Here is a 115,343-nt window from a genome sequence, read left to right on the forward strand (position 1 = left end):
CGACATCGCGCGCACCATCCGTGCGCAGATCCGCGAGGAGACGAACCTGACCGCTTCAGCCGGGATCGCGCCGAACAAGTTCCTGGCCAAGATCGCTTCGGACTGGCGCAAGCCCGATGGCCAGTTCGTGATTCCGCCGCAGCGGGTGGACGCGTTCCTGCTGCCGCTGCCGGTGAACCGCGTGCCCGGCGTCGGCAAGGTGATGGAAGGCAAGCTGGCCGCGCGCGGCATCGTCACCTGCGGCGACCTGCGGCAGTGGGCACTGATCGACCTGGAAGAGGCGTTCGGCAGTTTCGGCCGCAGCCTGTACAACCGCGCACGCGGCATCGACGAGCGGCCGGTGAAGCCGGACCAGCAGGTGCAGTCGATTTCCTCCGAAGACACCTTCGCCGAGGATCTGCCGCTGGAAGACCTGGGGGAGGCAATCGTGCAGTTGGCAGAGAAGACCTGGAATGCCACGCGCAAGACCGAACGCGTCGGCCACACCGTGGTGCTGAAACTGAAGACCGCGCAGTTCCGCATCCTCACCCGCAGCTTCACCCCGGAGCGCCCGCCGGAATCGATGGAAGAACTGCGCGACATCGCCCTGGCCCTGCGCGCCCGCGTCGACCTGCCGGCGGAGACCCGCTACCGGCTGGTGGGTGTCGGACTCGGTGGCTTCCGCGAAAAGGAGCCGGTGGTGCAGGGGGAACTGTTCGAGCACGGGCCGAACGAGTCCCCACGTAGCTGATCTTCGTGTCGACCAAGGTCGACACCTACCAAGAGCAGGTCATGCCATCCAGACAGGTTGCGGAGACATGCCATCCAGGCAGATCGCAGAGAACTGTCGAAGGCGGGGTGGGTCCGGTTGCGGGGGCGTGAGCGCCATGGATGGCGCGACCGAGCTTACATGGACGTACTTGCAGCGTCCCCCGCAACCGGACCCACCTCGCCATCCCACGGATAGCCAGCTGTTGCTGTTGCTTCGGCTGTTGCCGTTGCATTGAGCAGGTGCAGGGCGCAGCCCTGCAAAAGAAAACTCCCTACCTCATGGCCACTGCATCTCGCCCTTGGCCACCTTCGCACTCAACTCCAGCGACGCCACGCCCGCCAGCTTCGGGTAGCGCGCCTGCATCGCCTTCACCAGTGCCGCACTGTCCTTCGCCTTTGCCGCCTCAACATCGAACGCACGGATGTAGTCCGCGGTGAAGCGCAGCGCACTGGCATCCAGCGCCGCGCCCGGCGCGTAGTGCCCCGGCACCACCACCTTCGGCTTCAGTGCCTGCAGCCGCTGCAGGGTCTGCAGCCAGTCGGCATGTGACTTCGGCGTCTGCGTATCGGCCATCCACACGTGCTCACCGGCTACCACCGGAATACCACCGACGATCGCGCGCAGCGACGGCACCCATAGCACCGTGCGGTCCGGGGTCGGGCCATCGAGGCCGATCAGCGGCAGGCGCTGGCCTTCCAGTTGCAGGGCATCGCCGTCCAGCACCTGCGGCACCACGATGCGCGCCGGCACGTCGGCACCCATCTTCGGCCCCCAGTAGGCCAGCTTGCCGGCCTGGGTCTGCTGGATGTGGGCGACGGTCTGCGCGGTGGCGACGATGCGCGCCTGCGGGAACGCGTCCTGCAGCGTGGCCAGGCCGAAGTAGTAGTCCGGATCACCGTGGCTGATGTAGATGGTGGTCAGCTGCTTGCCGCTGGCGCGGATCAGCTCGACCAGCTTGCGCGCGTCGCTGGCAGCAAACTGCGCATTGACCAGGATCGCGTCGTGGCGGCCTTCGATCAGCACCGAGGACACCGAGAACATCGCCTGCGGGCCGGGATGGAAGGTCTGCAGGTGCAGCTGGGATTTCGTGGCCGTGGCCGGCGCTGCGGCGGCCGGCGCGGCGAGCAGTGGCGCACTGGTGAAGCTGGCGGCCAGGGCGAGGGGGAGCAGCAGGGCAGCGGTACGCATGGGGCATTCCTTGTGGCGGACGGCGAGCCGGGCGTGGGCCTGGCTCACAGGTGGGTAGCGCCGGGCCATGCCCGGCGGCCTGGCATCAGTACGCCGCAGTGATGATCTGCTTCGGGTACTGGTGCGCTTCCAGCTCGGCGACGAACGCCGCGCCGTAGTCGGCGTAGCTGATGCGGCTGTGGCCGCTGGCATCAGCGAGGAAGGCCTTGGCCTGCACGCGGTACTGGCCGCGCTGTTCACCCGGGCCGATTTCGGCGGCCGGCGAGAAGAAGGTCCAGTCCAGGTCATCCACCGCCTGCAGGCGGTTGAACGCCTCACGGTGTGCCAGTGCGTACGGCTTGTAGGCGTCCGGGAAGGTGGGGGTATCGACCAGCTGCACGCCGGGTGCGACTTCGAGGCTGCCGGCGCCACCGACCACCACCAGGCGCGGTACACCGGCCTTGCGTGCGGCGGCGGCCAGCTGCGCGGCGACCTCGCCGACGCGGCCGATGTCATCGCCCGGGCGCGGGCCGTAGGCACTGGCCAGCACGTCGTGGCCGGTGATGGCGGCAACCAGCGCGTCCTGGTCATCCAGCGAGGCGATCACGGGATGGGCACCGGCCAGCTCGGCCGGGAGGTCCTGCGCGCTGCGCACGATGACAGTGAGTTCGTGGCCGCGGGCCAGCGCGTGGCGGGCGATCTGGCGGCCGATGTTGCCGGTGGAACCAACGAGGGCGATTTTCATGGCATGACTCCGTGGGGCGGTGTGGGGTGGGAATGGGGCCACTCTAGGCTGCTGCAGTTGCTCGAAAAACAGCGTATAACGCGCTTGTTTGTTGCATGGATCGAGCATATGGACCGATTGACCGCCATGACCGTGTTCGTCGAGGTGGCCGAGCGCGGCAGCCTCACCGCCGCCGCCGAGGTGCTGGACATGTCGCGGGCGATGGTCAGCCGCTACCTGGCCGAGGTCGAGAGCTGGCTGGGCGCACGCCTGCTGCACCGGACCACGCGCCGGGTCAGCCTGACCGGCCCCGGCGAGGCAGCGCTGGCGCGCTTCCGGCAGATGCTGGCGATCGGCGAAGAACTGCAGGGCGAGCTGGCCAGTGATGATCCCGAGCCGCACGGTACGCTGCGGGTGACCGCCAGCGTCTCATTCGGGCAGAGCCACCTGGCGCGGGCGGTGGCCGGCTTCGTCGCGCGCCATCCGGCGGCGCGCATCGAGCTGCTGCTGGTCGACCGCACGGTGAACCTGGTGGAGGAGCGGGTGGACCTGGCCGTGCGCATCGCGCGCCAGATCGATCCCAGCCTGATCGCACGGCGGCTGGCCACCTGCCGCTCGGTGCTGTGCGCGACGCCATCCTACCTGCAGGCACGTGGCACACCGACCGCCCCCGAGCACCTGGCCGCGCACAACTGCCTGACCCACCACTACGTCGGCAAGAGCCTGTGGCAGCTGCACCGCGATGGGCGTTCGCTGTCGGTGGCGGTGGGTGGCAACATCAGTGCCAACGAGGCCTCGCTGCTGCTGGAGGCGGTGCGCGCCGGTGCCGGCATCGCCATGCTGCCGACCTACCAGGTGGCGCCGCTGCTGCGCAGTGGCGAACTGATCGAACTGCTGCCCGAATTCAGCCTGGACGAACTCGGCATTCATGCCGTGTACGCGTCACGGCGCCAGCAGCCCGCTATCATGCGGCGATTCCTGGACTTCCTGGCCGAGTGCTTCGCCAGCCCGGCCTTCCAGGATCTGGATTGGCGCCCACCGGGCAAGGAGAACACATGAACCATGGACAGGCCTTGATCGACCACAACCGTGCTGCCTGGGACCGCCAGGCCAGCGAAGTGCGCGAATGGTCGCGCCCGGTGGAAAGTTCAACGATTGCCGCCGCGCGCGAAGGCCGCTGGCAGGTGCACCTGACGCCCCGCGCGTTGCCACTGGACTGGATGGGTGATGTGCGCGGCCGTCGCATCCTGTGCCTGGCCTCGGGCGGTGGCCAGCAGGCACCGGTGCTGGCCGCTGCGGGCGCTGACGTCACCGTGTTCGATCTCTCCGACGGGCAGCTGGAACAGGACCGCAGGGTCGCCGCGCGCGATGGCCTGCAGCTGCGCACCGTGCAGGGCGACATGCGCGATCTGCACGTGTTTGCCAACGACAGTTTCGATGTGGTGTTCCACCCGATCTCGAACCTGTACGTGCCTGATGTGCGCCCGGTGTGGACCGAGTGCCGCCGCGTGCTGGCACGCGATGGCATGCTGATGGCCAGCTTCTACAACCCGGTGCTGTTCGTTGGCGCGCGCGATCCGCAGCTGGATGCACAAGGCCTGATCCGGCCACAGTACGCCATTCCCTATTCGGACCTGGAAGACCTGGCGCCGGCCGAGCGCGAGGCGAAGCTGGCACGGGGTGACGCGCTGACCTTCGGCCACAGCCTGACCGAACTGATCGGTGGTCAGCTCGATGCCGGCTTCATCATCGATCGCTTCATGGAAGACTGGCAGCCGCAGCCGCGCTTCCTGATCGATCGCTATCTGCCCACCTTCCTGGCGACCCGCGCGCGCCGGATCGGCTGAGGCGGATCGGCGCAAAAACCAGCGGCGTACAATGGACGGCCCCACGTCATGCAGGTGCCGTCCCTTGTCGTATCCCTATCCGCTGGTCGTGTTCGACCTTGATGGCACGCTGGTCGACAGCGCCGCCGATATCGCCGAAGCACTGAACCGCACGCTGGAGGACATCGGTGTGGCACGCGTGCCGGAAGCCACGGTGCTGGGCTGGATCGGAGATGGTGTGCGCCGCCTGGTCGAGCAGGCCGTGCATGCCGCCGGTCGCGAAGTCGACCTGGCCGAAGTGATGCCGGTGTTCATGGTGCACTACCGTGAGTGCCTGCTGCGCAGCCCGCGCCTGTTCGATGGCGTGGCCGAAGCGCTGACGCAGCTGCGTGCGCGCAACGTGCCGCTGGCGATCTGCACCAACAAGCCCGAAGCGCTGGTGCCACCGCTGCTGCAGCACCTGGGCATCGGTGATGCGTTCGCGCTGGTGTTGGGTGGCGACTCCCTGCCGCAGCGCAAGCCCAGTGGTGAACCGCTGCGGCACGTCGCCGCGCACTTCGGGCTGCCGGTGGACGCATGCCTGATGGTGGGTGATTCGTTGACCGACTACCGCGCCGCCGAAGATGCGGGCATGCCGATCGCACTGGTGCGTTACGGCTATCCGCGTGGCCTGGACCTGGCCACCGCGCATGCGGTGGCGGTGATCGACGACCTGCGTGAGTTGCCGGGGTTGCAGGGCTGATGCAACGGACATCCCTGGTCGCCGGCCGGTAACCCGGGCTGACGAAATGGGTAGTGCCGGCCGCTGGCCGGCAATCCCGGATCGGCGCATTGGGTAGTGCCGGCCGCTGGCCGGCAACCCGGGATGCGTTGCCGAAGGTCATGGTAGTGCCGGCCAGCGGCCGGCACTGCCATGACCGTCGCGGTCACTTCGGCTGGTAACGCACGCTCAGCTGGTACTCGCGGCCCGGCTGGTTGAACCACGCCACGGTTTCATACGTGCGGTCGAATACGTTGGCGGCGCGCGCCAGCAGCGACCACGACGGCGTCAGCGCGTACTCGGCGCGCAGGTCCAGCGTGCCGTAGCCGCCAACCTTCACCGAGTTGCTGGCGTTGTCATAGCGCTTGCCCGCACCCTGCACGGTCAGGCCGGCGCGGACGTCACCGAAGCGGCGGTCGACGTCCAGGCGCGCGGTCTGCTGCGCACGGCGCGGCAGCCAGTTGTCGAACTGGGTGCTGCCATGGGTGCGGTTGCGCGGGTCGGTGTAGCTCAGCTGCGCGTTGATGTCGAAACCGGCCAACAGCACGCCACCGGTCAGCTCGGCACCGCGGATGCGCGCCTTCTCCACCTGCTGCATTTTCATCGTGGACGCATCGTAGGTGATCAGGTCATCGATGCGGGTCTCATAGACGTCCAGGCCCCAGTGCCAGCCCTGGCCCTGCTGCGAAACACCGAGGTTGGCGCTCTTGGACTTCTCCGGGTTCAACGTCGGCACGCCGCTCCACGGGTCGTACAGGTCGCTGAAGGTCGGCGCCTTGAACGCCGTGCCGTAGCTGGCATTGACGCGCAGGCCGTGCTCCAGTTCCATCGCCCAGCCCACGCTGCCGGTGGCATGGTTGCCGAACTGCTGGTTGTCGTCATTGCGCGCGCTGGCCTGCAGCTGATGGCGGCCGAAGCGACCCTGGTACTGCACGAACACGCCGGTGTTGCGGCGGCTGTCGACGAGATATCCGGCGCTGCTGCCGTCCAGTTTGTCTTCGCTCCAATCCACGCCTGCACTCAGCAGCTGGCCCTCGGCCACGCCGAAGTCGCCCTGCAGCGAGGCGCTGTCACGATGGGTCTGCGCGCTGCCGAACACCCCCGGTGCGCCGAAGTTGTCCGACTCGTTGTCACTGCGGCCGACGTTGGCTGTGAAAGCCAGGCGTTCAGACGGGGTGTAGCGCACTTTGCCAGCGAGCACCTGCTGGCGGGTTTCCGAATAGTTGTAGTAACCGTCGTAGTGGTTCTTGCCGTCGGCGCGCAGTGCGCTGCCTTCCACGGTCCACTGGTCGTTGAAGCTGTAGCCGCCGCGCAGGCTCTTGGACAGGTTGCGGTAGCCGTCGCGGTCGTGCTCGTCGGCAAAGCAGCCTGCGGTGAACACCGAGGCGGAGCCGCGGCAGGCATCGATGCCGTCGGAATGCTGGTAGGCGATGTCGGCGCCGAACCAGCCGCGTTCGGTGCCACCGCCGATGCCGCCGCTGGCTTCGCGCAGGCCGTTGCTGCCACCGCCGAGCTGGAAGTGCGGAGCGAAATCGCCCTGGTTGCGGCGGGTGAAGATCTGGATCACGCCACCAATGGCGTCGGCACCGTACAGGCTGGACTGCGGGCCGCGCACGATTTCCACGCGTTCGATCTGCGCCAGTGGCAGGTCCTGGTACATGGCCAGGCCGAGGTCGGCACTGTTGATGCGCACGCCATCCACCAGCACCACGGTGTGGCCCGAGTTGGTGCCGCGCAGGAACAGCGAGCTCTGCTTGCCGAGGCCGCCGGAGTTGGTCAGGTTGATGCCGGCGCGGCCGCGCAGCAGTTCCTGCAGCGACGTGGCCTGGCTGGATTCGATCTGCGCGCGGTCGATCACCTGGGCCGGCGCGATGCTGTCCTGCAGGGCGATCGGGGTGCGGGTGGCGGTGACCAGGATCTGGTCGAGCGCGGTGGTGTCATTGGCGGCCTGGGCCAGCGCGGGCAGGGCGGCCAGCACGGCCAGGGACAGCATTCGGGACTGCAGCTTCATGGGGGACTCCAGGTGCCACGCACGCCCGCGTGGCGAAGGGGAGGAGCCGCAAAGGCAGGCATGCGCCGACGCCGCAGCACAGGCCGCGATCATCCAGCGCCATGCCCACCGCATTGCGACCTGAGGCTTCCGGGCCGGTCTCCGGGCTCGCCGCCAGGTGGCGCGAGGCCACCGTCCAGGCGCCTTCCCATGCCTGCGGCACAGTGGCGTTGTTGCCTGGAACTGACGTGCTTACCGTTGCGGGGGCAGCGCCGGCCTGGCGTGGAATCACGCGTCACCGGCTTCCCGTTTCAACCTGCCGGCCGTGGCCGCAGGTCACCTGGAAGTGCGCGCAGTCTACGGCATCGCAGGCGGCCCGTAGCGTCGAGCCTGCTCGACTGCCTTTGCTGTGCCCTTAGAATGGTCCCTCGATCCCGTGGTGCCGTTACCGATGTCCGCCCGTTTTCCGCTTTTCCCGCGTTGCCTGTACAGGACGCACGCATGATCCTCGACCTGGTCCGCCATGCCGGCAACGGTCGCGATGAGTTCCTCGATGGCCGCAGCGATCCACCGCAGCTGGCCCGCCTGCCGCAGGAACTGGTCGACGCCTACGCTGCGCAGCCCTGGGAGCGGGTGATCAGTTCGCCGCGGCTGCGCTCGCTGCACACGGCGATGGCCCTGGCCACCCCGCGCGGGCTGGACGTGGAAGCGGACGAGGAATGGGAAGAGCTGGATTTCGGCGATTGGGACGGGCAGTCGCTGTTCGACCTGCCGGAGGATGCATTGGCGGCCTTCCATGCCGACCCGCATGCATTCCCGCCGCCGAACGGCGAAAGCTGGGGCCACTTCGAGCGGCGCATCGCGCGCGCGCTGGATCGCCTGCTTGATGATGACGATCCGGTGCCGACGCTGGTGGTCAGCCACGGCGGCCCGCTGCGCATGGTGCTGTCGCAGGTCTGCGGCCTGCCGATGTCGCTGTGCTGGGCCCTGCGTATTGACCACGGCACACGCCTGCGGGTGTGGCTGGAGCGCGGCGAGGTCGGGCTGGTGGGCGAACTGCTGGAGCTGCAGCAGCCCTGACCGCACTCGCCGGGCATGACCCGGCGCTACCGATCCCGCATCACAGTGGTAGTGCTGGCCGCTGGCCGGCATCCCCAGGAACGCGGAGGCCTTAATCCTCGTCCGCGCGCTCGGCCACGCTGTCCTCAGCGTCGTCGTCAGCATCGAAGCGCTGCTCATGCACCGGACCCGAAGCGGGGCCGGCCGCCTTCAGCGGATGCGCAGCGATGCGCGCTTCGTAATCCTGCACCAGCGCCTCACGCTGCGGCTCGCTCAGTTCCTGCCAATGGCAGTCCAGCAACGCGCCTTCCAGTGAATAGAGCAGGTTCAGGCTGGGCTTGAAGCCGGCGCGCTTGACCTTGACGAAGGCACCGACCGCGCCGATCGCAACCAGATCTTCGCGGCTGCGCAGGCCGACCTGACGCAGCCACGCCGCACTCTTCGGGCCGATGTTGCGCAGCTTCGGTGCGCTCATCCCAGCGCCTCGACGAACACGCGGGCGATCGCCTCCAGGCCGGCTTGGTCGTCAGCATCGAAGCGGCCGACCTTCGGGCTGTCGATGTCGAATACGCCGATCAGTTCATCGCCGCGCAGCAGCGGCACCACCAGTTCCGAACGCGAGGCCGAATCGCAGGCGATATGGCCGGGGAAGGCATCGACGTCGTCCACGCGCTGGGTCACGCGCTGGCTGGCGGCGGCACCGCACACGCCCTTGTCCAGCGGGATGCGCACGCAGGCCGGCAGGCCCTGGAACGGGCCGACCACCAGCTCCTTGCCGTCATACAGGTAGAAGCCCACCCAGTTCAGGTCGGGCAGGGCGTGGTAGACCAGTGCGGAGAGGTTGGCCGCGTTGGCGATGCGGTCGGACTCGGCGTAGACCAGGCCACGGGCCTGTTCCAGCAGCTGGGCGTATTGTTCCGGCTTGCTGCCGGTGAGCGAGGCATTGGCGAACATGCCCGCAGTCTAGCAAGCACGCCGGGCCGGCGATAATGCACGCTCTGTTGCCCCGCTGGAGCTTATCGATGCCGTTGCCCGCCACGCTGCCGCCTGCCCTGTTCGTCACCGGCACCGATACCGAGATCGGCAAGACCGCGGCCAGCACCGCGCTGCTGCATGCACTGCGCCGGCGCGGCCTGCGCGCAGTCGGCATGAAGCCCGTGGCCAGTGGCAGTGAAGATCTGGGGCAGGGCCTGCGCAACGAGGACGCGCTGGCGCTGCAGGCGGCCAGTTGGCCGGTGCCGGACTATGCCGACCTGAACCCGTACGCGCTGCGGCAACCGCTGGCGCCGGAGCTGGCCGCTGCCGAGGATGGCGTGCAGGTGGAACTGGCACCGATCGTGGCCGCGTTCGAACGTCTGCGTGCGCAGGCCGATGTCGTGGTGGTGGAGGGTGTTGGCGGTTGGCTGGCGCCGGTCTCGACCACGCTGGACCAGCTTGACCTGGTGCGTGCATTGCATCTGCCGGTAGTACTTGTGGTCGGCATGCGGCTGGGCTGCATCAACCACGCACGGCTGACTGCGCAGTCGCTGCAGGCCAGCGGCGTGGAGTGCCTGGGCTGGATCGGCAACCACATCGACCCGGTGATGCAGCGCCAGGATGAGAACATCGCGACGTTGCAGCAGCGCCTGCCGATGCCGTGCTGGGGGCGGCTGCCGTATCTGCCGGGAGCGGATGGCGAAGCGCTGAGCGCGCACCTGCTCGAATGATCCTGGGTAGTGCCGGCCGCTGGCCGGCAACTGCATCCACCCGGCGATCCCGAGGTTGCCGGCCAGCGGCCGGCACTACCGTGTTGCAGCTGTCAGCTCCTTCGCGATCGCACCGAGCCGCTCAACCGCACCGATGAAGCGCGCATCCAGCGTCTGGCAGCACGACAGACGCAGGCAGTGGCGATAACGCGCACCACGCGAATACACCTGGCCGGGCATGAACACGATGTCCTCTACCAGCGCACGTTCGAACAGCTCACGCGTATCCACGCCCGGCAGTTCGAGCCACAGCAGGAAGCCGCCTTGCGGCTCGGTGGCACGGGTGCCGGCCGGGAAGTGTTCGGCCACCAGCTGGCGCAGCCGTCCCACCTGTTCGCGGTACAGCCGGCGCATGCGATGCAGGTGGTGTTCGTAGCTGCCTGCTTCCAGATACGCCGCCACCGCATCGCCCAGCAGCTGAGGCTCGCCACCGGTGGACTGGAACTTGAGCAGTGCGATGCGCTCGGCGAAGCGCCCCCCGTCCAGCCAACCGATGCGGTAATCCGGCGCCAGCGTCTTGGAGAAACCACCGACCACCATCACCCAGCCATCGCGATCGAAGGCCTTCAGCAAGGGCGCCGGCGGTTCGCAGAACTGCAGCTCGGCGTACACCGCATCCTCGATCAGCGGCAGTTGCCGTGCGTTGACCAGTTCGGCCAGGCGTTGCTTGGCGGGTGTCGGCATGGTGCAGCCCAGCGGATTGTGCACGGTGGGCATCACCACCAGTGCGGCCAGCGGCGTGTGCTCCAGCAGCGCATCCAATGCGTCGACATCCAGCCCGTGCTGCGGGTGGGTGGGCAGCTCGATGGCCTGCAGGCCGAGGTTGGCCAGCAACGGGTACAGGTTGAAGTAGGACGGCGCCTCGATGCCCACCGCATCACCGGGTTGGGTAACCGCACGCAACGCCAGCTGCAGGGCCTCCATCGCGCCGTGGGTCAGCAGCAGCCGCTCGCTATGGGTGTGCAGGCCCATGCGTGGACCGCGACGCACGATCTGCGCCAGCAGCCTGGGGGAGCCGTTTGGGCGCGCATAGGTTTCCACTGTCTGCTGGCCGTGCCGCAGCACCTGCGCGGTATGCCGGGCCAGCTGCGCGCCCGGATAGAACTGGCGCCCGCGCGGACCGGCGAAGGCCAGGTCGATCACTCCGGAGCGACGTTGTGCCTCCAGCACGCGCGCCATCAGCACCTGCTGCAGTGGTGCGGTGGGTGCGGACGGGGTATCACGCAGCGAACGCTCTGGCACCGACAATCGCGGCGCGACCTCGAAGCCGGCCTTGGGCCGCGGAATGACCAGGCCGGCGTCCTCCAGCTGGCGATAGGCCGCGATCACCGTGTTCAGGCTGAGCCTTCGCTGCAGGGCCATCTGCCGCAGTGAAGGCAGGCGGCTGCCGACCGGAAGGCGTCCGCCGTGGATGGCTTCGGCCAGTTCATCGGACAGCCGTTGGTAGCGGGGTGGGATCATCGCGCCCTGGTCATCTGTATCCATCGAATTTCCCGCCATCTGGTTCTGTACCCATGATGATGGCGAGCCTAGCATGTCGTTGTCGGACGGGCCTGATCGGGGCACGGCCGATACTTCCCAAGCGCACGGCTGGATGGCCGTGCGTCTTTTTGGAGGTGGTACCGGCCGCTGGCCGGCGATCCCCAGATCCGCAGGAGCCGGCCAGCGGCCGGCACTACCCGGGTCGTTACCGCATCGGCACCAGTGCCGCGTCGCGCCGGTACAGCGCCGGGAACTGCTTGCCCAGTGCCGCCAGCTTCGGTGCGTCGTAGTAGCGGATGTAGGCCGCCCGCGGGTAGTTGGTCATGTAGTTCTGGTGGTAGCTCTCGGCCGGGTAGAAGTGCTGGCCGCTGACCAGCTGGGTGACGATCGGTGCGCGGTAGCTGCCGGCCTGGCCGAGCTGGGCGATGTAGGCGCGGCTGGCCGCCTGCTGGCGTGCGTCATCACTGAAGATCGCCGAGCGGTACTGGCTGCCGTGGTCCGGTCCCTGTCGATTGAGCTGGGTCGGATCGTGCACCACCGAGAAGAACACCTGCATCAGCTGGCCATAGCTGACCTGGCGCGGGTCGTAGTCGATCTTCACCGCCTCGGCATGACCGGTCTGGCCACCGCTGACGCGCTCATAGCGCGCATTGGCCGCGCTGCCACCGATGTAGCCGGACACCGCATTGCTCACGCCTTTGACGTGCTGGAACACGCCCTGCACGCCCCAGAAGCAACCGCCGGCGAACACCACGCTGGCATGGGTGGCGTCATCGCGGAACGCGGCGTCGCCGCTGGGCGCCGGTAGTGCCTTGGCCTGCGCGCTGGCTTCCAGCGGTGCCGCGACTGCGCCGTGGTCGACCAGCAGCACGCCAGCGATCAATGCAGTAGCTACCAAGCCGGCGACACCGGCGGCGATACCTTGTTCAAAAGAGAGTTTCATCGTGTGCTCCCGTTTCAACCGAAGGTGAAGGCATAGGCCTGCACGCCCGCATCGAGAAATTCGATCTCGAAGCGATGCGGGCCGACCGCGCCGCGCTGGCGCACCAGCTGGTACAAGCGGTGTTCGTTGACCACGCCGCTGCCATCGGCGCCGACATCGCTGCCGGCATCGGCGGCGGGCAGCGGCTTGCCATCCAGCCAGACGCGGAAGCGCACTGGCTTGCCGTCCTCGTTCGGTGCCAGCACCAGGTGCAGGTCACGTGCGTGGAACTGGAAGGCGATGCGGCCACCGGCCTGCTGCAGCTGTGCGGCCTCGTCGGTGACGGTCCAGCGCCCGGACAGTCCCCATTGGTTCAACGCCAGAGTGGTGGGCAGCGTGTAGTCGAACGCGGTGTCGCTGCGCTGCCCGCCGGGCGAGGCGAACTGCTCGGCGCGGGCGTGGCCCAGATAGGTTTCCGGTGAACGCAGGTTGCCCATGTCGGCCTGCGCGGCCACGCCCTTCAGATCGGCGGCGGCCGGATCGGCCGGCGGCGGCAGATTCGACTGGCCCGCTTCGGTCAGCAGGCGACGGATCATCTGTTCCGAGCGCGCGTAGTTGCCTTCGCCGAACTGGTGGCCGCGGATGTTGCCCTGCGCATCGACGAAGTACTGCGCCGGCCAGTAGCGGTTGTTGAACGCGCGCCAGATCGTGTACTGGTTGTCGAGCGCCACCGGGTACTCGACCTTCAGCTGCTGCACCGCCTTCATCACGTTGCGGGGGTCACGTTCGAAGGCGAATTCCGGCGTGTGCACGCCGACCACCACCAGGCCGTGGTCGCGGTAGCGGCGTTCCCATTCGTGCACGAACGGCATCGCGCGCAGGCAGTTGATGCAGGAGTACGTCCAGAAATCGACCAGCACCACCTTGCCGCGCAGCTGCTGTGCACTCAGCGGCGGGCTGTTGAGCCAGCCGGTGGCGCCATCCAGCGCGGGCAGGGTGCCCTCCACCGGCAGCGGTGCATCGGCACCGGCATTGGCACCGGCCATCATCATCATCGGCGGTGCAGCCGGCTGCGCGCCCGGCACTGCGTCCAGCAGGCTTTGCTCGATGCGCGCGGTGCTGACCGTGGACAGGCGGGTCAGCAGGCCGGTATCCCAGCCGAGGCCGATCGCCACGACGGCCAGCAGCGCGGCCACGCCCAGTACCTTGCGCAGGACATCGCCGAGGCCGAGCCGCGCCTGCATCGCGCGGAACACCCGGCCGCCGATCCACACCGCCAGCGCCAGTGCGGTGATCGCACCCAGTGCATAGGCCAGCAGCAGCGCAGTGGTGCCGACGCTGGCGCCATGCAGGGCGGCGCCGGTCAGCACCAGGCCGAGGATCGGCCCGGCGCACGGTGCCCACAGCAGGCCAGTGGCGATGCCGATCAGCAGCGAGGTCCACGCGCCGCCGTGCCCCGCGGCATCCGCCGCATCGGCGCGTGCGCTCAGGCGGGCACCCACGCGCTGGAACGGTGCCAGCAGGTGGTCGGCCAGCCGCGGCCAGAGCAGCGCGATCGCGAACAGCGCCATCAGCAGCAGGGCGATCCAGCGTCCGACCTGGTTGGCCTGTGCCACCCATTGGCTGCCCACCGCGGCAAGGCTGGCGACCACGGTGAAGGTGAGCGCCATGCCCAGCAGCAACGGCAGCGTGCTGCGCAGGAACGGGCGATCGGCACGCGCGAACACGAACGGCAGCACCGGCAGGATGCAGGGGCTGAGCAGGGTCAGCGCGCCCCCGAGGTAGGCAAGCAGCAACAGCAGCATCGTCAGGCTCCGGAAGCAGGGGAAGAACCGACCGGCACCCGCCAGCCGTCGGCAGTGCCAGCAGGGGCACCGGGAACGAACACCATCGCCGCACCGTTCATGCAGTAGCGCAGCCCGGTCGGGCGTGGCCCATCGTTGAACACATGGCCGAGATGGCCGCCGCAGCGGCGGCAGTGCACCTCCACCCGCAGCATCCCGAAGGTGACGTCGCGGTCTTCGCCGATGGCGTTGTGCAGCGGTGCCCAGAAGCTGGGCCAGCCGGTGCCGCTCTCGAACTTGGTGGAGGAGGAGAACAGCGGCAGCGCACAGCCGGCGCAGGCGAAAGTGCCCTGCCGATGTTCCTTGTTGAGCGGGCTGCTGTACGGGCGCTCGGTGGCCTGCTGGCGCAGCACCGCGTACTGCGCCGGGGTCAGTTGCTGGCGCCACTGCGCATCGCTGTGCATGACCTCGAACTGTCGCGACGGACGCGCTTCGGCGGCGGCCGGGGCTGCGCGGCTGCAGGCCCCCAGGCCGAGCAGGCCGGCGGCGGTGGCAACACCGCCCAGGCCCAACAGATGGCGGCGGGTTAGGGACATGGCGGACTCCGGGAAGGGGCGACGGGGCCATGCTGCGCCCGCCCGGGTCAACGAATCCTCACGCAGGATTCAATTTTTCGTGAGGTATCGGCGGCCGTCCCGCGCCACAATGCAGCCAGCTTCCCCACTGGCCCCGAGCTGCCAATGTCCACCAAACGCGTGCTGATCGTTGAAGACGATGCCCACATCGCCGACCTGCTGCGCATGCATCTGGGCGATGAGGGCTACGACGTCGCCCATGCCGCCAGTGGCGACGCCGGCCTGCGCCTGCTCGAGCAGGACGGCCCATGGGATGCGCTGGTGCTGGACGTGATGCTGCCCGGTGTCGACGGCCTGCAGGTCTGCCAGCGTGCACGCGCGATGGCGCGCTATGTGCCGATCATCATCATAAGCGCGCGCGGCAGCGAAACCCAGCGCATTGTCGGCCTGGAGCTGGGCGCGGACGACTACCTGGCAAAACCCTTCTCGATGCCGGAACTGGTGGCACGGGTACGCGCGCTGCTGCGCCGCGCCGAGGCGATGGCGCAGAGCGCGCGCATCGATGCCGGCGCAATCGAGCTGGGTGGGCTGCAGCTGGATCCGGTCGCGCGCACCGCGTCGGTGGATGGCAATACGTTGGAGCTGACGCCGCGCGAATTTGATCTGCTGCTGTTCTTCGCCCGTCATCCGGACCAGGTGTTCGCGCGCATGGAGCTGCTCAACCAGGTCTGGGGCTATCAGCACGATGGTTACGAGCATACGGTCAATACCCATATCAACCGCCTGCGCAGCAAGATCGAGCCGGACCCGGCCAACCCGCGGCGGCTGCTGACGGTGTGGGGCCGCGGCTACAAGCTGGTCGACCCGGCCGGGGCGGCGGCATGATCAAGCCCAATCTATGGCAGAAGCTGGCGGCGGTGATCGCCGCGCTGATGCTGATGTGCTGCATGGCGTTGCTGGCACTGCAGATGCGCGCCAACACCCGCCATGAGCAGGAAGTGGTGCAGCGGCTGTCGCTGGGCCTGGCCGAACACATCGCCCAGCGCAGCGAACTGATGGACACCAGCGGCATGCGCGATGCGGCGGTGCGTGCGCTGTTCGGCCAGCTGATGGCGGTCAATCCCAGCGTCGAGGTCTACCTGCTGGACGACCAGGGTCGCATCCTCGGCCACGATGCACCCAGTGGGCATCTGGTGCGCAACAAGGTGGACGTGGCACCGTTGCGTCGCCTGCTGGCCGGTGCGCCGCTGCCGATCCTCGGTGATGACCCGCGCAGCGCCGATGGCCGCAAGGTGTTCAGCGCCGCACCATTGATCGTGCAGGGCCGGCCGGCCGGCTATGTATACGTGGTGCTGGTCGGCGAGCACCGGCAGATGCTCGCCGACGATCTTGCCGCGGGCAGCCAATGGAACACCACGCTGTGGTCAGTCGTGCTGGTGGGGGGCCTCGGCCTGTTTGCCGGGCTGGTGGCGTTCTACTGGGTGACGCGTCCGCTGCGGCGCCTGACCCGACGCATCCAGGCGTTCGACATCGACGCGCCGACCCCACTGCCGCCGCCGGAGCCACTGCGGCCCGGTGAGCGCGATGAACTGGTGATCCTGGAACACGCACATGCGCAGATGGCGCAGCGCCTGGGGGAGCAATGGCAGCAGCTGCGCCAGCAGGACCTGCAGCGGCGCGAACTGGTGGCCAACATCTCGCATGACCTGCGCACGCCGTTGTCGTCGCTGCACGGCTACCTGGAAACGCTGGCGCTGAAGGACGCCACGCTGTCCCCGGACGAGCGCCGCCGTTACCTCGGTATCGCGCTGGCGCAGAGCGCCAAGGTTGGTCGGCTGGCGCGCGCGCTGTTCGAGCTGGCGCGGCTGGAGCATGGCGAAGTGCGCCTGGAGTGGGAAGTGTTCGCGCTGCCGGAACTGCTGCAGGACGTACTGCAGAAATTCGAGCTGGCGGCGCAGGCACGCAACCAGCGCCTGCACGCCGCGTTCCCGCCCGGCCTGCCGCTGGTGCGTGCCGACCTGGGCCTGGTCGAGCGCGTGCTGACCAACCTGCTCGACAATGCATTGCGGCACGCACCGGAAGGTGGCCGGATCGAAGTGTGCCTGCGTGCGACCGCGGACAGCATCGAGGTGAGCGTGGCCGATGATGGTCCCGGCGTGGCAGCGGCGCTGCGTGCGCAGTTGTTCCAGGCGCCGGCCGCGCTGGGCGCACGGCGTGGCGAGAACGGTGGGCTTGGCCTGCTGATCGTGCAGCGGATCGTGCAGCTGCATGGCCGCCGCATCGAACTGCGTGACAGTGAGCGTGGCGCGCTGTTCGTGTTCGCGTTGCCGCGCGCGGAGCCGGCGGCCTAGCAGGCCGCCTCGCTCTCCACGGCACCGCCGCTTTCCAGCGGCAGGTGCAGGCGGATGCAGGCACCGCCCAGCTCCGAATCGGTCACTTCAACGTGGCCGCCATGCTTGTCGGCCACCACCTGCACCAGCGCCAGGCCGAGGCCGAAACCGGGGCTGCCCGGATCCAGCCGCACATAGGGTTGCAGTACCTGGCCGCGCAGTTCGGGCGCGATACCGGGGCCGTCGTCCTCCACCTGCAGGCACAGCCAGCCGTCGTTGACCGTGCTGGCGATACGGATCTGCCGCCGTGCGTAACGCAGGGCATTGCCGAGCAGGTTGCGCAGCGCCAGTTCCAGCATATGCCGGTTGACGTTGACCAGGCCTGCCGGCGACAGCACCTGCTGTACCGGCAGCGGCAGCGGTGCGAACTGGGCCACCACGCCACGGACCAGTGCCGCCAGCTGCAGGCGCTGGCGGGTCAGCTGATGGCAGCGGCCCAGCGCGGCGTACTCGACGCCGGCATCGGTGAGGTGCTGCAGGCGATCGACGTCGGTGCGCAGGCCACCCAGCGCATCGCGCTGGATCTCGTCGAGTGCGGTGTCCTCCAGGTCGGCCAGGCCGAAGCGCATCCGCGCCAACGGCGTGCGCACTTCATGCGCGACCGCCTGCGCCAGCACGCGCTGGCTCTCCAGCAGCTGCTGCAGCTGCTCGGCCATGTGGTTGAAGGCATTGGCCAGCGGCCGCACCAGCGCGGTGCCGGCACGCGGCGCACGCGTATCCAGCTGGCCGTCGCGCATCTGCCGCGCCGCCTGTGCCAGCTGCGACACATCGCGCCACAGGCGGTAGACCATTACATACATCGGCAGCGCCACGGCCACCATCAGGATCAGCAGCAGGATCGCCACGCCGGACACTTCGCTGTCCTGCCAGCCTTCCTCAGGCAACGCTTCATCCAGTGGCCCCAGCATCACGGCATAGTCGCTGTCGCCGATCCGCTGCAGGCTGCGCATGTGTTCCAGGTCGATCTGCACACGGCCGTTGTTGAACGGCGGTCGCTGGCTGGCCGACAGCGCCTTCTCCGCCTCGGCCAGCGGCACCATCCGCAGGGCATAGGCGAAGTCGGCGTCGAGCCCTCGTGCCAGCGCCGGCCACTGGTCACGTGGTGTTTCCGCGAAGCGTTGCTGCAGCAGCGCATGGGTGCCACGCATCTCGGCCAGCAGGCTGGCTTCGGTGCGGTCTTCCAGCAGCGCATCCCAGGCCCACAGGCCCAGCACGATCAGCAGCAGGTGGGCGACCAGGAAGCCGATGCCGTAGCGCAGGAAGTGGAAGGCGTGGCCGCGCATCGCCGAGTGCGTGCGCTTCATCCCCATGCCGAGCGGCTGAACAGGTAGCCGCGTCCACGGACGGTCTTGATCCGCTCCGGTTGTTCAGGGTTGTCGCCCAGCTTGCGGCGCAGGCGCGAGATGCGCGCATCGATCGAACGGTCCAGGCCGTCAAAGGCGATGCCACGCAGGCCGCGCAGCAGCGCATCGCGGTCCAGGATCTGGCCGGCGTTGCTGGCCAGCAGGAACAGCAGGTCGAACTCGGCCGTGGTCAGCTCCAGCAGGCCGCCCTGCAGGTGCACGTTGCGGGTGGACGGGTCGATGTTCAGCTCGCCGAAGCGCAGGCTGCCGTCGCGCGGTTCGACCCGGCGATGGCGGCGCAGGTGGGCACGCAGGCGGGCGAGCAGCACCCGCGGTTCGATGGGTTTACCGATGTAATCGTCGGCCCCCAGCTCCAGTCCCAGCACCTGGTCGATGTTGTCGGTGCGGGCGGTCAGCACACAGATGATGCCGTCATAGTGGGGCCGGATCTGCCGACACACTTCGAAACCATCCTGGTCGGGCAGGCCGACATCGAGCAGGACCAGGGCCGGCTTCTCGGCCAGGATCCGGGCCACCGCGCGCTCACCACTGCGCTCATGGGCCACCTGATAGCCATGCCGCTGCAGATAGTCGCTGACCATCGTACCCAGGCGGGCATCGTCTTCAACCAGTACGATATCCAGCATTTTCAAGGCCTCCGTGGGGCGTACGTACCGCCACGGCACGAGCGCGGCGATGCTATCCCAGCCTGCGGGCCGCCCGGGTCCCGGGGGCGGGCGCCATTCAGCCGGGGTTGCTGGCGCTCGGGCCGGGCCTCAGGCCTGGCAACAACTTGGCGTCCAGCATAGCTTGTTGCCGTTACAAAACGTTACCTTCGTGATACGTCTGGTGACCATCGCTGACAGCAAAGCGACTGACGCGGGGCAGGTGGGGCGCCGAGCATGGAGTCTCCTCCGCTCCGCGTGCCGTTCCCATGTCGCTCGCCGCCCCCTGCCTGCTGAACCCGTCCCGCCGCTGCCGCTGCGGAGGTGCCCGATGAGCGGCGTGGTCGGGGCCTGGTTGCCGCCCGCCGAGGACGAACATCTGCTGCAGCAGCTGGCACCGATGCTGCGCGCCCTGCAGCAGCGTGGCCGGGGCCGCATCGGTTACTGGACCGACGCCGAGGCCGGCCTCGCGCTGGGCCATTGCCGGGCGCCGACCGATACCCCGCTGCAGCCGCTGAGCTCGGATTGCGGCCGCTACGTGTTGTGCTTGGACGGCCGCCTGTACAACCGCGCCGACCTGCAGGCGCAGCTGCGCGAGCTGCCACGCAGCTGCAGCGACGCCCGGCTGCTGCTGCAGGCGATCGTTGAATGGGGCGTAGAGCGGGCGCTGTCGCGTATCGAAGGCGCGTTCGGTTTCAGCGTCTGGGACCGTGAGTCGCGAGCGTTGTGGCTGGCGCGTGATCCGGTGGGCGAGCGGCCGCTGTATTACGGCTGGTTCCAGGGCCAGTTCCTGTTCGCTTCGGAAATGAAGGCGCTGCAGGCCTTCGCCGGTTTCGCCCCGAGCATCGACCAGGATGCGCTGAGCCTGCTGCTGCGCCACGACTATGTGCCGGCGCCGCACACCATCTACCGGGGCATCCACAAGCTGGTGGCCGGCGCGGTGCTGCGCGTCGATCTGGATGACCACGCTGCCGGCGGTTCCAGCCAGGCGGCGGAAGGGGGCGCGCGCTACTGGTGCGCACGCGATGCGATGCAGAGTGCGCTGCAGGAACCCCTGCAGCCGGCGCCGAGCCTGGAACAGGCCACCGACCAGCTGGAAGTGGTGTTGCAGAAGGCGATCGCGGCACGCATGCATTCGCCGCTGGCCTGCGGTGCGTTCCTGTCTGGCGGCACCGACTCGTCGCTGGTGACCGCGATGATGCAGGCGCAGTCGACGCTGCCGATCGAGGCCTGGACGGTCGGCTTCGACGATCCCGGCCACGACGAAAGCGATTGGGCCTCGCAGGTCGCTCGCCACCTGGGTGTGCAGCACCATCTGCACCGGATGGATGCGCGCCAGGGCCTGGACCTGCTGCAGCGCCTGCCGCAGGTCTGGTGCGAACCGTTCGCCGACGCCTCGCAGCTGCCGACCCTGTTGGCCAGCGAACTGCTGGGCGCGCGCAAGCCGGTGGCGCTGACCGGCGACGGTGGCGATGAACTGTTCTTCGGTCATCCCAGCTATGGCCGGGCGCTGCGCAATGCACGCCTCTGTGGTGGCTTGCCGGACTGGGTGCGTGACTTGGCGCGGCGCAGTGGCAACCGCATGAACGTCGAGCGTGGCCGCCTGGGCGGTTGGCGTGCGCTGGTGGCCGAGGTTGCCGCCAACGATGTGGAAGGGCATTACCTGCAACGTGTCACCCGCTGGCGGCAGCCGGCGCAGGTGGTGCTGGGCGCACGTGAGCCGATGACGATCTTCCAGCAGCAGGACACCGCGCTGCCGGCCGAGGCGCGCATCCAGCTGTTGGATTTCCGCATGGATCTGGCCGAGGGCATCCTCGCCAAGGTCGATCGTGCGGGCATGGCGGCGGGCGTGGAGACGCGTGCGCCGCTGCTGGACATGGAGGTGGTGCGTCTGGCCTGGCGCCTGCCGCAGCACCTGAAGTACCACGATGGTGAGCACAAGCGGATCCTCAAGCACCTGCTGGCGCGCTACCTGCCGGAACCGCTGGTGTACCGCCCCAAGCGCGGTTTTGGCCCGCCGATGGCGCGTTGGTTGGCGGGCCCGCTGCGCGATTGGGCGGAGGCGCTGCTGGACCCGCAGCTGTTGCGCAACCAGGGGTGTTTCGATGTTGCGCGCGTGCGCGGTATCTGGGAGGCGTTCCTGCGTGGCGAGCGCAAGTGGCACACGCACCTGTGGAACGTGCTGATGTTCCAGGCGTGGCACCAGCATTGGCACGGTGGTCGCGGGCGCTGAGCGGTTTCTGCATCGCGTGCGGCGGATTGAATCATCGTGGCGCGGGGCGGATGCCCTTGCGTACGAATGTCCTCCGGCGCCTAGTTGAAAGGCGCCACGAGCGCTGCGCTTTACCTGCCGTAAGCCGAGCCTCGTCGGGGCGGGCAGGGGTCTGGGCAAAGTAAAGGAGGAGGTGACGGCCAACGGCCGGCGCCGGGGGACATTTGCCCAGGCCCCTGCCCGCCCCGGCGGGGCCCCTCAGCTCGCAGAGAGTCCAGACGAGGAAGCGCTTTGGAATCCGAACGCCAGGCAAAAAAAGACCCGGCAGAGGGAGGGATCTGCCGGGTCCGGATTGCGCGGGGGGAGGGACCCACGCAATGAGCGTTGCGTCGCGTCAGTGGTTGTTCGCGTCCGCCGTTGATTCGTTGTAGCCCTGCACCAGTTCGGACCAGGCCTTGCTGGCCTGCAGGCTGAGACCGACTACGTCCTGCTGGGCCTGGCCCAGCCGCTGCAGGTTGTCCTGCCACAGCTGTGCGCCCTTGTTGAGCACCCCGGCCGCGTCGTCACTGCGGGCCAGCTCGCCGAGCCAGCCGCCGGTCGCGGTCAGGTTGCGCTCCATCGCCTTCAGCTGCACCCCGAACATGCTTTCCGCGTTCTCCAACGCCAGCCGGTTCGCACGCGTTGCCGCGGCGGCGAGCTGGCGGGTGGCATCACTGAAGCGATCGCTGAAGGCGGTGGCCATGGGGGCATCAGGGAGTGGCTTGATGCAGTGCAGCATACGCCGTTGATGCGGCAATGCAACAAAAATAACAAAGGCGCCCAAGGCGCCTTTGAAACACCTTTCAGATCAATGGGTTGATCAGGCAGTGGGGCCGCGGTAACGGCACCCCGACGTGCAGGTTTCGTGCACGGTGATCTCGCTCAGCGCCGGCAGGCTCGGCTTGAGTTCGTTCCAGATCCACACCGCCAGGTTCTCGCTGGTCGGATTCTCCAGGCCGGGGATGTCATTGAGGTAGTGATGGTCCAGGCGGTCATAGATCGGCTGGAAGGCCGCCTTGACGTCGCCGAAATCCATGATCCAGCCGGTCTGCGCACCCGGCTCGCCCTCGACCTTCAGTTCCACCCGGAACGAGTGGCCGTGCAGGCGCGCGCACTTGTGCCCCGGCGGCACGTTGGGGAGGCGGTGCGCCGCCTCGAGCATGAAGACTTTGAAGATTTCCATGGCGCGATTGTACGCCGCAGGTGGCCGGCCAGCCTGAGCGGATGTTGGGCTTTTGTGAAGTAAGTCTTTTCATCCGGATGAAGAGATGATAGTTTCACTTATATCCGTATGAAGAGATGTTATTGGCCGGACCCCGGCCGGGCATGGACTACTGCGGAACTTCGTCGCCCTTTCCACCTCCCCCACATCGTCATGCCCAAGCACACCCTGCTCGTGGCGGCCCTGGCCGTCGCTCTGGCCGCGCCTTTGTCCGCCGCCGCCGAAACCTTCGCCGACGCCAGTGGCGAAGCCAGCACCCTGGCTGCCGTGCGCGTCACCGGTTCCAACATCAAGCGCACCGATACCGAGGCCTCCAACCCGGTGCAGGTGATCGGCCGCCAGCAGCTGGAACAGACCGGCAAGGCCACCGTGGCCGATGTGCTGCGTTCGATCTCGGCGAACACCGGCAACGCCAGCAACGAAACCACCAACAACGGCTGGGCCTCCGGCTCGGCCGGCATCGGCCTGCGTGGCCTGTCGCAGAAGAACACGCTGGTGCTGCTCAATGGCCGTCGCCTGGCCAACTACGGCTTCCCGGCCGGTGGCCTGTCCGACACCTTTGTTGATCTCAACGCGCTTCCGCTGGTCGCGGTCGAACGCATCGAAGTGCTCAAGGATGGCGCCTCGGCGGTCTACGGCTCCGACGCCGTGGCCGGTGTGGTCAACATCATCACCCGGCAGAACTTCGAAGGCGCCGAGATCGGCGGCAGCTTCGGCGGCGCCGACCAGGGCGGCCTGCACGAGCAGAACCTGAAGTTCGTCGGCGGCCTCGGTGATCTCGATACCGACGGCTACAACATCCTCTTCAGCCTGCAGGGCTACAACCGCGAACGCCTGGATCAGGACGAACGCAACCTGACAAAGAGCGGCATCTACACCGACAAGCCCGGCGGCCGCTGGAACGGCTGGTCGGCCAAGGGTGCGCGCTATCTGGTCAACGGCGTGTCGGTGCCGATGCTCGATGCCAACGGTAACTGCCCGACCGGTACCACCCGCGTTGCCAGCGCGCCGATCGACGGCTTGGCCGGTGATACCTGCGGCTTCAACCAGGCGCCGTTCACCACGCTGATTCCCTCGACCAAGCGCTACCAGGCCTATGCCAACGGTACCTTCCGCCTGAACGACAACGTCGAAGCCTTCGGCGAAGTGCTGTACAGCCAGATCAAGAGCACCGCGTGGTTTGGCAGCAGCCCGTTCTTCACCCTGGAGAGCGGCCGCTTCGCACTGAACGCGGACAGTGGCCTGGCCGAGCCGGTGTCGTCGCTGCTGCCGGCCAACAATCCGTACAACCCGTACGGCCGTGCGATCCCGATCGAGTACACCTTCTTCGACCTGGGCGGCACCCTCAAGACCAACCGCTCCACCGCTTACCGCGGCGTGTTCGGCCTGCGTGGCACCACCGCGAAGTGGGACTGGGAAGTCGCAGCGTTCGGCGCGCGCAGCAGCGAGCGCGAGAGCGTCTCCGGTGGCTTCGCCAACCGCTGGGCGCTGGCCGATGCGCTGGCCACCGGCAGCTACAACCTGCTGAACCCGGCCGCCACGCCGCAGTCGGTGCGCGACTCGATCAACATCGCCACGCTGCGTCCGGCCGAGTCCAAGCTGCAGGGCATCGATGCGAAGATTTCCGGCAGCCTCGGCCATACCTGGGCCGGCGAGATCGGATTCGCCGCCGGTGCCGAGTGGCGCCGCGAGAAGCTCGATTCCAACAACCCGTGGCAGATCGACGCCGGCCTGCAGGTGCGCCCGGCCATCGCCGAAGTGCACGGCAAGCGCCAGGTCAGTGCGGCCTACGCCGAAGTGAACGTGCCGCTGGCATCGACGCTGGAGCTGTCCGCTGCCGCGCGCGCCGATCACTACGATGATTTCGGCGATGCGTTCTCGCCGAAGATCGGCCTGCGCTGGCAGCCGCTCGACTTCCTGCTGGTGCGTGCCTCCGCCTCGAAGGGCTTCCGTGCGCCGTCGCTGTCGGAGAACTCCAACAGCACCAGCATCGCCTACGGCAGCGTGGTCGATCCGCGTGACCCGGACGTGCCGGGCTCGCGTCAGAACCCCACCTTCTTCACCGTCGGCAACAACGAACTGAAGCCCGAGCGCACCAAAAGCGTGAACTTCGGCGTGGTGCTGTCGCCGTGGGCCAACACCAACCTGAGCGTGGACTACTACCGCATCCAGCTGGACAACCTGGTCGGCACCAACAACACCCAGACCCTGGTCAACGACAACGTGGCCGGCGCCGTGCAGCGCGATGAGCGCGGCAAGCTGCAGGCGGTCTACAACCGCTACCAGAACCTGAGCGAGCTGAAGACCTCAGGCATCGACGTCGAGCTGCGCCAGCTCATCCCGACCGCTGCGCTGGGTGACTTCACCGTGTCCTCGGCCTACACCCACGTGCGCGACTACCGTCGCCCGACCGTGGTCGGCGGCCCGCTGGTCGACTACGCCGGCAGCAACCTCGGCGCGACCCTGCCCAAGGACAAGGCCACCACCACGCTGGACTGGAAGTACGGCGACTTCAGCGCAGCGGTGACCTGGTACTACACCAGCGGCTACCGCCAGGAAGCCAGCACCGCCGCCAAGGCCGTGCAGCAGCGTGTCGGCAGCTACAGCCAGTACGACCTGTACCTGGCCTACACCGGCATCGACAAGCTGACCGTGTACGCCAAGGTGCAGAACCTGGCCGACAAGACGCCGCCGTACGACGCCTCGTTCCCGGGCATCCGCGCGCCGTACGACTTCAGCCAGTACGACCTGCGTGGCCGCTACTTCACGCTGGGCTTCGATTACCGCTTCTGATCCATCTGCCGCGGCCGGTCACCTGAAGGGACCGGCCGCGCGACTGTCTGCCGTTGTGTTCCAGGGGAGTCATCGTGTCCTTGCATCGCCGTGCCGTTCTTCCGTTGCTGCTTGCCGCCGCCACCGCACTGTCCTCGCCGCAGCCGGCGCAGGCACAGAGCGCGTACTTCTTCCCGCAGGTCACCGACGCAGCGGCGTTCGATGCAGCGGTGCCCACGCCGGAGCAGTTCCTCGGCTACACGATCGGCAGCCGTTACACCCGGCACGATCAGCTGGTGGCGTACTTCCAGGAACTTGCGAAACGCTCGGACAAGATCAGCGTGCGCGAGATCGGCCGCAGCTATGAAGGTCGCCCGCTGCTGATCGCCACCGTCACTGCTGCAGGCAACCACGCGCGGCTGGAACAGATCCGCCAGCAGCACGCGACCCTGGCCGATCCGGCGCAGCCGCGCAGCGCCGCCGGTGACAGCCCGGTGGTGGTGTGGCTGGGCTACAGCGTGCATGGCAACGAGACCTCCAGTGCCGAAGCGGCGATGCTGACGGCGTACTACCTGGTGGCCAACCGCAGTGCCGAAACCCAGCAGTGGCTGCAGCAGGCGGTGGTGCTGTTCGACCCGGCACAGAATCCGGATGGCCGTGATCGTGCCGCCAACTGGCACAACGCCTGGGCCTCCGATCCGGCTTCGGCCGACCCGGCCGACAAGGAACACGTCGAGCCGTTCCCGCAGGGCCGCACCAACCACTACTTCACCGATCTCAACCGCGACTGGCTGGCCCTGACCCAGCAGGACTCGCGGCCGAAGGTGGAGGTGTTCCACCAGTGGTACCCGAACGTGCAGATCGATTTCCACGAGATGGGCAAGGACAGCACCTACTACTTCGAACCGTCGCCGAAGAGCATGCACAGCCCGCTGATTCCGCCGGCGTCGTACGAGTTCAACAAGACCCTGGCCAAGTACCACGCGCAAGCCTTGGATGCATTGGGGTCGCTGTACTACACCGGCGAGAATTTCGACAACTTCTCGCCGGTCTACGGCTCCACCTATCCGGACTTCCATGGTGCAGTGGGCGTCACCGTTGAACAGGCCAGTTCGCGCGGCCGCGTGCAGGAATCAGTGAACGGCCTGCTGACCTTCCCGTTCACCATCCGCAACCAGGTGGCTACCGGGCTGGGCACGGTGCGGGGTGCAGTGACCGAGCGCAGCGGCCTGTTCGACCTGCAGAAGCAGTTCTTCCAGAGCGCGCTGAAGCAGGCCGCACAGCAGCCGGTGAAGAGCTTTGTGTTCGGCGATGCGCATGATCCGGCACTGACCCGGCGCCTGCTGGAACTGTTGCTGCTGCATCGCATCGAGGTGCGCGCGCTGGATCGTGACGTCAGTGTCGATGGCCAGCGCTTCGATGCCGGCAGCGCCTACGTGGTGCCGGTGCAGCAGGCGCAGTTCCGCCTGGTGCATTCGATCTTTGCCGAGACGCCGCCGATCAAGGGCGATGTGTTCTACGGCAGCACCAGCTACGCGATCGCACCGGCCTACGGCGTGGCCTTCGCCGGTAGCCGCAGCTGCATCGACGGCGGCGCACGCGTGGCGGCGCTGCCCGCGGAGCAGGGCACCCTGCTGGGCGGCCAGGCAGGATTCGCCTACGCGATCGACTGGCGCGACTACAATGCCGGGCGCGCGCTGGCCGCGCTGCAGGGCAAGGGCGTGAATGCACGCGCGGCATTCCAGCCGTTCACCACCGCGACGGCGCAGGGCGAGGTCAGCTTCGCCGCCGGCAGCCTGGTGATTCCGGTGGCCGGGCAACCACTGCAGGGCACGGCGTTGCTTGAGGCAGTGACGTCCGCCGCACGCGAGGCAGGTGTGCAGGTGCACGCGCTGTCCAGTGGCCGCAGCCGCGAAGGCATCGACCTCGGCAGTGACGGCGTCAAAGCGCTGCGCAAGCCCTCGGTGGCACTGGTGATGGGCGAGGGCGTGGCCGCCACCGAAATCGGATCGGCGTGGTTCCTGTTGGACCAGCAGCTGCGGTTGCCGGCCAGCAAGCTGGATCCGCAGCAGCTGGGCAAAGTACCGCTGGACCGTTACACCACCATCGTGTTGTCCGGCGGAACCTATGCCGGCGTCGATGCCACGGCGGTGGCTGCACTGAAGCGCTGGGTGCAGGCCGGTGGTTCGTTGGTGACCTACGGCAGTGCCTCGAAATGGGCGATCGAACAGAAGCTGGCCGACGGCGAGAAGCTCGGCAAGGAAGAAGACGCAGCTGACGAAAGCCGCCGCGCGTTCGGCGATCAGCGCGACATCGCAGCGATCGAGCGGGTCAGCGGCAACATCCTCAGTGCCGATGTTGATACCAGTCATCCGCTGGCGTTCGGTGTGCCGCGCCGGCAGCTGGCGATCAACAAGGAGAACACGGTAACGCTGCAGCCGAGCACGAACCCGTTCTCGACGGTGGTGCGCATCGACACGCCGCCGCGGGTGAATGGATATCTGTCCGAGCGCAACCGCGCGCGGGTGGCAGGCAGCGCGTGGCTGCTGGTGTCGGCGCAAGGGCAGGGCAACGTGGTGCTGTTCGCCGATGATCCGGCGCATCGCAAGTACTGGCACGGGACGGATCGACTGCTGATCAACGCGGTCTTCTTCGGGAATCTGGTGAATCCGAGTAAAGCGCGGGGTTGAGGCTTTGCGCGCCTTGATTGATGCGTGTGGGGGAGGCCGGGCGGGCCGCGCAGGACACGCCGTAAACCCCGCTCCGCGGTCCGGCCCAGCCGCTGGCGGCTGGGCGTTCGGGCGCTCGCGAAGCAGTGCTTCGCAAGCAAAGCACCCTCACCCCTGGGGGCTCGATGGCGCCTTGCTCGTGTGCGCTGTCCTGCGCACACGGCAAGGCCGGGGTTGGGCGTCCTGCCCAACCCGCCCGAGGCATGCCTCGGGCCCATGGCGCCAACGGTCCTGCACAGCTCGCCCGGCCTCCCCTCGACAGTTTCCTACGGGCGCGGACGCATCGAACCCCAAGGCGGGAGCAAGGGCGAAAACAAAAGCAGAACCAGGAATCGCGACTTCGGCTTTTGCCTTTGAATTTGAATTTGAATTTGATCTTTCTTCTCCCGGCTACCCGGCGGGAGAAGAAGGCGCAGGCAATGCTTGAAGCGGATGGGCATGGGGGCAGCGCAGAACCGTTGGCGCCATGGATGGCGCCATCGAGCTTACATGGACGTATTTACAGCGTGTTCTGCGCTGCCCTCATGCCCATTCGCCCTCGGTACTGCCACCGCGTGCTTTATCACCCGGTAGCCCACAACAAAAAAGGACGGCGCGTCAGCGCCGTCCCTCGATAGCCCCCGCGCAGCGGGAAGCACCCTCGATGTCAGCTGGGATCAGCCAGCGCGACCACCGCCGCCACCCTGGCCACGACCACGGCCGCCACCATTGCCACCACCGCCACGGCGCTGGCCCTGGCCGGCACCTGCACGCTGCTGGCCATTGCCACCGCCCTCGCGACGGCCACCACCGGCCTTCTTCGGGCCCGCATGCGCATGGCGCGGCGCATCGCCGTGCGGACGGCGCGCGTGGCTCTTGCGCGGTGCGCGCTCGCCGGTATCGTGCTCGGCCTTGCCCGGCGCGCTGTTGCCCCAGCGGATCGGCGTCTGCAGCTCGAAGCCCGGCACATCGCGGATGTCCATGTCGCGGCCCAGCAGGCGCACGATCGCGCGCAGCAGCTTCACTTCATCCTGCGCCACCAGCGAGATCGCCTGGCCGGTCGCGCCGTTGCGGCCGGTGCGGCCGATGCGGTGCACATAATCTTCGGCCACCATCGGCAGGTCGAAGTTGATCACCTTCGGCAGCTCGTTGATGTCGATGCCGCGCGCGGCGATATCGGTGGCCACCAGCACGGTCACGCGGCCGGCCTTGAAGTCGCCCAGCGCACGCAGGCGCTGGCCCTGGCTCTTGTTGCCGTGGATCGCCGCGGTCTTGATGCCCGACTTTTCCAGGAACGTGGCCAGCTTGTCGCTGCCGTGTTTGGTGCGGGCGAACACCAGGGTCTGCTCGCGGCTGTCCTGCGCCAGCAGGTGCAGCAGCAGGTCGCGCTTGCGGCCGGCATCGACCGGGTGCACGCGATGGGTGATGGTTTCGGCCACGGTGTTCTTCGGCGTCACCTGGATCTGTTCCGGGTTGCGCATGAACTCCAGCGCCAGCTGGCGGATGTTGTCCTCGAAGGTGGCCGAGAACAGCAGGGTCTGGCGGTTCTGCTTCGGCAGCTTGGCCAGGATGCGCTTGATCGACGGCAGGAAGCCCATGTCGAGCATGCGGTCGGCTTCGTCCAGCACCAGCAGTTCAATGCCGGACAGGTCGATGCTGCGACGCTCCAGGTGGTCGATCAGGCGGCCCGGGCAGGCCACCAGCAGGTCCACGCCACGGCGCAGGATGTCCAGCTGGTTGCCCATGCCGACGCCACCGTAGATGCAGGCGCTGGGAATGCGCAGGTACTTGCTGTAGCCGCGCAGGCTGTCATGCACCTGGGTGGCCAGCTCGCGGGTCGGGGCCAGGATCAGCGCGCGCGGCTTGCGCGGGCCACTGCGGACTTCCTGCGAGGCGGTGCCCAGGTGCTGCAGCAGCGGCAGGCCAAAGGCAGCGGTCTTGCCGGTACCGGTCTGTGCACCGGCCAGCAGGTCGCGGCCGGCCAGCGCCAGCGGGATCGCCTGCTGCTGGATCGGGGTCGGGTTTTCGTAGCCCTGCTCGGCAAGCGCACGCAGCAGGAAGGGCGCCAGGCCCAGCGATTCAAAAGACATTGAGTTTGCTCCAAGTACAAGAAACGCCTGTCCGACTGGACAGACGGGGGCAGATCAAACTGATCGGCTGACTCGGAGCGTTCCCGTGAACCGCGCTGCGAGAATTGGGTGCAGCCGGCACGAAGCGCAGGCTGGAATGCGTGACGAACGGCGTCGGAGTGGGGGCGGGCGAAGAGGGCGGACCCAGGTCGCCGGCGATCCCGGAGGGAAACGGACGGCCGCTGCAGACCCTGTAAGTCTAAACGATGTTTGAGACTTCACGCAAAAAGGCCTGTTCAGGTAGGGCGGGCTCTCTGCAGGGCTGCGCCCTGCACCCGCAGAGGCCGAAGCAACGTCAACGTCAACGTCAAAAGCCGGTTTCCTGAGGGATGCGGGGTGGGTCCGGTTGCGGGGGGCGCTGCAAGTACGTCCATGTAAGCTCGGTCGCCGCATCCATGCGGCTCACGCCCCCGCAACCGGACCCACCCCGCCTTCGAGAGTCTTCCGCGATCTGTCGAATCTCATTCGATCAATTTCGATATCTGACGGATTTCGACGATGAATGATGTGGATGTTCGATCCGTCATCGGGAAATTGTCAGGGGTGGGACGGTGTGGGTGGGCAGGACCGTTGGCGCCATGGATGGCGCCATCGAGCCCCCAGGGACGGGTTTACGGCGTGTCCTGCCCACCCACACCGTCCCGCCCAGCTCACAGACAACCCAGAGCCGGCTGTTGCTGTTGACGTTGCCCTGGCTTGAAGCAGGTGCAGGGCTGCAAGCCCTGCCGAACCCCCCACTACGGTAGGGTGGGCCGATGCCGCGCTGCAGCTTGGCGTCGACGCAGATTTGATTACACTTGAAACTTGTTTGCCCACGACTCCGGACACCCACCCATGAAGCTTGGTTCTTTGAAGGAAGGCGGCCGCGACGGCACCCTGATCGTCGTCTCGCGTGACCTGCGCCACGGCGTGCGCGCCACCGGCATTGCCGCCACCCTGCAGCAGGCCCTGGAGGACTGGAGCCACATCGCGCCGCGCCTGAACGCCCTGTACGAATCGCTCAACGCGGGCGACGCCGATGGCGTGTTCGACCTGGACCCGCAGGCGCTGGCCGCGCCGATGCCGCGTGCCTATGAGTTCGTCGATGGCAGCGCCTACCTGCCACATGTCGAGCGCGTGCGCCGCGCCCGTGGCGCCGAGGTGCCGGAGAGCTTCTACACCGACCCGCTGATGTACCAGGCGACCAGCGCCGGTTTCTACGGTCCGCGCGACGCGGTGAAGGTGGTCAGCGAGGACTACGGCATCGACCTGGAAGCAGAGATCGTGGTGATCACCGACGACGTGCCGATGGCCGCCACCCCGGAACAGGCCGCAGGCCATATCCAGCTGGTCGGCCTGGTCAACGATGTCTCGCTGCGCAACCTGATTCCGGGCGAGCTGGCCAAGGGCTTCGGCTTCCTGCAGTCCAAGCCGCGCTCGGCGCTGTCGCCGGTGTTCGTCACCCCCGACGAGCTGGGCGCCGCGTGGCAGGACAGCAAGGTGCACCTGCCGCTGCTGACCCACATCAACGGCCAGTGGTTCGGTGCGCCGGAAGCGGGCGTGGACATGCAGTTCAACTTCGCCCAGTTGGTTGCGCATGCGGCCAAGACCCGTCCGCTCAGCGCCGGTACCATCGTTGGCTCGGGCACCATCGCCAACGAAGACACCAGCAAGGGTGCCTCCTGCTTTGCCGAACAGCGGGTGGTCGAAACCCTGCGCGACGGCAAGCCGAGTACGCCGTTCATGTCGTTCGGGGACGTGGTCCGCATCGAGATGCTCGATGCCGCCGGCAACAGCATCTTCGGTGCGATCGAGCAGCGCATCGAACAGGCGACCAAGCCCTGAGCATGGAAGCGGCGATGGAGATCCCGGTCGACGACGGCATCGTGCTGTACACCTACTGGCGATCCAGCGCCGCCTACCGCGTGCGCATCGGCCTGGAGCTGAAGGGCCTGGCCTGGGAGGCCCGGCCGGTGCACCTGGTGCGCGACGGTGGCGAGCAGCACCTTGACGCCTATCGCGCGCTCAATCCGCAGCAGCTGGTGCCAACCCTGTTGCATGAAGGGCATGCGCTGATCCAGTCGCTGGCGATCCTGGAGTATCTGGAAGAACGCTTCCCGCAGGTACCGCTGCTGCCGGCCGATGCCGCCGGCCGTGCGCGGGTGCGCGCGCTGGCCCAGCTGGTGGCCTGCGACATCCACCCGATCAACAACCTGCGGGTGATGCAGTACCTGGAGCGCAGCCTGCAGGTGCCGGCCGATGTCCGCACGCAGTGGACCCTGCACTGGATCGCCGAAGGCTTCGCTGCCATGGAGGCAATGTTGGCCAACAGCAGCGCGACGGGCACCTTCTGCCACGGTGACCGTCCCGGCCTGGCCGATATCTGTCTGCTGCCGCAGCTGTACAACGCGCATCGCTTCGGCCTGGACCTGACGCCGTACCCGACCCTGCGCCGTATCGAAGCTGCCTGCCAGGCACTGGACGCCTTCGACCGCGCACGCCCGGAAAACCAGCCCGACGCCGCCTGAAAGTAGAGGGGACGGAGGGGATTAAGTCGTTTGTGCACTTACGACTTAATCCCCTCCGTCCCCTTTTTGTTGCAATCGGGCCAGGTCATCGCGGAACAGCCGGTAGGCATCCTCGCGGCGCGCATCGTCGGTCTGCCGCAATACCCATGCCGGGTGCACCGTGGCATAGCCGCGGGTGCCGTCCTCGAGGGTGTGCCAGCGTCCGCGGTCGCGTGAGAGGTCGAACCCACGACCAAACACCGAGGCTGCCGCTGTCGCGCCGAGGCACACGATCACCTGGGGCCGCACGCGCGCGATCTCACCCATCAGCCAAGGGCGGCAGGCCTGGATGTGCCGGCTTTCCGGTCGCTTGTGCAGTCGCACCTTGCCACGCCGTTCATGATGGAAGTGCTTCACGGCGTTGGTGAGGTACAGCGCCGCGCGATCGATTCCCAATTCGGTCAGCGCACGGTCCAGCAGCTGACCGGCAGGACCCATGAACGGCTGTCCGCGCAGATCCTCGGTGTCGCCAGGTTGTTCCCCGATCAGCATCATGCGGGCGTCTGCAGGCCCCTGCCCGAACACGGTCTGCGTGGACTGCTCCCACAGCGGGCACTGGCGGCAGGTGCTGGCCTGTCCGCGTAGATTCTCCAGACTGCTGGCATCCGCTGCTGGCATCGCAACACCTGCACGCAGGGGGATCCTGCGCTGCGGTGCCTGCGCGGGACGGTCATGCATTTCCTGTACGCGGTCGGCCGCATCGCGCACCAGGCGTGGCAGCAGCTGGGCCTCCGGCAGGTGGCGCCAGTACTTTGCCGGCATCTCCTGCATCATCATGCGTGTATTGAGTCGCGCCGGATTGAAGATGCTGGCGTAGTAGGTCTGCCACAGTGATTCGCGCGCATCCTCGGCCGGGGCATCCTCGCGCCGTGCGCCGGGGCCGAAGGCAAGCGCCTGCCCATCCCATGCGACGCTGCGCGAAGGCGTGAGGATCGCCCAGCGCATGCCGGTGAAGCGGCGCGCGAAGAAGGGCGCGACCCGGTCGACAATGTGGTGCTGTGGCTCAAACCAGGCGATGAACGCATCAGGCTGGCCAGGCACCTCGCGGAAGCGCACGAATGCCTTCATCTTGTGCGTGTCACGGCGGACGGCCTGGGCGAGCGCCGTTGCGCGCAGGACATCGGCGTCGGCGGGGTTGCTCAGCACCGAACGCTCGCCATGGACGATGCGCCACAGCAGGCGATACAGCAAGGCCAGTCGCTGGGGGTCGCGATGGCACAGGCAGGTGGCCGCCAGTTCCAGGAAATCGCGGGGCACGTTGGGTGCACTGGCATCGGCCAGCATCGGCGCCCGCTGCACGGCCGGCGCATCCAGCAACGACGTTTCGCTCCCTTCCAGCCAGTCCAGCTGAGGCGGGGCCACGCCTCGCAGCAACGCTTCGCGCGCAGCATCGCGCCAGGCCTGCAGCGACCACTGCGGGTCCACCCGCAGCGACCAGCGCTGCGCGTCAGGCGGCGGGCGGTGCATCAAACAGCGATCCCTGACGAGGCGGTGGGGCCAACTGCGCGCGCAGCGCCGCCGGATCGTCCAGCGATTTGCGTGGATGGTGGTCAGCCAGCTGCACAAACGGAAGCAGTTTGCTCATCGGTGCCTTCAGGCGTGCTACATCGGCAACCCGCAGGCGACCGTGGCGGCGTGCCATCAGCACCCGTTTCACGTTGCGCACGCCCAGCCCGGGTACGCGCAGCAGCATTTCCTTCGGCGCACGGTTGAGATCCACAGGAAAGCGCTCGGGGTGACGGATCGCCCAAGCCATTTTCGGGTCGATATCCAGGTCGAGCATGCCGTCCTGGGTGGTATCGGTAATCTCATCCACGCCGTAACCGTAGAAGCGCAGCAACCAGTCGGCCTGGTAGAGGCGATGTTCGCGCTGCAGCGGAGGCGGTTGCAGTGGCAGCTGCCGGCTGGCGTCCGGAATCGGGCTGAACGCGGAGTAGTACACCCGGCGCATGCGGTAGTTGCCGTACAGCGCATCGGCGCTGGCCAGGATCTGTTGGTCGTTGGCCCCGTCCGCGCCGACGATCATCTGCGTGCTCTGCCCGGCGGGTGCGAAACGGGGAGGGCGTGGACTGCGGCTGGCCCTCGGTGCCATCGCTGCGGGGGCTTTGCGCGCCTCCTTGGCTTCCTCGATGCGCCAGCGCAGTTCGCCCATCGCGCCGCGGATCGAATGCACCGTCTTCTCCGGCGCCAAGGCGCTCAGGCCGGCTTCGGTCGGCAGTTCCACGTTGATGGACAGGCGGTCGGCATGGCGCCCGGCGCTGGCCAGCAGCTCCGGCGAGGCCTCGGGAATGGTCTTGAGGTGGATGTAGCCAGCGTAGCGGTGTTCTTCGCGCAGCTGCCGGGCCACTTCCACCATCTGTTCCATGGTGTAGTCCGCATTGCGGATGATGCCGCTGGACAGGAACAGGCCCTCGATGTAGTTGCGTTTGTAGAAGTCCAGGGTGAGTGTGACCACCTCGTCCACGCTGAAACGTGCGCGGGGCACGTTGCTGGAGACGCGGTTCACGCAATAGGCGCAGTCGTAGATGCAGAAGTTGGTCAGCAGGATCTTCAGCAACGAAACGCAGCGGCCATCGGGCGTGTAGCTGTGACAGATGCCTATGCCCTCGGTGCTGCCGATACCGCCACTGACGCGCGAATCGCGCTTGCCCGAGCCGCTGGAGGCGCAGGACGCATCGTACTTGGCGGCATCGGCCAGGATGGCCAGCTTGCGGATGGTTTCCATTGAGGAAACCTACGGACAGGAGGTCTCATCGGATGAGACACCTCCTGAACTCTTCAGAAAAAGGGGACGGAGGGAATCAAGTCGTAAGTGCATTTACGACTTAATTCCCTCCGTCCCCTTTTTTCTAGAAGCCGTGGGTGATGCTGGGTGCGCCGGCCGAGAAATCCGCGTACGGGTCGTGCTCGCCGCTGCTGCCCTCGGACAGGCGGAACTTCAGGGCAAGGCCATCGCGCGAGTCGGCCGCGCGCAGCGCTTCCTCCTGATCGATGACGCCCGCCTTGGCCAGCCGGAACAGGCACTGGTCGAAGCTCTCCATGCCTTCTTCCAGCGAGCCTTCCATCGCCGCCTTGATCTCGTGCACCTGGCCGCGACGCAGCAGGTCGCGGATCATCGGCGTGTTGATCAGCACCTCGGTGGCCGGCAGGCGACGGCCCTCCTTGTTCTTCACCAGGCGCTGGCTGATCACCGCACGCAGGTTCAGCGCCAGGTTCATCAGCACGTTCTTGTGCGCGCTTTCCGGGAAGAAGTTGAGGATGCGCTCGATGGTCTGGTCGGCGTTGTTGGAGTGCAGGGTGGCCAGGCACAGGTGGCCGGTCTCGGCGAAGGCGATCGCCGCCTCCATGGTTTCCGCGTCCAGGATCTCGCCGATCAGGATCACGTCCGGCGCTTCACGCATGGCGTTCTTCAACGCGTTGTGGAAGGCATGGGTGTCCAGCCCGACCTCGCGCTGGTTGACGATCGACATCTTGTGCTTGTGCAGGTACTCGATCGGGTCCTCGATGGTGAGGATATGCCCGGTGGTGGTGCTGTTGCGGTGGTCGATCATCGACGCCAGCGAAGTGGACTTGCCCGAGCCGGTGGACCCCACCACCAGCACCAGCCCGCGCGGGGTCATGATGACGTCCTTCAGCACCTGAGGCAGGTTCAGCTCCTCGATGCTCGGAATCCGGCTGCGGATGGCGCGGATGACCATGCCGACCTCGCCCCGCTGCTTGAACACGTTGACGCGGAAGCGCCCGGCATCGGGCAGGGCGATGGCCATGTTGAGCTCCAGCTCGCGCTCGAACTGCGGCACCTGGCCTTCGTCCATCAGCGAGTAAGCGATCTTCTTGACCATGCCCGGCGGCAGGCCGGTGTTGCCCAGCGGATAAAGCTTCCCCTCGATCTTGATGTAGACCGGTGCTCCGGTGGTCAGGAACATGTCCGAAGCGTTCTTTTCGGTCATCAGCTTCAGGAAGTAGCCGATATCCATTGCGAATTTTCCCCAACGAAACGGCCGACGCCCGTTGCCAGCACGGTGTCGGCTTGACGACAATGGCCGTGAACCGACAACCGGTACGGCCTCCCCAATGAAACGACTTAGCTTCGCACGAATGCGCCATGGCCTGTATGTGATGGCGTTTGCATTCGCACTGTCTGCCCCCGCCTGGGCGCAGGACGGCGCACTGGAACTGGCCCAGGCCCGGCAGGCGGTCGACAAGGCCACCCAGGCCGACGCCGACCAGTACGCCCCGGACCTGATCGGGCTGGCCCGGCAGGGGCTGGAACAGGCCCAGCGTGCTGCCGGCGACCGCCGTGAGCGCAAGAACGCCCCGGCGATCGCCCTGCGCGCCGCTGCCGATGCCGACCTGGCCCGCGCCCGCAGCGAGGAAGCCACCGTCACCGCGCAGCTGCAACTGCGCCGCAACGAGGTCAACCAGCTGCAACGCCAGCTGTCGACCGGGGAGGACCGCCGGTGAAGCCGATGACTGCCGCAACCCTGGCTGCGCTGCTGGCGCTGCCGACCCTGGCCTTGGCCGCCGACAACCCGATGGTGGCGCAGCTGAGCCAGCGTCTGATGGCCATCCAGGCCAATCCCGACACGGCTGAGCTGGGCGCCTTCGAGCGCATGCAGGCCCAGCAGGCCATCGCCACCCTGGACAAGGCCAAGCGCCGCGACCAGGAGCTGGCCACCTACCTGGCCGAGCGCCGGGTGGAGATCGCCGAGACTGCCGTGCGTGCCGCACTGGCCGCGCGCGAGGTCGACCGCCTGGAGCGCACCCGCAGCGACCTGCTGATCGAGGCCAGCCGCCGCGATGCCGCCCGCGCCCGTCAGGAAGCCGAGCAGCTGAGAATGCAGGCGCAGATGCAGGCCGAGGAGGCGGAGCGCCTGCGCCAGGCCGCCGAGGCCGAAACCCTGGCCCGCCAGGACGCCGAGAACGCCCTGACCAGCGTCGCCGGCAAGCAGCAGCAGCGCCTCAGCGCCGCCCAGCAGAACGCCGCCAAGCTGGCCCGCGAGGAAGCCGAGCTGGTATCCGGGCAGAAGTTGCCGGGCTCGAAGTTCGATGGCCGTGGCGAAGTCTTCACCTTCAATGGTGACGCATTTGCCGCTGGCGCCTCCAGCCTGTCCGGTGGGGCCCGCAACCAGGCCAAGGCGCTGGCCGAGTACCTGAACATCGGCAAGAAGGGCCGCTTGCGCATCGAGGCCTATGACAGCGCCAACGGGGTCGGTCAGAAGCGCGCCGAAGCGCTGCGCGACGCCCTGGTCGCGGGCGGTGTCGCCAGCAACCGGATCCAGCTCAGTGGCAAGAAGGCCGCGTCCACCCGGGCACGCTCGGCCGAGGTCATCATCGCCCCGTAATTGCTTGATATTGTTTGTTTTTCGTTGCGATGAGCATTCAGCCTGAACCCCGCCCCGGCGGGGTTCGGTCTTTTTGCCGCAGGGGTCTTGTACCCCGCCTTGAGCAGGCGTAGGGTCAATCGTCCGGGACGCAATGCCGCGGACCGGACGATGGGAGGGCCGGGCCGATGCAAACAGGGCGCGAACCGCAGCAGATCGACGTGCGCAGGCCAGTGCCGCAGGTCGTTGCAGGCGTCCAGGTGGCCATCGACCGGCGCTCCTCCATGAACAACGCCCCGTGCCTTGCGGCCGGGGCGTTCGTGTATCTGTCGAAGGAGGTCCATCATGTTTGAAGATCAGCCCCAGAGCGAGATCGACGCCCGTCGCGCGCGTGATCCGGAGTTCAGGGCACTCCATGACCAGCACCGTAAGTTGAACAAGAAGTGCATGGACGCGGAGTTGGGTGTACTCCCGATCGATGATGTCACCCTGGGTCGCATGAAGCGCGAGAAGCTGCTGGCCAAGCAACGACTTCTGCGAATGTACGAAACACCGCTCCCAATGACGTCCCCCACGCTTTGACGCACCCCGTCACGCCCGGAACGGCGTGACCCGGCCATCGATGGCCCCGTCGGGCGCTCCTGCCCCGGCATCGCGGCACCGCCGATGAGGCGGCCGCGCCAAGGCACCACAGGCCGTGGTGCCTTGGCCTGCAGGCACAACTCACCGATGCGGGCGGTACCGGTCTCCTCGTCGATCCGGGGCCGTCCGCATCTCTTTTTTACGGTGGACAGGCTGCGGCCCTGCCGACCTGACTTTCATCGCCATCCGTCGGATAATCATCGGTCCGGCCCTGTGCGGCGCGAACCGAAAGTCCTCCGAATGCCCATCCATTCTTCCGTCCTCGAACTCATCGGCCAGACCCCGATCGTCAAGGCCCAGCGCCTGGACACCGGCGTCTGCGAGCTCTACCTGAAGCTGGAGAGCGCCAACCCGGGCGGATCGATCAAGGATCGCATCGGCCTGTCGATGATCGAGGCGGCGGAAAAGCGCGGCGACCTGAAGCCCGGTGCCACCCTGGTCGAGGGCACGGCTGGCAACACCGGCCTGGGCTTGGCGCTGGTGGCCCAGCAGAAGGGCTATAAGCTCATTCTGGTCGTTCCCGACAAGATGAGCCGGGAAAAGATCTTCAACCTGAAGGCGATGGGCGCCGAAGTGCGCCTGACCCGCTCGGACGTAGCCAAGGGCCATCCGGAGTACTACCAGGACCTGGCCAAGACCATCGCCGAGCAGACCCCGGGCGCCTACTTCATCAACCAGTTCGGCAACCCGGACAATCCGGCCGCGCATGAATTCGGTACCGGCCCGGAAATCCTCGAGCAGATGGGCGGCGACCTTGACGCCATCGTGTTCGGCTGCGGCAGCTCCGGCACCATGACCGGCCTGTCGCGTGCCTTCGCCAAGCTGTCGCCGAAGACCGAGCTGGTGCTGGCCGATCCGGTCGGTTCGATCCTGGCCGAGTACATCAACGACGGCAATCTGAACGACAAGTCGGGCAGCTGGCTGGTGGAAGGCATCGGCGAGGACTTCCTGCCGTCGATCTCCGATTTCAGCCGCGTCAAGAAGGCTTATGCCATCAGCGACGCCGAGAGCTTCCACACCGCACGCGAACTGCTGGGCAAGGAAGGCATCCTGGGTGGCTCGTCCACCGGCACCCTGCTGGCCGCCGGCCTGAAGTACTGCAAGGAGCAGACCACGCCGAAGAAGGTGCTGGTGCTGGTGCCGGATACCGGCAACAAGTACCTGTCGAAGATGTACAACGACTACTGGATGCTGGACAACGGTTTCCTGCAGCGCCCGCAGCACGGCGACCTGCGCGACCTGATCCTGCGCCCTTACGGCCAGCGCGACACCGTGGTGATCGGTCCGAACGACCTGCTGACCACTGCCTACCAGCGCATGAAGCTGTACGACGTGTCGCAGCTGCCGGTGATGGACGGCGAGCAGCTGGTCGGCATCGTCGACGAAAGCGACGTGCTGCTGCACGTGTATGGCGATGAGGCACGCTTCCGCGACACCGTCGCCACCGCGATGGTCAGCAAGCTGGACCGGCTGGACGTGAAGTCCCCGATCGAGGCGCTGCTGCCGGTGTTCGACCGCGGCCAGGTGGCGATCGTGATGGACGGCGACACTTTCCTGGGCCTGATCACCCGTATCGACCTGCTGAACTATCTGCGCCGTCGCGTGCAGTAAGCCGCTGATCGCCGACGTTCACTGCTGAATCCTGGTTTATCCGCGTCAAAGGTCGTTAAGGCCGCGCTGGTAGACTTCCGCACCTTCGATGGCGCCGTGCGTCGGCGCCCCTCAGGAAAGAACATGTCCAACGCAACTTCCCAGGATCGCGCCCTGGCCCTGGCTACCCTGGCCATCCACGGTGGCCAGTCGCCCGACCCCAGCACCGGCGCGGTGATGCCGCCGATCTACGCCACCTCGACCTATGCACAGTCCAGCCCGGGCGAGCACCAGGGCTTCGAGTACTCGCGCACCCACAACCCGACCCGCTTCGCCTATGAGCGTTGCGTGGCGTCGCTGGAAGGGGGCACCCGCGGCTTTGCCTTCGCCTCGGGCATGGCGGCCAGCTCGACCGTGATCGAGCTGCTGGACGCCGGCAGCCATGTGGTGGCGATGGACGACATCTACGGCGGCAGCTTCCGCCTGTTCGAGCGCGTGCGTCGCCGCACTGCCGGGCTGGACTTCAGCTTCGTCGACCTGACCGATCTGGCGGCGTTTGAAGCCTCCATCACGTCGAAGACGAAGATGGTGTGGATCGAGACCCCGACCAACCCGATGCTGAAGATCGTCGACATCGCCGCGGTCGCCGCCATCGCCAAGCGCCATGGCCTGATCGTCGTCGTCGACAACACCTTCGCCTCGCCGATGCTGCAGCGTCCGCTGGAACTGGGTGCGGACCTGGTCCTGCACTCGGCCACCAAGTACCTCAACGGCCATTCGGACATGGTCGGCGGCATGGTCGTGGTCGGCGACAACGCTGAACTGGCCGAGCAGATGGCCTTCCTGCAGAACTCGGTGGGTGGCGTGCAGGGTCCGTTCGACAGCTTCCTGGCCCTGCGTGGCCTGAAAACCCTGCCGCTGCGCATGAAGGCGCACTGCGCCAATGCGCTGGCCCTGGCGCAGTGGCTGGAGAAGCACCCGGCCGTGGAAAAGGTGATCTACCCGGGCCTGCCGTCGCACCCGCAGCATGAGCTGGCCGGCAAGCAGATGGCCGGTTACGGCGGCATCGTTTCGATCGTGCTCAAGGGCGGTTTCGAGGCGGCCAAGCGCTTCTGTGAGAAGACCGAACTGTTCACTCTGGCCGAGTCGCTGGGCGGCGTGGAAAGCCTGGTCAACCACCCGGCGGTGATGACGCATGCCTCGATCCCGGTTGCGCGGCGGGAGCAGCTGGGCATCAGTGATGCGCTGGTAAGGCTGAGCGTGGGTGTGGAGGATCTGGGGGATCTGCAGGTGGATCTGGAAAGGGCGCTGGGCAGGGCTTCTGAATGAGCGAGCAGATCGTTCGCATCACGCCGGCGGGCCGCAGTGCACGTGACCGACTGCTGACGGGGCCGTTCTCTGCGTTGGGCGTCCATCGCTCGCTGACGCGGGAAATGACCCAGCGTGATATCCGCGGTCGCTACCGTGGGGCCAGCTTCGGCCTGTTGTGGTCGCTGATCAGCCCCTTCATGATGCTGTGCGTCTACACACTGGCCTTCGGCTACATCCTGAAAAGCCGTTGGCCCGGCGCATCCGGCAATATGGGCGAGTTCGCGATGATCCTGTTCGCCGGCCTCATCGTGCACGGTTTCTTCGCCGAGGTGCTGACCCGCAGCCCCAACCTCATCGTCGGCAACAGCAATCTGGTCAAGCGGATCATCTTTCCTCTGCATCTGCTGCCCTGGACAGCGGTTCTTTCGGCGCTGTTCCACCTGGCGGCCAACACGGTCGTGTACTTGGTCATCAGTACGCTGCTACTGCGCGATCCGCACTGGACGGTCGTCCTGCTGCCGGTGGTGGTGCTGCCGTTGGTGATGCTGGCCGTGGGGGTGAGCTGGATCCTGTCCGCGCTGGGCGTCTACCTGCGTGACGTCGGCCAGGTCATGGGCGTTGTCTCCACGGCGATGCTGTTCCTGTCGTCGGCCATCATTCCGGTATCCACCCTGCCGGCGCAGTTCCAGTTCGTGTTCAAGATCAACCCGCTTACGTTCATCATCGACCAGGTGCGCGAAGTGGCGTTCTGGGGGCGCCTGCCTGACTGGAGCGGTTTGGGACTGTATGCGGTGATGGCGCTGGCTGTGATGTATCTGGGTTTTGCGTTCTTCGAGAAAAGCCGTCGAGGATTTGCTGATGTCCTTTGAGATGAACGACGACGCGGTCATCCAGGTCAGTGGTATTGGCAAGTGCTACCAGGTCTACGACAAGCCGTTCCATCGGCTGATGCAGGGCCTGGTTGGCGGCGGCAAGCGCTACTACCGTGAATTCTGGGCGCTGCGTGACGTCGCCTTCGAGGTCAAGCGTGGCGAGACCTTGGGCATCGTCGGCCGCAATGGCTCGGGAAAGTCGACATTGCTGCAGCTGATTGCGGGCACCCTGACCCCGACCAACGGCGAAATCGCAGTACGTGGGCGCGTTGCTGCGCTGCTTGAACTGGGCAGCGGCTTCAATCCCGATTTCACCGGGCGCGAGAACGTGTATCTCAATGCCTCGATCCTCGGCCTGAGCAAGGAGCAGATCGACCAGCGTTTCGAGCAGATTGCCGAGTTCGCCGCTATTGGCGAGTTCATTGAACAGCCCATCCGCAATTACTCCAGCGGCATGGTGATGCGCCTGGCATTCTCGGTGATCGCACACGTCGACGCCGATATCCTGATCATCGACGAAGCATTGTCCGTGGGCGATGCATTCTTCACGCAGAAGTGCATGCGTTTCCTGCGTGAGTTCAAGCAGCGCGGCACGCTGCTGTTCGTCAGCCATGACGGTGGCTCGGTCACGGCGTTGTGCGATCGGGCGATCTGGCTCGACCAGGGCAATCTGCGCCAGTCGGGCGAGCCCAAGGAAGTGATGGACGCCTATCTCGAGGCCTTTATCGCCGACCGCGAAGGCCGTACCGGCAGTGCACGCCCCGAGCCCGCGGCGCGTACGCCGGTTGCCAGTCGCGTGCGTGACAAGCGGCTGGATCTGATTGATCGCAGCCAGCTCCGCAACGACATCACAGTGGTCGAGTTCGCGCCCGTTGATGGTTTCGGCGAGGGCAAGGCAAAGATCGAGGATGTCTGCCTGTGCGATATCGATGGCCGACAACTGCCGACGATCGTGGGTGGCGAGACGGTTCGCCTGGAGATCGTGGCGCATGCCAGTGAGGACCTGCCGCATGCCATCGTCGGCTTCTACTTCAAGGACCGGCTTGGGCAGTTGCTGTTCGGTGACAACACCGAGACCGCACGCATCGAGGGTGACCTGGCGGTCAGCGCGGGCGAGCGTTTCCGTGCGACTTTCGTGTTCCAGATGCCGCGCCTGCAGCAGGGCGATTACTTCATCACCGCCGGCGTAGCGTCCGGTTCCCAGCATGAGCACGTGATCCAGCACTGGATCCACGAAGCACTTGCGTTGCGTTCCCTTGGACAAGGGCTGCCGGTCGGCATCATCGGTATCCCGATGCATCAGATTGAATTGGAGAGAGTGTCGTGACAACCGAATTCCGCCTGCAGGATCATCCGGTGATCTTCCTGAAGCCGCATATCACCCATCCTTACGCCTGGGTGGGACACATTCCCTTCATGTATGTCCTTGCGGACCTGCTGCGTCCGCGCAGCTTCGTGGAACTGGGTACCGATTCGGGCAACTCGTTCCTGGCCTTCTGCCAGGCAGTGAAGGCGCTTGGCCTGCAGTCGCAGACGCATTGCTACGCCGTCGATTGCTGGAAGGGCGACGAGCATGCCCGCTTCTACGGCGACCACGTCTACCGCACGCTTTCGGCGTACCAGAAGCCGCGCTATGGCGAATTCTCCACGCTGGTCAAAGCCTACTTCGACGAGGCGCTGGACCAGTTCGAGGACGGCAGTATCGACCTGCTGCACATCGACGGCCTGCACACCTACGAAGCCGTCAAGCATGACTTCGAGACCTGGCTGCCCAAACTCAGTTCTTCGGCGGTGGTGATCTTCCACGATAGCGCCGTACATGATCGCAATTTCGGCGTGCACACCTTCATGGGCGAGCTGCGCGCGACTTACGAAGTGTTCGAATTCAACCACAGCAACGGCCTGGGCGTCGTACCGGTCGGCGCCGACGTGCCCGAGGCGTTCAAGGCGTTCATGCGCGAGGCGCTGTCACGCCCCGAGGCGACGCGCGCGATCTTTGAAGCCGCTGCGGCCGCCCTGCTGGATCCGGAGACCGGCATGCCTTCCGGTGGTGCCGATGCGGTGGAGCATTCCATCGAATGCCTCATGTACTACCGCAACGACGGCCAGATCTTCGAAGAGACGCGTTCGCTGTCGATCATCCACGCGGGGGGGACGGATGCTACTTTCGAATTCGAGTTCCCGGCAGGCCAGCGCCCGCAACACGTCCGCGTGGACCCGGCAAGCCTGCCGGGTACCTATCGCTTGGTGACGGTGGGGCTGCGCGCGGGCGGGGCGACCATGAATCTGTTCGCCGAACCGGGTGCACCGCGCTTCGTCGTCAACGGCGACGTGCTGCCCAGTGCGATCCAGGAAGGCATCCGTTTCGTCAGCCTGCACAACGACCCCTACGTGGAAGTCGACCTGCGCGGTGTGTGGGAACAGCTTGGCAATGATGGCCACGCCGGCACCGTTGTGGTCGACGTGGCCTATGAGGATGTGGTGACCTCCCCGGCGCTGCAGGCCGTAGCCGTACGGGCTGCCCAGGCGATCCAGCAGCTCAAGGACACGCTGCAGCGCAAGCGCGAGGAGAGGCCGTTGGCACAGCTCTCCAGCACGGTGCGCGCCCAGCACGCCGTGCTCGAGCAGCAGCTGGCGGCGCTGGTGCATTCGCAGTCCAATCTTGAACAGCGACTGGCTGAATTGGCAGGTAGATCACAGCCAACCGGTCCGAATGGCGACACGTTGCACACCTAGCTTGCTGTATGCATGACGGCCAGCCGTCATGAAGATCATTGCCGGAGTAAGCGGGCGATCGCGATTGACCCGCCGCAGGCGCTCTGGCGCGGCCATACAGACAGGGAATGACATGATTGAACTTCAGTTGCAACCGATCAGCGGCGTAACGTTGGGTGCGGTCGATTCAAACGGGATGGTTGAGCTGAATGCGTTCGGCGACGACCCGCAATGCCGTCTGATCGCCGTGGACGGCAACCCGGTTGAAGGGGGCTGGTATGAGCTCAGCTTCGTCGTTGAGAAGGTTGGGGCACGGATGGTGGATCCCGTGCTGTACGTCAACTGTGGTGCAGGCATGACCGAAGCGGGGCGTGTACCTGTGCACGTTGCGGCCTGCGCCGACGGCGTGTCACGCACCCTGGTGCCACTCGCCGGGCGGCTCGTCGAGCTCCGTTTCGACCCGTCCATCGGTCCCTGCACCCTCCGCATCGGTCGCTTCGCGATGCGCCGGGTCGGCCAGGCACACGTGGCCCGTACCATGTTCACCGAAGTACTGAACAGCCAGCGTGGACGCCGCGCGAAGCTGCGCTTCGCCCTGGACAGCCTGCGCTCGCTCTTCACCACGGGCCGCTCGGGCCTGGGCGGCTTCCTTCGCTTGCGCTACAGCGCCATCGCCCTGCACGGCGCATTCGATTACGACGCCTGGGTGGCGCTGTACGGTGCGCTGCATGCCCCTGAGCAGGGTGAAATCGAAGCGTGGGATACGCAGCCGACGTTCTCGATCGTGGTTCCTACCTACAACACGCCCGAGAAGTGGCTACGCCGATGCGTGCAGACGGTGATCAACCAGAGCTACCCGCACTGGGAACTTTGCGTGGCCGACGATGCGTCGCCCAAGCCACACGTGGTGGCCGTATTGAAGGAGCTTGCTGCAGCAGACCCGCGCATCAAGTTCGTGGTGCGCGAGCAGAATGGTCATATCTCCGCGTCCTCCAACGACGCCTTGAAGCTGGCGACCGGCGACTACATCGTGCTGCTCGACCATGACGACGAGCTGCATCCGCATGCGCTGTATGAGATGGCCAAGGCGTTCCGGGCCAATCCCTCGTGGCAGATGGCGTTCAGCGACGAAGACAAGATCGACGAGAAGGGACGCCGCTTCGACCCTTATTTCAAGGCTGACTGGAACTACGATCTGTTCCTCTCCCACAACTGCATCAGCCATCTTGGCGTGTACGCCCGTGGGTTGGTGGAACAGGTCGGCGGCTTCCGCCTTGGCTACGAAGGCAGCCAGGATTGGGATCTGGCGCTGCGCTGCATCGAGACGCTCGATGACAGCCAGATCGGTCACGTGCCGCACGTGCTTTACCACTGGCGAGCCATTCCGGGATCCACCGCGCTTGGCCCCGGCGAAAAGACTTACGCGCACTACGCAGCGATGAAGAGCATCCAGTCGCACCTCGATCGCATTGGTCGTGACGCCGAGGTGCTGGATATCCCGAACTTCTCGGGCAACTATCGCGTCCGCAACCGGCTGCCGACGCCCGCGCCGCGGGTTTCGCTGATCATCCCCACGCGTGATCGCGCCGACCTGCTGCGCATGGCGGTGACCTCCATCCTGGAAAAGACGGATTATCCGGATTACGAGATCATCATCGTCAACAACCAGTCGGTCGAGGCCGACGCACTGGAACTGTTGCAGACCCTGCAGCAGGACCCGCGGGTGAGCGTGATCGACTACGACGCACCCTTCAACTATTCGGCCATCAACAACCTGGGCGTTTCCAAGGCCACCGGCACGATCGTTGGTCTGCTGAACAACGACATCGAGGTCATCTCCAGAGACTGGCTTACCGAGATGACCAGCCAGGCGGCCCGCCCGGAAGTGGGCGCAGTGGGGGCCATGCTCTATTTCCCCAACGACAGCATCCAGCATGCTGGCGTGATTCTCGGTTTCAACGGGGTAGGCGTGCATGCCTATGCCGACCGGCCGCGGGGTTGGGTGGGGATGATGCTTCGCGCCCGCCTGCTGCAGAACTTCTCGGCAGTGACCGCCGCCTGCCTGCTGGTGCGAAAGTCCGTCTATGAGCAGGTTGGAGGGCTGGATACCGCCCTGCAGGTGGCCTACAACGATCTGGACTTCTGCCTGCGCGTGCGCGAGGCCGGCTATCGCAACCTGTGGACGCCTTATGCCGAGCTCTATCACCATGAGTCAGCCAGCCGCGGCAGTGACATGGAGGGCGCCAAGCGCGAGCGTTTCGACCGGGAAGTGGCGCTGGTGATGTCGCGCTGGTCTTCGGTGATCGAAGCCGACCCGGCCTACAACCTCAACCTGGCGGCTACCGGGCATACGTTTGATCTGGCATTTCCGCCGCGGCACGGGCATATTGGCCCACGCTAGGAGAGTCCCCCGGTGGTCCTAAGAGGGGCTTGTGCTTGACCAGCGGGCGCCCTCGGGCGCCCTTGCTTCATGTTTTCGGTGCGTTTTCGTGCAGAGAAATGGAGGTGGCGATGGCAAGTCGTGGCGACTGGATGCAGGCGGGACTGGATGAGAACGGGCTGGCGCTGGAGATCGCGCCCCTGGACAAGCCGGTACTGACGCGGGCGAACTGGAACGTGCGTTACGCCGACCACCTGGATACGGCGGGCTTGATGCACAAGTACGCCAGCCATGAGACGGTGGACAAAGAGGCGATCCAGACCGTCAACTACGTCGTCGGCGCAGAGGGGCTTGCTGCCGCCGTGGGTGCCGACCGTTTCAGCGCGGTGATCTCTTCGCACGTGCTTGAGCACGTGCCCAACCCGATACGCTGGCTACTGGATATCCATGCCATCTGCACGGATGGCGGTGCCGCCGTGTTCGCGGTTCCCGATCGTCTGCGCTGTTTCGACAGCCTTCGCCGGCCGTCAGTTGTTGCCGATTGGCTGGGGGCCTATCTGGAAGATGCCTGGCGCCCTTCTCCACGTAATGTCATCGACGCGCTTCTGGGCGAATGCTCGTGGCAAGGGCAGCTCACCTGGGAAGGAGAACCTTCGTCCGAGGCGCTCCGCCACAACCGGCAACCGGCGCTCGCGCTCGAAATGGCCCGGCAGGCAGTGGCGTCAAGCGATTACTACGACGTGCACTGCTGGGTGTTCCAACCTGCTGAATTGTTCGACATCTTCCATTCGCTGGCGGTCCTGGATCTCTTCCCCTTCATCTTCGGCGGCTTCCGCGGTACCGAAGGCAACGAGTTCCTGTTCCGTCTGGTGCGCAACGACGCCAGCTCCTGGGAAGAGCGGCTGGGAAGCCTGCCGCTGTCCAGGGCCGGCCGCGCTGCCGCACTCCCGGGAGACTTCAGCGTGGCCGCCTATCTGGCAAACAACCCGGACCTGGTAACGGCCCGGGTCGATCCCATTACCCATTGGCTGGAGTATGGCCGCCACGAAGGGCGCCGCCACGCTTGACGCGACCGGTCCTCAGTGGACCGGCGCAGGTTGCTGGGCTTGGGCGGGCACCACCTCGACGAACAGCGCCCCACGCAACGCCGGGTCATCCAGCAGGGTCTTGAGCCGCTCCGCACTGGGATAGGGGATGTGCTGGTATTCCACCTGCAGGGCGGACGGGTCATTGCTGGTCAGGTAATGCAGGACATTGCGCTGCTGGATCTGCCCGAGCGCTGCGCGTTCCCTGACCGTGGCCATGTCTGCGGGCACGTGGCGCAACATGCCCCCGGTGAAGGTAATGGCGAACGCGGCAGCCACCAGCACCGCACCAGTACGCACCACCGACGGGCGAGCCGCTGTCCGCACCAACTGGATGGCAAACCAAGCGTTGCCGAACAGGCCGGGAATGAACAGTTCGGTATAGCGCGAGGTGGGCGTTTCCATGCCATGGCCACGACCATAGGCAATGGCCGCGCCCTGCAGCGCAGACCAGATGCACAGGCCGGCCATCACCAGTTCGCTATGGGTGGCCCGACGGCGCAGCAGCATGCGCGAGATCACCAGGACCGACGGCAGCCATAGCGCCACCACGGCCAGGTGGAACCGGGACACCGGCCACCCCAGCACGTGGCTGACAGCATCGATGAACTCCAGTGCGCCCTGCGCCTGCAGCGTGCGGTGCTCGGGAATGACCGGGATGGCCAGGTAGGCGGCTGCCGCGATGGCGGCGAGCACGATCACGGCGCTCAGCGCGGGCCAGCGGCGGCCGGGCAGGCAGATGCAGGCCAGCACGTAGGTGGCGCCGACGGCGACGGGGGTGAGCATGCCCGATGCCATCGTCAATGCGGCGAAGATGCTCAGGGTCACCGCGCCAGCGATTGCGATGATGTTCTCGTGCTGGCGGGCGGCCAGGCCCACTGCCAGCAGGCTGGCAAGGATCAGGAAATAGAACTGGCTCTGGAAACCGACGAGGATGTTCTCCCAGGCGAAAGGCAGCACGGCCGTTGCCAGTGCCATCACCACCAGGAGCCAGTTGAGGCGCGACCGCCGTTCATCGCGCAGCGCGTGCCAGACCAACAGGCCGGGAATGAAGCAGTACACCAGCGCGCTGACGCGTGCTTCGTACATGTTGTTCCACTGGCCGGTCACCAGATAGCTGCCCAACGTGACCAAGCGCGTCGGCAGGATGCGGTGCTCGTTATGGGTACGGATCAGGTCTGCCCATTGCAGGGTGCCGTCGATCCAGGGCTTGAGCAGGAAGGCTGCTTCGCCGTCCCACTGGTCCCAGTAGGGTACCGGTACGGCATAGAACTGGATGTACAGCAGCCTGGCCACCAGGGCCAGCAACGCCACGCCGACGGCGATGGTGACGGCCGAGGGGGCATTACGGCGTTCCACGTGCATGGAAGTGGTCATGGATGCTTCTCGCGGAAAGTGAGCGCTTTGTGACCCACATAACTGGTGAATACCGGCACGGCTACACCCACCGCATGTGCCAGGGTTTCCGGGTGGAAGGTCATGCCAACAGCGGGGAACAGCCAGCGCGCGAGCACGAGGCTGACCACCAGCGTCTGTACGACCGCCAGCAGGTTGATCGCAACGAACCATGCCGCCTGGTGGTGTAACGGGTTGCTGGATGCTTCGAACACGAAGCGGCGGTTCAACAGGAAAGCGGTCACCATGCCGATGCAGTACGCGACGATGATTGCGGCCGCATATGGCATGACCTGGCTCAGCAGGATGCGTGATCCGAAGTTCGCCGCGGCGGCGATACCGCCTGCGACGATAAACCGCAGGAACTGCGGACTGATCATGCCTTCAGCACTTCTTCGACGAGGCGATCGGCTGCCTGCAGGCTTTCCGAGATCGAGCGGTCCTCGGGGTAGTAATAGGCAGTATCGGCCATGAAGAAACCGCTCACCGGAGTGCGCATCGCCGGCAGCATGTCCTGGAAGCCGGGCGGGCAGATGGTCTGTGCGAACTCATAGCGGTGGCAGTGGGTGGCAAGGACCCAGTCGCGCTTGAACTGCGGATTCAGGCGCGGCAGGTAACCCAGCACTTCCTCGATCAGCTCGGCGTTGGATGCCTTCCACTTGGAGTGGGTCTTGGGCATGTAGAACGGTGCATACAGGATCTTCTGCCCCGGGTGCTCGCCGGGATTGAGGTTGCTGTACTCGATGACGCCGGGAATGGCGATGCCCGGATCACTGATGTTCATCCAGAAGTTCTCGCTGACCGCATGCTTGAGCTTGAGGATGACGCACGCCACGGGAATGTTCTCCACGGCGCGGATCTGCGCGCGGAAGTCTTCCGGCAGGCCGGGAACCATGGCGGGAACATACTGGATAGGGGCGGTGGACACCACGCCGTCGTAGGCGGTGAAGGTGTCACCGGTCCGGATGCCGGTCACGCGGCCGCCTTCACTGACCACTTCGTCGATTCCCTGCGACAGGAAGATGCGGCCACCGCGATCCCGGATGTCCTTCTCCATGCGGTCAAGCAGCGTCATCGAGCCACCTTCGAGGTAGCCCAGGCTTTCGTTCATCAGGTTGCGGCGCGACAGCGCGATGCGTTTGATGCGTGTACCGATCCAACTGGCGGACAGATTGTCCTTGTACTCGAAGAACTTCAGGCGGAAGGCGTCCTTCCACATCACGTTGTAGGCTTTATCGCCGATCCAGCGACGGATCCAGGTACCCGCCTCTTCCTTGTCCAGCGCCGTCCAGTCCTTGATGCCCTTGGTGTACATCACGTGCAGGGCGTAGCGGAACTTGCTGATCGGCCCCAGGTGCGGGAAACCGAGCAGCGCGAACGGCGTGCCCCACTTGAACAGGCGGCCGTTGTAGAAGTAGCCCATCCTGGTATCGGTCCACTTCAGCGTGTGGCCCAGGTCGTAGCGTTCCAACAGGGCGAACAACGGGTCGTCGGTCTTGCAGATGAAGTGGTAGTAGCGTTCGATGGAAAGGCCGTCGAAATCAAAGGCTGCCGACATGCCGCCGATGCGGTCGTCGCGCTCATAGATATCGACCTGGTGCCCCGCGTCGAGGAGGCGGACGGCGGCCATCAGGCCCATCGGGCCTGCGCCGACGATGGCATAGCGCTGCTTACTCATTGGTTTGACCTGAATGCTGGAGTCTGTAAGGGATGCTGACACGTGTCTGCCTTGTCTGATTGCGCGGCCGGGTCAATCCGGGCGGCTGGCCTTTCCGTCGAGCTTCGATTCGGAGAAGGTCCAGTACTTGTGGATGATGAAACTGGTCACCGCCAGGGTGGAGAGGGCGACAGCATGTCCCATCGTCTCGGCGACAGGAACGGGCAATCGCGTTGCCCACTCTATGAGCTTGAAAAACGCGTTGCTCAGCAGCGCAGTCTGCAGCAGGCCGATCACGTTCACGACAAAGAACTTGCCCAGCTCCGTGCTACGCGCCTGGCCCCGGAACACCAAGCGTTTGTTCAGTGCATAGGCCGCAAGCGTGCTGAAGAAGTACGACACAATGACTGAGGCGGTGTAGCCCATGAACTGTGCAAACAGAAGGCGCAAAGTAACGCCGAGAACCGCTGAGGAGCCGCCGGAGACGAGGAACAGCAGGTAGCGGCGACTGAAAAAGTCGCGCAGGAGACCGCCGCCCGGTGCTTCATTCGGCCTGTCAGTGGAGCATCCGTCTGCGGGCGGCGGCGAAGGTGAGCGATTCTTGTCAGGCGCAGAGGGGCTCACTGCAGTGCTCCTTCACGGGGGCAGTCGGCGGGGGAGTAATACAGCAGCATGGTCGGACTGTGATACACGTTGAGCGTGCTTACGGGAACCTCGTCGAAATCTGACGCCATGCGCGCGACCAAGCGGAAGCCTCGCTGTTCGAGTTGGTGATAGTAACTTTCGGACCAACCGTCGTTGTAGTGAATGCCTTGATAGAGCACGCACTCCCCAGCGGGCTGTGGGAAGGCAGATCCCATGATGTCAGGGAAGCCGATCTGTCTTACTCCAGTCGCGCCGAAATCACGCACATAGCCATCCAGCTTGCGGGCATGGTCACGGTCCATGGTCGACAGGCTCTCCGCAGAGAAGTGCGGAGCAAGACGGCTTGTCACCGACAGCGCGGTCCACCCGCAGAAGGCCAGAACTGCAGCCAGGAGCAGTCTCAGCGCTGCGGGTATCCAGTTGCGCTCGGGCAGGATACGCAGCATCCAGTGCTCGATGTTCGCCATGCCGGCTACTGAAATCAGGATGAAGCAGGGCAGGAACGGGCTGAAGTTGCGCTCGAAGAACACATCCTGGAAAAGGAAGGCCAGCAACGTGATGCCTGCGACCCCCCCGAGCGCGTACTTTGCTGGTGCAAGCAACCCACGTGCATAGCCTGCCAAGTGCAGTACGAGCAGAGGCAGCCCGATCGTTGCAGAGTAGTAGCCGGCAATCAGGCCGATCTGCTTTCCCACCGAAGGCGATGGGAAGCCGTGCGGGGGGTGGCCGCCGCCGTATTGGTTGTTCAATGCCTGGATGCCTGCGATGAACCCTCCGAGATCGACAACGATTGACGGTGATGCAATGCAGAATCCAGCGGTAAAACCGAGCGCCGACCACAGGCCATGTACCAACAGCGCCTTGATACGCATCGCAACGCCACCAGAGCGGGGAAGCATGGGGATGGCGGATGCGATGCAGAACAGCAGGAAGATCACATAGGTGAACTTGATCGTGGTCAGTACGCCAGCAAGTAGGCCGATGCCGGCCATGAGTAGATGGCGGTGTCGTTCCCGAACGGGTTTGAGTGTGGCCAGTGCGAAGACCAGCGTCGCCAGCAGCGTACTCAGTGATTCAAGGCGCGCGTAGTGGGCGTCCTGGTAGAGCTGGGGGACAATGGCGATCAACGCCGTACCAATGGCGGCGTACAGCGCATTGGTATGACGCAGGAGCAGCAGCAGGCACAAAGCCAGGGTTGCTGCCGCGCTCCAACGCGACAGGTCCAGCAGATGCTTCAGCAACGCAGGTTCACTGCTGAAGGACTCTGGCGAAAACACCTCGGCACTGGCGTAGGCGGCAAGGATGTATCCGGAGAAGTTGTAGCGGAAGTCGGCGAAGATGGGGAGATCAGCCTTGGCGAAATCCGTGTCAAGATCGCCGCGCTCGTGCATCCCTTCCATGACCTTTACTGGGATGGACTCGTCAGGATGGACCCAGATACCAGCGATGTCGCCCCGGTAAAGGTGTCCGCCGATCAGCACCGTCGCAAGCAGAGCTGTGGCTACGGAAACCCGGTTGATGGTGCTTGACGGGTTGGAAGCCGCGCCTGCATGGCGTGCCAGCAGAGCCAATGCAAGTGCAAGGCACAGCAGCGCTACCGCCACGCTGCGGTGTGCGTGTGCAGCCGGTCTTATCGGAACCAGCCCAACGCCCCCCCACTGTGCATGCTGATTGCCGCGGTCCTGGAGCGTAGCGGTCAAGTCAATGCTCTTCCATGGCTCGGGGATCTGCAGCGCTGCCGCAGTCCATTGCTCGGCTGGAGCCTGCTGCAGGTGGATGGCCGGGCTGCTGCCGTCGACCGGTTGCAGGGCAAGACTGACGTTTTTGCCGTCCACATAGCCGGCAACCACGAGGTCAAAGCTGTCCAGCGTGCCAGCGGGAATGCGCATGACAAGCGTGCCCGTGGCGGCGTCACCGATCTCGCAGTAGGTAATGGCTCCCTTCACGCTCGCGTTGGCCTGCAGGTACGGCGACGATGATGGCAGACACCCCCCGTCGAAAACCGCTGCGGATTCCGCTGCGCCCTGTGCCGGCAGCAATTTCCAACAGAGTGCCAACGCGATGCAGATGATCGCGGCCACGATGGTAATGATGCGCATCCGTCGCATTCCTTCAGCGTTGCAGAACAATGTGGCTGTAGCGCTTGTCCGTGTAGCTTTCGCGGATAGCATCCTCGAACGGCGTCTGTTTCACCCCGAACACGGCCAGGGTGTCGATGCCTTTGAAGTCATCTCCGGCGCTCAGCGCCTTGAGCTGATCCGCGGTAAAGGGCGGCTTGCTGCTGAATAGGCTGTAGACCTTCAGCAGGAAGGCGAAGAACCCGATCGGAATGTGCACGATCAACGTATGCAGCTTCTTCACCTGCTTGATCGTACGGATGATGTCCACGTAGTCCACGCGGGTATCGCCCACGATGTCGAAGACCTCGCCATCGGGTTCGGTCTCGATGCACTTGGCGATGCAGCGACAGAAGTCGCGTTCGTACAGCGGCTGACGCATGAACCTGCCGTCACCGGGAATCGGGAACACCGGCGTGCGTGCCATGAAGCGCGACAGCCACCCCAGGTGCTTGGGGTCGAACCAGCCGAACATCAGGGTGGGACGCAGCACGCAGTGGCGCTGGCCGCTGGCGACCACCATCTCCTCCTGCTCGCGCTTGGTGTTGGTGTAGTCATCCTTGGCCACCGAATTCACCACCGACGAACTGATATGCACCATGTAGGGCACGGCGGCGTCCTGGGTCGCCTTTAGTACGTGGCGGGTGGCAGTGATGTTGTTGCGCACGAAGAGATCGGTGGTCTTGCCGGTGATCTGTGCATGCAGCTGAACCACGCCGGCAGCACCCTTGAACTCATCGGCCCAGCCGCCAGGTTCGGCCAGGTCGGCCAGAACCACCCGCACATCCGGGTGCAGCTTATGCAGGATGTCCAGGTTGTGCTTGTGCTTGTCGATGGCCACCAGCTGGGTATACCCCTGCTGCTTGAGCTCAACGATCAGGTTCTGCCCGACCAGCCCGGCGGCACCGGTGATGACGATCTTGGCGTGCTTGTCGGTCATGTCAGAGCTTGATCCTGCGGAACACGAATTCCGGAATGTTCTTGATGATCATCATGATCGCCCACCAGAAACCGGGCAGGTAGGCGACGGCCTTGCGCTTGCTGATGGCCTTGAGGATGCCGGCGGCCACCTTGTCCGGCGTTGCCCACAGCGCGCCTTTCTTGAAGGCGGCCGTCATCGGCGTATCGACAAACCCGGGCTTGATGACCAGCACGTTGATGCCGGCCGGGCGCAGGCGCTGGCCCAGGCCGCTCAGGTAGGCGGTCACGGCGGCCTTGGCGCTGCCGTAGAGGTAGTTGCTGGCGCGACCACGATCACCGGCCACCGAGGAGATCACCGCCAGACTGGCGCCGGACTGCAGGCGCTGGGCCAGCGCGGCTGCCAAGGCAATCGTGGAGGTGCCATTGGTGGCAAACTCGCGTAGCGACAGCTCGACCGATGCATCACAGGCGGCCTGGTCAGGCAGGGTGCCGTGGGCGATGAGCACCGTGTCCACACCGCCCAGGGTTGACCAGGCGTCGTCCAGCAGCGCGCCATGCGCGGACAGGTCGTTCACATCCAGTACGCCGGTATGCACATGTGGGGCGCCGCGCACGCGCAGGTCGGCGGCGATGGTGTCCAACTTGCCGGCACTGCGGCCCACCAGGTAGAGCGCGGCGGCGCGTCCCGCGTAGAGGCGGGCGACGGATTCGGCGATGGCCGAGGTCGCGCCGATGATCAGGATCTTCTGCATGCTTACTCCATCACCCGGCGCCAGAAGCCGGATGAGAAACGGGGGTCGATGAAGCGGGAGAATGCTTCCCAGGCCGGGTAGGCCTGGCGGAACAGTGCGCCGGACATTCGCGCGTCCTTGGCCGGATAGACCGCACCACCGGCCTCGCTGACGATGCGGTCCAGGCGGTCGAGCATCTTCAGCAGATCCGGCCCATCGTTGGGGAAATCCAGGGCCAGGGTAGTACCCGCGCGTGGGAACGACAGCAGCCCCGGCGAAGGGCGGTCGCCGAACTCCTTCAGCACCGCCAGGAACGAGCCGCGTCCACTGCGCGCGATCTCCGCCAGTAGGGCGGCGGTGGCATCGCGGGCGACAGCGGGCGGGAGCACGCACTGGTGCTGCAGGAAGCCGCGTGGGCCATACACGCGGTTCCAGTGGTTGATGCCGTCCAGGGGGTAGAAATAGCTCTGGTAATGAGACAGATGACGGGCACGACGCGCGGGCTGGCGCCAGTAGTAAAGCGTGTTGAACGGGCGCAGGGTGAGCCGATTGACCAGCGATACCGGCGGCACGATGGGCATGCTGCGGCGGGGTGCCGAACTTGGCGTGGACGCCTGCGCATTGCCCGGTGCGTGGTCGCCACGCAGGAAGTGGCCGCGGCCGAGTTTCGGCCCGCTGGCCAGGCAGTCGATCCAGGCGACGGTATATTCGAAGTCGCTGGCTGATTCGCGCGAGAGCTCGAAGAAGGCGTCCAGGTTGTCGAAGCGGATCGATTCGGTTTCGATCCACGGCCCCGGCACGCGCCGCAGCTGCAGCTCGGTCCAGGTGATGAACCCGGTCAGGCCGAGACCGCCGATGGTGGCGGCGAACAGGCCGCTGTCATCGGCGGGGGTGAGCTGCTGGCGGGCGCCATCGCTGCGTAGCAGCTCCAAGCACCGCACGTGGTGGCCGAAGGTGCCGGCGCGATGGTGGTTCTTGCCGTGGACGTCGTTGCCGATGGCGCCGCCTACCGTGGCATATCGGGTACCTGGCGTGACCGGTAGGAACCAGCCGCTGGGCAGGGCGATCTCGAGGATCTCGGCCAGGGTGACGCCAGCCTCGCAACGGACGATGCCACTGGCCGGATCGAAGCTGATGAAGCGGTCCAAGGCGCGGCTGGTCAGCAGCGAAGCGTCCGGATTGAGACAGCTGTCGCCATAGCTGCGGCCATTGCCATGCGGAAGCACGGTGTCGCCTTCCGGCGGCAACGGTAGCGCCGACGCACGGTCGAGCACCGGAATGATGCGCTGCTCAACGCGCGGATAGCGTCCCCAGGACTGGCGGGGTGCTGAACTCATATCGCGATCAGCACGATCAACACGCACAGTCCGATGACGATCTGGCTACCGCGGTCCGTGGCAGCGAACACGATCGGATCGTCATGCATATTGCCTCGATGGGAGACGATCCACATGCGGCTGATCCAGTACAGCAGGATCGGGCAGAGCAGCCACAGCAACTTGGGATTGCCGTAGAGCTCCAGGCTTTCCGGGCTGTTGATGTACAGGGCGAACACCAGCACGCCGATGTAGCCGGCGGCTGCGCCCAGCGACTGCACCAGCGGCAGGTCCGCTACCGAGTAGCCACGGCCGATCGCCATTTCCTTGCCGCTGGCCAGGGCCGACGCCAGCTCGGTATAGCGCTTGAGCATGGCCAGGCTGAGGAACACGAACATCGAGAATGCCAGCAGCCAGAACGACAGCTCGGAATTGATCGCCACCGCACCACCGATGATGCGCACCGTGTACAGCGCAGCCAGCAGCACGACGTCGATCATCACGATGCGCTTGAGCTTGAGCGAATAGCTCAGCGTCATCACGTAGTAGCATAGCAGCACGCCGGCGAAGACCGGGCTGCAGGCCAGGGCCAGAGCGAAGCCGGCCAGAGTAATCAGCGGTGCGACCAGCAGACCATGCAGCAGCGGCAGCGTACCGGCCGCGAACGGACGTCTGCGCTTGCGCGGATGCATGCGGTCCGGGGTGAGGTCGAGCAGGTCGTTGAGCAGATAGACGCCCGACGCGCACAGACCGAAGGCGAGGAACGCCGTGCCCGCATCGATGATTGAGGCGATGTCGAAGAACCGATGCGCGGTCAGCAACGGCACCAGCACCAGCAGATTCTTCAGCCACTGGTAGATGCGCAGGGCCTTGATCCAGGTGATCAGGCCGCCGTTCTGCGAGGGCAGGTGGGCCAGCACCGTGGTCTGCTTCGCCGCCGCGCTGGCGAGCGCCGCACCGTTGTTGACCACGATCGCGCCACCGGCATGCGCCCACACCTTCAGATCGACCGTGCCGTTGCCCATGTAGTCGAAGCCGCGTTCGCCGAAGCGTGCGGCGAGCGCCTGGCCCTTGTTGCTGCCGGACAGGTTGGTCTGGCCATCGCTGGCCATCACCTCCTCGAACAGGCCGAGGTGGTCTGCGATGGGCTGTACCAACAACCGGTCCGAGGCCGTGCACAGCACGCGGGGGCGTTGCGTGGTGGTGCGCAAGATCTCCAGTACGCGCTCGTCGTACGGCAGGGTCTCGGCCGGCAACTTCACGCGCGAGGCCAGCTGGCGTTTCACGTAGGCCTTGCCCCGCAGAAGCCAGAAAGGCACCAGGAAAAGGTACAGCGGGTTGTTCGCCAGCAGCGCCAGCAGGGACTCGTAAAGGATGTCCGAGCGCAGCAGGGTGCCGTCAAGATCGACGCAGAGCGGGCGGTTGGAGATCGTCACAGCGTGTGTGCTCCGGGGGGTACTGCGTCGAAATGCTGCATTGCTGAGCCCTATGTATCGCTGTTGACCAAATGGATGATAAATGAAGGTGGTGACCGGGTCAGTACGCGCATCAGCGCCCGGTCGCAGCCGCCAAGGCGCGGGATTCCAGCGTGGCCATGGCCAGCATGCCCACCAGCACCGCCAGCCACAGACTGACCAGTCGGATGCCGATGGCCATGGCTAGTGCCGCGTCCGGGCCGACGCCGCAGGCTACCAGCATCAGCACGATGGCCGCTTCGGTGGTTCCGACGCCACCGGGCACGAAGGACAGGGCACCGATCAGCATCGCCAACGGATAGATGCCCAGCAGCAGCGGAGCCGGCACGGTAATGCCCGAGCTGTGGCACAACCATGCGAACGCAACCGCTGTGAGCAACCACGCTACGCTGCCCCAGCCCAGGCTACCCAGCAGCAGACGGATCCGAAGCAGGGCGCCCAGCGCGGTCCCACCGTCGATCAGGAAGCCTGCCGCCCTCCGTATCGGCGCGCCGGGCAGCCGCGTGGCCAGTCCGCGCGCGAACCGCGCCAAGGGCGGCCAGCAGCCAAGGGCAAGTAGCGCCAGCAAGAGCACAAGAATGATCAGCGCCAGCAGGCCGAACGCCGGAACCAGAGTGGCCGCTCCGATCGACAGCAGGGTGATCACCAGCAGGTCACAGGCTCGTTCGAAGATGAACGTCGTCAACGTGGCCCGGGGCGGAATGCCCTGCCAGTTGAAGTAGCGGATACGCAGCAGTTCACCGGCCTTGCCCGGTGATGCCGTGAACGCGAAGCCAGCTAGATAGGCGACTAGGCCCTGCCACCAGGCATGCACAGGATGGCCCTGTGCCGCGAGTACTCCGCGCCAGCGCTGGTACCGGCAGATATAACCAAGCAGGACGAGAACGGCGCAGGCCGACAGCGGAGCTGCCATTCGGGCCAATTGCGACAGGATGTTCCTGTCGCGATCGAGGTACCACAATGAGGCCAGATAGATCACTGCAATGGCGGCGACCCAGATGCCCGCACGCCCTCCGGGTGCCGGCTGAACCGACACTGGAGGGCGACGGTTGGCCATTACAGCGCCTTTTCCAGCTCCGGCAGGATCGCAAACAGATCCCCCACCAGGCCGATATCGGCAATCTCGAAGATCGGCGCGTCGCCGTCCTTGTTGATCGCGACGATCGTGCCGGCGTCCTTGATGCCGGTCAGGTGCTGGATCGCACCACTGATGCCAACGGCCACGTACAGTTCCGGCGCGATGATCTTGCCGGTCTGGCCGACCTGCAGGTCGCTGGGCACGTAGCCGGCATCGACGGCCGCACGCGAGGCACCGACGGCAGCACCGAGCTTGTCGGCCAGCTGGAAGATGACCTTGAAGTTCTCTTCCGAACCGACGCCACGGCCACCGGAGACCACGCGCTTGGCGCTCTGCAGGTCCGGACGGTCGCTGGCACCGGCGGCCAGGCCGACGAAGCGGGTATGGGTCGGCAGGGCAGCGTCGACGCTTGCTGCTTCAACGGCGGCATTGCCACCCTGGGCGGCTTCCGGCCACGAGGCGGCACGCACGGTGGCGACCACGATCTGGTCGGCCGGCGCTTCCACGGTGATGATCGCGTTGCCAGCGTAGATCGGGCGCTTGAAGGTGTGGCTGCCTTCAACGCTCATCAGGTCGGAGACCTGGTTGACGCCGAGCAGGGCGGCCACGCACGGCATCAGGTCCTTGCCGAAGGTGGTCGACGGGCCGAATACGTGGGTGTAGCCCTTGGCCAGCTGTGCGATCTGCGGCGCCAGCACCTGGGCGATGGCCTGCGCGTTGGCCGCGTTGGCGACGGTCAGGACCTTGGCGACCCCAGCGATCTTCGCGGCTTCAGCGGCGACAGCGGCCGGATCGGCGGCCAGCACCAGCACGTCGATGCTGGCACCGCTGATGGCGGCGGCGGCGCTGACGGTCTTGGCGGTGGCGGCATTGAGCTTGCGGTCGTGGTGCTCGGCGATGACGAGAATCCTGCTCATTACAGCAACCCCTTCTGCTTGAGTGCGGCAACCAGTTCGGCCGCGTCCTTGACCATCACACCCTTGCTGCGCTTGGACGGCGCGGCGTACTGGGTGGTCTTGAAGGTGTCGGCGGCTTCAACGCCGAGGTCGGCCAGCTGCAGGGTCTCCAGCGGCTTGGCCTTGGCCTTCATGATGTCCGGCAGCTTGATGAAGCGCGGCTCGTTCAGGCGCAGGTCGGTGGTGACCACGGCCGGCAGATCGACTTCCAGCGTTTCCAGGCCGGCGTCGACTTCACGGGTCACCGTGGCCTTGCCGTCGGCAATGTCCAGCTTGCTGGCGAAGGTCGCCTGCGGGCGGCCCCAGAGCGTGGCCAGCATCTGGCCGGTCTGGTTGGCGTCGTCGTCGATGGCCTGCTTGCCCAGGATCACCAGGTCCGGCTGTTCCTTCTCGATCAGCTTGAGCAGGGTGCGTGCGGCGGTCAGCGGCTGGATCGCCTGGTCGGTGACGACGTGGATGGCACGGTTGGCGCCCATGGCCAGGCCGTTGCGCAGGTGCGCCTGGGCATCGGCCGGGGCGATGGTGGCAACCACGACTTCGCTGGCGATGCCCTTGTCGCGCAGGCGCAGGGCTTCTTCCAGGGCGATTTCATCGAAGGGGTTGGGGGACAGCTTGACGCCGTCGGTGACCACGCCGGAACCGTCCGGCTTGACCTGAATGCGGACGTTGTAGTCCACCACGCGCTTGTACGCGACGAGGATTTTCATCTGGTACGGGGTCCTTCAATAACGGGGAGAACGTCCGGTCCTGGAGCAGCAACCGGTTCGGGGGTGGGACCCCGATTCTAGCTGGCTTGAGGTGACCATGCGAATGCGTATGGTGGCTGGCTTCGGCTGTTGCGATGCAGCAATGCAGTCGGCCTGAGTTCACTTGTGTGATCGCGTGTTACCGCAGGCCCGTTGTATCCTTCAACGTTGCATTGTCGTGGCCATGAAGGCCCCGTCTCACGAATCACGATCAGGAGAACAGGTAGTGCCCACATGGCTTGTCACCGGCGGCGCCGGATTCATTGGCGGTAACTTCGTTCTCGAGGCCGTCGCGCGCGGCGTCAAGGTCATCAACCTCGATGTGCTGACCTACGCGGGCAACCTGAAGACCCTGTCCAGCCTGGACGGCAATCCCAACCACCTGTTTGTGCAGGGCGACATCGGCGACCGTGATCTGGTCGCCCGCCTGCTGGCCGAACACCAGCCGGACGCGGTCGTGAACTTCGCCGCTGAAAGCCACGTTGACCGCTCCATCGATGGTCCCGGCGCCTTCATCCAGACCAATGTGGTGGGCACCCTGGGCCTGCTGGAAGCGGTCCGTGACTACTGGAAGGCGCTGCCGGCCGAACCGGGCGCGGTGTTCCGCTTCCTGCACGTGTCCACCGACGAGGTGTACGGCACTCTGGGCGAGACCGGCAAGTTCAGCGAAACCACCCCGTACGCCCCGAATTCACCGTATTCGGCGTCGAAGGCGGCTTCGGACCATCTGGTGCGTGCGTTCCACCACACCTACGGGTTGCCGGTGCTGACCACGAATTGCTCCAACAACTACGGCCCGTACCACTTCCCCGAGAAGCTGATCCCGCTGGTGATCGCCAAGGCGCTGGCCGGCGAGCCGCTGCCGGTGTACGGCGACGGCAAGCAGGTGCGTGACTGGCTGTTCGTGTCCGACCACTGCGAAGCGATCCGTACCGTGCTGGCCAAGGGCCAGGTCGGCGAGACCTATAACGTCGGCGGCAACTCGGAAAAGCAGAACATCGAAGTGGTGCAGGCCATCTGCGCGCTGCTCGATGCGCGCCGCCCACGTGCGGATGGCCAGCCGCGCAGCAGCCAGATCACCTACGTCACCGACCGCCCGGGCCATGACCGCCGTTACGCGATCGATGCATCGAAGCTGAAGAACGACCTGGGCTGGGAACCGGCCTACACCTTCGAGCAGGGCATCGCCTTCACCGTCGACTGGTACCTGGACAACCAGGACTGGGTCAACGGTGTGCTCGACGGCAGCTACCGTCTGCAGCGCATCGGCACCACGGCTTGAACCCAGGAGACACCATGACCCAGCGCAAGGGCATCATCCTCGCCGGTGGTTCCGGCACCCGCCTTTATCCGATCACCAAGGGCGTCAGCAAGCAGCTGCTGCCGGTGTACGACAAGCCGATGATCTACTACCCGCTCAGCGTGCTGATGCTGGCGGGCATCCGTGAAGTGCTGATCATCAACACCCCACACGAGCAGGCGTTGTTCCAGCAGTTGCTGGGCGATGGTTCGCAGTGGGGCATGGATATCCAGTACGCCGTGCAGCCGAGCCCGGATGGGCTGGCCCAGGCTTACCTGATCGGCCGCGACTTCGTCGCCGGCAAGCCGAGCTGCCTGGTGCTGGGCGACAACATCTTCCACGGCCACGGCCTGCGCGAAGTGCTCAAGCGCGCCGACGAGCGCGTGGATGGCTCGACCGTGTTCGGCTACTGGGTGAACGACCCGGAGCGCTACGGCGTGGCCGAATTCGACTCGAGCGGCAAGGTGATCGATCTTGTTGAAAAGCCGGAAAACCCTCGTTCCAACTACGCCGTGACCGGCCTGTACTTCTACGACGGCAACGCCAGTGCGCATGCTGCCGAACTGCAGCCATCGCCGCGTGGCGAGCTGGAGATCACCGATCTCAACAAGCGCTACCTGGCCGAGGGCAACCTGCACCTGGAAGCGCTCGGCCGTGGCTATGCCTGGCTGGATACCGGCACCCATCAGTCGCTGCTGGAGGCATCCAACTTCATCGAGACCATCCAGACCCGACAGGGCCTGCAGGTCTGCTGCCCGGAAGAAATCGCGTTCGGCCAAGGCTGGATCAACGCCGAGCAGTTGGAAGCTCTGGCTGCACCGCTGATCAAGAATGGCTACGGCCAGTACCTGCACAAGCTCGCCCTGCGTGGAGTCGTTCCGTGAAAGTGATTGAAACCAAGTTGCCCGGCTGCGTGGTGATCGAGCCGGCCGTGTTCGGCGATGCCCGCGGTTACTTCTTCGAAACCTGGAACGCCGAGCGCTTTGCTGCGCTGGGCCTGCCGGACCGTTTCGTGCAGAGCAACGTATCGACGTCCGCACAGGGCGTGCTGCGTGGCCTGCATTATCAGTGGCCGCGCCCGCAGGGCAAGCTGGTCAGCGTGCTGGAGGGCGAGGTCTATGACGTGGCCGTGGACATCCGTCGTGGCTCGCCGACCTTCGGCCAGTGGGAAGCGGTGGTGCTGAGTGCGGAAAACAAGAAGCAGTTCTGGATTCCAGAAGGCTTTGCGCACGGTTTCGCCGTATTGTCCGAGCGTGCGGTGTTCAGCTACCTGTGCACCGAGGTCTACCTCAAGGACTTCGACGCCGGCGTGCGCTGGAACGATGGCGATATCGCAGTGGATTGGCCGATCAGTGCGCCGACCCTGTCGGCCAAGGACGACACCGCGCCCTTCCTGAAGGACATTGCCGAAGACCGCCTGCCGGTCTACATCCCGTGACGGTGCTGGTGTTCGGCGGCAATGGCCAGGTCGGCCAGGAGCTGCTGCGCGCGCTGGCGCCGCTGGGCAAGGTGGTCGCAACTACCCGCAGCGGGCAACTGCCCGACGGAAGTGCCTGCGAAACCGCCGATTTCGGCCAGCCCGACAGCCTGCCGGCATTGCTGGATCGCCTGCAGCCATCGGTGGTGGTCAACGCGGCCGCCTACACGGCGGTCGATCGCGCCGAGCAGGATGCCGAGGCCGCCTTCGCCGCCAATGCGCAGGCGCCGGGCGTGATCGCGCGCTGGTGTGCGGCGCACGGCGTGCCGTTCGTGCATTACTCCACCGACTACGTGTTCGATGGCCAGGGCAGCGCGCCCTACCGCGAAGACGAGCCGACCGCGCCATTGGGTGTGTATGGCACCAGCAAGCGTGATGGCGAAGAGGCCGTGCGCGCTGCCGGCGGTCGTCATCTGATCTTCCGCACGGCGTGGGTATACGCCTCGCATGGCGCCAATTTCCTGCGCACGATGCTGCGGGTGGGCGCCGAGCGCGACCAGTTGCGTGTGGTAGCCGATCAGATCGGCACGCCGACACCGGCTGCGCTGATCGCTGATGTCAGTGCGCAGGCACTGCAGCATCCGGGGCAGCTGTCCGGCACCTGGCATCTGACGGCCAGTGGCCAGACCAGTTGGCATGGGTTCGCCGAGGCGATCTTCGCCGAAGCGCTGGCGACCGGCGTGTTGGCGAAGGTGCCGACCGTCGAGGCGATTCCCAGTTCCGAATACCCGACCCCGGCCAAGCGTCCGGCCTGGTCGGTGCTGGACAACCGCAAGCTGCAGCAGGATTTCGGCATCGTGCTGCCGACATGGCAGGACGGCCTGAAGCGGGTGATGGCGGAGATTGCCTGACCCGGTAGGCGACGTGCCGACCAACGGTCGGCACCCACCCCGACCAACGGTCGGCACCCGCCGCAGGGCGTCGGATCAACTGCGCCCGTACGTGTCCTCGAAACGCACGATGTCGTCTTCACCGAGGTAACTGCCGGACTGCACCTCGATCAGCTCCAGCGGCAGCTTGCCCGGGTTGCGCAGGCGATGGGTCACGCCCAGCGGGATGTACGTGCTCTGGTTCTCGCTGAGCAGGATCACCTCGTCGCCGCGGGTCACCTCGGCGGTGCCGCTGACCACGATCCAGTGCTCGGCGCGATGGTGATGCATCTGCAGGCTGAGCGTACCGCCGGGCTTGACGGTGATGCGCTTGACCTGGAAACGCTCGCCGTTGTCGATCGAATCGTAGGCGCCCCACGGGCGGTAGACCTTGCGATGCCAGGTGGCCTCGCTGCGACCGTCGGCCTTCAGCTGCGCCACCACGGTCTTGACCTCCTGCATGCGGTCGGCCTTGCCGACCAGCACCGCGTCGTCGGTCTCGACCACGATCACGTCATCCAGACCGACCAGTGCCACCAGGCGCTGTGCATAGGCATAGGTGTTGCGGCAGTCGATCGCGATCACGTCACCCTGGTGCGCATTGCCATCGCCATCCTGATGCGAGACATCGCGCAGTGCGGTCCACGAACCGACGTCGTTCCAGCCGGCGTCCAACGGAATCACCACGGCGTCTTCGGTTTTTTCCATCACGGCATAGTCGATGGAATCGGAGGGAACGGTGGCGAACGCCTCCTTGTCGAGGCGGGTGAAATCCGAATCGCGACGGGCCTGCTGCCAGGCCTGGCGGCTGCTGGCCAGCATGTCGAGCTGGAAGCGCTCCAGTTCCTGCAGGTAGCGCGAGGCCTTGAACAGGAACATGCCGCTGTTCCAGTAGTACTGGCCGCTGGCCACATAGCCGGTGGCGGTGTCCAGGTCGGGCTTTTCGACGAAACGCTCGACGGCACGCAGGCCCTGCCCATTGGCGGCCTTGATATAGCCGTAGCCGGTTTCCGGACCGGTCGGCACGATGCCGAAGGTCACCAGCTTGCCGGCCTCGGCAGCGCTGGCTGCAGCCTGCACGACTGCACGGAACGCAGCCTCATCGGTGATCACATGGTCCGAGGGCAGCACCAGCAGCAGCGCATCGGCGCCGTCGCGGGTGGCCTCCAATGCTGCGACCGCAATCGCCGGCGCCGTATTGCGGCCAACCGGTTCCAGGATGATGGCAGCCGGCTCGGCGCCGACCTGCTGCAGCTGCTCGGCAGCGACGAAGCGGTGCTCTTCGTTGGCGATCACCAACGGGCCGTGGGTGGCGATGGGCGCGACGCGCTGCCAGGTGGCCTGCAGCATCGTCTGTTCGCCTGCCAGCGGCAGGAACTGCTTCGGATACGCCTCGCGCGACAGTGGCCACAGGCGGGTGCCGGAACCACCGGACAGGATGACGGGCTGGATGTTGCTCATGATCTTCCTTGATTACTGCTGGATAAGGCGGGAGATTTCGTCGGTGCGCGCCTGCATCAGCGCTGCGTCGCCGCGGGCTTCAACGTTCAGGCGCAGCAGCGGCTCGGTGTTGGAACTGCGCAGGTTGAAGCGCCAGTCGCCGAAATCGGCGCTGATGCCATCGGTATGGTCCAGCGCGGGCGACCGCGCGGCGAAGTGCTCCATCACGCGGGCCACAGCGGCCTTGGCATCGGCCACCTTGAAGTTGATCTCGCCGCTACAGGGATAGGCCGCCATGCGGTCTTCGACCCAGTCGGCCAGCGAGCGGCCGCTCTCGGAAATCAGCTGCGCGATCAGCAGCCACGGGATCATGCCGGAGTCGGCATAGGCGAATTCGCGGAAGTAGTGGTGGGCGCTCATCTCGCCGCCGTACACCGCATCTTCGGCGCGCATCTTTTCCTTGATGAACGCGTGGCCGCTCTTGCACAGCACCGGCACGCCGCCTGCCTGTTCAACCATTTCCACGGTGTTCCAGACCAGCCGCGGGTCGTGCACGATCTTGCCACCGGGATTGCGTGCCAGGATGGCCTTGGCCAGCAGGCCGACCAGATAGTAGCCCTCGATGAAGCGGCCGGTATGGTCGAAGAAGAAGCAGCGGTCGAAGTCACCGTCCCAGGCAATGCCGAAGTCGGCGCCGTGTTCGCGCACCGCATTGGCGGTGGCGGCGCGGTTTTCCGGCAGCAGCGGGTTGGGAATGCCATTGGGGAAGCTGCCATCGGGTTCGTGGCAGATGCGGATGAACTCGAACGGCAGGTGCGGTGCCAGCAGGTCGACGATGGCGCCCGCACCACCGTTGCCGGCATTGACCACCAGCTTCAGCGGCTTGAGCTTGGCGGCGTCGACGTAGCTCAGCAGATGCTGGATATAGGCGCTCTTGTCATGCTGGGCGGTCTGCCCGGCGCGTGGCGGCTGGGCCTCGGACGTATCGACGGCGACCGCATCGGAGATCGCGAACAGGCCGGTATCGGAGCTGATCGGGCGGGCGTTCTCCTTGACCAGCTTCATCCCGTTGTAGTCCATCGGGTTGTGGCTGGCGGTCACCATCACACCGCCGGCTGCGCCGAGGTGATCGGTCTGGAAGTAGACCTCTTCGGTACCGCACAGACCGATGTCGATCACCTCACGACCGGTACCACGCAGGCCTGCGGCCAGTGCATCCTGCAGCGCCGGGCTGGTCAGGCGCACATCGTGGCCGAGGACCACCGGGCCGGGAGCGAGCTGCGCAGCCAGGGCGACGCCGATGCGGCGCGCCAGGTCTTCGTTCAGTTCTTCCGGCACGCGGCCGCGGATATCGTAGGCCTTGAAGGCGGGCAGGGGCATCGATCAGATCCTTTGTGAGCTCAGCCCTCAATTGTAGTCCCAGTCCCGTTTGGGAATCGTTTCCATCGGAGAACGCCACCTGACTGGCGCCACGGATCAGGCCTGCGGCGATCGTCGGCCTGGCCGGCGGGTGCGCTTGGCCGGCAGGCCCGGCAACGGCGCCAGCAGCGCCTGGACGTCTTCCTCACTGAAGCGTGGACCCGTGCTGCCGCCGCCTTCCAGAATCGATTCCGCCAGAAGGGCCTTGCGTTCCTGCAGCTCGGCAATCCGTTCTTCGATGCTGCCTGCGGCGATCAGCCGGTAGACGAACACCGGCTGCTGCTGGCCGATGCGATGGGCGCGGTCACTGGCCTGGTTTTCGGCCGCCGGGTTCCACCAGGGATCGAAGTGGATGACGGTGTCTGCAGCAGTCAGGTTCAACCCGACGCCACCGGCCTTCAGGCTGATCAGGAACACGGGTACCTCGCCCTGCATGAAACGCTGCACCGGCGTGGCCCGGTCCTGGGTGTCGCCGGTCAGCGTCACATAGGCCAGCCCGAGCTCCTCCAGCGCCTGCGCGATCAGCGCCAGCATGCCGGTGAACTGTGAGAACACCAGGATCCGCCGGCCTTCCTCGACCATCGACGGCAGCATGTCGCGCAGCAGCTCCAGCTTGGCCGAGCCGGCATTGCGTGCAGGGGCGTCGCCCGGCAGCAGGCGCGGATCGCAGCAGACCTGGCGCAGCTTCAGCAAGGCATCCAGCACCACGATATGGCTGCGCGCCAGCCCGCTGCCGCTGATGGCTTCGCGCACCTGCTTTTCCATCGCGGCACGCACGGTTTCATAGAGATCACGCTGGCCACCCTCCATCTCCACCGCGCGGGTAATGAGGGTCTTGGGCGGAAGCTCTGACGCGACCTGATCCTTGCGCCGGCGCAGGATGAAGGGGCGCAGACGCTGCGCCAGCAACGTGGCGCGACGGTGATCGCTGCCGCGTTCGATCGGATGGCGCCAATGCTGGTTGAACTGTTTCTCGCTGCCGAGCAGGCCGGGCAGCAGGAAATCGAACTGCGTCCACAGTTCGCCCAGATGGTTTTCCAGCGGCGTACCGGTCAGGCACAGGCGATGGCGGGCCTGCAGCGTGCGCAGGGTGACGGCCGCACGCGATTTCGGATTCTTCACCTGCTGGGCCTCGTCGAGGATCAGCAGATGGTAGGCATGTGCCTGCAGCGCCTGCTCGTCGCGCCAAAGCAGGGGATACGTGGTCAGTACAAGATCGTGCTCGGGGATCGCCTCGAACAGCACCTCACGTGCCGGTCCGTGCAGGGTCAGTACGCGCAGGCCCGGGGTGAAGCGTGCCGCTTCGCTCTGCCAGTTGTGCAGCAGCGAGGTCGGCACCACCAGCAGCGCCGGCCGGTCCAGGCGGCCACTTTCCTTCTCGACCAGCAGATGCGCCAGTGTCTGCAGGGTCTTGCCCAGCCCCATGTCATCGGCCAGCACCCCGCCCAGCCCCTGCTGGCGCAGGTACTGCAGCCACGACAGGCCCTCCAGCTGGTAGGGACGCAGCGTTGCCACCAGCCCCGCCGGTGGCGGCACTTCGCCCAGTGCGGGTGCCTGCATCAGCCGCTGCACCAGCGCCTGGGTATCCTTGCGGCCCCGGAACTGCAGGCGCGCCGTGTCCTGCAGTGCCTGCAGGCGGCCACGGTCAAGCGCTGACAAGCGCAGCGGCGCGCCACGCTGGGCGAACAGGTCCGCCAACAGGGCCATGATCGGCTTCAGTCGCGCGGCCCGCAGTGCCAGGCGGGTGTTGTTGCCTGCCATCAACAGGACGTTCTCGTCGTCGCCGATGGCGTCCAGCTGGCCACGCATCCAGCGGGGATCGGACTGCAGCACCTGCTGCAGCAGCGGAACCATAGACACGTTGCGGCCTTCCACCTGGATGTCCAGACCCAGGTTGAACCAGCCCGCATCCGTCGGGTCCGCCTGGATGTCCAGGTCGATCTCATCCACCCGGGTGATGCGATGGCGGAAGTCGTCGTCAGTCTCCACCTTCCAGCCCAAGGCTTCCAGGCGCGGCACGTCATCCAGCAGGAACCGTGTCCAGTCATGGGTGCGCAGCTGGAACTGCGGGCCAGCGCCGTCCAATGGCGCCCGCGGGTCCGTGTCGCGATTCAGTCCCACTGTGCGCAGCTCGGCCTCGCGCCGTGATTCCTCAGCCAGGTCACGGGGCAGCAGGGCGAGCTGGCCCTCCGGATCGAGTGCGAACAGGCTCGGATCATCCAGGAACCGCACGTGCTCGTCGTACTCGAAGGCCACGGTCGCGATATCGGCCCATTGCGACGGGTCGCGGCGGCCGAGCCATGCCGGCCGGAACTCAATCGTATGCAGGCGCAGCACGGGGATCATCGCGCTGATCTGCAGGGTGGGCAGTGTGTCGCTTGCACCGGGGCGCGGCAGGGCAGGGTCGATCTGTTGCAGCATCTGTGCGACCACCGCTTCTTCGTTGGGTAACAGATTGGGCAGGCTCAGGAACGCGTCGGCGTCCTCGGCCCTGACATCCAGCAGCAGCGGACCGACCTCGCCGGTGACCGGGTCCAGATAGCACGCACTCCGGCCCAGGACCACGCCTCTGGCGCCGCCTTCCACGCTCAACGTGGGTTCCAGCAGCGTCGCGCCCTGCGTCATGCCAACGGTCCAGCCCAGTTCGCCGCGGCGTGGAGCTCCTGACCGGGCCGGCACGTCGCCGTGCGTACCGCAGGAGACCCAGCCATGGCCGCTGGAGACGATCAACTGCAGGGTGGCCGCGAAGTCGATCCATTCGTCCTTCGTCGCGGGCTGCCGCTGGGTGCGTAGCTGGATCATCACCGCCAGATCAGTCGGCGTGAGATAGGCCGGAGGATCCAGCAGCAGGTCCGCGGTGATATCCATCCACTTGCCCGTGCTGATCGCACCATCGGTCCCGTACTTGACGCGCCGGACCAGCACGGCGGGGTGGTGGTTGTAGGTGGACAGTTCGAAGATGACACCGTTCCGGCGTGGCTGGGCCGGCCGGATCCGCGCGCTCTGCCAACGCGAAAGCTCTGCCAGCAGTTCAGGACGCGGCGGTTGCGCCAGGTCCTGTTCGGTCAGGGGACTCTCGTCGTCCATGGCAAGCGAATCCAGCATGTACGAGACCAGCACCGCCGCCACATGCTTGCAGGTGCGGCCGACGGGGCAGGAACAGGCACTCTGCAGGCGGCTGCGCGCGGTACGCGTACTGGCCGTCAGATCGATCTCCACGTAGTAGGGATGCCTGGCCGAACCCTGTACCTCGGCCGTCAGCAGGCCATCGCGAAGTTGCCGGTTGCGCACGCCACCCAGGCACTGCTCGCTTTTCTGCAGTGTCCATTCGTCGATCCAGCGGAACAGGTCTTCGTCTGTGAAGGTCGGCGTCATCGTAGATCGAGGGGCGTAGGCGCTGAAGCACCCTTCTGCGTGGAATCGCCCATTCTACCCAATGCCCGCCTGGTGCTCCGTCAATGCTGCGGCGCATCCAGGCCCTTCGCCGCCCTCCAGCTAGAATGCGGTCATCCTCAACGTGCAGGGTAGTACAGCAATGCAGCAATCGACTTCCACCGGCAAGCGCGGCAAGCGCTTCGCCAGTGCGGCGGAGGCCCTGCAAGGGGTGGTCGCCGATGGCCAGACGCTGGCCGTGGGCGGCTTCGGCCTGTGTGGCATTCCCGAGGCCCTGATCGCCGCGCTGCGCGACAGTGGTGCCAAGGGCCTGACCGTGATCTCCAACAATGCCGGCGTCGATGGTTTCGGCCTGGGCCAGCTGCTGGAAACCCGCCAGATCAAGAAGATGATCTCGTCCTACGTGGGCGAGAACAAGGAATTCGAGCGCCAGTTCCTGGCCGGCGAGCTGGAGCTGGAATTCAATCCGCAGGGCACCCTGGCCGAGCGCCTGCGTGCCGGTGGCGCGGGCATCCCGGCGTTCTTCACTGCCACTGGCTACGGCACGGTGGTGGCCGAGGGCAAGGAAACCCGCGAGTTCGACGGCAAGCACTACGTGATGGAGACCGCGCTGCGTGCTGATGTCGCGCTGGTCAAGGCGTGGAAGGCCGACGAAGCGGGCAACCTGGTGTTCCGCAAGACCGCGCGCAACTTCAACCCGGCCTGCGCGATGGCCGGCAAGGTCTGCATCGTGGAAGTGGAGGAGGTGGTGCCGGTCGGCGCCATCGATCCGGACCAGGTGCACCTGCCGGGTATCTACGTGCACCGCATCGTGCACAACCCGCATCCAGAAAAGCGTATCGAACAGCGCACCATCCGCGCAGAGGGCAACTGACATGGCGTGGACCCGCGATGAGATGGCGGCACGTGCCGCCCGCGAACTGACCGATGGTGCCTACGTGAACCTGGGCATCGGCCTGCCGACCCTGGTTGCCAACCACATCCCCGAAGGCGTGGACGTGTGGCTGCAGTCGGAAAACGGCCTGCTCGGTATCGGCCCGTTCCCGACCGATGCCGAAGTCGATGCCGACCTGATCAACGCCGGCAAGCAGACCGTGACCGCACGTGCCGGTGCCAGCTACTTCGGCAGCCACGACAGCTTTGCGATGATCCGCGGCGGCCATGTCAACCTGGCCATCCTCGGCGCCATGCAGGTCACCGACAAGGGTGACCTGGCCAACTGGATGGTGCCCGGCAAGATGGTCAAGGGCATGGGCGGCGCGATGGATCTGGTGGCCGGCGTGCAGCGCGTGGTGGTATTGATGGAGCACACCGCCAAGAACGGCGAGCACAAGATCCTGACCGAATGCACGCTGCCGCTGACCGGTGTGGGCGTGGTCGACCGCATCATCACCGATCTGGCCGTGTTCGACGTCACCGACAAGGGCCTGTTGCTGGTGGAAGCGGCGCCGGGCGTCAGCGATGAAGAGTTGAAGGAAAAGACGGGCGTAGCCTTTCAGCGCTAGTCCTGAGGGCTCGCGCTGACTGTACCGCGTCCGGTGAACGCGTCTTCGGTGGCGAGTTGGGCAAGTACAAGGTCGGCATTCCATCGCCCACTGCCCAGACATTGGAGTGGAACCTGGACGCCCTCGGCGTCCAGGTTCAGCTCGGCGATGTCCTCATGGAGCGTATGGCAGGTTTCTTCGATGAAGGTCAGCGCCCCGGTATGGACCTCGGCGAGGATCTCCAGGGCAGCCGTTGGAAGTTCAACGGAACCGAAGCGGGGCGTATTCAGGCCCTCGCTGCTTTCAGTGAAGCCGTTGAACTGGCCGTGCGGAGCTGCCAGCAGTGACTCCAGCAGCAGGTCGTTGGCAAGGATGGGGGAGTCTGTTTCGTTGCCGCCATTGCGGCCGTCGAAGTACCGTGCCTCGGCCCAGCCCTGCGATGCCAGTGCGCTGGCGCCTGCGCGCAGGGCCATGTAGCAGCCGCCTAGTGGTGTGCCGAGCAGGCGCGCGAGGTTGCGCTGGATGCTGCCGGCGTAGCCCACGTCGATCACCATTGGCGTCGATGAGCCGACGGTACGGGCCCAGTACGCCTGATAGACCTTGCGATGGCGGGCAGCCAGCGACAGAAGTGCATCCCTGACCGGGTGCAGCCAACGCTGTACCTCGTCGGCCATTTCCGGCAGAAAGACGTCGCGCTCCATCAGCGCCGGCTGCAATGCCGCCACCCGTGCCACGGCATCTTCGCCGAGTCGTGCCTGCAGCAGGCCGCGCAGCGACCCGTTGAACGTACCCTGCATGAGCAGTGCAAGATCTGAGGCATCGAGCTGTGCGGGCAGCAGCGTCGCCCGACGCGACGCCAGAAAATAGGTGCTCTTGATCCTGGCGGCGAACGGGTGTGCGGCCTGCAGCCGGGTGAATGCCTGCTCCAGCAGATAGCCTTCGCGGCTCAGGAACAACAGGTGGTCCACCTCCCGGCGGCGAGCTACGTCGATGATATGCAGCAGGAAGTCCAGGACCAACGGGCCGAGTACCGTATAGCCCAGCGTATGTGCATCGAGCTGGGGACGACCGAGCAGCCGCTGCGGAGAGGTGTCGGCGATCGCAGCGAAGCTGTTTGCCAGCAGGCCGCGCCAAAGCTGCTCAGACCATGGTGCCTGGGTGCCCTGAGGATGGCGGAGCGGGCGAAGGCCCGGTACGACGTCCAGCAGGGTGGCCGGCCGCAGCACGTGCACGGGCGCAAGCAGGCCGCCCAGCTGCGGCATCTGGATGTCGGCGTGTTCGTTGTCACCCACATGTAGCCAGCGGCCATCTTCGCGCCCTTCCTGACGCGCCAGCTGCTTCCAACTGTCGGCAGAGTCCTTGCGCAGGCCGGTCTCGCAGGAAATCCACCACCGCGAGATGAGCTGCTGCACTCGATCGGGCAGGACCTGCCGCATGTCCTCGCTGGATAGATACATGTCGGAGAACGCCGTCAGCGAAGTCAGCTTTGCATCTACAAGCGCTGTCAGCAGACCTTGCCGCGGCCGGAGTATCGCGCACTCATGCATTCGCTCGGCATTGGCAAGCATGCTCGCATCCACGCCAGGCAACGCGAGGCGCCCGGCAAGCTCGATGTGGATCTCGGAGAGGGAGGGGTCCCGCTGCAAGATTTCACGCAGGCAGCTTTCCGCATCGGCGCGATGCCGGGAGAAATCGAATATGCCCCATTGCCGCTCCAGTCGCCAAGCGAGATGCTCGCGGGCCGCGGCGGGTGTCAGGAACACGCGGGTGACCAGCGTATCGAAAATATCGACCGTGACCATGCGTGCGTCCAGCGCGGCTAGCGTCAAACGGTCAGACAGGCCGGTTTGAAGTGCCTCGCCGACATTACGTTCACCTTCGGCAGCAAGTGCCAGGCGACCATCGGGTGGCAGGATGCCCAAGCGGAAACCCTGGTGGCGGGCGATGACGCCAAACAGGCGCTCGACGGCGTGCTGCAGCGTTCCATCCACCTGGCCCTGTTCCACGGGGAAGGCATCCAGTGGAAGGTTCAGATCGTACAGCGGTCGCAGCGCATCAACTCGCGCCCAGAACATCGAGCCGGCGGGGAAGTCTATGTAACGCTGCGCATCCAGGGCGATTCCAAGTTTCTGCGCGAGAGCGTCGCACGCGGGGCCATTGCTCAGCCAAGTGTGTGCCCAGAGTGGAACACCGTCGTAACTTTCAGGATAGACCAGGCCCAGCTGTGGGTCGGCCTGGAAGGTGCCCAAGATCCAAGCGATGCGCTCACGCGAGCCCAAAAGGCTGTCTAACAGGTAGTGGCGCCACGTCTGCTGTTCGCTACCGGTATAGAGCGATTTCTTGGTGTGAATGTGGCACACCAGATCCAGTGCCTTGATCTCTTCGCGGAACGTTACTAATAGTGGAGCGATGTCGCGACCACGATTCTGGACCTGGCGGACAAGGAGGGTCTGGACGTTCGGAAGGCGCCCGAATGCTTCACGTGCCTGCGCTTCGGCTGCAGCGTCCATCACCGAGACCAGCAAGGTAAAGCGCAGTGGCATACGCGAGAGCGTGGTGGCGAACTCGTTGATCAGGTCTGGATAGAACACGTGCGCCATCACGCCCACACTCAACCGCAGCTGTTCCAGGGGGATCGGCACAGGTAGCGCAGGCGTATCGAAGGGTTCGCTGGCGCGGGTGCGGACGACGCTGGCCGAGCGCAGGCGCGCAATGAAACCGCGCACGCCCATTGCATGAACTACCTTCAGTGCGCGGAGCAGCACCGATCCCAGTCCAGCCATGCCACCGCCGTGGCGCTGCACCGACCGTCGCGCGGTGGCGAGATAGCGCCCCAGGCTCATGACTGGCCTCTGCGGGGCTGTGGAAGAGGCGGCAGGGGGGAGGGGCACGGCATCAGGTGCATTGGGCAGTGGCGCTGAAATGTCCCGTCATTCTCCGGTTTGCGCCTGAATCGAGCAAATCAGGCATGCTCGCTGTTGCTCCTGTCCAGTACCCGGCCCAATGCTGTTTCCTCCTGATCTGCCTGACGCTGATGTCCGTCATCTATCGGGCTGGCTGCCCGCTGGCAAGGCCGCTGCATTGCTGCTGACCCTGCAGGCCGAAGTCCCCTGGGAAGTCCACCGCATCCGCATGTTCGGCAACTGGGTGGATTCGCCGCGGCTGAGCTGCTGGATCGGCGATCCGCAGGCGCGCTACCGCTATTCCGGGGCTGAATTCGTGCCGCACCCCTGGCCACCCGCGTTGCAGGCCTTGCGTGATCGCCTGCAGGTGGAAGGCCTCGGCCGCTTCAACAGCGTGCTGCTGAACCGCTATCGCGACGGCGGTGATTACATGGGCTGGCACAGCGATGACGAGCCGGAGCTGGGGCCGGCCCCGGTGATTGCTTCGCTGAGCTTGGGCACGGCGCGGCGCTTCCTGCTACGCCGACGCGATGACCCGGCGCGGAAGGCCGAGTATCTGCTCGGCCATGGCGATCTGCTGGTGATGGCCGGTCAGACCCAGCAGTTCTATCAGCACGCGCTGCCGAAGATGGCGCGGGTGCAGGGCGAGCGGATCAACCTGACGTTCCGCTGGATCACGCCGCGCTGATCGATCAGCGTGCGACGGTCGGCTGGTCGGCCTGCCCGCTGGTCAGCGTCCAGCCCACCATCTCCTGTGCCAGCTGCTGCAGGCCGCGCTCGAAGGCCGCGGTCACCGCCGGTACGTCGGTGCTGCCGACCGGCTGCGCCTGGCGGAAGGTGCGGTCAGCCACCACGCGCTGGTCGGCGACGTGGATCAGCTTGGCGTTGACCTCGATCACCACCGTCGGCGTGGCCTCTCCCTGGTAATCCGATTCGAAGCGGCGCACGTCGGTGGACAGCTTGTAGTCGGCGCGGATGCCGGCGGTGCTGCGGGCCACGCCGCGGATGCGGCCGGAATCCTCGAAGCCGCGCAGCAGGGTGTCCTCGATCATGTCGGTGGCCGGCTGGGCCCAGCTGGCGCCCTTGTAGATCTCCAGCTGCGACGGCGTCGGCCGCACGTTGATGCGCGGACTGTCGACCATGCGCGCGGCGCTGGGTTTGGCCAGCACCAGCTGCCAGCTGGCCTGCGGCCACGCCGGGTCGGCCTTCACCTGCACGGAGGGCGAGTAAAGCGTCACCGCGGTTTTCTCGCTGCTGCCGAGGATGGAGCAGCCGCCCAGCAGGGCGAGCATCGAAGTGGCCAGCAGCAGGCGCGTAAGGGTGGTCGGGCTCATTGGGGTTCGAACTCCTTCGGGGCGTCGCGGCCAAGCAGGTAGCGCGCGGGGTTGTTCTCGAGGCGGTCGCTGACCCTGCGCAGGTCGCGGATCAGGCCGCGCAACTCGGTCAGCGTCGGGCCCAGCTGGCCGAGGCCATCGTTGGCAAAGCTGTTGATCGCGGCGCGGTTCTCGCCAAGGATCGAATCGGCGTTGCCTGCGGCCGAATCAAGCTTGGCCAGGGTGCCGTCGAGCTTGTCGATGATGCCGGGCAGCTGCTGCACCAGGTTCTTGTCGAGGCGCTCGATGGTGCCGTTGGTGGTCTTCAGCGTGGTGTCCAGGCTGCGGGCGGCGTCGCGCGCGCTGAGCAGCAGCGCCTGCGTGCCCTGGTCACGGTCGGCCAGACCACCGCTGATGGTTTCCAGGTTGGCCAGTGTCGCGTTGATCGAAGCCACGTTGCGGTCGCTGAGGATCTGGTCCATGCGCTCGACGATGCGGTTGGCGACGTCGGTGATGTTCTGCAGCGCCGACGGCGTGGTCGGGATGATCGGCGCCGGGTCCTTGTTGACCGTGGTCAGCGCCGGCGACTGTGGCGTGCCGCCGCTGAGCTGGATGATCGACGGGCCGGTCAGGCTGGTGATCGCCAGCTTGGCGCGGGTATCGGTCTTGACCGGCGTGTTGGAGTTCAGGCGGATGCGCGCGACCACCTGGCGCGGGTCGTCCGGTACCAGGTTCAGTTCGGTGATCGAGCCCACCGCGATGCCGTTGTACTGCACCGGGCTGCCCACCGACAGGCCGGTCACCGCTTCGCGGAACACCACGCGGTATTCCTGCCAGGTGCGGTCGGAAGAGTACTTGGCGGCCCACAGGCCGAAGGCCAGCAGGGCCAGGCCGGTGATCAGGGTGAACGCGCCGATCAGCACGTAGTTGGCTTTGGTTTCCATGGCTCAGGCACTCTCGATCTGTTCGCCACGCGCGGCACGCGCGCGGGGTCCGTGGAAGTATTCCTGGATCCACGGATGATCCAGTTTCTCGATGTCAGGCAAGGGCGCGTTGGCCACCACCCTGCGGTCGGCGATCACCGCGACCCGGTCGCAGATCGCGTACAGCGTGTCCAGGTCGTGGGTGATCAGGAACACGGTCAGTCCCAGCGCTTCCTGCAGGGTCTTGATCAGGCGGTCAAATGCAGCCGCACCGATCGGGTCGAGGCCTGCGGTCGGTTCGTCCAGGAACAGCAGCGGCGGATCCAGCGCCAGCGCTCGGGCCAGGCCGGCGCGCTTGCGCATGCCACCGGACAACTGCGAGGGCAGCTTGTTGATCGCATCGGCGGGCAGGCCGGCCAGCTTCACCTTCAGCAGCGCCAGCTCGTAGTGCCAGCGCTCGGGCAGTTCGCGATGGTGCTCCTTCAGTGGCACCTGCACGTTCTCGCCCACGGTCAGCGAGGAGAACAGGGCACCGTCCTGGAACAGCACGCCGGTGTTGCGCTCGATGTGCAGGCGGCTCTCGGCATCGTCGGCACGCGCGTCGCGGCCGAGCACTTCGATCTGCCCGGCATCGGGCACGCGCAGGCCGAGGATCGAACGCATCAGCACCGATTTGCCGGTACCCGAACCACCCACCACGCCCAGGATCTCGCCGCGGCGTACATCCAGGTCCAGGTCCTCATGCACGGTCTGGCTGCCGAAGCGGTTGACCAGCCCGCGCACGCGGATGGCCAGCTCGTGGCCGTTGTCGTCCTGCATGGGAATTTCTTCGGGCGTCGCATGCGTGCTCATGTCACCAGTCCATGTGCATGAACCACAACGCCGCGAAGGCGTCGATGATGATCACCAGCGAGATGGTCTGCACCACGCTGGAGGTGGTGCGTTCGCCGACCGACTGCGCCGTGCCTTCGACCTTCAGGCCTTCCAGGCAGCCGATCAGGCCGATCACCAGCGCGAACACCGGCGCCTTCGACAGGCCGACCAGCATGTGGCGCACTTCCATCGTCTCGTGCATGCGCGCGATGTACATCTGCGGCGGAATATCCAGGTCGAACGCACCCACCGTGATGCCGCCGGCCAGACCGGCGACCATGGCGATGAAGGTCAGCAGGGGCAGGGTGACCAGCAGCGCCAGCAGCCGTGGCAGCACCAGCAGGTCGATTGGATCCAGGCCCAGAGTGCGCATCGCATCGATTTCCTCGCGCGCTTTCATCGCACCGATCTGCGCGGTGAAGGCGCTGGCGGTGCGGCCGGCCAGCACGATCGCGGTCAGCAGTACCGCGAATTCGCGCAGGAAGGCGATGTTGACCAGTTCGACCACATAGATCTCGGCGCCGAAGTCGCGCAGGATGGTCGAGCCGAGGAAGGCGATCACCGCGCCAACCAGGTAGGACAGCAGTGCCACCAGCGGTACCGCGTCCAGCCCGACCTGCTCCATCTGGTGCACGGTGGCGGTCAGACGGAAACGGCGGGGTTCCTTGACCAGGCGTGCGGCCTTGACTAGGTTCTCGCCGAGGAAACTGCACAGCGCTTTGATGTTGTGGCCGGTGGCATGGACGCTGACACCCAGCCGTTCCAGCGCGGCCAGCACGCCGAAATCGCGCTTGGGCCTGGGCCGGTCGTCGGCCACTTCCTCGATGGTGCACACCAGCGCCTGATGGTCCGGGCGGAACTTCAGTGCGTCTTCGCCGAGGTCGGCACGGTGGGCTACGCGCAGCACCTGCAGCACGCCGGCCGAATCCATCTTCTCGATGGCGGTGGCATCGATGCCGGTCAGCGTGTCGGGAACGCCGCGCAGCACTTCGGCCGCGGCCAGCGCGGTCTTCAAGGTCCAGGTGCCGGACAGGCGGATCACGCCCGGGTCATGGGCATCCTGTTCGAGCTGGGGGGCGTGGTTCGGGGTCACTTGGGCCATTCGGGTCGCAGCATAACCGTTCTGTATTGGGCATCGCGTCGAACTCGGATGAATTTCTCCGGTAAGGCCCAGCCTAGGTAATACTACGGCGCATGTCCGCAGACGCTCACACGATCCCCACGCCCCAGGCCACCTACGCGCAGCGCGTGGCCTTCGTTTCCGAGATCGCCGGACGCCTGCACAGCTACGGCACAACGGCCCAGCGCCTGGAAACGGCAGTGGTGGCACTGGCCCGCCAGCTCGATCTGGATTGTGAACCGTGGTCGAATCCCACCGGTATCATCCTCAGCTTCAGCGACCCTGCGCAGGCGATCGGCTCCAGTGACATCACCCGCGTGATCCGTCTGGCCCCCGGCGAGAACGACCTGCACAAGCTCAGCGTGGCCGACCATATCGCCGAGGAAGTGGCCAACGGGCGGATGAGCATCGCCCAGGGCCACACCGCGCTGCGCCAGCTGGACAAGGATCCGGGCCGGCGCGGCAAGCTGCGCACCATCCTTTCGTTCACCCTCGGCGCGGCCGGTGTGGCCGGCATGTGGAAGCTGCCGTGGCTGGACATTGCCACCGCCGGTGTCATTGGCCTGATGATCGGCCTGCTCGGCATGGTCACCGACCGTCGCCCGGCCACCCGCGAAGCCGCCGAGGCACTGGCCGCGCTGCTGGCCGGCCTGGTCGCCACCCTGGTCGCGTCCTTCATCGGCGCGCTCAATCTCAACACGGTGATCATCGCCTCGCTGGTGGTGCTGCTGCCCGGCATGTCGCTGACCAATGCGGTCAATGAACTGGCCAGCCAGCACTGGGTGTCGGGTACCGCGCGCTTTGCCGGCGCGCTGACCACCATCATGAAGCTCAGCGTCGGCGCGATGATCGCGGTGACCCTGGCCGACGTGCTCGGCCTCGATCCGGTGATCCGCGCCACGCGTCCGCAGGGGCCGTGGGTGGAGTGGGGCTCACTGCTGACCGCGGCGTTTGCCTTCGCGATGCTGTTCAAGGCCAACCGCCGCGATTATCCGTGGGTGATCGCGGCCTCGGTGGCTGGTTATGCGATCTCCAAGTTCGGTGGCCACGCCTGGGGCGCGCCGGCTGGCATCTTCCTGTCGGCGATGCTGCTGACCGCCGGTGGCAATCTGTTCGGCCGCCTAGTCGGCCGCCCGGGCGCAATCATCCGCCTGCCCGGCATCATCATGATGGTGCCCGGCAGCACCAGCCTGCGCGGCGTGCTGACCCTGGTCCAGCAGCAGGACGTGGGCGCCGGCCAGAGCGTGTTCCTCACCGTGCTCAACGTGGTGATGGCGCTGGTCGCTGGCCTGCTGTTCGGCAACCTGCTGATGCCGGCCCGCAAAACCCTGTAATCGCCCTCTGGGCTGCTTCCTGTGGATGTGGACCGTTGGTCCACACCCCTTTCCTTTCCGGGGAATGAAAAAACGCCGGCTTTCGCCGGCGTTTTTCATTGCATCCCGATCCGGCCTCAGGCCTTCTTGATCAGGAAATCTTCCGGCTTCTTGTTGCCCTTGGCGGTCAGCTCGGCCATCCAGCGCGGCTGCTTGCCACGGCCGGTCCAGGTTTCCTTCGGATTGGCCGGGTTGCGGTACTTCGGCGCAACCTTGCCCAGCTTGCGGCCAGCGGTCTTCGACGGTGCCTTGGCAACCTTGGCCACCTTGCGCGCGCGCGGGGCCGGGGCGTCGCCGAACAGTTCCTCGATGGTGTAACCCTCGGTCTTGGCCAGCTTGGTCAGCTGTGCCCGGACCTTGGTGATCGGCCGGCGCTTGGCGACGATGGTCTGCTGCTTCTTGGCGGTGCGGATCAGGGCGCCCAGCTCGCGTGCCGACAGGCCGGTCAGGTCAATGCTCATTTACGGTTACTCCGGAAACTAATAAGTGGACGGGACGAGCCAGTCCCTGGCGTCGCGGGACAGAATAAAGATGAATTAATCGCAGCACAAATGCAGACCGGTCATGGCCTGGCAGCATCCCGGCTGCATTGCGTCGATTTTGACCGGATTATGTCCGCTACAATATTGCTCAAATGGGCGTCAGGCAAAAAAAGACCGGGGCATGCCCCGGTCTTTTCCTGATCAACCCTGCAGGCGCTGCAGCAGGGTGGCCTTGTCCAGGCTTTCCGCTTCGCTGGCACGACGCGAGCGGTACTCGTAGGTGCCGGCGGCCAGACCACGTTCGCTCACCACCACGCGGTGCGGGATGCCGATCAGTTCCATGTCGGCGAACATTGCGCCCGGGCGCAGGCCACGGTCGTCGAGTGCCGCGTCCAGGCCCGCATCGCGCAGCTCCTGCAGCAGGTTGGCCGCGGCGTCGGCCACGGCGGCGTCGCCCTTCGGATTGATCACGCACACCACCACCTGCCACGGCGCCATCGCGTCCGGCCAGATGATGCCGGCATCGTCATGGTTCTGTTCGATCGCGGCAGCCACCACGCGCGAGATACCGATGCCATAGCAGCCCATCGCCATCACCGCCGCCTTGCCGTTCTCGTCCAGAACGGTGGCATCCAGCGCTTCGGCGTACTTGCGGCCGAGCTGGAACACGTGGCCGACTTCGATGCCACGGGCGATCTTCAGTTCACCACCGTCCAGCGCGCGGTCACCGGCACGCACGTTGCGGATGTCGGCCACTTCCGGTTCCGGCAGGTCGCGGCCCCAGTTGACGCCAGCCAGGTGGAAACCGGCTTCGTTGGCGCCGACGACGAAGTCGGACATCGCCGCCACTTCGCGATCGGCCACCACGCGGATGGCCTTGGCCGGGGCGACCGGGCCGAGGAAGCCCGGCACGCTGCCCAGGTGCTCGGCGATTTCCGCCTCACTGGCGAAGCGCTGTTCGTCCAGGCCGGCAACCTTGGCCAGCTTGATCTCGTTGACCTCATGGTCGCCGCGTACCAGCAGCAGCACGAACTGCTGTGCCTTGCCTTCGCCGGCGATCAGCGCCACCGATTTCACCGTGCGCTGCAGGTCGATGCCGAGCAGCGCCGCGACATCCTCGCAGGTTTTCTGGGTGGGGGTATCGACCTTGCGCATGGCTTCGCTGGCGGCCGCACGCGGTGCCGGATCGGCAGCGATCGCCGCTTCCATGTTGGCCGCGTAGTCCGAACCGGTGGAGAACACCAGCGCGTCTTCGCCGGAATCGGCGATGACGTGGAATTCCTGCGAGGCATCACCGCCGATCGCGCCGGAGTCGGCCTGCACCATGCGGAAATCCAGGCCGAGGCGGGTGAAGATACGGCTGTAGGCCGACTTCATGTTCTCGTACTCGCGCACCAGGCACTCATCGTGCAGGTGGAACGAATAGGCGTCCTTCATCAGGAACTCGCGCGAACGCATCACGCCGAAGCGCGGACGGATCTCGTCGCGGAACTTGGTCTGCACCTGGTAGAAGTTCACCGGCAGCTGCTTGTAGCTGGACAGCTCGCTGCGCGCGAAGTCGCAGGCGGCTTCTTCGGCGGTCGGGCTGTAGCAGAACACCTGGTCCTTGCGGTCCTTGATCTTCAGCAGCTGCGGGCCGAACTTCTGCCAGCGCCCGGTCTGCTCCCAAAGTTCCTTCGGCTGGATGGTCGGGATCTGGAATTCCACGGCACCGGCGCGGTCCATTTCCTCGCGCACGATGCGTTCAACCTTGCGCAGCACGCGCAGGCCCAGCGGCGACCAGGTGTATAGGCCCGATGCCAGCTTGCGGATCATGCCCGCGCGCAGCATCAGCCGGTGGCTGGTGAGCTCGGCGTCGCTGGGGGTTTCCTTGGTGGTGTGCAGGTGGAACTGGGAGAGGCGCATCGTCGGCTTCGGATAACGGCAGAGACGCCTATTCTGCCAGCCCGGCCGGGGGGAGGGGTATCGGCAGGGCTGCGCCCTGCACCCGCCTCAAGCAACGTCAACTGCAACTGCAACAGCGGGCTTCCCGTGGGATGGCGGGGTGGGTCCGGTTGCGGGGGACGCCGTAAATACGTCCCTGTGGCTCGGTCGCGCCATCCATGGCGCTCACGCCCTCGCAACCGGACCCACCCCGCCTTCGACAGTTTTCCGCGATCTGCCGCCCTTTTGTAGGGCCGAGCCATGCTCGGCTGCTGTTCGATCAATTCTCGAACTATTCGATTTCCATGGAGATTCATCCACGCATGGCGTGGATCTACTGACCACCGGGAATCTGTCGGGGGTGGGGCGGTGTCGGATTGCGGGGTGTCAGCCGCATGGATGCGGCTGCCAAGCCTACAGGGACGTACTTGCGGCGTCCCCGCACTCCGACACCGCCCCGCCATTCCACGGAATGCCCGCTCTTGACGTTGCCCTTGCTACCGCCTCTGCGGGTGCAGGGCTGCAAGCCCTGCCGATAACCCTCACTCCGCCGGGCAGTAGGCCTTGATGGCGGCTTCAGCCAATCCCTTCTGCGCGCTGCGCTGCTCCGGAGCCAACGCGGTATCGGCCTTGCCATCACCATCGGTGTCCTGCATTACCTGGCCGCCGCCGTCCAGCAGGGCCAGGTTGGCGCGGGCGGTGCTGCACTGCTCGGGCACCGGCGCGGCCGGGGTCTCGGCGCTGGCCGCCGCCTGGGGACTGCGCGCCTGCGCCCGGGTCTCGAACTTCCTGCCCGCCGGCGGGGTCTCCGAATACTGGGTCACGCCATTGGCGTCCTTCCATTTATAGACCGGGCCGGCCACGGCGTTGGCACTGGCCAACAGCAGCAGGCATCCAAGGCAGGACAGGGCACGCATGGCAAACTCCACGGAATGGGCGTAGAACGCCGATTGCAGCATTGGCGCCGAGCACTGGCAAGTCGATTAAACTGGATTCCATGGACCCGATCACACCGCCGCCGCGTTCGCGCACGATTTACCTGCTGCCCAACCTGTTCACCACCGCCGGCCTGTTTGCCGGCTTCTACGCGATCATCGCCGCGGCCAACGGGGACTTCGTCAACGCCAGCATCGCCGTGTTCGTGGCGGCGGTGATGGATGGCCTGGATGGGCGCGTGGCGCGCCTGACCGGCACCAGCAGCGAATTCGGCGTGCAGTACGACTCGCTGGCCGACCTGGTCAGCTTCGGCATGGCCCCGGCGCTGGTGATGTACCACTGGTCGCTGTCGTGGCTGAAGTTCGACGACCCGCTGCTGGGTCGCGTCGGCTGGGCCGTGGCCTTCCTGTATGCCGCCTGCGCGGCGCTGCGCCTGGCCCGCTTCAATACCCAGGTAGCGGTGGTCGACAAGCGCTGGTTCGTCGGCCTTGCCAGCCCGGCCGCGGCCGGCCTGATGATGTCCTTCGTCTGGGCGTTCGCCGATGGCAACCTGGGCTGGGACGGCAACCAGCTGCGCTACGTGGCGCTGGCGGTGACGATCATCGCGGCGCTGCTGATGGTCAGCCGCATCCGCTTCTGGAGCTTCAAGGGCGGCGGCGCCAAGGGCACCCGCTCCGACCGCGTGCCGTTCCTGGTACTGGCCCTGGTGCCAGTGGCGATCGCCATTGCGGTCATCGACCTGCCGCGCGTGCTGTTCGCGGTGGGCATCCTGTATGCCTTGTCGGGCCCGGTGATGTGGGCCGTGCAGCGCCTGCGCAAGAAGCCCGAGGCCGCGTGAGCGAGGACCTGCCCGTGCTGTGGTCACCGGCCCAGCAGGCCTGGCTGCAGGCCATGGGCTACACCGTCTATCACGACGGCCAGCTGGCCGCCGAGCTGGATGCCGCGCTGCAGCTGAGCGTGGCCGAAGCCGAGGCGGCTGCCACACCAGCGGCGGAGCAGGCGCGGGCGCCAACCGCACCCGCGCGCGAACCTCTGGCTGCGGCCGCACCGGTTTCCCGCCAGGAACGCCCGGCGCCAGCGCGCCGCGAGACCCCGGTCAGCGCACCGGACACCGCGCCCGCCGCTGCCCGGCCGCTGCCTGGCGGCAATGCCCGGCAGCCGGTGGTGCGCCTGCCGGATCGCCTGCAGATCGCCTTGCTGCGCGCGTCCGGCTGCAATCCCAATGATCCGGCCACGCAGGCGCTGATGGACAGCTGGCCGCTGGACCAGCTGCGTCAGGACCCGGCCGCCAAGCGCGCGCTGTGGCCGCAGCTGCGCGCCCTGCGCAAGCGGGGTGCGCCATGAGTGCGGTCAGCCAGCCCGGTCCGGTCAGCCTGCGCGCGCTGCGCGAGAGCGACCTCAACGCGGTGATGGCGATTGAAGTACGCGGCTATCCGTTTCCCTGGACCCGCGGCATCTTCGTCGACTGTCTGCGTGCGGGCTATCCGGGCCTGGCCATGGAGCGTGATGGCCAGCTGATCGGCTATGGCGTGCTCAGCATCGCGGCCGACGAGGCCCATGTGCTGAACGTCTGCATCGATCCACTGACGCAGTCGCGTGGGCTCGGACGTCAGTTGCTGCGCGCGCTGGTACAGCTGGCCGGCGACCGGGGGGCGCAGCGTGTGTTCCTGGAAGTGCGTCCGTCCAACACACCCGCGCTGGCCTTGTACCACAGCGAAGGCTTCAACGAGATCGGTCGCCGCCCGCGTTACTACCCGGCCGCACAGGGCCGCGAAGACGCGGTGGTGATGGCGATCGAACTGGTCGACGGCGACCTGCAGGCGATGCCGCCGCTGTAACGGAGCAGGGTTGCCGGCCTGCGGCCGGCACTACCGATGGATCTCCGCTGTCATCGACACATCACCTACCGTGGTAGGTGCCAGCCTTGGTTGGCACGCTTTCCTCACGCCAGCCGCAGTGCCAACACACCCCCGACGATCAACGCCGCCGCCAGCCAGCGCGCGCGCGGAATCCGTTCGCGCAGCAGGAACACCGAGATCAGCAACGCGAACAGGATCGACGATTCGCGCAACGCCGAGACCATCGCCACCGGCGCCTGGGTCATTGCCCACAACGCCATCGCATACGAGGTGGTGGTGCCGACGCCACCGGCCAGCCCCAGCGGCCAGTGCTGTCGCGCATAGTCCAGCACCGCGCCGCGGCGCGTGTACAGCGCCCACAGTGGCAGTGGAATGCCCGACAGCAGGAACAGCCACAACGTATAGCTGAGTGCGCTGCCGGACTGACGCGCGCCCTGCGCATCGACCAGCGTGTAGGTGGCGATCATCGCCGCGGTCAGCAGCGGCAGGCGCAGCTGACCGCCACGCGCCCCCAGCGCCATGCACAGGATGCCGGTGCTGACCAGCACCACGCCCAGCCACGCTGCCGGTGGCAGCTGCTCGCCCAGCAGTGTGCCCGCCAACGCGACCAGGATCGGCGCGCTGCCACGCATCAGCGGGTAGGCCAGGCTCATGTCGACCTGCTGGTAACAACGTGCGACCAGCCCGTAATAGGTCACCTGCAGCAGCACCGAAGCGGCCAGCCATGGCCAGCTGTGCGCGGCGGGGAAGGGCAGGAAGGGCAGGGCAGCGGCGGACAGCAACGCGGCGCTGCCGGTGACCAGCACGGTGCCGAGGAACTTGTCCGGCCCGCGCTTGACGATCGCGTTCCAGCTGGCGTGCAGGGCTGCAGCGGCGAGAACCAGCAGGAAGATGGAAAGCGGCATCCAGCGATGATGCCATGCGCGCGAAATGTAGAGTCGAGCCATGCTCGACTGCTGTCATGAGTCGAGCCATGCTCGACTGCTGTCATGAGTCGAGCGGGGCTCGACTCTACAAAAGAAACGCCGGGCAGCACCCGGCGCTTCCCGGCGCTTACAGCTTCGCGCGCTGCTCGCGCAGGCCGGCCAGCTGGGTGTTCCAGTCGACCAGGCGCACGCGTTCCTGCTCGACCACGGCCGGCGGCACCTTGTCGGTGAACTTGGCCAGCTTGGTCTCGCTCTTTTCCTTTTCGGCTTCGACGCGGGCGATTTCCTTGTCCAGGCGCACACGCTCGGCATCGAGATCGACCAGGCCTTCCAGCGGCACCAGCAGCTTCAGCTCACCGACAATCGCGGCGGCAGCCGGCGGTGCACTTTCGCCTTCAGCCAGCCACTGGATGCTGTCCAGCTTGAGCAGGAACGACAGCGAGGCGCTGAAACGTTCGATGCGCACGCGATCCTGCTCCAGACCGGCCTGCAGGCGCAGCGGCACCAGCTTGGACGGGGCCACGTTCAGTTCGCTGCGCACGCGGCGCACGGCACTGATCACGGCCTTCAGCCATTCCACGTCGGCCTCGGCCTGGGCGAAATCGCCTTCGAACTCGGCGGCGGTCGGGTACGGGCGCAGCGACAGCGTGGTTTCGGTCAGGCCCAGTCGCGGGGCCAGCTGCTGCCACAGCTGTTCGGTGATGAACGGCGTGAGCGGGTGCAGCAGGCGCAGCAGCGCTTCCAGCACGTACAGCAGAGTGTGGCGGGTGCTTTCGGCGTCGGCGGCATCGGCACCATTCAGTGCCGGCTTGCTCAGCTCCAGGAACCAGTCGCAGAACTCGTTCCAGGCGAACTCGTACAGGCACTGCGCCAGCAGGTCGAAGCGGTAGTTGGCGTAGTGGCCCTGCGCCTCGGTGGACACCGCCGCCAGGCGCGCCAGGATCCAGCGCTCGGCATCGGTGCGCGGCGTCGGCACGCCGGTGAACGTTGCACCCTCGGTGTTCATCAGGGTGAAGCGGCTGGCGTTCCACAGCTTGTTGCAGAAGTTCTTGTAGCCCTCGGCGCGGTTCATGTCGAACTTGATGTCGCGGCCGTGGGTGGCCAGCGCGGCGATGGTGAAGCGCAGCGCATCGGCACCGTGGGCAGCAATGCCGTCCGGGAATTCCTTGCGGGTGGCCTTCTCGATCTTCTCCACCATCTTCGGCTGCATCAGGCCGCCGGTGCGCTTGGCGACCAGATCGTCGATGGTGATGCCGTCGATGATGTCCAGCGGATCGAGCACGTTGCCCTTGCTCTTGGACATCTTCTGGCCCTGGCCGTCGCGGATCAGGCCGGTGAAGTAGACGTCCTTGAACGGGATCTTCCCGACCAGGTTGTCGGTGGCCATGATCATGCGCGCCACCCAGAAGAAGATGATGTCGAAGCCAGTGATCAGCACCGACGACGGCAGGTAGCGGTCGAAGCCGCGCTCGGCCATGGCCTGTTCGTTCGGCCAGCCCAGGGTGGAGAATGGCCACAGCTGCGAGGAGAACCAGGTCTCCAGCACGTCGCTTTCCTGGTTCAGCACCACGTCGCTGCCCAGGTTGTGCTTCGCCCGCACTTCCTCTTCGCTGCGACCGACGTAGCAGCTGCCGGTGGCTTCGTCGAACCACGCCGGAATGCGGTGGCCCCACCACAGCTGGCGGCTGATGCACCAGTCCTGGATGTTGTTCATCCAGTGGCGGTAGGTGTTGATCCAGTTCGGCGGCACGAAGGAAATGCTGCCGTCTTCGACCAGCTCCAGGCCACGCTTGGCCAGGTCGTCCATCTTCACGAACCACTGGTCGGTCAGGTACGGCTCGATCACCTGGCCGGTACGGTCGCCGCGCGGCACCTGCAGCTTGTGCGCCTTGGTCTCGACCAGGATGCCCAGGTCTTCCAGCTCGGCCAGCACGGCCTTGCGCGCGGCGTAGCGGTCCAGGCCCTGGAAACGCTCCGGCGCGTTTTCGTTCAGCGCCGCCACCGGGGTGAACAGGTTGATCATCGGCAGGCTGTGGCGCACGCCCACTTCGTAGTCGTTGAAATCGTGCGCCGGGGTGACCTTGACCACGCCGGTGCCGAAGGCACGGTCCACGTAGTCGTCGGCGATCACCGGGACGCGGCGGCCGGTCAGCGGCAGCACCACGCTCTTGCCGATCAGGTGCGCATAGCGCTCGTCTTCCGGGTGCACCATCACCGCGGTATCGCCCAGCAGGGTTTCCGGGCGGGTGGTGGCGACGACCAGGTAGTCGCGGGTTTCGCGCAGGGTTTCCACGCCGTCGGCATCGCGCTCGACGTGTTCGTAGCTCAGGCCCTCATCCAGCGTGTAGGCGATCGACCACAGGAAGCCGTCTTCCTCGGCGCTTTCCACTTCCAGGTCGGAAATGGCGGTCTTCAGCACCGGGTCCCAGTTGACCAGGCGCTGGCCGCGGTAGATCAGGCCCTGCTCGTACCAGCGCACGAAGGCCTCGTTGACCGCCGCCGACGGCTGCGGGTCCATGGTGAAGGTGCTGCGCGACCAGTCGGCGGAGGTGCCGAGGCGGCGCATCTGGCGTTCGATGGTGTCGCCGGACTGCTGCTTCCACTCCCAGACCTTGCCGATGAAGCCTTCGCGGCCCAGCGAATCGCGGGTCTCGCCCTTGCCTTCCAGCGCCAGGTTGCGGCTGACCACCATTTCGGTGGCGATGCCGGCGTGGTCGGTGCCGACCTGCCACAGCGTGTCGTAGCCACGCATGCGGTGGTAGCGCACCAGCGCGTCCATCAGGGTCTGCTGGAAGGCGTGGCCCATGTGCAGGGTGCCGGTCACGTTCGGCGGCGGCAGCAGGATGGTGTACGGCTCGCCCGTGCCGGACGGCTTGAAGTGGCCGGCCTTCTCCCAGGCCTCGTAGAGGTCGGTCTCGAAGGACTTCGGGTCGTAACTGGAGGCGAGTTGGGTCATGCGGGGGAACCGGTAATCAAGGCGGAAGGGAGATCAGCGCGGCCCGAGGGCGCGCCGGATCTTCTGGTCGGTGTGGTACTGGCTGACCGCGTAGGCGGCCCAGATCGCGGCGGGCAGCCAGCCGATCAGGGTGATCTGCAGGATCAGGCAGACGATGCCGGCAAACGGCCGGCCGATGGTGAAAAAGGACAGCCAGGGAAGAATCAGGGCGATCAGCAGGCGCATCAAGGGGTCCTCGCTGGACTTACATGTCGTGCTTGTTCAGGTCGTAACCGGCGGTCTTGTACTGGCGCCAGCGTTCGCGCAGCGGTTCGCGCGCTTCCGGGTCGGCCGGAACCACTTCCAGCACGCGCTCGCACTCGCCCAGCCAGGGTTCATCACGCAGGTTGATCACCAGCGGGCGCGCCGGTGCCTCGGTGCCCGGCACGGCGATCAGCACCAGGGCTTCTTCCTCGTCCATGTCCTCGCCGGCGATCTGGTGCGGGATGTAGGCATCGTTGTCGAACGCCCACAGCAGTTCGTCCAGCTCCTCGGCCTGGGCCTGGTCGCGGGCCAGCACCAGGGTGAACAACCCGGCGTCGTTGGCCTTGCGCGCCAGCTCGCAGACCAGGCGCAACGGCTCGGTCAGGAAGCGGGGCTTGGCGATCAGGTAGAAGTCGGCGCGGGGCATGGCAGGGTCCGGGTCAGGCAGGGGCCCGGCAGTGCCGGGCGAGGCCCCAGCCGGCGGGGGCCGGCCAGGGTCGGGTACGGCATCAGGCGCGGGCGGCCTGGTCCAGCAGCCACTGGCTCAGCAGGCCGACCGGGCGGCCGGTGGCCATGCCACGCTTGCCTTCATCGCTGGCCACGCCGGCGATGTCCAGGTGGGCCCAGCGCTGGCCTTCGGCGAAGCGCGACAGGAAGCAGCCGGCAGTGATCGCGCCGGCCCAGCGGCCGCCGATGTTGTAGACGTCGGCGAAGGTCGAATCCAGCATCGGCTGGTACTCGTCCCACAGCGGCAGGCGCCAGGCGCGGTCGAACACCTGCTCGCCGGCGGCCAGCAGCTCGTTGGCCAGGTCGTCGTGCTTGCTCATCAGGCCGGCGGTCTGGTGGCCCAGGGCGACCATGCAGGCGCCGGTTAGGGTGGCGACGTCGACCAGCGCGGCCGGCTCGAAGCGCTGCGCGTAGGTCAGCGCGTCGCACAGGATCAGGCGGCCTTCGGCGTCGGTGTTGCCGACTTCGATGGTCTTGCCCGACATCGAGGTGATCACGTCGGACGGGCGGTAGGCGTTGCCATCGATGGCGTTTTCCACCGCCGGCACCACCACCACCAGGTTCAGCGGCAGCTTGGCCTTGACCGCAGCGACGAAGGTGCCGATGACGTTGGCGCCACCGCACATGTCGTACTTCATCTCTTCGATGCCGCCCTGGGTCTTCAGGTTGACGCCACCGGTATCGAAGGTGATGCCCTTGCCGACCAGCACGTACGGTTTGGCGTCGCCGCCATTGTTCCACTTCAGTACGACCAGGCGCGGGCGGTTGGCCGAACCACGGGCCACGGCCAGCAGCGAGCCCATGCCCAGCGCTTCCATCTGGTGCTCGTCGAGGATCTCGGCTTCGGCACCGTCGTGCTCGCCGGCGAACTTCACACCCACTTCGGCCAGATGGGCCGGGGTGCAGTAGTTCGGCGGCAGGTTGCCCAGCTCGCGGGCGAACTCGACACCGGCGGCGATGGCCTGGCCCTGGGCCAGGGCCTGCGCGTCGTCACCGGCGATGGCCAGCTGGGCCAGGCCGGCGTCGTCGGCCTTCTTCTTGCCCAGGGTGGCGGTGTAGCGGTACGCGGCATGATCGGCGGCGATCACCGCCTGGCGGATCGCCCAGGCCGCGTCGCGGTCCTTCACCGCCACTTCGGACAGGGTGAACAGTGCGCTGCGGGCAGCACCGGCCTTCAGCGCGCGCACGGCGTCGCCGACGGCCTTCAGGTACTGCGGCACGCCGAAGCGGGCGGCTTCGCCCAGGCCGACCACCAGCACGCGCGGGGCGGTCACGCCCGGCAGGTCATGCAGCAGGGTGGTGGCGCCGGTCTTGCCGGACAGGTCGCCGCGCTGGGCCAGGGCGGCCAGGCGGCCACCGCTGGCGGCGTCCAGGGCCTGTGCGGCCGGGGTCAGGGTATGGTCGGCATACGCGCCAACCACCAGGCAATCGACGGTGGCGGCGGCCGGAGCAACGTGGTTCAGGGTGAATTCGAGGGCCATTGAGCAGATTCCATTGGCGAGTCCGTACAATCGCAGGCCGTTTACGCCCAGACAGTAGACTGGGCGGCACCGCGAACGAACCCCAGAGTTTAAACCACCGCCCCATGCTGAAGCTCGACCGATACCTGCTGGGCGATTTCGTCCAGAGTTTCCTGGCTACCCTGATCGTCCTGCTGGTGGTCAGCGTGGGCGGCGTGCTGGTGGACATCCTCGGCAACATCGCCGACGGGCGCCTGCCGGCCAAGCTGCTGTTCTCGCAGCTGGGCTTGCAGTTCATTGCCTACCTGCCGCTGATCCTGCCGCTGGCGCTGATGCTGGGCCTGCTGCTGGCCATCGCGCGCCTGTACCGCGACTCGGAAATGGCAGTGATCACCGCCATTGGTGTCGGCCCCAAGCGACTGCTGCGGCCACTGCTGATGCTGGTGGTGCCGGTGGTGGCACTGGTGGGCGCCTGCTCGCTGTGGCTGGGCCCGTGGGCCGGCCGGGTGGCCGAGCAGATGATCATCGAGGCCAACCGCAGCGTGCTGATGGCCGGACTGGAGCCGGGCCGGTTCACCCCGCTGCCCAATGGCGGCGTGGTCTACCTGTCCTCGATCTCGCCCGATGGCACCCAGCTGGGCAGGGTGTTCCTGCAGCGGCAGAAGGACGACCGCCTCGAGGTGGTGTCTGCCGCCGGGGGCCGGATGTTCTTTGAAGGCGCCCGCCAGCGCTTCCTGGAGCTGGATGATGGGCACCAGGTGGAGGGCCCGGTAGCGGGTGGGCTGGACTACCGCCTGGCGACCTTCGCGCGCAACGACGTGGCCCTGCCCGACGGTGCGCAGACCCGTACCGAGAACGATCCGGAGCTGATGCCGACCACGAAGCTGTTCGGTGATGCCCGGCCCGAGGCACAGGCACAGCTGCATCGCCGGCTGGCCCCGCCGCTGATCGCACTGGCCTTCGCCCTGTTGACCGTGCCGCTGGGCCGCAGCTCTCCGCGCCAGCAGCGCTATGGACGGATGATGCTGGCCCTGCTGGCCTACATGGTTGGCACCAACCTGATGTTCATCGGCAGTGGCTGGATCGCCACCGGCAAGATTCCGGCCGCGCTCGGCCTGTGGTGGCTGACCCTGCCGTTGCTGGGGCTGGCGATCTGGATGTATGCACGTGATGGCCGCCTGGGCCGGCCGAAGGGAGCCCACGCATGAGGCTGCGCCCGATGCGCTTCGATCTGTACCTGGGCCAGTCGGTATTCACGACGGTGCTGTTGACCTGGACGGTGCTGGTCGGCCTGGACGTGGTGATGGCCTTCTCCGGCGAGTTCAAGGACATCGGCAAGAACGGCTACTCGCTGGGCCATGCCGCCGCCTGGGTGCTGTACACGGTGCCGCGGCGGGCCTACACCTTCTTCCCCACCGCTGCGGTGATCGGCGCCCTGATGGGCCTGGGCCAGCTGGCGGCGACCTCCGAACTGACCGCGCTGCGCGCGCTGGGGCTGTCGCGCAAGCGCCTGAGCGTGTCGGTGGCGATTGCGCTGTCACTGCTCACCGCAGTGATGGTGCTCAGCGCCGAAACGCTGGGACCCTGGGGCCAGGATCGAGCCGATGCGCTGAAGTCCAGCGCCAAATGGGGCCAGGACATTTCCACTGCACGCTACTCCGGGCTGTGGGCGCGGGAGGGCGACACCTTCCTCAGCGCCGCCGGTGGCGAAGAGCAGCTGGTGGGTGACAAGGGCACGCGGTTGATCCTGCGCGACGTGCGCCTGTACCGCATCGCCGAGGACGGACAGATCGCCTCGTTGACCCACGCGGCCACCGCCGAGCACGACAACGATGGCTGGGTGTTGACCGGTGTGCGCCGGGATACGTTCGGCGAACGTTCGGCCACGCGCGAGGAAGTGGCGCGCGAGCCGTGGAATTCCAAGCTGGATGCCGGCGCGCTGGCGACCGGTATCGCCAAGCCGCGCAACCTCAGCGTGGCCGAGCTGCGTACCAGCATCGAGTACCGCGAACGCAATGGGCTGGATGCGCGCGACTATGAGGATGTGTACTGGAGCCGTTGGTTCTACCCGGTGAACGTGCTGGCGCTGTGCCTGGCGGCAGTGCCGTTCGCGTTCGGCTCGCTGCGCAGCGGCGGCATGGGTAAGCGCCTGTTCCTGGGCATCCTGTTCGCGCTGGGCTTCTGGTTGCTGCAGCTGTTCTTCGGCCGCATGGCCGGCGCGTTGAAGTTCGATTACCGCATTGCCTATGCGCTGCCACCGATCGTGATGCTGGCGATATCCGGGCTGCTGTTCCGGCGCAAATCAGGTTGATTCCCAGGGAGCCGGGCAAGGCCCGGCTGTTTCCGTTTCACTTCAAGGACGAACATGAGCTTCCAACGCTTTCTGCCGTACATCGCGGCCGTGCTGCTTTCTGCCGGCTGCAGCCGGTCCACCGTCGACTTCGAGATCGACAACCCGACGGATGCACCGCTGACCTTGTCGGTCGACCAGCAGGTGCATACCCTGCCGCCGCACACCTCCATGCCCCTGGTCCTGGAGCCGGGCCAGTACCGGCTGCAGAGCGAGAAAATCGGCAGCGTACGCATGGTTGTCTACGCCGACGGGATCGGCGGGCTGATCAACCCGGCCATGGCCGAGTACGTGATCGTCACCGAGCAGTACGTCACCAGCAAAACCAATACCGGCAACCTGGCATCGAAGATCGAACTGAACGATGTGGAGATCAAGGGTCCCTACGTGAAGGCGACCGGCTTCTTCATTCCGCGCCGTTGGGACGCAGGACTGAAGGGCGAGCTGCCTGACACGGTGGTCTCCAGCAGCCCGGATACCTCGTCCGACTACCGGACCAAGATCTACAACGTGCCCGGCTTCTTCGAATACCTGGATGCCGGGGACGAGCTGAAGGAGGCTTTCGGGCCGGATGGCTACCGGCCGCCGGCAGCATCGGTGGCTTTCACTGCCGCCCAGCTGCCGCCGCTTCCGGCGGCCTATGAGGCCCAGGGCAAACCGATGCGCGAGCTGTACGCGCAGTACCTTGCCGCAACCGATGCAGGCGAGCAGAAGCGCCTGAAGAAGGCCAGCCTGAAACTGTGGCAGGAGTTCGTGAAGACCCGTGCGCAGTTGAGCGGACAGTCGCCGGTGGCCGATGATGTGCAGGCCAATGCGTTTGCGTCCGCCTTTTTCGACCTCTGGACGCAGCCGGCGGTGATCCTGCCGGACCCGGCGCCAGCCGGCTGACCGCTGCGTTGATCGTGTAGAGCCGAGCCCATGCTCGGCTATCGAGTGCATCGCGAAACGCAGCCGAGCATGGCTCGACGCTACAGATGGCTCGACGCTACGGAATGCGCGTCAGCGCTTCGGCATCCGCACCACGCGGGTGCCGCTGGCGCGGTCGTGCCAGGTCAGGCGGTCGCGGTCGACCCAGGCCCACCAGAATCCCAGTCCGCCCAGCAGCAGTGACAGCGTGCCCACCGCGAAGCGCAGCCACAGTTGGCCGCGCCGCAGCGGCGTGCCATCGCTCGATTGCAGTTTCAGCCGCCACGGTCGCATGCCCAGCGTCTGCCCGCCACGGCGCCAGCTGGCCGTGGCGTACCCCCCCGTGATTCCCCAGCACACCGCCCACAGCAGCCACTGCCAGGCACTGAACGGTGCGATGTTCTCGCGCTGCGCGTGGCCGCTGAAGGTGTAGGCGAGGGTGAACAGCGTGCCGGCCAGCATCCACAGCGCCAGCACCGGCAGTGCGTCGTAGACCATCGCCAGCAGGCGCCACAGCAGCAGTGCACGCGGGCGGGGCAGTTCGCTGGCGGCCGCTGGGGCCGTGTCGGTGGCGGGGCGGGACATGCGCCGAGCATACGCAAAGCTGGCCGCGCCCGCAGTGGCCCTCGTATCCTGCACCCATGGCCCTTGTTTCCACCCCCGCCGAACGCCGCCAGCTGGTGCAGCAACTGCCCGAGCTGCGCGCCGACGACAGCGCGCGCATCCAGCGCTTCCTCGATGCGATCTGGGCCGAGAACGGCCTGGCCCGCGCCACCCTCGACAGTTACCGGCGCGACCTGGAAGGGCTGGCGCGCTGGATGGATGGACGCGACGGTGGCCTGGCCGGCATCGAGCGCCCGGGGTTGTTCGATTATCTGGCCTGGCGCACCGGGCATGGCTGGTCGCCGCGCAGCAATGCGCGCCTGCTGTCGGCGCTGCGCGCGTTCTTCGCCGATGGCGTGCGCCGTGGTGAACGCAGCGAGGACCCCAGTGCCCTGCTGGACCCGCCGAAGCTGCCGCGGCTGTTGCCGAAGGCGTTGGCCGAAAGCCAGATCGACGCACTGCTGGCGGCGCCGGACATCGACAGTCCGCTGGGCCTGCGCGACCGCGCCATGCTGGAGCTGATGTATGCGGCCGGCCTGCGCGTGAGCGAGCTGGTGCTGCTACCGGCCACGGCAGTCAACCTGCGCCAGGGCGTGCTGAGGGTCACGGGCAAGGGCAGCAAGGAGCGGCTGGTGCCGCTGGGCGAGGAATCGCAGCACTGGCTGGAGCGCTATCTGCAGGCGTCGCGCCCGCAGCTGGTCGGCAAGGGCAAGGTGCAGGCGCTGGCCGATGGGCAGACCCCATTGTTTGTCGAGCCGACGCTGCATGCGCTGACCCGCCAGGCGTTCTGGCATCTGGTCAAGCGCCACGCGCAGGTGGCCGGTATCGATCCGGTGCGGATCAGCCCGCATGGCCTGCGCCACAGCTTCGCCACGCATCTGCTCAACCGCGGCGCCGACCTGCGCGCGCTGCAGATGCTGCTCGGCCACAGCTCGCTGTCGACCACCCAGATCTACACCCTGGTGGCCCGCGAACACCTGCAGAAGCTGCACGCGCGCCACCATCCGCGCGGCTGAGCAGCGGCCTGAACCCCGGCCTCGGGCGGTGGGCAGTGTCGCGGCCCGGTAGCGGCGGCTGTGTCAGAATCCGGGGTCTTCTTCTGTCGCGGACCGCTCCATGCTCCGATTTGCCATCGCCGCCGTGTTCGGTGCGCTCAGCCTGACCGCCTGCGCCCAGCCGGCTCCGCCGGCCGCCAAGGCACCCGCCGCGGCTGCGGCCAAGGCCGTCCCGGCCGCCAACGCTTCGGCCGACCAGGCCGTACGCGCCGCGCTGACCGCCCTGAATCCCGGCTTCCAGGTGGACTACATCGGCGCTGCGCCGTTCCCCGGCTTCCGCGAGGTCGTGGTCTCCGGCCAGTTGCTGTACGTGTCCGACGATGGCCGCTACCTGTTCCAGTCGCAGCCCTACGACACGCGTGCCAAGGGCCCGGCCAACAGCGAAGGCCTGCTCGGCTACCGCCGCGATCTGCTGGCCAAGGCCAACCACGGCGACCGCATCGTATTCGCTGCGCCCAATGCCAAGTACACCATCAGCGTGTTCACCGACATCGAGTGCGGCTACTGCCGCAAGCTGCATCAGGACATCGCAGAACTCAACCGCAACGGCATCTCGGTCGAGTACCTGGCATTCCCGCGCATGGGCCTGGGCAGCAAGGACTACACCGACATGATTTCGGTCTGGTGTGCAGCGGATCGCCGCCAGGCCCTGACCAACGCCAAGCGCGGTGGCAGTGTGCCGGCCAAGAACTGCACCAACCCGGTGGCGATGCAGTACGCGCTGGGCCAGCAGTTGGGCGTGAACGGCACGCCGGCGATCTTCGCGCCGGATGGCACCCAGCTGGGCGGTTACCTGCCGCCGGCGCAGCTGCGTGCGGCGCTGGACAAGCTGTCCGAGAAGCGCTGACGCGGAATCGTAGCGTCGAGGTATGCTCGACTGCGGGACCATCAGCCGAGCATGGGCTCGGCGCTACAGATCAGAGGCCGGGGGCGCACAATGCGCCCCCGGCTTTTTGCTTATTTCAGGCCATCACTGACCGCCTTGGTCAGCGTGCCCTGTGCATCGTCACCGCTGAACTCCCAGACGAACGCGCCGCCCAGGCCCTGGGTCTTCACGTAGCCCATCTTGCGGGTGATGTTGGCCGGGGTATCGAAGCTCCACAGCGTGCTGCCGTTGTAGATCCAGGTGGCACCGGCCGTGTTGTCGGTGTAGCCCGGCCACGCCAGGTTCTTCAGCACCTTCCAGTCTTCGATGCCGGCTTCATACGTGCCCGGGGCGGCGCCGGTCGCGGTCTGGTACAGGCCGTTGTTGGCGTTGGTCACACCGGTCCAGCCACGCCCGTAGTAGCCGATGCCCAGGTTGAGCTTGGCGGCGGGCACGCCACGGCTGATGAAGGCCTCGATGGCGTCGTTGCTGTTGTAGAGCTTCTGGTCGCCGGTGGACGGATCATTCGGCGAATCGAACAGCGCCGACTGGTGATTGGTCTTCGCATCCCACGCGCCGTGGAAGTCGTAGGTCATCACGTTGATGTAGTCCAGGTACGGGTGGTACGCGGCCGGATCAGTGACGCGGATCTTGTCGATGCCGGCACCCACCGCCACCGTCAGCAACAGGCCCGGACGCACCGCATCGAGCTGGCGGCGGAACTCGGCCATCAGCGCGGTGAAGTTGGCATTGTCCTCCGGCTTGCCGCATTCGATGCCACAGGCCACCGGGTACTCCCAGTCGATGTCGATGCCGTCGAATACGCCCAGTGCGGCACCGGCGCCACCGGCACCGTCGGTCACCGGCAGGTTGCCCTTGATGTAGGCGTCGATGCACGAGGCGACGAAGGCCTGGCGGTTTTCCGGACGCGCCGCGCTGGAGAAACCACGCGACCAGGTCCAGCCACCCAGCGAGATCAGCACCTTCATGCCCGGGTACTTGGCCTTGAGCTGCTTGAGCTGGTTCCAGTTGCCGCGCAGCGGCTGGTCCCAGGTATCGGCGCTGCCGCTGACGCTCTCGGCGGCACTGAAGGCCTTGGTGTAGTCGGCGAAGGCATCGCCACCGGCACCGCTGTTCGGATCCGACGGCTGGGTGATGCCCACTTCGCAACGGTTGTTGCGCACGTTGCCGAACGCGTAGTTGATGTGGGTCAGGCGTGCGGCCGAGCCACTGCTGTCGATGTTCTTGACCCGGTAGTTGCGGCCGTAGATGCCCCACTGGGTGAAGTAACCGATCACCCGCTTGCCGGTGGTGCCGCCGTCGCCGGCCAGCGTAGTGGCGCTGATCTCGGTGCCCTGGGCCGAGGCGTTGCCGGCGTTGTCGCGGGCACGAACCCGGTAGCGGTAGGTGGTGGAGGCAGTCAGCCCGCCATCGATGTAGCTGGCGCTGGACGGTGAACCGACCAGGCTGCCGTTGCGGTACACGTCGTAGCCGGCCACGCCGCTGCCACCGGTGTTGTCGGTGGACGGGCTCCAGCTGAGCGCGATGCTGTTGGCGGTGCGGGTGCCGACCGCCAGCCCGCCCGGCACGCTCGGTGCGGTGGTATCGCCACCGGCGGCGTTGACGGTGATGGTGATGGTCGCGGTGCTGGTGGTGGCGTTGTTGTTGTCGGTCGCGACTGCACGCAGGGTGTGGCTGCCGGCGCTGGCATTGGCCCAGCTGGCCGCATACGGCGCATTGGTGGCCACGCCCAGCGAGCTGCCATCGCGGAAGAATTCGACCTTGGCGACGCTGCCGTCCGGATCACTGGCGTTGGCGGTCACGTTGACCGTGCTGCCGGCGCTGAAGGTGGCGCCGTTGGCCGGCGAGGTCAGGCTGACCACCGGCGGCTGGTTGCTGCCGCTGCCATCGCAGGCACCGAGGTTGGTGTAGTAGGGCGCACCGGCCGGATGGTCCGGCGGCGCGTTCCAGATGTCCTGGTTCGCCCGATAGAGGACGCCTCCTTTCTGCAGGGTATCGCCGGCCCGGTAGATCTTGGCCTGGTCCCACTGGGCCACGCCGGCACAGCTGGCGGCCTGCGCCAGGCCGGGCAGGGCAACGGCCCCGGCAAGGGCCAGCAGCCAGGCCAGACGGCGCGGACGACAGCGGTGGAGGGAGCGTTCGGCACTGCGGACATCGGCACTCAGCACAAGCGGGTCGTACATGGTGTGTCTCCGATCGATCGGTTGGCGCGCGGGCCCGGATGGCGCCGCACGTAACGCAGGTCCGGACATCGCCCGGGAAGGCGACGGAGGGGGCGGACGGAGGTACCTGGGAGGCCGGGGAGAGAGTCCGGCGCCAGGTGGGGACAACGTTGTCATCAATCGCGTGGTCAATCCGTGAGCGAGTGCATGGTTCGGGGATTTGGCGGAGAGCGGCGCTGGCGCGCGGTCGGCGGCCATCGGCGGAGCCCCCTCGTGGCTGGGGCTTTCCGCGAAAAGCAGATTTCTGGGGGTTGGCCGGGCGGGTGGGCTGCGCAGGGGACGCTGCAAGTACGTCCCTGTAAGCTCGGTCGCCGCATCCATGCGGCTCACGCCCCTGCGCAGCCCACCCGCCCGGCCACGGACAGGTTCCTGCGCGGCCAGCCACGGAAGACAGAACAAAAAATCAAAAGCAGAAGCCGATCGCTTCGCTCTTCAATGCCTGATTTCTGAAATTTCCTGGTTGCCGGCCAGCGGCCGGCACTACCGGGGAGCATCCACGCATGGCGTGGATCTACTGCAGATCGCGGAAATCTGTCGGGGCGGGGTGGTGGGGGCCAGCAGGACCGTTGGCGCCATGGATGGCGCCATCGAGCCCCCATGGACGGGTTTACGGCGTGTCCTGCTGGCCCCCACCATCCCGCCAGCCCACGGAATGCCTGCTGTTGCCTTGGCCGTTGCTGTTGCTGTTGCCGTTGCCGTTGCCGTTGCCGTTGCCTTGGCTTCGGCGGGTGCCGGGCGCCACCCGGCCAAAGCCCTTCCCCCGCTTCCGGTACAATGTCGGGCCCGTTTCCCAACTACGGTTCCCCGGACATGATGGTCCTCGAGGGCGCGCCCGCCCTGTCGCCGTTCCGCCGCGAACGTCTTGAATCCCGCCTGCAGTCCATCGCGCCCTCCCTGCGCATCAGCGGTGCCTGGCACGTCTACTTCGTGCAGCCCGAAGGCAGCGCCGCCCCCGACCTCACCACCCTGTGCCGCATCCTCGAAGCTGCGCCGCAGGCCGAGGCCGTGGCCGACGGCGCGGTCAGCCGCATCGTGGTGCCGCGCCTGGGCACGCTGTCGCCGTGGTCGAGCAAGGCCACCGAACTGGTCCGCGGTGCCGGGCAGCCGGTCAGCCGGGTCGAGCGTGGCCTGCGCATCGACGTGCAGGGCTGGCCGGCCGATGCCGCCGCCCAGCAGGCGCTGGTCAAGGCGCTGCACGACCCGATGACGCAGTCGGTGCTGGAGACCGTGGAACAGGGCCAGGCGCTGTTCTCGGCGCCGGCCCGCGGTGAACTGGAACGCGTGCCGGTGGACCAGCTGGAGGCCGCCAACCAGCGCCTCGGCCTGGCCATGGCCCAGGACGAGATCGACTACCTGCGCGAACGCTTCACCGCGCTCGGCCGCGCACCGTCCGACGTCGAGCTGATGATGTTCGCGCAGGCCAATTCCGAGCACTGCCGCCACAAGATCTTCAACGCCAGCTGGACCATCGACGGCCAGGAACAGGACCGTTCGCTGTTCCGGATGATCAAGAACACCCACCAGCAGACCCCGCAGCACACGCTCAGCGCGTACAGCGACAACGCCGCGGTGATCGAAGGCCATCCGGCGTCGCGTTACCGCCCGGATCCGGCCAGCGGCGAATACCGCCGCGAGCCGCAGGTGCCCAGCGCGTTCCAGATCAAGGTGGAAACGCATAACCATCCGACCGCGATCGCGCCGTTCCCGGGTGCCTCGACCGGCAACGGTGGCGAGATCCGCGACGAAGGCGCGACCGGCCGCGGCGGCAAGCCGAAGGCGGGCCTGTCCGGGTTCTCGGTCTCGCACCTTCGCATTCCCGAGCTGCCGCAGCCGTGGGAAGCGCCGCGCGCGCTGAACCCGCGCATGGCACCGGCGCTGGAAATCATGACCGACGGCCCGCTTGGCGGCGCTGCGTTCAACAACGAGTTCGGCCGCCCGAACCTGCTCGGCTACTTCCGCAGCTTCGAGCTGCCGGAAGGCGCCGATCTGGTGCGTGCCTACGACAAGCCGATCATGCTGGCCGGTGGCCTCGGCGCGATCGACCGCGTGCAGGTCGACAAGATCCAGCTGCAGGCCGGTGATGCGGTCATTGTGCTCGGCGGTCCGGCGATGCTGATCGGCCTGGGCGGCGGTGCCGCCAGTTCGGTGGCCTCCGGCGAGAGCGCCGAGGACCTGGACTTCGCCAGCGTGCAGCGCGACAACCCGGAAATGGAACGCCGCTGCCAGGAGGTCATCGACCGCTGCGTGGCGATGGGCGCCAACAACCCGATCAAGTTCTTCCACGACGTCGGTGCCGGTGGCCTGTCCAATGCCATCCCGGAACTGCTGCACGACTCCAAGGTCGGCGGTGTCATCGACCTGGGCAAGGTGCCCACCGACGATCCGTCGCTGTCGCCGATGCAGCTGTGGTGCAACGAGTCGCAGGAGCGCTACGTGCTGGGCGTGGCCCAGGAGCGCCTGGCCGAGTTCGCTGCGCTGTGTGCCCGCGAGCGCTGCCCGTTCGCTGCGGTTGGCGTGGCCACCGCCGAGGAACACCTGGTGGTGGCCTACGGTGCGGTGCCGGGCCACACCCCGGCCGATGCACCGATCGACCTGCCGATGGACGTGCTGTTCGGCAAGCCGCCGAAGATGCACCGCGACACCGCGCACCCGCCGGCCCCGCGCTGGCCGGCGCTGAAGACCGGTGGCCTGGACCTGCAGGAAGCGGGCCTGCGCGTGCTCGCGCACCCGACCGTCGCCTCGAAGAACTTCCTGGTCACCATCGGTGACCGCAGCGTCGGCGGCCTGACCGCACGCGAACAGATGGTCGGCCCGTGGCAGCTGCCGGTTTCCGACGTGGCGATCACCCTGGCCGACTTCGACGGCGTGGCCGGCGAAGCGATGTCGATCGGCGAGCGCACCCCGCTGGCCCTGCTCGACGCCGCTGCGTCGGCACGCATGGCGGTGGGCGAAGCGCTGACCAACCTGTGCGCGGCCCCGGTCGATGCGTTGGATGAAATCAAGCTGTCGGCGAACTGGATGGCCGCGGCCGGCCACCCCGGCGAAGACGCGCTGCTGTACGACGCGGTGAAGGCAGTGGGCATGGAACTGTGCCCGCAGCTGGACATCAGCATCCCGGTGGGCAAGGACTCGCTGTCGATGCAGGCGCAGTGGCACGACCAGGGCGAGGCGCACAAGAGCGTGTCGCCGGTGTCGCTGGTGATCTCGGCGTTCGCGCCGGTGGCCGACGTGCGCCAGCAGCTGACGCCGCTGCTCGACCGCGACGTGGACAGCGAGCTGTGGCTGATCGGCCTCGGCGCCGGCAAGCAGCGTCTGGGCGGTTCGATCCTGGCCCAGGTGCATGCCGACCACGCCGACCTGCCGGCCTTCGCCGGCGCTGCCCCGGATCTGGACGACCCGCAGCGCCTGCGTGGCTTCTTCGAGCTGATCCGCGATGCGCGCCAGTCCGGCCTGCTGCTGGCCTATCACGACCGCAGCGACGGCGGCGCCTTCGCTGCGCTGTGCGAAATGGCCTTCACCTCGCGCCTGGGCCTGGACATCACTCTCGATGCCTGGGGCGATGATCCGTTCCGCAGCCTGTTCAACGAAGAACTGGGCGCGGTGGTGCAGATCGCACGCGAAGACCGTGCGGCCTTCGCCGACCTGGTCGAGCGCCATGCACTGACCGAATGCGCGCAGCGCATCGCCAAGCCGACCACTGCACCGGTGGTGCGCGTGTCGCTGGGTGGCGAGAACCTGGCCGAGTGGCGCTGGGACGCGCTGTTCGACGCCTGGTGGTCGGTCACCCACGCGATGCAGAAGCGCCGCGACAACCCGGCCAACGCCGACGCCGAGCGCGAGGTCGCCCGTGCCTTCAATGCGCCGGGCCTGAAGCCGAAGCTCAGCTTCGACCTCAACGAAGACGTGGCGGCGCCGTTCATCAGCACCGGTGCGCGCCCGCGCGTGGCCGTGCTGCGCGAGCAGGGCGTGAACGGCCAGATTGAAATGGCCAACGCCTTCGAACGTGCCGGCTTCCGCGCGTTCGACGTGCACATGAGCGACCTGATCGAAGGCCGCGTGGCCCTGCAGGACTTCACCGGCCTGGTCGCCTGCGGCGGCTTCAGCTACGGCGACGTGCTCGGTGCCGGCCGTGGCTGGGCCACCTCGATCCTGGAGCGCAGCGCACTGCGTGATGCCTTCGCCGCGTTCTTCGCGCGCGAAGACAGCTTTGCGCTGGGCGTGTGCAACGGCTGCCAGATGATGAGCCAGCTGAAAAACATCATCCCGGGTGCCGAGCACTGGCCGCAGTTCCGTCGCAACGCCAGCGAGCAGTTCGAAGCCCGCACCGCGCTGCTGGAAGTGGTGGAATCGCCGTCGATCCTGCTGCGTGGCATGGCCGGCTCGCGCCTGCAGGTAGCGGTGGCGCACGGCGAAGGCCAGGCCGTGTTCGACAACGCCGTCGACCAGGCCGCCGCACGCGTCTCGCTGCGCTACATCGACGGCAATGGCAACGTCGCCAGCCAGTACCCGCTGAACCCGAACGGTTCGCCGGACGGCATCACCGGCCTGACCAGCAGCGACGGCCGCGTCACCATCATGATGCCGCACCCGGAGCGCACCCCGCGCGCGCTCAACCTGAGCTGGGCTCCGGCCGAGTGGCAGGGTGACTCGCCGTGGATGCGCATGTTCCGCAACGCGCGGGTGTGGTGCGGCTGATCGCACTGCATCGCGCAGGCCTCAATGCCATCGCGTATGGAAAAACCCGCCGTTGATCGGCGGGTTTTTCTTTGCGCGCTTGAAACTCCAGTCGCGACCGCTAGTTACATGCATTTTCATGCGTCGAGGAATCGTCACGCATGCATAACAAAATCATTTCATAAACACGTGAAATAGTGATGTGCTTCACGGCAATAGGATTTGCTGTGTCAAAGTCTTGACGATCTGCAAAGTTGCCGTTAACACTTGAACCCCGTTTCAGAATCATTCATTTCGCAGTAACCGCTTGGCGCACGCGCTCGGTTTTCTGTCGCTGCGCGCCGTTCGGCAATACCCCGCAGTAAATCACGCGAATAAACGCCCCCAGGGGACGTTGGGCCGGAAAGCCCAGCGGTGGCGTTGCTTTGCCCAAAACCAGTCCAATCAGGAGCCGTACCGATGAATCGGATTTATCGCAAGGTCTGGAACAAAGCATTGGGTCAGTTGGTGGTGGCCTCGGAACTGGCCTCCTCCGACAGCGGCGGCGGGGTCGTCGACCAGCGCCGCGATGCAACGCAGGCTGCGCCCGCAAGGTTGGCGATGGCACTGGGCCTGGTGTTGGGATTGGGCATGAGCGGTATCGCCGCAGCACAGTCGGTGCAGATCGGCGGCAGCGCCACCTGCGTGGCATTCAGCGGCAAGCTGCTCGAAAAGTGCCTGATCGAAGGCTCGGCCACGGCCAAGGGCAGCAACGCGGTGGCGATCGGCAGCAACAGCAGCGCCAGTGCGGCCAATAGCGTAGCGCTGGGCGCCGGCTCCAAGGCCACGCGTGCCAACACGGTGTCCGTGGGTGATACCGGCAAGGAACGGCAGATCACCAATGTTGCCGCAGGCAGCCAGGCCACCGATGCGGTGAACAAGGCGCAGCTGGACGCGCAGGCGCGCGCCACCCAGGCTGCGCTGGCCGATGTCGCCGCAGACGGCAGCCGTTATTTCAAGGCCGATGGCGCAGGCGATGACAGCGACGCGGCGAAGATCGACGGGCAGGGCGCAGTGGCGGCCGGTGCCGGCGCACAGTCGCTGGCCAATGCCACCACTGCCATCGGAACCCAGGCCATTGCCGCGGGCCTGGGCGCAAGCGCGTTCGGCCAGGGCGCCTTGGCAATCGGCGATGCCAGCGTGGTGGTCGGGCAGAGCGCTGCGGCCTTCGGTCTCGGCGACACCGCGGTTGGCGCAAGCGCGACCGCCGCGAGCGAGAACGGCGCGGCCACCGCGCTGGGTGCGCTGTCCGAAGCGACTGCCGATGGCGCCACGGCTGTCGGCGGCGGTGCCGTGGCGATGGGCCCGGGCAGCACCGCGCTGGGCCGCGGCGCTACCGCAGCCAACGAAGCATCGATCGCGGTGGGTGCGTTCAGCACCGCCGTCGGTGAATACAGCACCGCGCTGGGCTCGAATTCCGCGGCGGTGGCCACCGGCAGCGTGGCGCTCGGCGCGGGCTCGCTGGCCGACCGCGTCGATACCGTGTCCGTTGGTGCCGCCGAATACGGGCTGACCCGGCAGATCACCAGCGTGGCCGCAGGCACCGAAGACAACGATGCAGTCAATGTCGGTCAGCTGAAGGACGTCGCCGCCGTGGCCGATGCCACCGCCAAGCGCTTCCAGGCCAATGGCAGCAGCAACAGCGATGCCGGTGCACTGGCCGAGGGCGACGAGGCGCTGGCGGCCGGCGAGGCCGCCAATGCCATCGGCAACGGCACCACTGCAGTCGGTGCCGGCGCCACCGCCGTCGCGCAGAACGCCACCGCCGTTGGCAACAACGCGCTGGCCTCGGGCCAGAACAGTGCCGCGTTCGGCAACAACGCGCAGGCCAACGGTCCGGGCAGCGTTGCCGTGGGTGGCGCTGCGGTGGATGCCGACGGCAACCCGCTGATCACCAGCGGCGGCGTGCCGGTGGAAACCGGCGCAACCAGCGCAGGCGTCGGCGGCACTGCGGTCGGCGCCAGTGCCGAAGCCAGTGGTTTTGCGGCGTCGTCCTACGGCGTCGGCGCCTATGCGGCCGGTGCGCAGGCGTCGGCCTTCGGCGCCGTGGCCAATGCCATCGGCGATTATTCCACCGCGCTGGGTACGCAGAGCAACGCGACGGGCACCAGCAGCGTCGCCATCGGTGGCCCGGCTGACCTGATCCCCGGCCTGGGCTTCTTCGTGCAGACCCAGGCCAGTGGCGAAGCCGCCACCGCCGTCGGTGCCGGTGCCATCGCCAGTGGCGACCGTGCCGTGGCCAACGGCAGCCTCAGCGAAGCCTCCGGCGCCGAAGCGACCGCGGTCGGCTACTTCGCCTATGCACCGGGCGAGAACGCCAGTGCCCTGGGCGCGCAGACCTGGGCGAGCGGAGCGCAGAGCACGGCCGTGGGTTACTACGCCACCGCACGCGGCGCGAACAGTGTGGCACTCGGCGCGAATTCCGAAGCGGTGCGCGCCAACAGCGTGGCCGTCGGCAGCGCCGGCAACGAGCGGCAGATCACCAGCGTCGCTGCAGGCAGCGAAGCCACCGATGCGGTGAACAAAGCCCAGCTCGACGCCGTGGCCGGCACTGCCGACACCACCGCGCGTTTCTTCCAGGCACAGCCGGAGGCGGGCAGTGATGCTGGCGCACTGGCTGATGGCGAAGGCTCCATCGCTGTGGGTTCGTCGAGCAATGCGATCGGCGCAGGTGCCATCGCGCAGGGTGCTGCCGCGTCGGCCATCGGCGATGACAGCGTGGCCGTGGGCCGCAACAGCGCGGCCACCGGTAATGGCGGTGTCGCCATCGGTGGCCTCGGCCAGGCCTACGACGAGTTCAACCAGCCGATCATCGGTGTCGATGGCACGGCGCAGCAGGTGGGCACCACCGCTGTTGCCGATGCCACCGCAGTCGGCAGCGGTGCGCAGGCCACCGGGGCTGCCAGCAGCGCTTTCGGCAACGCGGCCAAGGCCAGTGGTGACAACAGCTTCGCCGCAGGCGGCAAGTCGCGCGCCACCGGCAGCTATGCGGTTGCGGTCGGCGACAGCGCATTCGCCAGCAGCGATGACAGCACCGCAGTAGGCGGATACAGCTGGGCCACTGCCAGTGGCGCAGCAGCATTCGGTTCGGGTGCATGGGCCACCGCCACCAACGCGTCAGCGTTCGGCAACGCGGCCTGGGCCAGCGGCAGCGGCGCGACCTCCATCGGTTACAACAGCTGGGCCAACGGCGCCAGTTCCACCGCCGTTGGCCGCGGTGCCTTCGGCTATGGCGACAACAGCGTGGCGCTGGGCTTCCAGGCGCTGGGCAACAGCATCAACAGCATCGCCATCGGCACCAACACGGTGGCCGGTGGTGAGAGTGCGATCGCGCTCGGTGCCGGCAGCAATGCCAGCGCCAGCAACACGGTCGCGCTGGGTGCCGGTTCGGTCGCCAACCGCGCGCGCACGGTGTCGGTGGGCAGCGCCGGCAACGAACGCCAGGTCACCAACGTCGCCGCCGGCACCCAGGCCACCGATGCGGTGAACAAGGCGCAGCTGGATGCGGTGGCGACCACGGCCACCACCACCAGCCGCTTCTTCCAGGCCAGCGGCAACGGCGACGACGTAGCCGGTGCATTGGTGGAAGGTGACAACGCACTGGCGGCCGGTGATGCCGCCAACGCCATCGGCAACGGCGCCACCGCACTGGGTAGCGGCGCCAATGCGCTGGCCAGCAACGCACAGGCGCTGGGCTTCAATGCGTTGGCGACCGCAGCCAACGCCAGCGCTGTTGGTGCCAACGCACAGGCCACGGGCGAGTACGCCACCGCGCATGGCGCGGAAAGCGAAGCCAGCGGCGAGCAGAGCGCGGCGTTCGGTGCGGCCAGCATCGCCAGCGGCGCCGGTAGCACTGCCAATGGCGTGCTGTCCGAAGCGTCCGGCGAAGAGGCCGTGGCCGTGGGCTACTTCAGCAATGCCAGTGGTGACGCGGCCACCGCTGTCGGTAGCGAGAGCGTAGCCAGTGGTACGGCGTCGGCGGCCTTCGGTATCGGTGCCGAAGCCAGCGGCGGTTACAGCACCGCCATCGGTGGCTACGCGCAGGCCTCGGCGTTCAATGCCACCGCGTTCGGCAACTTCGCCAACGCCTCCGGCTCCAACAGCGTGGCAGTGGGTGGCGACTCGGAAGCGTCCGGCGCCTACAGCACCGCCACCGGCCAGGGCAGCCTGGCCACCGGCACCAACAGCGTCGCCGTCGGTGGCTCGCTGTTCGGTCTGCTGGCCACCGAAGCGTCGGGCAACTACTCCACCGCGGTGGGTGGTGGCGCCTGGTCGGGGGGCATCAACAGTACCGCGCTGGGTAACGCCGCTGAATCGCGCGGCGCCAACAGCGTGGCGCTGGGTGCCGATTCGATCGCGGATCGCGACAACACCGTGTCGGTGGGCGGCGGTGGCAACACCCGCCAGATCACCAACGTGGCCGATGGCACGCAGGGCAATGATGCGGTCAACAGGAATCAGCTCGATGCCGTAGCCGCGGCAGCGGAAAAGACCAGCCGGCAGTTCCAGGCCAGCGGCAATGCCGATGGTGAAACCGGGGCGCTGGTGGACGGCGACAACGCGCTGGCGGCCGGTGACGCGGCCAATGCGATCGGCAACGGTGCCACCGCGCTTGGCAGCGGTGCCAATGCGCTGGCCGCCAACGCCACCGCCGTGGGCATCGATGCGCTGGCCACCGGCAGCAACGCGGCTGCCCTGGGCAGCACGGCACAGGCCACCGGCGAGGACAGCCTGGCGCTGGGCAGTGGTGCCAGCGCCAGTGAACTGGGCGCCACTGCCACCGGCGCGCGTGCGCAGGCCAGTGGTGCGTACAGCACCGCCACAGGTACAGAAGCCAATGCCAGCGGCACCCAGGCATTGGCCAGTGGCTTCCGCAGCGCCGCTTCGGCCGATGGCACCACCGCCGTCGGCGGCTATGCCGAAGCCAGCGGTCGGCTCGGCACGGCACTGGGCTACGGGTCGGCGGCCAGTGGTGCCAACACCACCGCAGTCGGTTTCGGTGCCGCTGCGGCCGGAACCGGTGCCGTTGCCGTGGGTCAGTCCAGCGAGGCCAGTGGCGAGGAGAGCGTGGCCATCGGTGGCAGCACCTTCTTCGGCCTGATCCCCTCGCGTGCCAGTGGCACCGGTGCCGCGGCATTCGGTGCGGGCGCGTGGGCCACCGAAGACTACGCCACGGCGATCGGCTGGAATTCGTGGGCGGCAGGCGGCAGCGCCACCGCACTGGGTGCCAATGCCACCGCCAATGGCAGCAACAGCGTCGCGCTCGGCGCCGGTTCCAAGGCCGACCGTGACAACACGGTGGCCGTCGGCAAGGCGGGCGGTGAGCGCCAGGTAACCCATGTCGCAGCAGGCAGCGAAGCCACCGATGCGGTGAACAAGGGCCAGCTGGATGCAGTGGCCAGCGTCGCCGACAAGACCAGCCGCCAGTTCCAGGCCAGCGGCAATGCCGATGGCGAGGCCGGTGCCCTGGTGGACGGTGACAACGCACTGGCCGCCGGCAACGCGGCCAACGCCATCGGCAACGGCGCCACCGCGCTGGGCAGTGGTGCTAATGCCATGGCCGGCAATGCCACCGCGGTGGGCTTCGATGCGCTGGCCACCGGCAACAATGCTGCTGCACTGGGTAACACGGCGCAGGCCAGCGGTGTCGACAGCGTCGCCCTCGGCAGTGGCGCCAGTGCCAGTGAGCTGGGTGCCAGCGCCACCGGTGCCGGCGCCCAGGCCAAGGGCGCCTACAGCACCGCCAGCGGTGCGCAGGCCACCGCCAGCGGCACGCAGTCGCAGGCCAATGGTTTCCGCGCCAGCGCGTCGGCCGACGGCGCATCGGCCATCGGTAGCTACGCCGATGCCAGCGGCCGTCTTGGCACCGCAGTCGGTTATGGCAGCAAGGCCACCGGCGCCAACGCGACGGCGGTTGGTGTCAGCGCCAATGCCAGCGCTGCCGGCAGCGTCGCGCTGGGTGCTGGTTCGGTTGCCGACCGTGCCAACACCGTGTCGGTCGGCAGTGCCAGCAGCGATCGCCAGATCACCCGTGTCGCCGCCGGTACCGAGCGTACCGATGCGGTCAACCGTGGCCAGCTGGATGCGGTCGCAGCGACTGCCGATGGCACGGCACGTTACGTCAAGGCCACCGGCGCAGGTATCGCCAGCGCCAGCGGCAGTGATGCCGCCGCGATCGGTTCGGCGGCCAGTGCCAGCGGCGCACGCAGCAATGCGCTGGGCGCCAACGCGATGGCGATCGGCAACGGTGCACTTGCACTGGGCAACAGTGCCGGCGCGTCTGGTGCCAACTCGGTGGCGCTGGGTGCGGGCTCGCGTGCGCTCGATGCCAACGTGGTGTCGGTCGGCGGTGGCAATGGCACCGATGGTCCAGCCACGCGCCGCATCGTCAATGTGGCCGATGGCCGCATCGCCGCCGGCAGCACCGATGCGATCACCGGTTCGCAGCTCAACGTCACCAACCAGCGCGTAGGCGCGGTGGAAACCCGCGTCGGTGATTTCGATTCGCGCATCACCACCGTTGAAACCACGGCGGCCAGCGCGGTGGGCTACGACGACGCCAGCCGTGATCGCCTGACCCTGTCCGGCTTCCAGGGCACCACCATCGACAACGTTGGTGCCGGCAGCATTGCGGCAGGCAGCCGCCAGGCGATCAACGGCGGCCAGCTGTTCCAGTCGCTCAGCGATGCCGCCAGCTTCCTCGGCGGTGGTGCCAGCGTCGGCATGCAGGGGGTGTTCGTGGCTCCGAACTACGTGATCCAGGGCGCCACCTACAGCAACGTCGGCGATGCGCTCGGCGCGCTGGACCGCAAGGTCAGCGAGATCGACCGCAGAACCGCTGGTGGCTCGCGTGCCGGGACTGCCAACCTGCGCGCGATGAGTGCCTCGCTGGATGAGAGCCCGCTGGCAAGCACCGCTGATGCACCTGCAGCGGCCGACGCGGCACCGGCCAGCACCGCGCGTGTGCAGGGCACGCCGACCGCTGCCGCCGCCGGTGCCGGGATTCCGGTTGGCACTCCCGCGACGGGCTTCAATGCCGTCGCCATGGGCGAGGGCGCCGTCGCCAGTGGCGCTTCGTCCACGGCCATCGGCCAGGGCGCCAATGCCACCGCGGCGAACGCGGTGGCGCTGGGCCAGGGCTCGGTTGCCGATCGTGCCAACACGGTCTCGGTGGGCAGTGAAGGCAACGAGCGCCAGGTCACCAATGTGGCGGCGGGTACCACGGCCACCGATGCGGTCAACAAGGGCCAGCTCGACCGTGGCATGGCCACGGCCAACAGCTACACCGACAGCCGCGTCCAGGCCGTCGCCGACAGCTTCGATGTGTTCAAGGGCGAGATCGACGGACGCCTGCGCCACATGGATCGCCGCATCGACCGCCAGGGTGCGATGAGCGCGGCGATGCTCAACATGGCCACCAGTGCCGCCGGTATCCGCACCCAGAACCGGGTCGGCGTCGGCATTGGTTTCCAGGGCGGCGAGTCGGCGTTGTCGCTGGGCTACCAGCGTGCGATCAGCGATCGCGCCACGGTGACCTTCGGCGGTGCTTTCAGCAGCGACGACAGCTCGGTTGGCGTCGGTGCCGGCTTCGGCTGGTAAGCCACTCCATCGCGCCGGCGGCCACCCACGCCGGCGCAGCACCTGCAGTGAGGGCCCTGGGGGAGGTCACGGCAATCCCGGCTGGGCCGGCCGGGAGTCGTCAAGGAATGATGGCCGCAGTGTTGGTTCGATCCATGACCCAGAAGAGGAATTCGACGTGATCAAGAAGCAGAACCTTCGCATCAATGTGCTTGCCGCCGCCGTGCTGTCGATGACGGCCGTCGGTGCCGTCCACGCCGCCGGCCTGCCGACCCGCGAACCGGTGCGCCAGGCCAGCACCGCCCAGCCGGGCGCCGAGCGCATCATCGTCAAGTACCGGGCCGGCGCTGCCGCCGCCACCGACCGCTCGGCGAAGCTGTCCACCGTGCAGTCGGCGCTGACCCGGGCCAGCCTGTCCGGCGGTACCTCACGTGCCAGTACCCTCGGCCCGCAGGTGGTACGCAAGCTCGCTACCGGTGCGGACCTGATCCGCGTGCAGGGCCGCCTGGCCCCGGCCGAACTGCAGCGTGTGCTGAAGGAACTGCAGGCCGACCCGTCGGTGCAGTACGCCGAAGCCGACGTGAAGCTGCGCCGCACCGAGCTGCGTGCCGGCGATGTGCAGCCGGCACTGGTGCCGAACGATCCCTTCTACCAGCAGAACCAGTGGCACCTGCACAATGCGGTCGGCGGCATCAACGCACCGGCGGCATGGGATGTCTCGCAGGGCGAAGGCATCGTGGTGGCGGTGATCGATACCGGCATCCTGCCGCAGCATCCGGACCTGGTCGGCAACCTGCTGGAGGGTTACGACTTCATCAGCGATGCGGAGACCTCGCGGCGCCCGACCAACGATCGTGTGCCGGGTGCGCAGGACTACGGTGACTGGGTCGAGAACGACAACGAGTGCTATGACGGCTCGCTGGCCGAGGACAGTTCCTGGCACGGCACCCACGTAGCCGGCACCGTGGCCGAGCAGACCAACAACGGCGTCGGCATGGCCGGTGTCGCCTACAAGGCCAAGGTGCTGCCGGTACGTGTGCTGGGCAAGTGCGGCGGCTACCTGTCCGACATCGCCGACGCGGTGGTCTGGGCATCGGGTGGCACGGTGACCGGCATCCCGGCCAACACCAACCCGGCCGAGATCATCAACATGAGCCTGGGCGGCAGCGGTACCTGCGGCAGCACCTACCAGGACGCCATCAATGGCGCGATCTCGCGTGGCACCACCGTGGTGGTCGCGGCGGGCAATGAAGCCGACAACGCGTCCAAGTACCGTCCGGCCAGCTGCGAAGGCGTGGTGACCGTGGGTGCCACCCGCATCACCGGTGGCATCACCTACTACTCCAACTATGGCACCCGCGTGGACCTGTCCGGTCCGGGTGGCGGCGGCAGTGTCGACGGCAACCCGGGTGGCTACATCTGGCAGACCGGCTCCAATGCGGCCACCACGCCGGAATCGGGCACGCCGGGTTACATGGGCATGGGCGGTACCTCGATGGCCTCGCCGCATGTGGCCGCCGTTGCCGCACTGGTGCAGAGCGCACTGATCGCCAAGGGCAAGGATCCGTTGACCCCGGCCGCGATGCGTACCCTGCTGAAGGAAACCGCACGTCCGTTCCCGGTCGCCATCCCGGCAGCGACCCCGATCGGTACCGGCATCCTCGATGCCAAGGCTGCGCTGGCCAAGGCACTGGAAGAACCGTGCACCGAGAACTGCGGGCCGGTGGCCACGCCGCTGACCAACAAGGCTGCCGTCGGTGGCCTGTCCGGTGCGGCCGGCAGCAGCAAGCTCTACAGCTTCGAAGCGGCTGCCGGCAAGCAGTTCAGCGTGATCACCTACGGTGGCACCGGCAACGTTTCGGTCTACGTGGCTGAAGGCCGTGAGCCCAGTGCCAGCGACAACGACGCCAAGTCGACCCGTCCGGGCACCTCCGAGACGGTGCGGGTTACCAAGCCGGTGGCGGCCACCTACTACATCAAGGTGGTGGGTGAAGCGGCCTACAACGGGGTGAGCATTCTCGCCACGCAGTAAGCTTGAACTGTCGTAGTTGAATGGCCGAAGCCCGTCATCCCATGTGACGGGC

89 protein-coding genes and 1 riboswitch (1 of these 90 running past the window's edge) are annotated in these 115,343 nt (G+C 66.7%); of the genes, 42 read left to right on the forward strand and 47 right to left on the reverse strand.

Annotation, left to right across the window (positions count from 1 at the left end; genetic code table 11):
- Window positions 1-730, forward strand: partial view of a DNA polymerase IV gene (gene dinB, locus ACZK13_RS02310; protein ID WP_180837558.1) — the 3' portion only. The gene continues 365 nt to the left of window position 1, outside the view; the window shows 730 of its 1,095 coding nt (coding positions 366-1,095); its start codon lies beyond the left edge, outside the window; its stop codon occupies window positions 728-730.
- 297 nt (window positions 731-1,027) lie between these two features.
- Here the strand turns inward: dinB and ACZK13_RS02315 are convergent, their stop codons facing one another.
- The gene (locus tag ACZK13_RS02315; RefSeq protein WP_125892454.1) at window positions 1,028-1,939 is read right to left on the reverse strand and encodes an MBL fold metallo-hydrolase; all 912 of its coding nucleotides are present in this window, start codon (window positions 1,937-1,939) and stop codon (window positions 1,028-1,030) included.
- 85 nt (window positions 1,940-2,024) lie between these two features.
- Window positions 2,025-2,663 (reverse strand): NAD(P)-dependent oxidoreductase, encoded by a 639-nt coding sequence (locus ACZK13_RS02320; RefSeq protein WP_125892457.1) that lies wholly within the window; start codon window positions 2,661-2,663, stop codon window positions 2,025-2,027.
- A 108-nt stretch (window positions 2,664-2,771) separates the two neighbouring features.
- Between ACZK13_RS02320 and ACZK13_RS02325 the strand changes: the two genes are divergently transcribed.
- The 3 genes from ACZK13_RS02325 (at window position 2,772) to gph (ending at window position 5,210) form a co-directional block, all read left to right on the forward strand.
- Complete coding sequence (locus ACZK13_RS02325) at window positions 2,772-3,701, forward strand: LysR family transcriptional regulator (protein WP_164080451.1); 930 nt, start codon at window positions 2,772-2,774, stop codon at window positions 3,699-3,701.
- Window positions 3,698-4,489, forward strand: coding sequence for a class I SAM-dependent methyltransferase (locus tag ACZK13_RS02330; protein WP_032128731.1), 792 nt, complete (start codon window positions 3,698-3,700; stop codon window positions 4,487-4,489). Before ACZK13_RS02325 ends, ACZK13_RS02330 begins: the two co-directional genes overlap by 4 nt.
- Before the next feature lie 64 nt (window positions 4,490-4,553).
- A complete protein-coding gene (gph, locus tag ACZK13_RS02335) occupies window positions 4,554-5,210 on the forward strand; it encodes a phosphoglycolate phosphatase (protein WP_180837560.1) in 657 nt (218 codons plus the stop codon).
- Window positions 5,211-5,394: 184 nt separating this feature from the next.
- Here the strand turns inward: gph and btuB are convergent, their stop codons facing one another.
- The gene (gene btuB, locus ACZK13_RS02340) at window positions 5,395-7,239 is read right to left on the reverse strand and encodes a TonB-dependent vitamin B12 receptor (protein WP_253143388.1); all 1,845 of its coding nucleotides are present in this window, start codon (window positions 7,237-7,239) and stop codon (window positions 5,395-5,397) included.
- A 115-nt stretch (window positions 7,240-7,354) separates the two neighbouring features.
- A riboswitch (cobalamin riboswitch) is annotated at window positions 7,355-7,577 on the reverse strand.
- A gap of 142 nt (window positions 7,578-7,719) precedes the next feature.
- Here btuB and ACZK13_RS02345 point away from each other — a divergent pair.
- Window positions 7,720-8,298, forward strand: a complete 579-nt coding sequence (locus ACZK13_RS02345; RefSeq protein ID WP_032128728.1) for a histidine phosphatase family protein — start codon at window positions 7,720-7,722, stop codon at window positions 8,296-8,298.
- 91 nt (window positions 8,299-8,389) lie between these two features.
- On the opposite strand, the gene ACZK13_RS02350 is transcribed toward ACZK13_RS02345, so the two are convergent.
- Both ACZK13_RS02350 and ACZK13_RS02355 read right to left on the reverse strand, forming a co-directional pair.
- Window positions 8,390-8,752 carry a TfoX/Sxy family protein gene (locus ACZK13_RS02350; protein ID WP_032128727.1) on the reverse strand — a complete coding sequence of 121 codons (363 nt, stop codon included), beginning with the start codon at window positions 8,750-8,752 and terminating at the stop codon, window positions 8,390-8,392.
- Entirely contained in the window at window positions 8,749-9,231 is a 483-nt protein-coding gene (locus tag ACZK13_RS02355) for a GAF domain-containing protein (RefSeq protein WP_004140850.1), read from the reverse strand. Before ACZK13_RS02355 ends, ACZK13_RS02350 begins: the two co-directional genes overlap by 4 nt.
- Window positions 9,232-9,299: 68 nt before the next feature.
- On the opposite strand from ACZK13_RS02355, the gene bioD reads away from it, so the two are divergent.
- Window positions 9,300-9,983 (forward strand): dethiobiotin synthase, encoded by a 684-nt coding sequence (bioD, locus tag ACZK13_RS02360; RefSeq protein WP_253143389.1) that lies wholly within the window; start codon window positions 9,300-9,302, stop codon window positions 9,981-9,983.
- A 75-nt stretch (window positions 9,984-10,058) separates the two neighbouring features.
- Here the strand turns inward: bioD and ACZK13_RS02365 are convergent, their stop codons facing one another.
- The 4 genes from ACZK13_RS02365 to msrB form a co-directional block, all read right to left on the reverse strand.
- Window positions 10,059-11,507 (reverse strand): aminotransferase-like domain-containing protein, encoded by a 1,449-nt coding sequence (locus ACZK13_RS02365; protein ID WP_253143390.1) that lies wholly within the window; start codon window positions 11,505-11,507, stop codon window positions 10,059-10,061.
- A gap of 202 nt (window positions 11,508-11,709) precedes the next feature.
- On the reverse strand, window positions 11,710-12,447 hold the full coding sequence (gene msrA, locus ACZK13_RS02370; RefSeq protein ID WP_253143391.1) for a peptide-methionine (S)-S-oxide reductase MsrA: 738 nt from the start codon (window positions 12,445-12,447) through the stop codon (window positions 11,710-11,712).
- A 14-nt stretch (window positions 12,448-12,461) separates the two neighbouring features.
- Window positions 12,462-14,231 (reverse strand): cytochrome c biogenesis protein DipZ, encoded by a 1,770-nt coding sequence (locus tag ACZK13_RS02375; RefSeq protein ID WP_125892473.1) that lies wholly within the window; start codon window positions 14,229-14,231, stop codon window positions 12,462-12,464.
- A gap of 2 nt (window positions 14,232-14,233) precedes the next feature.
- Complete coding sequence (msrB, locus tag ACZK13_RS02380) at window positions 14,234-14,806, reverse strand: peptide-methionine (R)-S-oxide reductase MsrB (protein WP_125892475.1); 573 nt, start codon at window positions 14,804-14,806, stop codon at window positions 14,234-14,236.
- A gap of 144 nt (window positions 14,807-14,950) precedes the next feature.
- Here msrB and ACZK13_RS02385 point away from each other — a divergent pair, with 144 nt between their 5' ends.
- Entirely contained in the window at window positions 14,951-15,670 is a 720-nt protein-coding gene (locus tag ACZK13_RS02385; RefSeq protein WP_014645826.1) for a response regulator transcription factor, read from the forward strand.
- Window positions 15,667-17,136, forward strand: coding sequence for a sensor histidine kinase (locus tag ACZK13_RS02390; RefSeq protein ID WP_180837565.1), 1,470 nt, complete (start codon window positions 15,667-15,669; stop codon window positions 17,134-17,136). Before ACZK13_RS02385 ends, ACZK13_RS02390 begins: the two co-directional genes overlap by 4 nt.
- On the opposite strand, the gene ACZK13_RS02395 is transcribed toward ACZK13_RS02390, so the two are convergent.
- Both ACZK13_RS02395 and ACZK13_RS02400 read right to left on the reverse strand, forming a co-directional pair.
- The gene (locus ACZK13_RS02395) at window positions 17,133-18,479 is read right to left on the reverse strand and encodes an ATP-binding protein (RefSeq protein ID WP_253143392.1); all 1,347 of its coding nucleotides are present in this window, start codon (window positions 18,477-18,479) and stop codon (window positions 17,133-17,135) included. The genes ACZK13_RS02390 and ACZK13_RS02395 overlap by 4 nt on opposite strands.
- On the reverse strand, window positions 18,476-19,165 hold the full coding sequence (locus tag ACZK13_RS02400) for a winged helix-turn-helix domain-containing protein (protein WP_010484092.1): 690 nt from the start codon (window positions 19,163-19,165) through the stop codon (window positions 18,476-18,478). Before ACZK13_RS02400 ends, ACZK13_RS02395 begins: the two co-directional genes overlap by 4 nt.
- Before the next feature lie 349 nt (window positions 19,166-19,514).
- Here ACZK13_RS02400 and asnB point away from each other — a divergent pair, with 349 nt between their 5' ends.
- Entirely contained in the window at window positions 19,515-21,416 is a 1,902-nt protein-coding gene (gene asnB, locus ACZK13_RS02405; protein WP_121504809.1) for an asparagine synthase (glutamine-hydrolyzing), read from the forward strand.
- Between the two features lie 373 nt (window positions 21,417-21,789).
- Here asnB and ACZK13_RS02410 read toward each other — a convergent pair whose 3' ends face one another.
- Together ACZK13_RS02410 and queD are read right to left on the reverse strand one after the other, a co-directional pair.
- Window positions 21,790-22,137: a phasin family protein gene (locus ACZK13_RS02410; RefSeq protein WP_253143393.1), complete on the reverse strand. Its 348-nt coding sequence runs from the start codon at window positions 22,135-22,137 to the stop codon at window positions 21,790-21,792.
- A gap of 117 nt (window positions 22,138-22,254) precedes the next feature.
- Window positions 22,255-22,617, reverse strand: coding sequence for a 6-carboxytetrahydropterin synthase QueD (queD, locus tag ACZK13_RS02415; RefSeq protein WP_005407953.1), 363 nt, complete (start codon window positions 22,615-22,617; stop codon window positions 22,255-22,257).
- 192 nt (window positions 22,618-22,809) lie between these two features.
- Between queD and ACZK13_RS02420 the strand changes: the two genes are divergently transcribed.
- Together ACZK13_RS02420 and ACZK13_RS02425 are read left to right on the forward strand one after the other, a co-directional pair.
- Complete coding sequence (locus tag ACZK13_RS02420) at window positions 22,810-25,449, forward strand: TonB-dependent receptor (protein ID WP_253143394.1); 2,640 nt, start codon at window positions 22,810-22,812, stop codon at window positions 25,447-25,449.
- Between the two features lie 74 nt (window positions 25,450-25,523).
- Entirely contained in the window at window positions 25,524-28,118 is a 2,595-nt protein-coding gene (locus tag ACZK13_RS02425) for a M14 family metallopeptidase (protein WP_253143395.1), read from the forward strand.
- Between the two features lie 695 nt (window positions 28,119-28,813).
- On the opposite strand, the gene ACZK13_RS02430 is transcribed toward ACZK13_RS02425, so the two are convergent.
- Window positions 28,814-30,226 carry a DEAD/DEAH box helicase gene (locus tag ACZK13_RS02430; protein WP_197585338.1) on the reverse strand — a complete coding sequence of 471 codons (1,413 nt, stop codon included), beginning with the start codon at window positions 30,224-30,226 and terminating at the stop codon, window positions 28,814-28,816.
- An 873-nt stretch (window positions 30,227-31,099) separates the two neighbouring features.
- Here ACZK13_RS02430 and ACZK13_RS02435 point away from each other — a divergent pair.
- Together ACZK13_RS02435 and maiA are read left to right on the forward strand one after the other, a co-directional pair.
- On the forward strand, window positions 31,100-32,089 hold the full coding sequence (locus ACZK13_RS02435) for a fumarylacetoacetate hydrolase family protein (protein ID WP_180837570.1): 990 nt from the start codon (window positions 31,100-31,102) through the stop codon (window positions 32,087-32,089).
- A gap of 14 nt (window positions 32,090-32,103) precedes the next feature.
- Window positions 32,104-32,772: a maleylacetoacetate isomerase gene (gene maiA, locus ACZK13_RS02440; protein WP_180837571.1), complete on the forward strand. Its 669-nt coding sequence runs from the start codon at window positions 32,104-32,106 to the stop codon at window positions 32,770-32,772.
- 45 nt (window positions 32,773-32,817) lie between these two features.
- Here maiA and ACZK13_RS02445 read toward each other — a convergent pair whose 3' ends face one another.
- The 3 genes from ACZK13_RS02445 to ACZK13_RS02455 form a co-directional block, all read right to left on the reverse strand.
- Window positions 32,818-34,278, reverse strand: coding sequence for a UdgX family uracil-DNA binding protein (locus tag ACZK13_RS02445; RefSeq protein WP_180837572.1), 1,461 nt, complete (start codon window positions 34,276-34,278; stop codon window positions 32,818-32,820).
- On the reverse strand, window positions 34,259-35,536 hold the full coding sequence (locus tag ACZK13_RS02450) for a putative DNA modification/repair radical SAM protein (RefSeq protein ID WP_253143396.1): 1,278 nt from the start codon (window positions 35,534-35,536) through the stop codon (window positions 34,259-34,261). Before ACZK13_RS02450 ends, ACZK13_RS02445 begins: the two co-directional genes overlap by 20 nt.
- Before the next feature lie 124 nt (window positions 35,537-35,660).
- A complete protein-coding gene (locus ACZK13_RS02455; protein WP_004154068.1) occupies window positions 35,661-36,788 on the reverse strand; it encodes a PilT/PilU family type 4a pilus ATPase in 1,128 nt (375 codons plus the stop codon).
- A 121-nt stretch (window positions 36,789-36,909) separates the two neighbouring features.
- Between ACZK13_RS02455 and ACZK13_RS02460 the strand changes: the two genes are divergently transcribed.
- The 10 genes from ACZK13_RS02460 to ACZK13_RS02505 all read left to right on the forward strand — a co-directional run bounded on the left by ACZK13_RS02460 (window position 36,910) and on the right by ACZK13_RS02505 (window position 48,712).
- Window positions 36,910-37,275: a DUF4398 domain-containing protein gene (locus ACZK13_RS02460; RefSeq protein WP_049398394.1), complete on the forward strand. Its 366-nt coding sequence runs from the start codon at window positions 36,910-36,912 to the stop codon at window positions 37,273-37,275.
- Complete coding sequence (locus ACZK13_RS02465) at window positions 37,272-38,156, forward strand: OmpA family protein (RefSeq protein WP_253143397.1); 885 nt, start codon at window positions 37,272-37,274, stop codon at window positions 38,154-38,156. The genes ACZK13_RS02460 and ACZK13_RS02465 overlap by 4 nt, the downstream gene beginning before the upstream one ends.
- Window positions 38,157-38,480: 324 nt before the next feature.
- A complete protein-coding gene (locus ACZK13_RS02470) occupies window positions 38,481-38,717 on the forward strand; it encodes an HP1242/YdcH family protein (protein WP_004154075.1) in 237 nt (78 codons plus the stop codon).
- A 300-nt stretch (window positions 38,718-39,017) separates the two neighbouring features.
- Window positions 39,018-40,388, forward strand: a complete 1,371-nt coding sequence (locus tag ACZK13_RS02475) for a pyridoxal-phosphate dependent enzyme (protein ID WP_032127973.1) — start codon at window positions 39,018-39,020, stop codon at window positions 40,386-40,388.
- 123 nt (window positions 40,389-40,511) lie between these two features.
- Complete coding sequence (locus tag ACZK13_RS02480; protein ID WP_253143398.1) at window positions 40,512-41,696, forward strand: cystathionine gamma-synthase; 1,185 nt, start codon at window positions 40,512-40,514, stop codon at window positions 41,694-41,696.
- A complete protein-coding gene (locus ACZK13_RS02485) occupies window positions 41,693-42,547 on the forward strand; it encodes an ABC transporter permease (protein ID WP_317618048.1) in 855 nt (284 codons plus the stop codon). Before ACZK13_RS02480 ends, ACZK13_RS02485 begins: the two co-directional genes overlap by 4 nt.
- Complete coding sequence (locus tag ACZK13_RS02490) at window positions 42,537-43,877, forward strand: ABC transporter ATP-binding protein (RefSeq protein ID WP_253143399.1); 1,341 nt, start codon at window positions 42,537-42,539, stop codon at window positions 43,875-43,877. Before ACZK13_RS02485 ends, ACZK13_RS02490 begins: the two co-directional genes overlap by 11 nt.
- Window positions 43,874-45,286, forward strand: coding sequence for a class I SAM-dependent methyltransferase (locus ACZK13_RS02495; RefSeq protein WP_253143400.1), 1,413 nt, complete (start codon window positions 43,874-43,876; stop codon window positions 45,284-45,286). The genes ACZK13_RS02490 and ACZK13_RS02495 overlap by 4 nt, the downstream gene beginning before the upstream one ends.
- A gap of 175 nt (window positions 45,287-45,461) precedes the next feature.
- On the forward strand, window positions 45,462-47,666 hold the full coding sequence (locus tag ACZK13_RS02500) for a glycosyltransferase family 2 protein (RefSeq protein WP_253143401.1): 2,205 nt from the start codon (window positions 45,462-45,464) through the stop codon (window positions 47,664-47,666).
- 110 nt (window positions 47,667-47,776) lie between these two features.
- Window positions 47,777-48,712, forward strand: coding sequence for a methyltransferase domain-containing protein (locus ACZK13_RS02505; RefSeq protein WP_253143402.1), 936 nt, complete (start codon window positions 47,777-47,779; stop codon window positions 48,710-48,712).
- Between the two features lie 12 nt (window positions 48,713-48,724).
- Here the strand turns inward: ACZK13_RS02505 and ACZK13_RS02510 are convergent, their stop codons facing one another.
- From ACZK13_RS02510 to ACZK13_RS02565, 12 genes are all read right to left on the reverse strand, one after another.
- Window positions 48,725-50,107, reverse strand: a complete 1,383-nt coding sequence (locus ACZK13_RS02510; RefSeq protein WP_253143403.1) for a hypothetical protein — start codon at window positions 50,105-50,107, stop codon at window positions 48,725-48,727.
- Window positions 50,104-50,505: a GtrA family protein gene (locus tag ACZK13_RS02515; protein ID WP_253143404.1), complete on the reverse strand. Its 402-nt coding sequence runs from the start codon at window positions 50,503-50,505 to the stop codon at window positions 50,104-50,106. Before ACZK13_RS02515 ends, ACZK13_RS02510 begins: the two co-directional genes overlap by 4 nt.
- On the reverse strand, window positions 50,502-51,803 hold the full coding sequence (locus ACZK13_RS02520; RefSeq protein WP_253143405.1) for an NAD(P)/FAD-dependent oxidoreductase: 1,302 nt from the start codon (window positions 51,801-51,803) through the stop codon (window positions 50,502-50,504). The genes ACZK13_RS02515 and ACZK13_RS02520 overlap by 4 nt, the downstream gene beginning before the upstream one ends.
- 72 nt (window positions 51,804-51,875) lie before the next feature.
- On the reverse strand, window positions 51,876-52,406 hold the full coding sequence (locus ACZK13_RS02525) for a GtrA family protein (protein ID WP_197611115.1): 531 nt from the start codon (window positions 52,404-52,406) through the stop codon (window positions 51,876-51,878).
- Window positions 52,403-54,526 (reverse strand): hypothetical protein, encoded by a 2,124-nt coding sequence (locus ACZK13_RS02530; protein WP_253143406.1) that lies wholly within the window; start codon window positions 54,524-54,526, stop codon window positions 52,403-52,405. The genes ACZK13_RS02525 and ACZK13_RS02530 overlap by 4 nt, the downstream gene beginning before the upstream one ends.
- Before the next feature lie 13 nt (window positions 54,527-54,539).
- The gene (locus tag ACZK13_RS02535) at window positions 54,540-55,484 is read right to left on the reverse strand and encodes an NAD-dependent epimerase/dehydratase family protein (protein ID WP_253143407.1); all 945 of its coding nucleotides are present in this window, start codon (window positions 55,482-55,484) and stop codon (window positions 54,540-54,542) included.
- 1 nt (window position 55,485) lies between these two features.
- The gene (locus tag ACZK13_RS02540) at window positions 55,486-56,217 is read right to left on the reverse strand and encodes an SDR family oxidoreductase (protein ID WP_197611118.1); all 732 of its coding nucleotides are present in this window, start codon (window positions 56,215-56,217) and stop codon (window positions 55,486-55,488) included.
- Between the two features lie 2 nt (window positions 56,218-56,219).
- Window positions 56,220-57,533, reverse strand: a complete 1,314-nt coding sequence (locus ACZK13_RS02545) for an FAD-binding oxidoreductase (protein ID WP_134950841.1) — start codon at window positions 57,531-57,533, stop codon at window positions 56,220-56,222.
- Window positions 57,530-58,948, reverse strand: a complete 1,419-nt coding sequence (locus tag ACZK13_RS02550; protein WP_253143408.1) for a UbiA family prenyltransferase — start codon at window positions 58,946-58,948, stop codon at window positions 57,530-57,532. The genes ACZK13_RS02545 and ACZK13_RS02550 overlap by 4 nt, the downstream gene beginning before the upstream one ends.
- Window positions 58,949-59,060: 112 nt before the next feature.
- Complete coding sequence (locus ACZK13_RS02555; RefSeq protein WP_134950839.1) at window positions 59,061-60,044, reverse strand: lysylphosphatidylglycerol synthase transmembrane domain-containing protein; 984 nt, start codon at window positions 60,042-60,044, stop codon at window positions 59,061-59,063.
- Window positions 60,044-60,982: an electron transfer flavoprotein subunit alpha/FixB family protein gene (locus tag ACZK13_RS02560; RefSeq protein ID WP_253143409.1), complete on the reverse strand. Its 939-nt coding sequence runs from the start codon at window positions 60,980-60,982 to the stop codon at window positions 60,044-60,046. Before ACZK13_RS02560 ends, ACZK13_RS02555 begins: the two co-directional genes overlap by 1 nt.
- Window positions 60,982-61,728 carry an electron transfer flavoprotein subunit beta/FixA family protein gene (locus ACZK13_RS02565; protein ID WP_005415186.1) on the reverse strand — a complete coding sequence of 249 codons (747 nt, stop codon included), beginning with the start codon at window positions 61,726-61,728 and terminating at the stop codon, window positions 60,982-60,984. Before ACZK13_RS02565 ends, ACZK13_RS02560 begins: the two co-directional genes overlap by 1 nt.
- 265 nt (window positions 61,729-61,993) lie before the next feature.
- Between ACZK13_RS02565 and rfbB the strand changes: the two genes are divergently transcribed.
- The 4 genes from rfbB to rfbD are packed head-to-tail and all read left to right on the forward strand — an operon-like array spanning window position 61,994 to window position 65,395.
- Entirely contained in the window at window positions 61,994-63,049 is a 1,056-nt protein-coding gene (gene rfbB / locus ACZK13_RS02570; RefSeq protein ID WP_253143410.1) for a dTDP-glucose 4,6-dehydratase, read from the forward strand.
- Window positions 63,050-63,063: 14 nt separating this feature from the next.
- Window positions 63,064-63,951: a glucose-1-phosphate thymidylyltransferase RfbA gene (gene rfbA / locus ACZK13_RS02575; protein WP_253143411.1), complete on the forward strand. Its 888-nt coding sequence runs from the start codon at window positions 63,064-63,066 to the stop codon at window positions 63,949-63,951.
- On the forward strand, window positions 63,948-64,505 hold the full coding sequence (gene rfbC, locus ACZK13_RS02580) for a dTDP-4-dehydrorhamnose 3,5-epimerase (RefSeq protein ID WP_197611124.1): 558 nt from the start codon (window positions 63,948-63,950) through the stop codon (window positions 64,503-64,505). The genes rfbA and rfbC overlap by 4 nt, the downstream gene beginning before the upstream one ends.
- Window positions 64,502-65,395, forward strand: a complete 894-nt coding sequence (gene rfbD / locus ACZK13_RS02585) for a dTDP-4-dehydrorhamnose reductase (protein ID WP_253143412.1) — start codon at window positions 64,502-64,504, stop codon at window positions 65,393-65,395. The genes rfbC and rfbD overlap by 4 nt, the downstream gene beginning before the upstream one ends.
- Before the next feature lie 75 nt (window positions 65,396-65,470).
- On the opposite strand, the gene ACZK13_RS02590 is transcribed toward rfbD, so the two are convergent.
- The 3 genes from ACZK13_RS02590 to ACZK13_RS02600 form a co-directional block, all read right to left on the reverse strand.
- Window positions 65,471-66,874 (reverse strand): mannose-1-phosphate guanylyltransferase/mannose-6-phosphate isomerase, encoded by a 1,404-nt coding sequence (locus ACZK13_RS02590; RefSeq protein ID WP_253143413.1) that lies wholly within the window; start codon window positions 66,872-66,874, stop codon window positions 65,471-65,473.
- Window positions 66,875-66,886: 12 nt separating this feature from the next.
- Window positions 66,887-68,233 carry a phosphohexomutase domain-containing protein gene (locus ACZK13_RS02595; protein WP_049398412.1) on the reverse strand — a complete coding sequence of 449 codons (1,347 nt, stop codon included), beginning with the start codon at window positions 68,231-68,233 and terminating at the stop codon, window positions 66,887-66,889.
- Between the two features lie 96 nt (window positions 68,234-68,329).
- Window positions 68,330-71,647, reverse strand: coding sequence for a DEAD/DEAH box helicase (locus tag ACZK13_RS02600; RefSeq protein WP_253143414.1), 3,318 nt, complete (start codon window positions 71,645-71,647; stop codon window positions 68,330-68,332).
- Between the two features lie 160 nt (window positions 71,648-71,807).
- On the opposite strand from ACZK13_RS02600, the gene ACZK13_RS02605 reads away from it, so the two are divergent.
- The gene (locus ACZK13_RS02605; RefSeq protein ID WP_012509993.1) at window positions 71,808-72,539 is read left to right on the forward strand and encodes a CoA transferase subunit A; all 732 of its coding nucleotides are present in this window, start codon (window positions 71,808-71,810) and stop codon (window positions 72,537-72,539) included.
- A gap of 1 nt (window position 72,540) precedes the next feature.
- Window positions 72,541-73,170, forward strand: a complete 630-nt coding sequence (locus tag ACZK13_RS02610; RefSeq protein ID WP_253143415.1) for a CoA transferase subunit B — start codon at window positions 72,541-72,543, stop codon at window positions 73,168-73,170.
- Here the strand turns inward: ACZK13_RS02610 and ACZK13_RS02615 are convergent.
- A complete protein-coding gene (locus tag ACZK13_RS02615; protein WP_253143416.1) occupies window positions 73,167-75,992 on the reverse strand; it encodes a rhamnan synthesis F family protein in 2,826 nt (941 codons plus the stop codon). The two genes, ACZK13_RS02610 and ACZK13_RS02615, sit on opposite strands and share 4 nt — an antisense overlap.
- 160 nt (window positions 75,993-76,152) lie before the next feature.
- Between ACZK13_RS02615 and ACZK13_RS02620 the strand changes: the two genes are divergently transcribed.
- Entirely contained in the window at window positions 76,153-76,740 is a 588-nt protein-coding gene (locus ACZK13_RS02620) for an alpha-ketoglutarate-dependent dioxygenase AlkB family protein (protein ID WP_253143417.1), read from the forward strand.
- Window positions 76,741-76,744: 4 nt separating this feature from the next.
- On the opposite strand, the gene ACZK13_RS02625 is transcribed toward ACZK13_RS02620, so the two are convergent.
- The 4 genes from ACZK13_RS02625 to ACZK13_RS02640 are packed head-to-tail and all read right to left on the reverse strand — an operon-like array spanning window position 76,745 to window position 80,263.
- On the reverse strand, window positions 76,745-77,386 hold the full coding sequence (locus ACZK13_RS02625) for an ABC-type transport auxiliary lipoprotein family protein (RefSeq protein WP_478482244.1): 642 nt from the start codon (window positions 77,384-77,386) through the stop codon (window positions 76,745-76,747).
- On the reverse strand, window positions 77,383-78,309 hold the full coding sequence (locus ACZK13_RS02630) for an MlaD family protein (protein ID WP_097048756.1): 927 nt from the start codon (window positions 78,307-78,309) through the stop codon (window positions 77,383-77,385). The genes ACZK13_RS02625 and ACZK13_RS02630 overlap by 4 nt, the downstream gene beginning before the upstream one ends.
- Window positions 78,310-78,312: 3 nt before the next feature.
- Window positions 78,313-79,140 (reverse strand): ABC transporter ATP-binding protein, encoded by an 828-nt coding sequence (locus tag ACZK13_RS02635; RefSeq protein WP_121504842.1) that lies wholly within the window; start codon window positions 79,138-79,140, stop codon window positions 78,313-78,315.
- A 1-nt stretch (window position 79,141) separates the two neighbouring features.
- Window positions 79,142-80,263, reverse strand: coding sequence for an ABC transporter permease (locus ACZK13_RS02640; RefSeq protein WP_049424924.1), 1,122 nt, complete (start codon window positions 80,261-80,263; stop codon window positions 79,142-79,144).
- 92 nt (window positions 80,264-80,355) lie between these two features.
- Here ACZK13_RS02640 and ACZK13_RS02645 point away from each other — a divergent pair, with 92 nt between their 5' ends.
- The gene (locus ACZK13_RS02645) at window positions 80,356-81,615 is read left to right on the forward strand and encodes a threonine/serine exporter family protein (protein WP_049398420.1); all 1,260 of its coding nucleotides are present in this window, start codon (window positions 80,356-80,358) and stop codon (window positions 81,613-81,615) included.
- A 116-nt stretch (window positions 81,616-81,731) separates the two neighbouring features.
- Here ACZK13_RS02645 and ACZK13_RS02650 read toward each other — a convergent pair whose 3' ends face one another.
- The 3 genes from ACZK13_RS02650 to ACZK13_RS02660 all read right to left on the reverse strand — a co-directional run bounded on the left by ACZK13_RS02650 (window position 81,732) and on the right by ACZK13_RS02660 (window position 84,976).
- A complete protein-coding gene (locus tag ACZK13_RS02650) occupies window positions 81,732-82,115 on the reverse strand; it encodes an H-NS histone family protein (protein WP_005415203.1) in 384 nt (127 codons plus the stop codon).
- Between the two features lie 222 nt (window positions 82,116-82,337).
- Window positions 82,338-84,041 (reverse strand): proline--tRNA ligase, encoded by a 1,704-nt coding sequence (locus ACZK13_RS02655; RefSeq protein WP_032128001.1) that lies wholly within the window; start codon window positions 84,039-84,041, stop codon window positions 82,338-82,340.
- A gap of 560 nt (window positions 84,042-84,601) precedes the next feature.
- Complete coding sequence (locus tag ACZK13_RS02660; RefSeq protein ID WP_049400296.1) at window positions 84,602-84,976, reverse strand: DUF4124 domain-containing protein; 375 nt, start codon at window positions 84,974-84,976, stop codon at window positions 84,602-84,604.
- 80 nt (window positions 84,977-85,056) lie between these two features.
- On the opposite strand from ACZK13_RS02660, the gene pssA reads away from it, so the two are divergent.
- The 3 genes from pssA to rimI are packed head-to-tail and all read left to right on the forward strand — an operon-like array spanning window position 85,057 to window position 86,833.
- The gene (pssA, locus tag ACZK13_RS02665) at window positions 85,057-85,833 is read left to right on the forward strand and encodes a CDP-diacylglycerol--serine O-phosphatidyltransferase (protein ID WP_019660986.1); all 777 of its coding nucleotides are present in this window, start codon (window positions 85,057-85,059) and stop codon (window positions 85,831-85,833) included.
- The gene (locus ACZK13_RS02670) at window positions 85,830-86,339 is read left to right on the forward strand and encodes a hypothetical protein (RefSeq protein ID WP_125892548.1); all 510 of its coding nucleotides are present in this window, start codon (window positions 85,830-85,832) and stop codon (window positions 86,337-86,339) included. The genes pssA and ACZK13_RS02670 overlap by 4 nt, the downstream gene beginning before the upstream one ends.
- Window positions 86,336-86,833 (forward strand): ribosomal protein S18-alanine N-acetyltransferase, encoded by a 498-nt coding sequence (gene rimI / locus ACZK13_RS02675; protein WP_032128003.1) that lies wholly within the window; start codon window positions 86,336-86,338, stop codon window positions 86,831-86,833. Before ACZK13_RS02670 ends, rimI begins: the two co-directional genes overlap by 4 nt.
- A gap of 104 nt (window positions 86,834-86,937) precedes the next feature.
- Here the strand turns inward: rimI and ACZK13_RS02680 are convergent, their stop codons facing one another.
- The 5 genes from ACZK13_RS02680 to ACZK13_RS02700 all read right to left on the reverse strand — a co-directional run bounded on the left by ACZK13_RS02680 (window position 86,938) and on the right by ACZK13_RS02700 (window position 92,967).
- Window positions 86,938-87,759 carry an EamA family transporter gene (locus ACZK13_RS02680; RefSeq protein ID WP_478482506.1) on the reverse strand — a complete coding sequence of 274 codons (822 nt, stop codon included), beginning with the start codon at window positions 87,757-87,759 and terminating at the stop codon, window positions 86,938-86,940.
- A gap of 148 nt (window positions 87,760-87,907) precedes the next feature.
- Window positions 87,908-90,736: a valine--tRNA ligase gene (locus tag ACZK13_RS02685; protein ID WP_478482245.1), complete on the reverse strand. Its 2,829-nt coding sequence runs from the start codon at window positions 90,734-90,736 to the stop codon at window positions 87,908-87,910.
- A 33-nt stretch (window positions 90,737-90,769) separates the two neighbouring features.
- Window positions 90,770-90,961, reverse strand: a complete 192-nt coding sequence (locus ACZK13_RS02690) for a YqaE/Pmp3 family membrane protein (protein WP_012510005.1) — start codon at window positions 90,959-90,961, stop codon at window positions 90,770-90,772.
- Between the two features lie 19 nt (window positions 90,962-90,980).
- Window positions 90,981-91,406 carry a DNA polymerase III subunit chi gene (locus ACZK13_RS02695; RefSeq protein WP_032128006.1) on the reverse strand — a complete coding sequence of 142 codons (426 nt, stop codon included), beginning with the start codon at window positions 91,404-91,406 and terminating at the stop codon, window positions 90,981-90,983.
- Window positions 91,407-91,488: 82 nt separating this feature from the next.
- Entirely contained in the window at window positions 91,489-92,967 is a 1,479-nt protein-coding gene (locus tag ACZK13_RS02700) for a leucyl aminopeptidase (protein WP_049424934.1), read from the reverse strand.
- A 104-nt stretch (window positions 92,968-93,071) separates the two neighbouring features.
- On the opposite strand from ACZK13_RS02700, the gene lptF reads away from it, so the two are divergent.
- Genes lptF through ACZK13_RS02715 form a run of 3 tightly spaced genes read left to right on the forward strand, consistent with a single transcriptional unit; the run spans window position 93,072 to window position 96,184 of the window.
- Window positions 93,072-94,154, forward strand: a complete 1,083-nt coding sequence (gene lptF / locus ACZK13_RS02705) for an LPS export ABC transporter permease LptF (protein ID WP_346487084.1) — start codon at window positions 93,072-93,074, stop codon at window positions 94,152-94,154.
- Window positions 94,151-95,257: an LPS export ABC transporter permease LptG gene (gene lptG / locus ACZK13_RS02710; protein ID WP_004142518.1), complete on the forward strand. Its 1,107-nt coding sequence runs from the start codon at window positions 94,151-94,153 to the stop codon at window positions 95,255-95,257. The genes lptF and lptG overlap by 4 nt, the downstream gene beginning before the upstream one ends.
- A gap of 54 nt (window positions 95,258-95,311) precedes the next feature.
- Entirely contained in the window at window positions 95,312-96,184 is an 873-nt protein-coding gene (locus ACZK13_RS02715; RefSeq protein ID WP_478482246.1) for a hypothetical protein, read from the forward strand.
- Window positions 96,185-96,295: 111 nt separating this feature from the next.
- On the opposite strand, the gene ACZK13_RS02720 is transcribed toward ACZK13_RS02715, so the two are convergent.
- Window positions 96,296-96,787 carry an RDD family protein gene (locus tag ACZK13_RS02720; protein WP_478482247.1) on the reverse strand — a complete coding sequence of 164 codons (492 nt, stop codon included), beginning with the start codon at window positions 96,785-96,787 and terminating at the stop codon, window positions 96,296-96,298.
- 56 nt (window positions 96,788-96,843) lie between these two features.
- Here ACZK13_RS02720 and xerD point away from each other — a divergent pair, with 56 nt between their 5' ends.
- Together xerD and ACZK13_RS02730 are read left to right on the forward strand one after the other, a co-directional pair.
- The gene (gene xerD, locus ACZK13_RS02725) at window positions 96,844-97,821 is read left to right on the forward strand and encodes a site-specific tyrosine recombinase XerD (RefSeq protein ID WP_478482248.1); all 978 of its coding nucleotides are present in this window, start codon (window positions 96,844-96,846) and stop codon (window positions 97,819-97,821) included.
- 100 nt (window positions 97,822-97,921) lie between these two features.
- Window positions 97,922-98,707, forward strand: coding sequence for a DsbC family protein (locus ACZK13_RS02730; protein ID WP_049398153.1), 786 nt, complete (start codon window positions 97,922-97,924; stop codon window positions 98,705-98,707).
- Between the two features lie 110 nt (window positions 98,708-98,817).
- Here ACZK13_RS02730 and ACZK13_RS02735 read toward each other — a convergent pair whose 3' ends face one another.
- The gene (locus ACZK13_RS02735) at window positions 98,818-100,929 is read right to left on the reverse strand and encodes a glycosyl hydrolase family 18 protein (protein WP_478482249.1); all 2,112 of its coding nucleotides are present in this window, start codon (window positions 100,927-100,929) and stop codon (window positions 98,818-98,820) included.
- Between the two features lie 849 nt (window positions 100,930-101,778).
- Here ACZK13_RS02735 and purL point away from each other — a divergent pair.
- The 3 genes from purL to ACZK13_RS02750 all read left to right on the forward strand — a co-directional run bounded on the left by purL (window position 101,779) and on the right by ACZK13_RS02750 (window position 115,291).
- Entirely contained in the window at window positions 101,779-105,663 is a 3,885-nt protein-coding gene (gene purL, locus ACZK13_RS02740; RefSeq protein WP_478482250.1) for a phosphoribosylformylglycinamidine synthase, read from the forward strand.
- 438 nt (window positions 105,664-106,101) lie between these two features.
- On the forward strand, window positions 106,102-113,280 hold the full coding sequence (locus ACZK13_RS02745; RefSeq protein ID WP_478482251.1) for an ESPR-type extended signal peptide-containing protein: 7,179 nt from the start codon (window positions 106,102-106,104) through the stop codon (window positions 113,278-113,280).
- Between the two features lie 157 nt (window positions 113,281-113,437).
- The gene (locus ACZK13_RS02750) at window positions 113,438-115,291 is read left to right on the forward strand and encodes a S8 family peptidase (protein WP_125894942.1); all 1,854 of its coding nucleotides are present in this window, start codon (window positions 113,438-113,440) and stop codon (window positions 115,289-115,291) included.
- Window positions 115,292-115,343: the final 52 nt, after the last annotated feature.

It is taken from the genome of Stenotrophomonas sp. 99219_Sma, from assembly GCF_056480785.1.

Excerpts from the sequence above, each read along its gene's own strand:
- ACZK13_RS02630 (WP_097048756.1), bottom strand. The coding sequence starts at position 78,309 with ATGGAAACCAAAGCCAACTACGTGCTGATCGGCGCGTTCACCCTGATC.
- ACZK13_RS02345 (WP_032128728.1), top strand. The coding sequence starts at position 7,720 with ATGATCCTCGACCTGGTCCGCCATGCCGGCAACGGTCGCGATGAGTTC.
- ACZK13_RS02690 (WP_012510005.1), bottom strand. The coding sequence starts at position 90,961 with ATGCGCCTGCTGATCGCCCTGATTCTTCCCTGGCTGTCCTTTTTCACC.
- ACZK13_RS02735 (WP_478482249.1), bottom strand. The coding sequence starts at position 100,929 with ATGTACGACCCGCTTGTGCTGAGTGCCGATGTCCGCAGTGCCGAACGC.
- ACZK13_RS02375 (WP_125892473.1), bottom strand. The coding sequence starts at position 14,231 with ATGCTGCTGTTGCTGCTTGCCTACCTCGGGGGCGCGCTGACCCTGCTC.
- ACZK13_RS02600 (WP_253143414.1), bottom strand. The coding sequence starts at position 71,647 with ATGACGCCGACCTTCACAGACGAAGACCTGTTCCGCTGGATCGACGAA.
- ACZK13_RS02355 (WP_004140850.1), bottom strand. The coding sequence starts at position 9,231 with ATGTTCGCCAATGCCTCGCTCACCGGCAGCAAGCCGGAACAATACGCC.
- ACZK13_RS02545 (WP_134950841.1), bottom strand. The coding sequence starts at position 57,533 with ATGAGTTCAGCACCCCGCCAGTCCTGGGGACGCTATCCGCGCGTTGAG.
- ACZK13_RS02510 (WP_253143403.1), bottom strand. The coding sequence starts at position 50,107 with ATGACCACTTCCATGCACGTGGAACGCCGTAATGCCCCCTCGGCCGTC.
- ACZK13_RS02685 (WP_478482245.1), bottom strand. The coding sequence starts at position 90,736 with ATGACCCAACTCGCCTCCAGTTACGACCCGAAGTCCTTCGAGACCGAC.
- ACZK13_RS02530 (WP_253143406.1), bottom strand. The coding sequence starts at position 54,526 with ATGCGCATCATTACCATCGTGGCCGCGATCATCTGCATCGCGTTGGCA.
- btuB (WP_253143388.1), bottom strand. The coding sequence starts at position 7,239 with ATGAAGCTGCAGTCCCGAATGCTGTCCCTGGCCGTGCTGGCCGCCCTG.
- ACZK13_RS02535 (WP_253143407.1), bottom strand. The coding sequence starts at position 55,484 with ATGACCGACAAGCACGCCAAGATCGTCATCACCGGTGCCGCCGGGCTG.
- ACZK13_RS02430 (WP_197585338.1), bottom strand. The coding sequence starts at position 30,226 with ATGTCTTTTGAATCGCTGGGCCTGGCGCCCTTCCTGCTGCGTGCGCTT.
- ACZK13_RS02680 (WP_478482506.1), bottom strand. The coding sequence starts at position 87,759 with ATGCCGCTTTCCATCTTCCTGCTGGTTCTCGCCGCTGCAGCCCTGCAC.
- ACZK13_RS02745 (WP_478482251.1), top strand. The coding sequence starts at position 106,102 with ATGAATCGGATTTATCGCAAGGTCTGGAACAAAGCATTGGGTCAGTTG.
- ACZK13_RS02365 (WP_253143390.1), bottom strand. The coding sequence starts at position 11,507 with ATGGATACAGATGACCAGGGCGCGATGATCCCACCCCGCTACCAACGG.
- ACZK13_RS02625 (WP_478482244.1), bottom strand. The coding sequence starts at position 77,386 with ATGAGCCCGACCACCCTTACGCGCCTGCTGCTGGCCACTTCGATGCTC.
- ACZK13_RS02315 (WP_125892454.1), bottom strand. The coding sequence starts at position 1,939 with ATGCGTACCGCTGCCCTGCTGCTCCCCCTCGCCCTGGCCGCCAGCTTC.
- ACZK13_RS02410 (WP_253143393.1), bottom strand. The coding sequence starts at position 22,137 with ATGGCCACCGCCTTCAGCGATCGCTTCAGTGATGCCACCCGCCAGCTC.
- ACZK13_RS02715 (WP_478482246.1), top strand. The coding sequence starts at position 95,312 with ATGAGCTTCCAACGCTTTCTGCCGTACATCGCGGCCGTGCTGCTTTCT.
- ACZK13_RS02470 (WP_004154075.1), top strand. The coding sequence starts at position 38,481 with ATGTTTGAAGATCAGCCCCAGAGCGAGATCGACGCCCGTCGCGCGCGT.
- msrB (WP_125892475.1), bottom strand. The coding sequence starts at position 14,806 with ATGTCCCTAACCCGCCGCCATCTGTTGGGCCTGGGCGGTGTTGCCACC.
- ACZK13_RS02615 (WP_253143416.1), bottom strand. The coding sequence starts at position 75,992 with ATGAGCCTGGGGCGCTATCTCGCCACCGCGCGACGGTCGGTGCAGCGC.
- rimI (WP_032128003.1), top strand. The coding sequence starts at position 86,336 with ATGAGTGCGGTCAGCCAGCCCGGTCCGGTCAGCCTGCGCGCGCTGCGC.
- ACZK13_RS02620 (WP_253143417.1), top strand. The coding sequence starts at position 76,153 with ATGCTGTTTCCTCCTGATCTGCCTGACGCTGATGTCCGTCATCTATCG.
- ACZK13_RS02455 (WP_004154068.1), bottom strand. The coding sequence starts at position 36,788 with ATGGATATCGGCTACTTCCTGAAGCTGATGACCGAAAAGAACGCTTCG.
- ACZK13_RS02330 (WP_032128731.1), top strand. The coding sequence starts at position 3,698 with ATGAACCATGGACAGGCCTTGATCGACCACAACCGTGCTGCCTGGGAC.
- maiA (WP_180837571.1), top strand. The coding sequence starts at position 32,104 with ATGGAGATCCCGGTCGACGACGGCATCGTGCTGTACACCTACTGGCGA.
- ACZK13_RS02445 (WP_180837572.1), bottom strand. The coding sequence starts at position 34,278 with ATGCACCGCCCGCCGCCTGACGCGCAGCGCTGGTCGCTGCGGGTGGAC.
- ACZK13_RS02400 (WP_010484092.1), bottom strand. The coding sequence starts at position 19,165 with ATGCTGGATATCGTACTGGTTGAAGACGATGCCCGCCTGGGTACGATG.
- ACZK13_RS02520 (WP_253143405.1), bottom strand. The coding sequence starts at position 51,803 with ATGAGTAAGCAGCGCTATGCCATCGTCGGCGCAGGCCCGATGGGCCTG.
- ACZK13_RS02695 (WP_032128006.1), bottom strand. The coding sequence starts at position 91,406 with ATGCCCCGCGCCGACTTCTACCTGATCGCCAAGCCCCGCTTCCTGACC.
- ACZK13_RS02475 (WP_032127973.1), top strand. The coding sequence starts at position 39,018 with ATGCCCATCCATTCTTCCGTCCTCGAACTCATCGGCCAGACCCCGATC.
- ACZK13_RS02485 (WP_317618048.1), top strand. The coding sequence starts at position 41,693 with ATGAGCGAGCAGATCGTTCGCATCACGCCGGCGGGCCGCAGTGCACGT.
- ACZK13_RS02645 (WP_049398420.1), top strand. The coding sequence starts at position 80,356 with ATGTCCGCAGACGCTCACACGATCCCCACGCCCCAGGCCACCTACGCG.
- xerD (WP_478482248.1), top strand. The coding sequence starts at position 96,844 with ATGGCCCTTGTTTCCACCCCCGCCGAACGCCGCCAGCTGGTGCAGCAA.
- ACZK13_RS02700 (WP_049424934.1), bottom strand. The coding sequence starts at position 92,967 with ATGGCCCTCGAATTCACCCTGAACCACGTTGCTCCGGCCGCCGCCACC.
- ACZK13_RS02590 (WP_253143413.1), bottom strand. The coding sequence starts at position 66,874 with ATGAGCAACATCCAGCCCGTCATCCTGTCCGGTGGTTCCGGCACCCGC.
- bioD (WP_253143389.1), top strand. The coding sequence starts at position 9,300 with ATGCCGTTGCCCGCCACGCTGCCGCCTGCCCTGTTCGTCACCGGCACC.
- ACZK13_RS02320 (WP_125892457.1), bottom strand. The coding sequence starts at position 2,663 with ATGAAAATCGCCCTCGTTGGTTCCACCGGCAACATCGGCCGCCAGATC.
- pssA (WP_019660986.1), top strand. The coding sequence starts at position 85,057 with ATGGACCCGATCACACCGCCGCCGCGTTCGCGCACGATTTACCTGCTG.
- ACZK13_RS02450 (WP_253143396.1), bottom strand. The coding sequence starts at position 35,536 with ATGGAAACCATCCGCAAGCTGGCCATCCTGGCCGATGCCGCCAAGTAC.
- ACZK13_RS02435 (WP_180837570.1), top strand. The coding sequence starts at position 31,100 with ATGAAGCTTGGTTCTTTGAAGGAAGGCGGCCGCGACGGCACCCTGATC.
- ACZK13_RS02395 (WP_253143392.1), bottom strand. The coding sequence starts at position 18,479 with ATGAAGCGCACGCACTCGGCGATGCGCGGCCACGCCTTCCACTTCCTG.
- ACZK13_RS02490 (WP_253143399.1), top strand. The coding sequence starts at position 42,537 with ATGTCCTTTGAGATGAACGACGACGCGGTCATCCAGGTCAGTGGTATT.
- rfbA (WP_253143411.1), top strand. The coding sequence starts at position 63,064 with ATGACCCAGCGCAAGGGCATCATCCTCGCCGGTGGTTCCGGCACCCGC.
- asnB (WP_121504809.1), top strand. The coding sequence starts at position 19,515 with ATGAGCGGCGTGGTCGGGGCCTGGTTGCCGCCCGCCGAGGACGAACAT.
- ACZK13_RS02560 (WP_253143409.1), bottom strand. The coding sequence starts at position 60,982 with ATGAGCAGGATTCTCGTCATCGCCGAGCACCACGACCGCAAGCTCAAT.
- ACZK13_RS02655 (WP_032128001.1), bottom strand. The coding sequence starts at position 84,041 with ATGCGCCTCTCCCAGTTCCACCTGCACACCACCAAGGAAACCCCCAGC.
- ACZK13_RS02480 (WP_253143398.1), top strand. The coding sequence starts at position 40,512 with ATGTCCAACGCAACTTCCCAGGATCGCGCCCTGGCCCTGGCTACCCTG.
- lptG (WP_004142518.1), top strand. The coding sequence starts at position 94,151 with ATGAGGCTGCGCCCGATGCGCTTCGATCTGTACCTGGGCCAGTCGGTA.
- ACZK13_RS02595 (WP_049398412.1), bottom strand. The coding sequence starts at position 68,233 with ATGCCCCTGCCCGCCTTCAAGGCCTACGATATCCGCGGCCGCGTGCCG.
- msrA (WP_253143391.1), bottom strand. The coding sequence starts at position 12,447 with ATGAAACTCTCTTTTGAACAAGGTATCGCCGCCGGTGTCGCCGGCTTG.
- lptF (WP_346487084.1), top strand. The coding sequence starts at position 93,072 with ATGCTGAAGCTCGACCGATACCTGCTGGGCGATTTCGTCCAGAGTTTC.
- ACZK13_RS02635 (WP_121504842.1), bottom strand. The coding sequence starts at position 79,140 with ATGAGCACGCATGCGACGCCCGAAGAAATTCCCATGCAGGACGACAAC.
- ACZK13_RS02730 (WP_049398153.1), top strand. The coding sequence starts at position 97,922 with ATGCTCCGATTTGCCATCGCCGCCGTGTTCGGTGCGCTCAGCCTGACC.
- ACZK13_RS02385 (WP_014645826.1), top strand. The coding sequence starts at position 14,951 with ATGTCCACCAAACGCGTGCTGATCGTTGAAGACGATGCCCACATCGCC.
- ACZK13_RS02350 (WP_032128727.1), bottom strand. The coding sequence starts at position 8,752 with ATGAGCGCACCGAAGCTGCGCAACATCGGCCCGAAGAGTGCGGCGTGG.
- ACZK13_RS02540 (WP_197611118.1), bottom strand. The coding sequence starts at position 56,217 with ATGCAGAAGATCCTGATCATCGGCGCGACCTCGGCCATCGCCGAATCC.
- ACZK13_RS02555 (WP_134950839.1), bottom strand. The coding sequence starts at position 60,044 with ATGGCCAACCGTCGCCCTCCAGTGTCGGTTCAGCCGGCACCCGGAGGG.
- ACZK13_RS02460 (WP_049398394.1), top strand. The coding sequence starts at position 36,910 with ATGCGCCATGGCCTGTATGTGATGGCGTTTGCATTCGCACTGTCTGCC.
- ACZK13_RS02325 (WP_164080451.1), top strand. The coding sequence starts at position 2,772 with ATGGACCGATTGACCGCCATGACCGTGTTCGTCGAGGTGGCCGAGCGC.
- ACZK13_RS02660 (WP_049400296.1), bottom strand. The coding sequence starts at position 84,976 with ATGCGTGCCCTGTCCTGCCTTGGATGCCTGCTGCTGTTGGCCAGTGCC.
- ACZK13_RS02640 (WP_049424924.1), bottom strand. The coding sequence starts at position 80,263 with ATGGCCCAAGTGACCCCGAACCACGCCCCCCAGCTCGAACAGGATGCC.
- ACZK13_RS02505 (WP_253143402.1), top strand. The coding sequence starts at position 47,777 with ATGGCAAGTCGTGGCGACTGGATGCAGGCGGGACTGGATGAGAACGGG.
- ACZK13_RS02720 (WP_478482247.1), bottom strand. The coding sequence starts at position 96,787 with ATGTCCCGCCCCGCCACCGACACGGCCCCAGCGGCCGCCAGCGAACTG.
- ACZK13_RS02390 (WP_180837565.1), top strand. The coding sequence starts at position 15,667 with ATGATCAAGCCCAATCTATGGCAGAAGCTGGCGGCGGTGATCGCCGCG.
- ACZK13_RS02420 (WP_253143394.1), top strand. The coding sequence starts at position 22,810 with ATGCCCAAGCACACCCTGCTCGTGGCGGCCCTGGCCGTCGCTCTGGCC.
- ACZK13_RS02610 (WP_253143415.1), top strand. The coding sequence starts at position 72,541 with ATGGCGTGGACCCGCGATGAGATGGCGGCACGTGCCGCCCGCGAACTG.
- ACZK13_RS02605 (WP_012509993.1), top strand. The coding sequence starts at position 71,808 with ATGCAGCAATCGACTTCCACCGGCAAGCGCGGCAAGCGCTTCGCCAGT.
- ACZK13_RS02500 (WP_253143401.1), top strand. The coding sequence starts at position 45,462 with ATGGTTGAGCTGAATGCGTTCGGCGACGACCCGCAATGCCGTCTGATC.
- purL (WP_478482250.1), top strand. The coding sequence starts at position 101,779 with ATGATGGTCCTCGAGGGCGCGCCCGCCCTGTCGCCGTTCCGCCGCGAA.
- ACZK13_RS02515 (WP_253143404.1), bottom strand. The coding sequence starts at position 50,505 with ATGATCAGTCCGCAGTTCCTGCGGTTTATCGTCGCAGGCGGTATCGCC.
- ACZK13_RS02650 (WP_005415203.1), bottom strand. The coding sequence starts at position 82,115 with ATGAGCATTGACCTGACCGGCCTGTCGGCACGCGAGCTGGGCGCCCTG.
- ACZK13_RS02565 (WP_005415186.1), bottom strand. The coding sequence starts at position 61,728 with ATGAAAATCCTCGTCGCGTACAAGCGCGTGGTGGACTACAACGTCCGC.
- queD (WP_005407953.1), bottom strand. The coding sequence starts at position 22,617 with ATGGAAATCTTCAAAGTCTTCATGCTCGAGGCGGCGCACCGCCTCCCC.